The 111353-nt window shown below is 64.5% G+C and carries 109 protein-coding genes, 2 tRNA genes and 2 riboswitches (2 of these 113 cut by a window edge); of the genes, 57 read left to right on the plus strand and 54 right to left on the minus strand.

The genetic code is table 11. From position 1 onward, the window contains the following. From FGK64_RS09190 to FGK64_RS09215, 6 genes are all read left to right on the plus strand, one after another. Positions 1-415 carry the 3' portion of a putative PEP-binding protein gene (locus tag FGK64_RS09190; RefSeq protein WP_138864272.1) on the plus strand. The gene continues 2165 nt to the left of window position 1, outside the view, so only the last 415 of its 2580 coding nucleotides appear in the window; its start codon lies off the left edge, out of view; the stop codon is at positions 413-415. A gap of 123 nt (positions 416-538) precedes the next feature. Next, positions 539-1183, plus strand: a complete 645-nt coding sequence (locus tag FGK64_RS09195) for a cell wall hydrolase (RefSeq protein WP_138863514.1) — start codon at positions 539-541, stop codon at positions 1181-1183. 121 nt (positions 1184-1304) lie between these two features. After that, positions 1305-2225, plus strand: a complete 921-nt coding sequence (locus tag FGK64_RS09200; protein WP_138863515.1) for a dihydroneopterin aldolase — start codon at positions 1305-1307, stop codon at positions 2223-2225. Beyond that, the gene (folP, locus tag FGK64_RS09205; protein ID WP_138863516.1) at positions 2225-3223 is read left to right on the plus strand and encodes a dihydropteroate synthase; all 999 of its coding nucleotides are present in this window, start codon (positions 2225-2227) and stop codon (positions 3221-3223) included. The genes FGK64_RS09200 and folP overlap by 1 nt, the downstream gene beginning before the upstream one ends. Beyond that, the gene (gene glmM, locus FGK64_RS09210; protein WP_138863517.1) at positions 3224-4564 is read left to right on the plus strand and encodes a phosphoglucosamine mutase; all 1341 of its coding nucleotides are present in this window, start codon (positions 3224-3226) and stop codon (positions 4562-4564) included. It abuts the gene before it with no gap. Between the two features lie 66 nt (positions 4565-4630). Further along, complete coding sequence (locus FGK64_RS09215; RefSeq protein WP_138863518.1) at positions 4631-5134, plus strand: hypothetical protein; 504 nt, start codon at positions 4631-4633, stop codon at positions 5132-5134. A 53-nt stretch (positions 5135-5187) separates the two neighbouring features. Here the strand turns inward: FGK64_RS09215 and ilvC are convergent, their stop codons facing one another. Beyond that, positions 5188-6210, minus strand: a complete 1023-nt coding sequence (ilvC, locus tag FGK64_RS09220) for a ketol-acid reductoisomerase (RefSeq protein ID WP_138863519.1) — start codon at positions 6208-6210, stop codon at positions 5188-5190. A 137-nt stretch (positions 6211-6347) separates the two neighbouring features. On the opposite strand from ilvC, the gene FGK64_RS09225 reads away from it, so the two are divergent. The 3 genes from FGK64_RS09225 to FGK64_RS09235 all read left to right on the plus strand — a co-directional run bounded on the left by FGK64_RS09225 (position 6348) and on the right by FGK64_RS09235 (position 8455). Beyond that, complete coding sequence (locus FGK64_RS09225; RefSeq protein WP_138863520.1) at positions 6348-6803, plus strand: Lrp/AsnC family transcriptional regulator; 456 nt, start codon at positions 6348-6350, stop codon at positions 6801-6803. Next, positions 6800-7255: an Lrp/AsnC family transcriptional regulator gene (locus FGK64_RS09230; protein WP_138863521.1), complete on the plus strand. Its 456-nt coding sequence runs from the start codon at positions 6800-6802 to the stop codon at positions 7253-7255. Before FGK64_RS09225 ends, FGK64_RS09230 begins: the two co-directional genes overlap by 4 nt. A 72-nt stretch (positions 7256-7327) precedes the next feature. Next, complete coding sequence (locus FGK64_RS09235) at positions 7328-8455, plus strand: aminotransferase class V-fold PLP-dependent enzyme (RefSeq protein ID WP_138863522.1); 1128 nt, start codon at positions 7328-7330, stop codon at positions 8453-8455. Here FGK64_RS09235 and FGK64_RS09240 read toward each other — a convergent pair. Genes FGK64_RS09240 through FGK64_RS09250 form a run of 3 tightly spaced genes read right to left on the minus strand, consistent with a single transcriptional unit; the run spans position 8452 to position 10995 of the window. Next, positions 8452-9150, minus strand: coding sequence for a M50 family metallopeptidase (locus FGK64_RS09240; RefSeq protein WP_138863523.1), 699 nt, complete (start codon positions 9148-9150; stop codon positions 8452-8454). The genes FGK64_RS09235 and FGK64_RS09240 overlap by 4 nt on opposite strands. Further along, complete coding sequence (locus tag FGK64_RS09245) at positions 9147-10346, minus strand: UbiH/UbiF family hydroxylase (protein WP_138863524.1); 1200 nt, start codon at positions 10344-10346, stop codon at positions 9147-9149. Before FGK64_RS09245 ends, FGK64_RS09240 begins: the two co-directional genes overlap by 4 nt. A gap of 1 nt (position 10347) precedes the next feature. Next, positions 10348-10995 (minus strand): pyrimidine 5'-nucleotidase, encoded by a 648-nt coding sequence (locus tag FGK64_RS09250; RefSeq protein WP_138863525.1) that lies wholly within the window; start codon positions 10993-10995, stop codon positions 10348-10350. Between the two features lie 131 nt (positions 10996-11126). Between FGK64_RS09250 and FGK64_RS09255 the strand changes: the two genes are divergently transcribed. After that, a complete protein-coding gene (locus FGK64_RS09255) occupies positions 11127-11780 on the plus strand; it encodes a GntR family transcriptional regulator (protein WP_138863526.1) in 654 nt (217 codons plus the stop codon). Here FGK64_RS09255 and FGK64_RS09260 read toward each other — a convergent pair. Both FGK64_RS09260 and carA read right to left on the minus strand, forming a co-directional pair. Continuing rightward, positions 11777-13675: a glycosyltransferase gene (locus FGK64_RS09260; protein ID WP_138863527.1), complete on the minus strand. Its 1899-nt coding sequence runs from the start codon at positions 13673-13675 to the stop codon at positions 11777-11779. The genes FGK64_RS09255 and FGK64_RS09260 overlap by 4 nt on opposite strands. Before the next feature lie 120 nt (positions 13676-13795). Then, complete coding sequence (gene carA, locus FGK64_RS09265) at positions 13796-14959, minus strand: glutamine-hydrolyzing carbamoyl-phosphate synthase small subunit (RefSeq protein WP_138863528.1); 1164 nt, start codon at positions 14957-14959, stop codon at positions 13796-13798. A gap of 191 nt (positions 14960-15150) precedes the next feature. Here carA and FGK64_RS09270 point away from each other — a divergent pair, with 191 nt between their 5' ends. Beyond that, a complete protein-coding gene (locus tag FGK64_RS09270) occupies positions 15151-15624 on the plus strand; it encodes a GatB/YqeY domain-containing protein (protein ID WP_138863529.1) in 474 nt (157 codons plus the stop codon). Positions 15625-15807: 183 nt separating this feature from the next. Here the strand turns inward: FGK64_RS09270 and FGK64_RS09275 are convergent, their stop codons facing one another. After that, on the minus strand, positions 15808-16296 hold the full coding sequence (locus tag FGK64_RS09275) for a DUF2244 domain-containing protein (RefSeq protein WP_171054021.1): 489 nt from the start codon (positions 16294-16296) through the stop codon (positions 15808-15810). A gap of 80 nt (positions 16297-16376) precedes the next feature. Beyond that, positions 16377-18050: a cytochrome c oxidase subunit I gene (gene ctaD / locus FGK64_RS09280; protein WP_138863530.1), complete on the minus strand. Its 1674-nt coding sequence runs from the start codon at positions 18048-18050 to the stop codon at positions 16377-16379. Positions 18051-18260: 210 nt separating this feature from the next. On the opposite strand from ctaD, the gene FGK64_RS09285 reads away from it, so the two are divergent. Then, positions 18261-18680, plus strand: coding sequence for an HIT family protein (locus FGK64_RS09285; protein ID WP_138863531.1), 420 nt, complete (start codon positions 18261-18263; stop codon positions 18678-18680). Here the strand turns inward: FGK64_RS09285 and FGK64_RS09290 are convergent, their stop codons facing one another. Next, complete coding sequence (locus FGK64_RS09290; RefSeq protein ID WP_138863532.1) at positions 18681-19130, minus strand: MerR family transcriptional regulator; 450 nt, start codon at positions 19128-19130, stop codon at positions 18681-18683. A gap of 82 nt (positions 19131-19212) precedes the next feature. On the opposite strand from FGK64_RS09290, the gene FGK64_RS09295 reads away from it, so the two are divergent. Together FGK64_RS09295 and FGK64_RS09300 are read left to right on the plus strand one after the other, a co-directional pair. Then, positions 19213-20160, plus strand: a complete 948-nt coding sequence (locus FGK64_RS09295) for a cation diffusion facilitator family transporter (protein WP_138863533.1) — start codon at positions 19213-19215, stop codon at positions 20158-20160. Between the two features lie 320 nt (positions 20161-20480). Beyond that, complete coding sequence (locus FGK64_RS09300) at positions 20481-22184, plus strand: bifunctional helix-turn-helix transcriptional regulator/alpha/beta hydrolase (protein WP_138863534.1); 1704 nt, start codon at positions 20481-20483, stop codon at positions 22182-22184. Here FGK64_RS09300 and lipB read toward each other — a convergent pair. Both lipB and FGK64_RS09310 read right to left on the minus strand, forming a co-directional pair. Continuing rightward, the gene (gene lipB, locus FGK64_RS09305) at positions 22181-22840 is read right to left on the minus strand and encodes a lipoyl(octanoyl) transferase LipB (RefSeq protein ID WP_138863535.1); all 660 of its coding nucleotides are present in this window, start codon (positions 22838-22840) and stop codon (positions 22181-22183) included. The genes FGK64_RS09300 and lipB overlap by 4 nt on opposite strands. A 9-nt stretch (positions 22841-22849) precedes the next feature. Then, entirely contained in the window at positions 22850-23509 is a 660-nt protein-coding gene (locus FGK64_RS09310; protein ID WP_138863536.1) for a DsbA family oxidoreductase, read from the minus strand. A gap of 160 nt (positions 23510-23669) precedes the next feature. On the opposite strand from FGK64_RS09310, the gene FGK64_RS09315 reads away from it, so the two are divergent. Next, positions 23670-23756: transfer RNA gene (locus FGK64_RS09315), tRNA-Leu, on the plus strand. 138 nt (positions 23757-23894) lie between these two features. Here FGK64_RS09315 and FGK64_RS09320 read toward each other — a convergent pair. Next, the gene (locus FGK64_RS09320; RefSeq protein ID WP_246057716.1) at positions 23895-24911 is read right to left on the minus strand and encodes a class 1 fructose-bisphosphatase; all 1017 of its coding nucleotides are present in this window, start codon (positions 24909-24911) and stop codon (positions 23895-23897) included. Between the two features lie 129 nt (positions 24912-25040). Further along, positions 25041-25255: riboswitch (cobalamin riboswitch) on the plus strand. A gap of 95 nt (positions 25256-25350) precedes the next feature. Between FGK64_RS09320 and FGK64_RS09325 the strand changes: the two genes are divergently transcribed. From FGK64_RS09325 to cobJ, 7 genes are read left to right on the plus strand one after another with little or no spacing between them, the layout of a single operon-like run. After that, positions 25351-25722 carry a DUF1636 family protein gene (locus tag FGK64_RS09325; protein ID WP_138864274.1) on the plus strand — a complete coding sequence of 124 codons (372 nt, stop codon included), beginning with the start codon at positions 25351-25353 and terminating at the stop codon, positions 25720-25722. Then, the gene (cobW, locus tag FGK64_RS09330; protein ID WP_138863538.1) at positions 25719-26756 is read left to right on the plus strand and encodes a cobalamin biosynthesis protein CobW; all 1038 of its coding nucleotides are present in this window, start codon (positions 25719-25721) and stop codon (positions 26754-26756) included. The genes FGK64_RS09325 and cobW overlap by 4 nt, the downstream gene beginning before the upstream one ends. 44 nt (positions 26757-26800) lie before the next feature. Next, positions 26801-30079 (plus strand): cobaltochelatase subunit CobN, encoded by a 3279-nt coding sequence (gene cobN, locus FGK64_RS09335; protein ID WP_138863539.1) that lies wholly within the window; start codon positions 26801-26803, stop codon positions 30077-30079. Then, on the plus strand, positions 30076-31200 hold the full coding sequence (gene cobG / locus FGK64_RS09340; protein ID WP_138863540.1) for a precorrin-3B synthase: 1125 nt from the start codon (positions 30076-30078) through the stop codon (positions 31198-31200). Before cobN ends, cobG begins: the two co-directional genes overlap by 4 nt. Beyond that, positions 31201-31830 (plus strand): precorrin-8X methylmutase, encoded by a 630-nt coding sequence (locus tag FGK64_RS09345; RefSeq protein ID WP_138863541.1) that lies wholly within the window; start codon positions 31201-31203, stop codon positions 31828-31830. It abuts the gene before it with no gap. Next, positions 31827-32558 carry a precorrin-2 C(20)-methyltransferase gene (locus tag FGK64_RS09350; RefSeq protein ID WP_138863542.1) on the plus strand — a complete coding sequence of 244 codons (732 nt, stop codon included), beginning with the start codon at positions 31827-31829 and terminating at the stop codon, positions 32556-32558. Before FGK64_RS09345 ends, FGK64_RS09350 begins: the two co-directional genes overlap by 4 nt. Continuing rightward, positions 32555-33307, plus strand: a complete 753-nt coding sequence (gene cobJ, locus FGK64_RS09355) for a precorrin-3B C(17)-methyltransferase (protein ID WP_138863543.1) — start codon at positions 32555-32557, stop codon at positions 33305-33307. Before FGK64_RS09350 ends, cobJ begins: the two co-directional genes overlap by 4 nt. Here the strand turns inward: cobJ and FGK64_RS09360 are convergent. Next, positions 33280-34035, minus strand: a complete 756-nt coding sequence (locus tag FGK64_RS09360; RefSeq protein WP_138863544.1) for a cobalt-precorrin-6A reductase — start codon at positions 34033-34035, stop codon at positions 33280-33282. The genes cobJ and FGK64_RS09360 overlap by 28 nt on opposite strands. Here FGK64_RS09360 and cbiE point away from each other — a divergent pair. The 6 genes from cbiE to cobF are packed head-to-tail and all read left to right on the plus strand — an operon-like array spanning position 34034 to position 39158. Continuing rightward, positions 34034-35239, plus strand: a complete 1206-nt coding sequence (gene cbiE / locus FGK64_RS09365) for a precorrin-6y C5,15-methyltransferase (decarboxylating) subunit CbiE (protein ID WP_138863545.1) — start codon at positions 34034-34036, stop codon at positions 35237-35239. The two genes, FGK64_RS09360 and cbiE, sit on opposite strands and share 2 nt — an antisense overlap. After that, on the plus strand, positions 35236-35598 hold the full coding sequence (locus FGK64_RS09370; RefSeq protein ID WP_138863546.1) for a cobalamin biosynthesis protein: 363 nt from the start codon (positions 35236-35238) through the stop codon (positions 35596-35598). The genes cbiE and FGK64_RS09370 overlap by 4 nt, the downstream gene beginning before the upstream one ends. After that, positions 35595-36389 carry a precorrin-4 C(11)-methyltransferase gene (cobM, locus tag FGK64_RS09375; RefSeq protein ID WP_138863547.1) on the plus strand — a complete coding sequence of 265 codons (795 nt, stop codon included), beginning with the start codon at positions 35595-35597 and terminating at the stop codon, positions 36387-36389. The genes FGK64_RS09370 and cobM overlap by 4 nt, the downstream gene beginning before the upstream one ends. Next, entirely contained in the window at positions 36382-37707 is a 1326-nt protein-coding gene (locus tag FGK64_RS09380; protein WP_138863548.1) for a cobyrinic acid a,c-diamide synthase CobB, read from the plus strand. Before cobM ends, FGK64_RS09380 begins: the two co-directional genes overlap by 8 nt. Continuing rightward, complete coding sequence (cobA, locus tag FGK64_RS09385) at positions 37704-38423, plus strand: uroporphyrinogen-III C-methyltransferase (protein ID WP_138863549.1); 720 nt, start codon at positions 37704-37706, stop codon at positions 38421-38423. Before FGK64_RS09380 ends, cobA begins: the two co-directional genes overlap by 4 nt. A gap of 3 nt (positions 38424-38426) precedes the next feature. Beyond that, positions 38427-39158 (plus strand): precorrin-6A synthase (deacetylating), encoded by a 732-nt coding sequence (cobF, locus tag FGK64_RS09390; protein WP_138863550.1) that lies wholly within the window; start codon positions 38427-38429, stop codon positions 39156-39158. A 3-nt stretch (positions 39159-39161) separates the two neighbouring features. On the opposite strand, the gene FGK64_RS09395 is transcribed toward cobF, so the two are convergent. The 7 genes from FGK64_RS09395 to FGK64_RS09425 all read right to left on the minus strand — a co-directional run bounded on the left by FGK64_RS09395 (position 39162) and on the right by FGK64_RS09425 (position 48071). Next, positions 39162-40103 carry a hypothetical protein gene (locus FGK64_RS09395; RefSeq protein ID WP_138863551.1) on the minus strand — a complete coding sequence of 314 codons (942 nt, stop codon included), beginning with the start codon at positions 40101-40103 and terminating at the stop codon, positions 39162-39164. Next, positions 40100-40771 carry a hypothetical protein gene (locus FGK64_RS09400; RefSeq protein WP_138863552.1) on the minus strand — a complete coding sequence of 224 codons (672 nt, stop codon included), beginning with the start codon at positions 40769-40771 and terminating at the stop codon, positions 40100-40102. Before FGK64_RS09400 ends, FGK64_RS09395 begins: the two co-directional genes overlap by 4 nt. Positions 40772-40948: 177 nt before the next feature. After that, positions 40949-42304: a TRAP transporter large permease gene (locus FGK64_RS09405; protein WP_138863553.1), complete on the minus strand. Its 1356-nt coding sequence runs from the start codon at positions 42302-42304 to the stop codon at positions 40949-40951. 3 nt (positions 42305-42307) lie between these two features. Next, positions 42308-43621: a TRAP transporter small permease subunit gene (locus FGK64_RS09410; RefSeq protein ID WP_138863554.1), complete on the minus strand. Its 1314-nt coding sequence runs from the start codon at positions 43619-43621 to the stop codon at positions 42308-42310. Positions 43622-43707: 86 nt separating this feature from the next. Beyond that, positions 43708-44805, minus strand: a complete 1098-nt coding sequence (gene dctP, locus FGK64_RS09415) for a TRAP transporter substrate-binding protein DctP (RefSeq protein WP_138863555.1) — start codon at positions 44803-44805, stop codon at positions 43708-43710. Positions 44806-45059: 254 nt separating this feature from the next. Further along, on the minus strand, positions 45060-47363 hold the full coding sequence (locus FGK64_RS09420) for a cytochrome P450/oxidoreductase (protein ID WP_138863556.1): 2304 nt from the start codon (positions 47361-47363) through the stop codon (positions 45060-45062). A 63-nt stretch (positions 47364-47426) separates the two neighbouring features. After that, positions 47427-48071, minus strand: a complete 645-nt coding sequence (locus tag FGK64_RS09425) for a TetR/AcrR family transcriptional regulator (RefSeq protein ID WP_138864275.1) — start codon at positions 48069-48071, stop codon at positions 47427-47429. 117 nt (positions 48072-48188) lie between these two features. Here FGK64_RS09425 and FGK64_RS09430 point away from each other — a divergent pair, with 117 nt between their 5' ends. Next, the gene (locus FGK64_RS09430) at positions 48189-50231 is read left to right on the plus strand and encodes an NADH:flavin oxidoreductase (protein ID WP_138863557.1); all 2043 of its coding nucleotides are present in this window, start codon (positions 48189-48191) and stop codon (positions 50229-50231) included. Between the two features lie 178 nt (positions 50232-50409). Here the strand turns inward: FGK64_RS09430 and FGK64_RS22130 are convergent. Next, positions 50410-50493 (minus strand) — tRNA-Tyr (locus FGK64_RS22130). Between the two features lie 123 nt (positions 50494-50616). Here FGK64_RS22130 and rlmB point away from each other — a divergent pair. Continuing rightward, positions 50617-51393 (plus strand): 23S rRNA (guanosine(2251)-2'-O)-methyltransferase RlmB, encoded by a 777-nt coding sequence (gene rlmB, locus FGK64_RS09435; RefSeq protein WP_138863558.1) that lies wholly within the window; start codon positions 50617-50619, stop codon positions 51391-51393. Here rlmB and FGK64_RS09440 read toward each other — a convergent pair. After that, the gene (locus FGK64_RS09440; protein ID WP_138863559.1) at positions 51367-52320 is read right to left on the minus strand and encodes a hypothetical protein; all 954 of its coding nucleotides are present in this window, start codon (positions 52318-52320) and stop codon (positions 51367-51369) included. The two genes, rlmB and FGK64_RS09440, sit on opposite strands and share 27 nt — an antisense overlap. Before the next feature lie 270 nt (positions 52321-52590). Here FGK64_RS09440 and FGK64_RS09445 point away from each other — a divergent pair, with 270 nt between their 5' ends. Both FGK64_RS09445 and FGK64_RS09450 read left to right on the plus strand, forming a co-directional pair. Beyond that, positions 52591-53043, plus strand: a complete 453-nt coding sequence (locus FGK64_RS09445) for a YHS domain-containing (seleno)protein (RefSeq protein WP_138863560.1) — start codon at positions 52591-52593, stop codon at positions 53041-53043. 177 nt (positions 53044-53220) lie between these two features. Continuing rightward, positions 53221-53688 (plus strand): CoA-binding protein, encoded by a 468-nt coding sequence (locus tag FGK64_RS09450; RefSeq protein WP_138863561.1) that lies wholly within the window; start codon positions 53221-53223, stop codon positions 53686-53688. Positions 53689-53765: 77 nt separating this feature from the next. Here the strand turns inward: FGK64_RS09450 and FGK64_RS09455 are convergent, their stop codons facing one another. Together FGK64_RS09455 and hisF are read right to left on the minus strand one after the other, a co-directional pair. Then, positions 53766-54080, minus strand: coding sequence for a phosphoribosyl-ATP diphosphatase (locus FGK64_RS09455; protein ID WP_138863562.1), 315 nt, complete (start codon positions 54078-54080; stop codon positions 53766-53768). Beyond that, on the minus strand, positions 54077-54838 hold the full coding sequence (hisF, locus tag FGK64_RS09460) for an imidazole glycerol phosphate synthase subunit HisF (RefSeq protein ID WP_138863563.1): 762 nt from the start codon (positions 54836-54838) through the stop codon (positions 54077-54079). The genes FGK64_RS09455 and hisF overlap by 4 nt, the downstream gene beginning before the upstream one ends. A gap of 125 nt (positions 54839-54963) precedes the next feature. On the opposite strand from hisF, the gene FGK64_RS09465 reads away from it, so the two are divergent. Beyond that, positions 54964-55335: a hypothetical protein gene (locus tag FGK64_RS09465; RefSeq protein ID WP_138863564.1), complete on the plus strand. Its 372-nt coding sequence runs from the start codon at positions 54964-54966 to the stop codon at positions 55333-55335. Positions 55336-55338: 3 nt separating this feature from the next. Here FGK64_RS09465 and hisA read toward each other — a convergent pair whose 3' ends face one another. Further along, positions 55339-56058: a 1-(5-phosphoribosyl)-5-[(5-phosphoribosylamino)methylideneamino]imidazole-4-carboxamide isomerase gene (hisA, locus tag FGK64_RS09470; RefSeq protein WP_138864276.1), complete on the minus strand. Its 720-nt coding sequence runs from the start codon at positions 56056-56058 to the stop codon at positions 55339-55341. 127 nt (positions 56059-56185) lie between these two features. Between hisA and FGK64_RS09475 the strand changes: the two genes are divergently transcribed. Then, a complete protein-coding gene (locus FGK64_RS09475; RefSeq protein ID WP_138863565.1) occupies positions 56186-56569 on the plus strand; it encodes a DUF2147 domain-containing protein in 384 nt (127 codons plus the stop codon). A gap of 3 nt (positions 56570-56572) precedes the next feature. Here FGK64_RS09475 and hisH read toward each other — a convergent pair whose 3' ends face one another. Both hisH and hisB read right to left on the minus strand, forming a co-directional pair. Then, on the minus strand, positions 56573-57211 hold the full coding sequence (gene hisH, locus FGK64_RS09480) for an imidazole glycerol phosphate synthase subunit HisH (protein ID WP_138863566.1): 639 nt from the start codon (positions 57209-57211) through the stop codon (positions 56573-56575). Between the two features lie 175 nt (positions 57212-57386). Next, entirely contained in the window at positions 57387-57974 is a 588-nt protein-coding gene (gene hisB / locus FGK64_RS09485) for an imidazoleglycerol-phosphate dehydratase HisB (RefSeq protein WP_138863567.1), read from the minus strand. A 157-nt stretch (positions 57975-58131) separates the two neighbouring features. On the opposite strand from hisB, the gene FGK64_RS09490 reads away from it, so the two are divergent. Beyond that, complete coding sequence (locus FGK64_RS09490; RefSeq protein ID WP_138863568.1) at positions 58132-58371, plus strand: Lrp/AsnC ligand binding domain-containing protein; 240 nt, start codon at positions 58132-58134, stop codon at positions 58369-58371. Positions 58372-58390: 19 nt separating this feature from the next. Here FGK64_RS09490 and FGK64_RS09495 read toward each other — a convergent pair whose 3' ends face one another. The 9 genes from FGK64_RS09495 to FGK64_RS09535 form a co-directional block, all read right to left on the minus strand. Then, positions 58391-59704: a TRAP transporter large permease gene (locus FGK64_RS09495; protein WP_138863569.1), complete on the minus strand. Its 1314-nt coding sequence runs from the start codon at positions 59702-59704 to the stop codon at positions 58391-58393. A gap of 4 nt (positions 59705-59708) precedes the next feature. Further along, the gene (locus FGK64_RS09500; protein WP_138863570.1) at positions 59709-60203 is read right to left on the minus strand and encodes a TRAP transporter small permease; all 495 of its coding nucleotides are present in this window, start codon (positions 60201-60203) and stop codon (positions 59709-59711) included. 55 nt (positions 60204-60258) lie between these two features. Continuing rightward, complete coding sequence (gene dctP, locus FGK64_RS09505; protein WP_138863571.1) at positions 60259-61215, minus strand: TRAP transporter substrate-binding protein DctP; 957 nt, start codon at positions 61213-61215, stop codon at positions 60259-60261. Between the two features lie 113 nt (positions 61216-61328). Continuing rightward, positions 61329-62141 carry an ATP-binding cassette domain-containing protein gene (locus FGK64_RS09510; protein ID WP_138863572.1) on the minus strand — a complete coding sequence of 271 codons (813 nt, stop codon included), beginning with the start codon at positions 62139-62141 and terminating at the stop codon, positions 61329-61331. Next, on the minus strand, positions 62134-63018 hold the full coding sequence (locus tag FGK64_RS09515; RefSeq protein ID WP_138863573.1) for an ABC transporter ATP-binding protein: 885 nt from the start codon (positions 63016-63018) through the stop codon (positions 62134-62136). The genes FGK64_RS09510 and FGK64_RS09515 overlap by 8 nt, the downstream gene beginning before the upstream one ends. Further along, positions 63015-63848, minus strand: coding sequence for an ABC transporter permease (locus FGK64_RS09520; protein ID WP_138863574.1), 834 nt, complete (start codon positions 63846-63848; stop codon positions 63015-63017). Before FGK64_RS09520 ends, FGK64_RS09515 begins: the two co-directional genes overlap by 4 nt. Next, positions 63841-64848: an ABC transporter permease gene (locus FGK64_RS09525; RefSeq protein ID WP_138863575.1), complete on the minus strand. Its 1008-nt coding sequence runs from the start codon at positions 64846-64848 to the stop codon at positions 63841-63843. The genes FGK64_RS09520 and FGK64_RS09525 overlap by 8 nt, the downstream gene beginning before the upstream one ends. A gap of 55 nt (positions 64849-64903) precedes the next feature. After that, positions 64904-66433 (minus strand): ABC transporter substrate-binding protein, encoded by a 1530-nt coding sequence (locus FGK64_RS09530; RefSeq protein ID WP_138863576.1) that lies wholly within the window; start codon positions 66431-66433, stop codon positions 64904-64906. Positions 66434-66586: 153 nt separating this feature from the next. Next, on the minus strand, positions 66587-68149 hold the full coding sequence (locus FGK64_RS09535; protein ID WP_138863577.1) for a phytoene desaturase family protein: 1563 nt from the start codon (positions 68147-68149) through the stop codon (positions 66587-66589). A gap of 99 nt (positions 68150-68248) precedes the next feature. Between FGK64_RS09535 and FGK64_RS09540 the strand changes: the two genes are divergently transcribed. The 9 genes from FGK64_RS09540 (at position 68249) to FGK64_RS09580 (ending at position 79612) form a co-directional block, all read left to right on the plus strand. Next, on the plus strand, positions 68249-69037 hold the full coding sequence (locus FGK64_RS09540) for a cyclase family protein (RefSeq protein ID WP_138863578.1): 789 nt from the start codon (positions 68249-68251) through the stop codon (positions 69035-69037). Positions 69038-69042: 5 nt separating this feature from the next. After that, complete coding sequence (locus FGK64_RS09545; RefSeq protein WP_138863579.1) at positions 69043-70611, plus strand: phytoene desaturase family protein; 1569 nt, start codon at positions 69043-69045, stop codon at positions 70609-70611. A gap of 81 nt (positions 70612-70692) precedes the next feature. Further along, positions 70693-72861 (plus strand): thiamine pyrophosphate-dependent enzyme, encoded by a 2169-nt coding sequence (locus FGK64_RS09550; protein ID WP_138863580.1) that lies wholly within the window; start codon positions 70693-70695, stop codon positions 72859-72861. Continuing rightward, complete coding sequence (locus tag FGK64_RS09555) at positions 72858-74426, plus strand: indolepyruvate oxidoreductase subunit beta family protein (protein WP_138863581.1); 1569 nt, start codon at positions 72858-72860, stop codon at positions 74424-74426. The genes FGK64_RS09550 and FGK64_RS09555 overlap by 4 nt, the downstream gene beginning before the upstream one ends. Before the next feature lie 96 nt (positions 74427-74522). Continuing rightward, positions 74523-74945 (plus strand): RidA family protein, encoded by a 423-nt coding sequence (locus FGK64_RS09560; protein ID WP_138863582.1) that lies wholly within the window; start codon positions 74523-74525, stop codon positions 74943-74945. Between the two features lie 11 nt (positions 74946-74956). Beyond that, positions 74957-75367: an acyl-CoA thioesterase gene (locus FGK64_RS09565; protein ID WP_138863583.1), complete on the plus strand. Its 411-nt coding sequence runs from the start codon at positions 74957-74959 to the stop codon at positions 75365-75367. Positions 75368-75496: 129 nt separating this feature from the next. Continuing rightward, positions 75497-76546: a calcium-binding protein gene (locus FGK64_RS09570; protein ID WP_138863584.1), complete on the plus strand. Its 1050-nt coding sequence runs from the start codon at positions 75497-75499 to the stop codon at positions 76544-76546. Between the two features lie 156 nt (positions 76547-76702). Then, positions 76703-78583 (plus strand): TonB-dependent receptor domain-containing protein, encoded by a 1881-nt coding sequence (locus FGK64_RS09575; protein WP_171054023.1) that lies wholly within the window; start codon positions 76703-76705, stop codon positions 78581-78583. Between the two features lie 45 nt (positions 78584-78628). Continuing rightward, complete coding sequence (locus FGK64_RS09580; protein WP_138863586.1) at positions 78629-79612, plus strand: calcium-binding protein; 984 nt, start codon at positions 78629-78631, stop codon at positions 79610-79612. 36 nt (positions 79613-79648) lie between these two features. Here FGK64_RS09580 and FGK64_RS09585 read toward each other — a convergent pair whose 3' ends face one another. The 7 genes from FGK64_RS09585 to FGK64_RS09615 all read right to left on the minus strand — a co-directional run bounded on the left by FGK64_RS09585 (position 79649) and on the right by FGK64_RS09615 (position 85014). Beyond that, positions 79649-80431, minus strand: coding sequence for a heme ABC transporter ATP-binding protein (locus FGK64_RS09585; RefSeq protein ID WP_138863587.1), 783 nt, complete (start codon positions 80429-80431; stop codon positions 79649-79651). Next, on the minus strand, positions 80428-81498 hold the full coding sequence (locus FGK64_RS09590) for a FecCD family ABC transporter permease (protein ID WP_138863588.1): 1071 nt from the start codon (positions 81496-81498) through the stop codon (positions 80428-80430). The genes FGK64_RS09585 and FGK64_RS09590 overlap by 4 nt, the downstream gene beginning before the upstream one ends. Continuing rightward, positions 81488-82327: a heme/hemin ABC transporter substrate-binding protein gene (locus FGK64_RS09595; RefSeq protein WP_138863589.1), complete on the minus strand. Its 840-nt coding sequence runs from the start codon at positions 82325-82327 to the stop codon at positions 81488-81490. Before FGK64_RS09595 ends, FGK64_RS09590 begins: the two co-directional genes overlap by 11 nt. After that, positions 82324-83370 (minus strand): hemin-degrading factor, encoded by a 1047-nt coding sequence (locus tag FGK64_RS09600; protein WP_138863590.1) that lies wholly within the window; start codon positions 83368-83370, stop codon positions 82324-82326. The genes FGK64_RS09595 and FGK64_RS09600 overlap by 4 nt, the downstream gene beginning before the upstream one ends. A 214-nt stretch (positions 83371-83584) precedes the next feature. Beyond that, entirely contained in the window at positions 83585-84082 is a 498-nt protein-coding gene (locus FGK64_RS09605; RefSeq protein WP_138863591.1) for a hypothetical protein, read from the minus strand. 52 nt (positions 84083-84134) lie between these two features. After that, complete coding sequence (locus tag FGK64_RS09610) at positions 84135-84821, minus strand: CbtA family protein (protein WP_138863592.1); 687 nt, start codon at positions 84819-84821, stop codon at positions 84135-84137. A gap of 4 nt (positions 84822-84825) precedes the next feature. Continuing rightward, the gene (locus FGK64_RS09615) at positions 84826-85014 is read right to left on the minus strand and encodes a CbtB domain-containing protein (protein ID WP_138863593.1); all 189 of its coding nucleotides are present in this window, start codon (positions 85012-85014) and stop codon (positions 84826-84828) included. A gap of 34 nt (positions 85015-85048) precedes the next feature. Beyond that, a riboswitch (cobalamin riboswitch) is annotated at positions 85049-85255 on the minus strand. A 228-nt stretch (positions 85256-85483) separates the two neighbouring features. Here FGK64_RS09615 and FGK64_RS09620 point away from each other — a divergent pair. Further along, on the plus strand, positions 85484-87028 hold the full coding sequence (locus FGK64_RS09620; protein WP_138863594.1) for a hypothetical protein: 1545 nt from the start codon (positions 85484-85486) through the stop codon (positions 87026-87028). Between the two features lie 57 nt (positions 87029-87085). After that, positions 87086-87334: a hypothetical protein gene (locus FGK64_RS09625; protein ID WP_138863595.1), complete on the plus strand. Its 249-nt coding sequence runs from the start codon at positions 87086-87088 to the stop codon at positions 87332-87334. On the opposite strand, the gene FGK64_RS09630 is transcribed toward FGK64_RS09625, so the two are convergent. Next, positions 87331-87981 (minus strand): DsbA family oxidoreductase, encoded by a 651-nt coding sequence (locus FGK64_RS09630; protein ID WP_138863596.1) that lies wholly within the window; start codon positions 87979-87981, stop codon positions 87331-87333. The two genes, FGK64_RS09625 and FGK64_RS09630, sit on opposite strands and share 4 nt — an antisense overlap. Beyond that, positions 87978-89495: a class I adenylate-forming enzyme family protein gene (locus tag FGK64_RS09635; RefSeq protein ID WP_138863597.1), complete on the minus strand. Its 1518-nt coding sequence runs from the start codon at positions 89493-89495 to the stop codon at positions 87978-87980. The genes FGK64_RS09630 and FGK64_RS09635 overlap by 4 nt, the downstream gene beginning before the upstream one ends. A 64-nt stretch (positions 89496-89559) precedes the next feature. Between FGK64_RS09635 and FGK64_RS09640 the strand changes: the two genes are divergently transcribed. Then, on the plus strand, positions 89560-90192 hold the full coding sequence (locus FGK64_RS09640) for a helix-turn-helix domain-containing protein (RefSeq protein ID WP_138863598.1): 633 nt from the start codon (positions 89560-89562) through the stop codon (positions 90190-90192). 3 nt (positions 90193-90195) lie between these two features. Here FGK64_RS09640 and FGK64_RS09645 read toward each other — a convergent pair whose 3' ends face one another. Further along, complete coding sequence (locus tag FGK64_RS09645; protein WP_138863599.1) at positions 90196-90441, minus strand: hypothetical protein; 246 nt, start codon at positions 90439-90441, stop codon at positions 90196-90198. Positions 90442-90760: 319 nt separating this feature from the next. Next, positions 90761-92575 (minus strand): extracellular solute-binding protein, encoded by a 1815-nt coding sequence (locus FGK64_RS09650; protein ID WP_138863600.1) that lies wholly within the window; start codon positions 92573-92575, stop codon positions 90761-90763. 332 nt (positions 92576-92907) lie between these two features. Between FGK64_RS09650 and FGK64_RS09655 the strand changes: the two genes are divergently transcribed. Continuing rightward, positions 92908-93681: a 3-hydroxybutyrate dehydrogenase gene (locus tag FGK64_RS09655; RefSeq protein ID WP_138863601.1), complete on the plus strand. Its 774-nt coding sequence runs from the start codon at positions 92908-92910 to the stop codon at positions 93679-93681. Positions 93682-93723: 42 nt separating this feature from the next. Here the strand turns inward: FGK64_RS09655 and FGK64_RS09660 are convergent, their stop codons facing one another. Next, the gene (locus tag FGK64_RS09660) at positions 93724-94302 is read right to left on the minus strand and encodes a L,D-transpeptidase (protein WP_138863602.1); all 579 of its coding nucleotides are present in this window, start codon (positions 94300-94302) and stop codon (positions 93724-93726) included. 172 nt (positions 94303-94474) lie between these two features. Between FGK64_RS09660 and FGK64_RS09665 the strand changes: the two genes are divergently transcribed. Further along, positions 94475-95512, plus strand: coding sequence for a patatin-like phospholipase family protein (locus tag FGK64_RS09665; protein WP_138863603.1), 1038 nt, complete (start codon positions 94475-94477; stop codon positions 95510-95512). A 3-nt stretch (positions 95513-95515) separates the two neighbouring features. Here the strand turns inward: FGK64_RS09665 and FGK64_RS09670 are convergent, their stop codons facing one another. From FGK64_RS09670 to FGK64_RS09685, 4 genes are all read right to left on the minus strand, one after another. Beyond that, positions 95516-96196 carry a DUF502 domain-containing protein gene (locus FGK64_RS09670; RefSeq protein ID WP_138863604.1) on the minus strand — a complete coding sequence of 227 codons (681 nt, stop codon included), beginning with the start codon at positions 96194-96196 and terminating at the stop codon, positions 95516-95518. Positions 96197-96243: 47 nt separating this feature from the next. Next, entirely contained in the window at positions 96244-97188 is a 945-nt protein-coding gene (locus tag FGK64_RS09675; RefSeq protein ID WP_138863605.1) for a pseudouridine-5'-phosphate glycosidase, read from the minus strand. Then, a complete protein-coding gene (locus FGK64_RS09680; RefSeq protein WP_138863606.1) occupies positions 97185-98084 on the minus strand; it encodes a PfkB family carbohydrate kinase in 900 nt (299 codons plus the stop codon). Before FGK64_RS09680 ends, FGK64_RS09675 begins: the two co-directional genes overlap by 4 nt. A gap of 127 nt (positions 98085-98211) precedes the next feature. Next, complete coding sequence (locus FGK64_RS09685; protein WP_246057717.1) at positions 98212-99093, minus strand: DUF4198 domain-containing protein; 882 nt, start codon at positions 99091-99093, stop codon at positions 98212-98214. Between FGK64_RS09685 and FGK64_RS09690 the strand changes: the two genes are divergently transcribed. Beyond that, entirely contained in the window at positions 99080-100126 is a 1047-nt protein-coding gene (locus tag FGK64_RS09690) for a HupE/UreJ family protein (protein WP_342773945.1), read from the plus strand. The two genes, FGK64_RS09685 and FGK64_RS09690, sit on opposite strands and share 14 nt — an antisense overlap. Before the next feature lie 4 nt (positions 100127-100130). On the opposite strand, the gene FGK64_RS09695 is transcribed toward FGK64_RS09690, so the two are convergent. Further along, entirely contained in the window at positions 100131-100754 is a 624-nt protein-coding gene (locus tag FGK64_RS09695) for a thiamine phosphate synthase (RefSeq protein ID WP_138863609.1), read from the minus strand. A 138-nt stretch (positions 100755-100892) separates the two neighbouring features. Between FGK64_RS09695 and FGK64_RS09700 the strand changes: the two genes are divergently transcribed. From FGK64_RS09700 to FGK64_RS09715, 4 genes are all read left to right on the plus strand, one after another. Next, positions 100893-101639 carry an RNA methyltransferase gene (locus FGK64_RS09700; protein WP_138863610.1) on the plus strand — a complete coding sequence of 249 codons (747 nt, stop codon included), beginning with the start codon at positions 100893-100895 and terminating at the stop codon, positions 101637-101639. A gap of 76 nt (positions 101640-101715) precedes the next feature. Next, a complete protein-coding gene (ctaA, locus tag FGK64_RS09705; RefSeq protein WP_138863611.1) occupies positions 101716-102864 on the plus strand; it encodes a heme A synthase in 1149 nt (382 codons plus the stop codon). 1 nt (position 102865) lies between these two features. Beyond that, positions 102866-104335, plus strand: a complete 1470-nt coding sequence (locus FGK64_RS09710) for a carboxypeptidase M32 (RefSeq protein ID WP_138863612.1) — start codon at positions 102866-102868, stop codon at positions 104333-104335. Between the two features lie 494 nt (positions 104336-104829). Continuing rightward, positions 104830-107619, plus strand: coding sequence for an Rne/Rng family ribonuclease (locus FGK64_RS09715; protein ID WP_138863613.1), 2790 nt, complete (start codon positions 104830-104832; stop codon positions 107617-107619). Between the two features lie 55 nt (positions 107620-107674). Here the strand turns inward: FGK64_RS09715 and FGK64_RS09720 are convergent, their stop codons facing one another. Then, a complete protein-coding gene (locus tag FGK64_RS09720; protein ID WP_138863614.1) occupies positions 107675-107908 on the minus strand; it encodes a sulfurtransferase TusA family protein in 234 nt (77 codons plus the stop codon). Positions 107909-108011: 103 nt separating this feature from the next. Here FGK64_RS09720 and FGK64_RS09725 point away from each other — a divergent pair, with 103 nt between their 5' ends. The 3 genes in view from FGK64_RS09725 to FGK64_RS09735 are tightly spaced (at most 58 nt apart) and all read left to right on the plus strand, a layout consistent with a single transcriptional unit that may run on beyond the window. Beyond that, positions 108012-108764, plus strand: coding sequence for a cytochrome c biogenesis CcdA family protein (locus FGK64_RS09725; protein ID WP_138863615.1), 753 nt, complete (start codon positions 108012-108014; stop codon positions 108762-108764). A 58-nt stretch (positions 108765-108822) separates the two neighbouring features. After that, positions 108823-110076 carry a hypothetical protein gene (locus tag FGK64_RS09730; RefSeq protein ID WP_138863616.1) on the plus strand — a complete coding sequence of 418 codons (1254 nt, stop codon included), beginning with the start codon at positions 108823-108825 and terminating at the stop codon, positions 110074-110076. Continuing rightward, positions 110073-111353: the 5' portion of a cytochrome P450 gene (locus tag FGK64_RS09735; RefSeq protein WP_138863617.1), read on the plus strand. It continues 102 nt past the right edge of the window; only the first 1281 of its 1383 coding nucleotides appear in the window; the start codon lies at positions 110073-110075; the stop codon falls past the right edge of the window. Before FGK64_RS09730 ends, FGK64_RS09735 begins: the two co-directional genes overlap by 4 nt.

Below are 111353 nucleotides of genomic sequence, written 5' to 3' on the forward strand. Positions count from 1 at the left end.
GGCGTTCCTTAGTTTTGGCACCAACGACCTGACCCAGATGACCTATGGCTTGTCGCGCGACGATGCGGGGCGGTTCATGTCGGCCTACGTCCAGCAGGGCGTGTTCCCCGAAGACCCGTTCCACGTGATGGATCAGGACGGCGTGGGCGAGCTGCTGAAGCTGGGCGCCTCGCGCGGGCGGGCGGCGAAGCCGGGAATCACCCTTTCGATCTGTGGCGAACATGGCGGCAATCCCGAATCGATTGCCTTCTGTCGCGAGGCCGGATTCGACTATGTGTCGTGTTCGCCCTTCCGTGTCCCGGTTGCGCGGCTTGCGGCGGCGCAACTGGCGATAAACCACAAGATGGGCGATCAGAAATCATCCCTCGCCCAGATGTTGTTAAAGTGGAGACCGCGCGCGCGTCGCCAAGCCTGACCTGACAAGCAGGCCTTTGCCTGCGACACCCTGACGTTCTGGCCATTCATGTGTTGTTCATGTATCAGCCTGCGAGTGCTTTTCGCGGGCGTGTGGTTTTTATTTGGCCTGATGGGGGTAATTATGAAGCGATTCTTTGCAGCCGTTCTGGCGGCCACCATGGGCCTTACGCCCATGACCGTGCAGGCCGAGGCCGATCTGAAATCCCTGTTCGAGCGTGAACAGGTCACGCTCAGCAGCCTTCCGGGGCGCCATCTGAAGTCGATGCTGACCGAATCTGCGCCGCGCGATCGCAACCGTCCCAAAAGCTTCAGCTATTCTGCCGACTGGCTCGACAATCAGCCCAAGGCCAAGGGCGACGACCAGTTCCGCTGCCTTGCCGAGGCGCTGTATTTCGAAGCGCGCGGCGAAACCGTCAAGGGCCAGTTCGCCGTGGCCGAGGTCATCATGAACCGGGTCAAGAGCGCGCGCTTCCCTGCCACACCCTGCGGTGTCGTGAAGCAGGGCACGGGCCGGCGCTATCAGTGCCAGTTCACCTATACCTGCGATGGCTACAAGGACGTGATCGCCGAGAAAAAGGCCTATGAGCGGGTGGCCAAGGTGGCCCGCGCGGTGATGGACGGCACTTTTGGCGCGCTGACTGGCGGTGCCACGCATTACCATACAACGGCTGTGCGTCCGAAATGGGCGCGGGTCTACCAGAAAACCGCGCGGATCGGCGTGCATGTGTTCTATCGGCACAATTACCGGACAGCCAGCGCCGACTGATGGCGCTTTCAACGGCTGGTGCGGCGCTGGCGGGCCTGTTAGACGGCATCTGCCCTTCTAGGGTGCGCCTGAATCGGCCGACCTGATCCCCGGGTTGCCGCCCCCAATGGGAGACGCAACCGTGAGTTCCGAAATCCGACTGGCCTTTGAGCATCCCTCCGAGCGCGCGCGGGCAACCGCCTCTGACCAGCCGCTGGACCGTATCTCGCTGCGCGATCATATCGTCGAGGTCGAAATCGGCGCGTTTCAGGCGGAACGAGGCCGGTCCCAGCGCATCTGTTTCAACGTCGTCGTTGAAGTCCAGCCTCTGACCGGCCCGATTGACGACGACGTTGATCGCATCCTGTCCTACGACCGGGTGACAGAGGCCATCGCGCACGAGCTGTCGGCGGAACGGCTGAACCTGCTGGAGACCCTGGCGGAACGTGTGGCCGACCGTATCCTGCTTGAACCTCAGGCCGTAAGAGTCTTTGTCCGCATCGAAAAGCTGGATCGTGGCCCAGGCGCGCTTGGGGTGGAAATCGTGCGCGCGCAGGACGCGCCAGCGGCTGTCACGCCCGAAGATGACCGTCCGCACCCGCGCCTTGTGTACCTGTCGAACAGCGCCATTGCTTCGGATCATCTGACCGGGTGGCTGGATCAGTTGCAGACCCGCAAACGCCCGCTGCTGCTTTGCGTCGGGATGCCTGATGCGCCGCGCCCAACCACGGGCCATCGTATGACCCAGCGCCGGATCGACCTGCTGGCAATTGAACAGACCGCCTGGATGCTGGCCGCGCGCGATCCGCGCTGCGTGGTGGTGGAAACAAGAACCGAACTGGACTGGGCGATGAAGAACGGCCAGATCAGCGTCTGGGCCCCGTCCAAGATCGTGCTGGATGCGGTCGACGGCCCGCAAGTCGATCCGGGTGACGCGGTGGCGCTGGCGGCGTGGTTTGCCGATACCTTTGCCGCAGACGAGATGCTGGTGATCGGTGCCGAACTGCCCGAAGGCAGCGATGTGCGGCTGCGCGCGGTGTCGCCCGATCAGGCGGTGCTGTGATGGACTATATCCGCCCGCTGGTGCAGCACGGCGCCGCGCGCCCCGATGATGCGCTGCCCTTGGCGGGGCGGGCCGATCTGTGGTTCTCCCATGCCGAAGTGTTGACGCGAGAGGGCGCGCCAAGCGTCTTACCCGTGGGTAAGGTCGCGCCAGAGGTGCTGGAGCGGCTGACGGTTCCGCGTGTCGATTATGCGGGCCTGTCGATGGACACGCCCCGTATCATGGGCATCGTCAATACCACACCCGACAGCTTTTCCGACGGGGGCCGCCATGCACTGGCTGCCGATGCGCTGGTTGGGGCGGGGGCGATGGCAACGGCAGGGGCCGACATTCTGGACATCGGCGGCGAGTCCACGCGCCCCGGCGCTGAAACCGTGCCCGATGCGGAAGAGATCCAGCGCACCGAGCCGGTGATCGCCGCGCTGAGCCGCGACAATGCGGCGGTAATCTCGATTGATACGCGCAAGGCGGCGGTGGGCCGGGCTGCCGTCGAGGCAGGCGCCGCGATTGTCAATGATGTCAGTGGCTTTACCTACGATCCTCATCTGGCGGATGTGGCCGTGCAATCTGGTGCCGCCGTCTGCGTGATGCACGCGCTGGGCGATCCGGCGACCATGCAGGACGACCCGCAATATGATGATGTGCTGCTGGACGTCTACGATTATCTGGCGGAACGGGTGGTCGCACTCGAGGCCATGGGCATCGAGCGTGCGCGCATCGCCATCGACCCGGGCATCGGCTTTGGCAAGACGGTCGAGCATAACCTCGCGCTGCTGCGCGGGCTGTCGCTGTTTCACGGGCTGGGCTGCCCGATCTTGCTGGGCGTGTCGCGCAAGGGGTTCATCGGGCGCATTGGTCAGCAACCTGACGCGGCGTTGCGCGCTCCCGGCTCCATCGCCTTGGGGCTTGAAGGTCTGGCGCAGGGCGTGCAGATCCTGCGGGTACATGATGTGGCCGAAACCGTGCAGGCGGTGCGGCTGTGGCAGGCGGTAAGGTAAATGCGAAAACTGTTCGGAACCGATGGCGTGCGTGGCACGGCGAATGTGGCCCCCATGACGGCGGATATGGCGCTGCGCATCGGGGCGGCCGTGGGGCGCTATTTCCGCAGGGATTCGGGCGGTGTGCATCGCGTTGTCATCGGCAAGGACACGCGGCTGTCGGGCTATATGTTCGAAAATGCGCTGACGGCGGGGCTGACCAGTACGGGCATGAACGTGCTGCTGCTGGGGCCGGTGCCGACACCTGCCGTGGGTTTGATGACACGGTCCATGCGGGCCGATCTGGGCGTGATGATTTCCGCCAGCCACAACCCGGCGCAGGACAATGGGATCAAGTTCTTCGGCCCCGATGGGTTCAAGCTGTCCGATCAGGCCGAGGCCGAGATAGAGGCGCTGGTGGAAAAGGGTGTCGAACCCGCACAAGCCCCCAATATCGGACGTGCCAAGCGGGTTGACGACGCGCGGTTCCGCTATGGCGAGCGCGTCAAATCCTCGCTTCCGCGCGATCTGCGGCTGGACGGGCTGAAGGTGGTGGTTGACTGTGCCAATGGCGCGGCGCACCGGGCGGCGCCGGAGATCCTCTGGGAGCTGGGTGCCGATGTGATCCCCATGGGCATCTCGCCCGATGGGACGAATATCAACCGGGGCTGCGGCTCGACCCAGCCGATGGCCGCGGCCGAGATGGTGGTAGCGCAAGGCGCGCATGTGGGCATCTGTCTGGATGGCGACGCCGACCGCGTCATCATGATCGACGAAAACGGCGCGGTGGCCGATGGCGATCAGTTCATGGCGCTGCTGGCCGGGCGCTGGGCTGCCGAAGACAGGCTGGCGGGTGGGGCGCTGGTGGCCACCGTGATGTCGAACCTCGGGTTGGAACGGTTTCTTGAATCCAAAGGCCTGCGGCTGGAACGCACCGCCGTGGGCGACCGATACGTGGTGGAGCGGATGCGGGCCGGCGGCTTCAACCTTGGGGGCGAGCAATCGGGCCATATCGTGATGAGCGATTATGCCACGACGGGCGACGGGCTGATGGCCGGGCTGCATTTTCTGGCCGAGATGGTGCGCTCGGGTCAGCCGGCCAGCGCTCTGGCGCGCCAGTTCGATCCGGTGCCGCAACTGCTGCGCAACGTACGCTACAGCGCGGGGCAGACGCCGCTGGAAGATGCCGGCGTCAAGGCCGCCATCGCGGCAAGCGAGGCCGACCTGGCCGGAACCGGGCGGCTGCTGATCCGCAAATCGGGGACCGAGCCGTTGATCCGCGTGATGGCGGAATGTACGGACGAGGCGCGGTTGAACGCGGCGGTTGAGCGCGTTGTCGGCGCGGTAGAACAGGCGCTGTGATGCACGCTTGACCCGTATTCTTCGGTGGCCCTAGTGTCGTGCCGTTGAATATATGGGAGGATTTCAATGCGAGTGTTCAAGGCGTCGATTTGCGCCGCGTTTGGTTTGGTGTTTGCGGCCGGCGTGGCGCACGCCGAGATGTCGGTGAAACTGGGCGCGCCCTGGGGCGGCAAGAAGGTTCCGAATGGGCAGCAATGCACCCTGCACGGGGGCAAGGGCGCGACGCCGCCGATGACGGTCAGCGGGCTGCCTGCGGGCACCGCCGGGATCGTCGTGGAATATGACGACAAATCCTATGCGCCGCTGGCCACCAAGGGCGGGCATGGCACGCTGATCTACCCGGCCTCGGGTGCCTCGGCCAAGCTGCCTGCGGTGCCGGGGCTGACGGACAAGCTGCCCGGCGGGGTGCGCGTGGTGAAGCGCTCGCGCGGCAAGGGGCAATATGCGTCCAAAGGCTATCTGCCGCCTTGTTCCGGGGGGCAGGGCAACAAGTACACCGCCACGTTGAAGGCCGTGAACGGCCAAGGCAAGGTGCTGGAAAAGACGACCATCGTAATCGGAACCTATTGAAATGAAAAAGGGCGCCCGCGGGGGCGCCCTTTGCTGGTCTGGGGTGGGCCGGATCAGTTCTTTTGCTTGTCGACCATCTTGCCGGCGGAAATCCAGGGCATCATGGCGCGCAGCTTTTCGCCAACCTGCTCGATCTGGTGTTCGTCGTTCAGGCGGCGCGTGCCTTTGAAATAGGGCTGGCCAGCGGCGTTTTCCTGCATGAAATCACGTACGAACTTGCCGGTCTGGATGTCGCGCAGAACCGCTTTCATCTTTGCCTTGGTTTCGTCGTAGGGCAGGATGCGCGGGCCCGAGACGTATTCGCCATACTCGGCGGTGTTCGAGATCGAGTAGTTCATGTTGGCGATGCCGCCTTCGTAGATCAGGTCCACGATCAGCTTCACCTCGTGCAGACACTCGAAATAGGCCATTTCGGGCGCGTAACCGGCTTCGACCAGGGTTTCAAAGCCCATGCGGATCAGCTCGACCAAGCCGCCGCAGAGCACGGCCTGCTCGCCGAAGAGGTCGGTTTCGCATTCTTCGCGGAAGTTGGTTTCGATGATGCCCGAACGGCCGCCGCCGATGGCCGAGCAGTAGGACAGGCCCAGTTCCAGCGCCTTGCCCGAGGCATCGTTGTGCACGGCCACGAGGCAGGGCACGCCGCCGCCCTTGGTGTATTCGCCACGCACGGTGTGGCCGGGGCCCTTGGGTGCCATCATGATGACATCGACGCCCGCCTTGGGTTCGATCAGGCCGAAATGCACGTTCAGACCGTGGGCAAAGGCAATCGCCGCGCCTTCGCGCAGGTTGTCGTGGACGTATTTCTTGTAGGTTTCGGCCTGCAGTTCATCGGGCATGGTGAACATGATCAGGTCGCACCATGCGGCGGCCTCGGCGATGCCCATGACCTTGAGACCTTCGGCTTCGGCTTTCTTGGCGCTGGCCGAGCCTTCGCGCAGGGCGACAACAAGGTTCTTTGCACCACTGTCGCGCAGGTTCAGCGCATGGGCGTGGCCCTGGCTGCCATAGCCCAGAATGGCGACTTTTTTATCCTTGATCAGGTTAATGTCGCAGTCACGATCGTAATAGACTCGCATGGGATGTCTCCTCTTGGTCCCGGTGTTGATTGGGGCCTGTTTACCGGGACGTTGCGGTGATTGCGATTGCTGTGCAATTGAGTATTTAGATCAAAGAAGAAGAACAATGCGCCAAATGTGAGAATCGTGAAATGATCATGCTTGACGATCTGGACAGGCGGCTGCTTCGGCACTTTCAGGCCGAGCCGTCGCTGTCGACCGCCGAACTGGCCGAGCGGGCGGGCGTCACGGCGGCGACCTGCTGGCGGCGGCTGGAGCGGATGCAGGGCGCGGGCGTGATCCTGGGGCAGGAGGCGGTGATCGACTGGGCCGCGCTGGGCTATGCGGTCGAGGTATCGTTGCGGTTCACGCTGGAGAAGGCCAACGCGCGGGCGTTCGACGAATTCCTGGCCGCCGCGCGCGAGGTGCCCGAGGTGCTGGAGATCCAGACCTTTCTGGGCCGGGTCGACGTGCGGCTGTCGGTGATTGCGCGGGACATGGCGCATTACCAGCAGCTGTATCGTGAGCGGATCCTGACGCTGCCGCATATCGCGGATATCGAGCCGTTGATGCATATCTCGCGGATCAAGTCGGACGAGGTGTTGCCGGTATGATCGAGCTGGACGAGATCGACCGCCGCATCCTGCTGGCGCTGGCGCGGGATGCCACGCAAAGCGCGGGCGCCCTGGGGCGGCGGTTTGGCCTGTCGCAGCCTGCCATGTGGCGCCGGATTCGGCGATTGCAGGAGGCGGGGGCGATCAAGGGGCGGCGGTTGCGGTTGAACGCCGAGGCGCTGGGGTTTGGCGTGACCGTGTTTCTGGGCGTCAAGCTGGGGCGCAAGGGGCGCGCCAGCCTGTCGGATTTTGAACGTGCCGTCAGCGCCATTCCCGAGGTGCAGACGGTGGAGCATGTGCTGGGCCTTTATGATTTTCGCCTGCGGGTGGTGGCGCGCGATCTGCCCGATTTCGAGCGGGTGCTGCGGCGGCGGATCATGACGCTGCCGGGCGCGGGCGAGGTCGAGGCCAATGTGCTGCTGAGCGAGGAGCGGCTGCCGGGGCCGCTGTAGCGGCATATCCGCTTTGCCAAGGGGCGGGCGGCGCGCTATGACCCGGGGCAGATGCCCCCGAAGGAGCCTGCGATGCCTGCCTTGCTTGACACTGTCGATCCCGATGGACTGGAAGAATTTTCCGTCGTTTTCACCGACCGCTCGCTGAATCATATGTCGATGCGGTTCCAGAAGGTGATGCGTGACATCTCGGAAATGTTGAAAGAGGTGTATAACGCCGATGCGGTTGCCGTGATCCCCGGTGGCGGCACCTATGCGATGGAGGCGGTTGCGCGGCAGTTCGCGCGCGGGGCCGAGGTGCTGGTGGTGCGCAACGGCTGGTTTTCCTATCGCTGGAGCCAGATCATCGAGACGGGTGGGCTGACCAGCGGCGCCACCGTGATGAAGGCACGCCAGACCGGCAATGCGGCGCCGTCGCCCTTTGCGCCTGCGCCGATTGCGGATGTTGTGGCTGAAATTCGCGCGAAGAAGCCCGCCGTGGTTTTTGCGCCCCATGTGGAAACCGCGGCCGGGGTGATCCTGCCCGACGATTACGTGGCCGCGCTGGCCGCTGCCGCCCATGAGGTGGGGGCGCTGATGGTGCTCGATTGCATCGCCTCGGGCTGTGCCTGGGTCGATATGAAGGCGCTCGGGGTCGATGTGCTGATCTCGGCCCCGCAAAAGGGGTGGAGCGCCTCGCCCTGTGCCGGTCTGGTGATGCTGTCGGCCACGGCGCTGGAGCGGCTCGAGGACAGCCAGTCGGACAGCTTTGCCATCGACCTGAAAAAATGGCGCGCGATCATGGCGGCCTATGAGGGCGGCGGGCACGCCTATCACGCCACCATGCCGACGGACGCCTTGCAGGAATTCCGCGACACGATGATCGAGACGCGGGACTATGGCTTTGACCGCCTGCGCGAGGCGCAGTGGAAGCTGGGCGATGGGGTGCGTGCGATGCTGCGCGAGCGGGGTGTGACCTCGGTTGCCGCCGATGGGTTCGGTGCGCCGGGTGTGGTGGTGAGCTACACCACCTCGCCCGAGGTGCAGTCGGGCCGGGCGTTCGCCGCGAAGGGGATGCAGATTGCCGCAGGCGTGCCGCTGCAATGTGACGAGCCCGAGGGGTTTTCCACCTTCCGGCTGGGGCTGTTCGGGCTGGACAAGCTCTATGATGTCGATGCCACGCTGGCGCGGCTGAAACGGGTGCTGGACGAGGTGCTTTAGGCCGTCGTTTTCGGGCGCCATGCGATGTTGCTGCTGGCGCCTAGTCCATACCGCAGACAGGCGGCGATGGTCAGCAAGGCGAGGGCGAACCATGCCGCGCCCCACAGCATGGTGGTGCCGCCGAATTCGGTGGCCAGCATCCGCGCGTCGCTGTCCAGATGGGCGCGGCGCAGGGTGTCGTCAAAAATATCGAGCGGTACGTAGATCATGCTGGCCATGCCGATCAGCCGCAGGATCAGATCATTCACGTCGCGCGACAGATAGGCGGCCGCCGCGATCAGCGCGGCGCCCGTTCCTGCCGCAAAGCCGATGGCAAAGATGCCCTGCATGTAGAGCGCGGCAGAGGCCACCAGCACCGCGCCAAGCGTGGCCGCTATGGCGCGGTCGGCGTGGGTGCGCAGGGCGGCGATGAACAGGACAACCCCGATTGCAAGCGAGCCGATATAGCCCGCGCAGAGGATCACGAAGCGATTGCCGCCGCGCGAAATCACCTGTCCGCCCTGGGACAGGGTGATGTGCATGTCGACCACCTCTCCTCCGGTCAGCAGCGTGGCTGCCGCGTGCGAAAGTTCGTGAAACAACACCAACAGCAGCTTGAGCGGCATAACCACCGGCGTGGACCAGAGCAGGCAGAGGGCAAGGCACAGCGCGGCAAGCTGCCAGTGCCGGCCAAAAGCGGCGGGCAGGCTGGTCATTTCCGGCGCAGCCCCAGCCCCATGTGCATCAGACCGTGGCGCACCGGCGTCAGCCCGTGCAGCGTGTTCAGCGCGGCGGCGCGCAGGTCGCGTAGCGGCTGGGCCCGGGCCATGGCGGCGCGATTGAGCAGGTCGATGCCCGTGCTGCGCAACGCGATATCGGTATGGCGCGCGCGGGCATAGGCATCAAGCATCGGCGCATCGCCAAGCCCCTCGGGACGGGCCTGTGCCAGGTCCAGCAGGCAGGCCAGATCGGCCAAAGACGTGTTGAGCCCCTGCGCGCCGATGGGCGGCATCACATGGGCGGCTTCGGCCATCAGGGCCAACCGCTCGGCCGTCAGCCGCGTCGCGCGTTGCGAGATGATCGGCCACAGGCTGCGCGCGCTCAGTAGCGTGAGCGGCCCGAACAGCGCGCAGGACCGTTCGGTCATCGCGGCCTCGAATTCGGGCACCGGCATCTGCGCCAGATCGGCCGCGCGGGCGCCCGGCTCCATCCAGACCACGGCCGAGGACGGCATCCCGTTCTGGTCGGGCAGGGGCACCAGCGTGAACGGGCCGCCGGTGCGGTGGATTTCGGTCGAGACGTTATCGTGCGGTATCGGGTGCGAAACGGCGAAGGCCAGCGCCTTTTGTCCGTAGCGCTGCGTGGTCACGCTGATGCCCGCCGCCTGCCGCATCGGCGAGTTGCGCCCGTCGGCGGCTATGACCAGTTTGGCGTTGATCACGTCGCCGTCGCTGAGCGTCACGCGCGCGCCCGTGGTGCGGGTGAACAGAGATTTGGTGCCAATACCGGGGCGGAAATCGACCCCGGGCAGGTCGGCCAGTCGGGCCGCCATTTCGCGCCGCAGCAGCCAGTTCGGCAGGTTCCAGCCAAAGGGACGCTCGGAAATCTCGTCGGCCACGAAATCGCGGATGCTGCGCGCCTCGGGGGCCGGGCCGCCGGCATCGACGATGCGCATGACTTGCAGCGGCATGGCGTGCGGGGCAAGCCGCGCCCACAGGCCCGCACGTTCCAGCAGATCCCGCGCGGGTTGCAGGAATGCGGTGCTGCGCAGGTCGGCGCCATCCTGCGTGGAATCGGTGATGGGAGGGGCCGGATCGACGCAGATCACCCGGAACCCGGCATCGCCGAACACGGCCGCCGCGGTCAGCCCGGCCACGCCGCCGCCGGAAATCAGGATGTCGCAGCTCGTCATGTCAGGCGCTCAGCTTGCCAAGGAAATCGGTCAGATCGGCGGTGTGGTGGTGGATATGCGCGGCCTCGATCGCGGTGGGGGCGACGTGCACGGTGCGCATCCCCATGTCATGCGGCGCGGCAAGGTTGCGGGGGTCGTCCTCGAACATGGCGGCGCGGGTCGGGTCCAGCCGGTCGAGCCCGAACACCGTGTCAAAGGCGGCGCGTTCGGGTTTGGGCAGGAAATTCGCGTGTTCCACTCCGTAGATCGCATCGAACAGCCCCGACAGACCGCGCGCCGCCAGCACCCTCTCGGCATAGGGCGCGGACCCGTTGGTATAGACGATGCGGCGGCCGGGCAGGGCCTTGATATGCTGGGCGAGGGCGGCATCCTGCGGCAGGTGCGACATGTCGATTTCGTGCACGTGGGTCAAATACGGCGTTGGATCGACGTCATGTTCGCGCATCAGCCCGGCCAGCGTGGTGCCATAGGTGTGCCAGTAATGTTTGCGCAGCCGGTCGGCTTCGTCCCGGTCGACGCCGATGCTGTCCATGACATATTGCGTCATGCGCACTTCGATCTGGTCGAACAGCCGTGCCTCGGGCGGGTACAGCGTGTTGTCGAGATCAAACACCCAGGTGTCGACGTGATTGAAGGCGGCTTTGCTCATGTGGATGAGTTACGTCATCGCCCCGGTGCTTTCAATGGCGCGGCTTTAAATCGCGCGGGGGGAATGCGACCTTGATTGCCGGGCGGGGCGACCTGTAGACATGCGCAACCCGCTAACGCCGGACGGTGCCGATGAAAGACAGAAAACCCGCCCAGACCGATGCCTATTCGCTGATACTGGAAGCGATCGACATGGGCGAATTCCGCCCGGGTGATCGTCTGGTGGAAAGCGATCTGGCTGACCGTTTCGGCGTGTCGCGCACCCCGATCCGCGAGGCATTGCAACGGCTTGAAACGCAATCGCTGCTGGCACGGGACGGGCGGTCGCTGATCGTGGCTTCTCTGGACCACAATCAGATGGCCGAACTGTACGTGGTGCGCCGCGAGCTGGAAGGGCTGGCCGCGCGGCTGGCCGCCCGCCACGCCAGCGCCGAGGAAATCGCCGTGCTGCGCGATATGGTGCAGGCCGATGACGCGCTGGTAAACGATACTGCCGCGCTGGCACGTGCCAACAGGCGCTTCCACAAGCAGCTGCATCTGGCCTCGCACAATCGCTATCTGGTGCAGCAGCTGGACCTTGTGCATCGCACGATGGTGCTGATGGCGACGACCTCGCTGGCGGCAGAGGGGCGCGGCGCGGCGGCGCAGGGCGAACACCGCGCCATCGTGGCGGCGATTGCGAGCCGCGACGAGGATGGCGCCGAACAGGCCTTGCAGGATCACATCTCGGGCGCCTTCGTCACCCGGCTGAAACAGGATGCCACGGCGCGCGACACGGCAGGCTAGGGCGGGCGGTGGCCGCCATGTTTTGCATCGACCTGGGCCACGCCATGTTCCGTCTTGTCCCAGAAATATGGCGCAAAGATCAGCTCGGCCACGGCTTTGATGGCCGCCAGCGCGCCCAGCGGAAAATAGAACAGCAGCGTCGGCACCCATGCGATGAGAAAGCCGCGCCGCGCCCGAATGACGGCGACCATCGCGATAGACATCGAACAGAGCTCTGCCAGCAGCATGGCGCCGCTTGCGCCCAGGATAACCTGCCCCGAAGCCGACGCCTGCAGAGGATGACCCAGCCCCAGCAGAAACAGCCAGAAGCTCCACAAGACTGGGGCCAGTATGAACTGGCTGAGCGTGCCCAGGAAAAATGCCTGCATCCCCAGGAACCGCAGTGGGCCCAGATCGCGCCACAGCTGCAAAGGCGCGCGCATATGAACGATATAGGTGACCAGAAACCCCTTGAGCCAGCGTGACCGTTGCTTGATCCAGGCCCAGGGGCGGCAATTTGCCTCTTCATAGGTGACACTGGAGAGCATTTCCGTCCGGTATCCGGCCCGGCACAGGCGGACCCCCAGATCGGCGTCTTCCGTCACGTTATGGGCATCCCAGCCGCCCAGCGCCTCCAGCCTGTCGCGCCGCATGAACAGCGTGGTGCCCCCCAGCGGCACGACAAGACCCAGCCGCGCGATGCCCGGCAGGATGACGCGAAACCAGGCGGAATATTCGATGGTGAAACACCGCGCGATCCAGTTGGTGCGCGGATTGTAGTAATCCAGAACACCCTGAACGCAGGCCACATCGGGCGAGGCGCGGGCAAAATGTTCGGCCACGCGTTCGATCTGATCATAGGCCGGCGCATCTTCCGCATCCCAGATGCCGATGATGGACCCGCGACAGAAATCCAAGGCATAGTTCATCGCGCGCGGCTTGGTGCGCAGGCCGGAATGGTCGGGCACCTCGACGATGCGCATCCAATGCGGCAGGCGGGCGGCCCGCAGCGCCGAACGGGTGACGGCATCGCCTTCTTCCAGCACCAGCACAACGTCAAGCAGGGCTTTGGGATAGGTCAGACGGGTCAGCCGGCGCACCAGAGTTTCCGCGATCCGGCTTTCGCGATAAAGCGGCACCAGAACCGACACCCGGGGCCGCGGCGGGCCACCCAGGGCGCCACCGTCCTGGCGCTCGGGCAGGGGGGGATCACCGGTCAGCAGCTGCGCGGCCACGGCTGCCAGTTTCAGCGTCAGGAACAGCGACAGGCAGAACAGGGCCAGCACCGACAGAGCGGTCAGCGCGGCAACCGGGGTGATCCAGATGGCAAGCGCCGTCAACACCAGAAGCCCGGCCGGAATCATTTGCACGACCGGCCCGATCCCACGGCAGCTGAACCGCGCGGCAACCCGTGTATCTGCCTTGTGGGCCAACGGTGCGCGATAGGCGCGGGCGATTTCGGCCTCGATCTCGGCCTCGGTGCCCAGAACCACGATAACGGGGCCGAATATCGCGGCCAACGCGGGGCGCAGCGCCTCGAACCGGTCGGGGCGCGACGTGGCAAAGGCGACAACCTCGCCCATGCGCAGCCAGGGGATCACCCGATGGTGCAAACAGAATTCCGGCGTAAGCCGCAGGCACAGGTCGGGCGCGGCGGGCGAGGTTTCAAAATCGACGCGGTTCAATCCGGTCTGACGTTGCAACGCCGCCAGCAGCATTGCGGGCGAAATCGCCCCGTCGGCCACAAGGATTTCGCCCAGGGGCGCCGAAAGCGTGCGTTGCAGATGCAACGCCTTCACCAGCTGTTCTGGCGTGATGTCGCCGCTTTCGACAAGGTGGCGCCCCAGCGGCTGATGCCCTGTGCGCGGCGGTGGAACGCGGCGCGAAAGATCGCGCCGCAGGGGAAGTGTGGCCATACCGAAACTCGCCAGAAACTGCCGCTGCAGAATCCCGGACTGCGGTTAATAGCTGGTTAAAATGACTACCCAAATCTGGGGAGGTCGCAGGTTTTTCGTTAACGCCGCGGGGCCGCTGCCCTAGGCTGGCTGACGCTCGGCCATGGCGGCGGCGAACCGTTCGAACAGGTAATAGCTGTCTTGCGGGCCGGGGCTGGCCTCGGGGTGGTATTGCACCGACCAGACCGGGCGATCCGCCATGCGGATGCCGCAGTTCGACCCATCAAACAGCGAGCGGTGCGTTTCAATCACCCCGGCGGGCAGGCTTTGCGCATCCACGGCAAATCCGTGGTTCATCGATGTGATTTCCACCTTGCCGGTTTCCAGATCCTTGACCGGGTGATTGGCGCCGTGGTGGCCGTGGTTCATCTTGACCGTGCGCGCGCCCAGTGCCAGCGCGAGCATCTGGTGGCCAAGGCAGATACCGAACACGGGCATGTCGCGTTGCTCCATCACCTCGCGGATCATCGGCACGGCATAGGCGCCGGTGGCTGCCGGGTCGCCCGGACCGTTCGACAGGAACAGCCCGTCGGGCGCGTGCGCCAGCACCTCTTCCGCCGTCGCGGAGGCTGGCAAGACAGTCACATCGCAACCGACCGTTGCAAGACAGCGCAGGATGTTGCGCTTGGCGCCGTAATCCACGGCGACGACCTTGAATTTGGGATCTTTCTGTTCGGAATAGCCCTCGGGCCAGGCCCAGCGCATTTCGTTCCAGCGATAGGATTGGGCGCAGGTGACATCCTTTGCCAGGTCAACGCCTTCCAGCCCCTTGAACCCGCGTGCGGCTGCCACAAGCGCGGCAATGTCGAAGTTGCCATCCGGATCATGGGCGAGCGCCACATGCGGCGCGCCGCTTTGACGGATCGCCCGGGTCAGCCGCCGCGTGTCGACGCCGCCAATGGCAATGCGCCCGCGCCGTTCCAGCCAGGTCTTGAGGTTTTCGGCGCTGCGCCAGTTGCTGGGCGCGGTCGGATCCCATTTCACCACCAGCCCCTCGGCCACCGGATCGCCGGTTTCATCGTCATCCGGGTTTACGCCGACGTTGCCTACATGCGGAAAGGTGAAGGTGACGATCTGCCCCGCATAGGACGGATCGGTCATGATTTCCTGATAGCCTGTCATCGCAGTGTTGAAACACAGCTCGGCCACGGTCTGCCCGGTGGCGCCGAACCCGTTTCCGTAAAAGATGGTGCCATCGGCAAGGGCAAGGCAGGCGGTGGGCTTGGCCGGGGTGCTGGCAGACATGGCGCGACTCTCTGATGACGGGTTCGGGTAAATCTCTGGCTATCTAAGGGGGGGCGACAGGGGGGTCAACCGGCCTGATGTGATAGCATGCCGCACCATGCCCCGGTGACGTGGCGAAAGCGCAGGTTGCCGGGGCAACGAGTTTTGCCTATGGTGCGAAGCTTGACGCTCCATGGGGATGGACAGACAAGATGGAACTACGGTCTCGGGTCAATGCGGCCCTGAAACAGGCCATGCTCGACAAGGCGGCGACCCGCCTGTCGACGCTTCGGCTGATCAATGCCGCGATCAAGGATCAGGATATTGCCGCGCGCACCAGCACCGGCAATGACGAGGGCGTGGGCGATGCCGAAGTCCTTGCGATCCTCGGCAAGATGGTAAAGCAGCGCCAGGAAAGCGCGCGCGCCTACGAAGAGGGCGGGCGGCTTGACCTGGCCGAACGCGAAGAATCGGAAATCGAGGTGATCACCGAATTCCTGCCGCGCCAGCTGGACGATGAGGAAATGGTGGATGCCGTCGGCTCTGCGATTTCAAACACCGGCGCCGAATCGATTCGCGACATGGGCAAGGTGATGGCCGAGCTGAAATCGCGCTACACCGGCCAGATGGATTTCGCCAAGGTGGGCCCTCTGGTCAAGTCGCGCCTCTGCGCGGGCTCGGCCTGATCGAGCGAATCGTTCGACGCAACGGCGTTGGGGGCTCTGCCCCCCTCCGCTGCGCGGAGTCCCCCGGGATATTTGGACCCCAAAGAAGTATGCGGGGGTCTTTGCTTCTTTGGGCTTCAAATATCCCCGCCGGAGGCATCGCGCGGCAGCGCGAACGGTGGGGCACCTCAATCTGCAAGCTGTTTATTCTGCTGATGCGCGCAGACGTGCGGACATCTCGTGGTACAGCGCGACCCGTTCGTCTTCCGACAGGAAGGCGCCAATTTCGACCGTGCGGCCATTCCCTGTTAACGTGACATAGTTTGGCACAGGGCCTGAGGCCAGGTGAAGTTCGGCGCGGGCCCAGTACCGGTTGCAGCGCCATTCCATAGGGGCCGCGTTGTGCCTCTCATGCAGCAGGTATGCCTCGCGCGGGCCAAGCGTAAGCGTTTCGCGCAGCTGCGCCGCGCGTCGGTTGCGATGAATTGCAAACCACACACCGGCCACGGCCATCATCAGGAACGGCAGCAGCGCCCAGAGCAGGACCGAGCCGAGCAGCGCCAGCAGAGGCAGTGTCAGCATCACGCAGGTCGATCCGATGAACAGCACGAAGCCCCGTGGAGGCAGCGACTGATGCGGCCATAGGGTCAGCCTGTCATGACCTTCGGGCGTTTTGGACCATTCGGTGGGCATTATCTCGATATTCGCAAACACAACAAAAAAGGGCTCCGATACGGATCGGAGCCCTTTGAATTTTGTCTTGGCTCCGGCGCTTAGTGCGCCGGGGTCTTGTCCCAGTCTTCCTGTTTCGGAAGAATCTCGAACGTATGTTCCGGCGGCGGGCTGGGCAGGGTCCATTCCAGCGTGTCCGCGTATTCGTTCCAGGGGTTCGCCTCGGTCACGCGGGCACCGCGTGTGAGGGTGTAGAACATGACCCCGAAGAAGAAGAGGAACGATGCGAAGGACAGGAAGGCGCCCAGGCTCGACCAGTGGTTCCAGTAGGCAAACGCCTCGGGGTAGTCGATGTAGCGGCGCGGCATGCCCTGACGGCCCAGGAAGTGCTGGGGGAAGAAGGTCAGGTTCGCACCGATGAACATCGCCCAGAAGTGCAGCTTGCCGGCCCATTCCGGGTACATCCGGCCAGTCATCTTGGGCAGGTAGAAGTAGATGCCCGCGAAGATGGCGAAGATGGCGCCAAGGCTCATGACGTAGTGGAAGTGGGCCACAACGTAGTAGGTGTCGTGGTAGTACCGGTCCACGGCAGCCTGGCTGAGCACGATGCCGGTGACGCCGCCGACGGTGAACAGGAACAGGAAGCCGAAGGCCCAGAGCATCGGGGTCTTGAATTCGATCGAGCCGCCCCACATCGTGGCGATCCAGCTGAATACCTTCACGCCTGTCGGCACCGCGATGACCATCGTCGCCAGCATGAAGTAGGCCTGCTGGTTCAGGGTCATGCCGACCGTGTACATGTGGTGCGCCCAGACGACGAAGCCCAGCGCGCCGATCGCGATGAGGGCCCAGACCATCGGCAGGTAGCCGAACACGGGCTTGCGCGAGAAGGTCGCGATCACGTGGCTGATGATGCCGAAGCCCGGGAGGATGATGATATACACCTCGGGGTGGCCGAAGAACCACAGGATGTGCTGATACAGGATGGGGTCACCGCCGCCGGCCGGGTCGAAGAAGGTGAAGCCGAAGTTACGGTCCATCAACAGCATGGTGATGGCGCCTGCCAGAACCGGCAGCGACAGCAGGATCAGCCATGCGGTGACGAAGATCGACCAGGCAAACAGCGGCACCTTGAACAGGGTCATGCCGGGGGCACGCATGTTCAGGAAGGTGGTGATCATGTTGATCGCGCCCAGGATCGACGAGGCGCCCGAAACGTGCACCGCAAAGATCGCGAGGTCCATCGACATGCCGCCTTCGCGCACGGAGAGCGGCGGGTAAAGCACCCAGCCCACGCCCGAGCCGAGCTGGTCGTTGCCGCCCGGTGCCAGGACCGAGCAGACCGCAAGCGTTGTGCCCGCGATATAAAGCCAGAACGACAGGTTGTTCATCCGCGGGAACGCCATGTCCGGCGCGCCGATCTGAAGCGGCATGAAGTAGTTGCCAAAGCCGCCGAACAGCGCCGGAATCACCACGAAGAACATCATAAGGATGCCGTGGCCGGTGATCAGCACGTTCCAGAGGTGGCCGTTCGGGGTACATTCGCCGGCGGCCGCCGCGGTGAAACGCGCGCCTTCCATACACATGTACTGAACGCCGGGGTTCATCAGCTCCAGCCGCATGTAAACGGTGAATGCGACCGAGATGAAACCGACAAGGGCCGAGACGATCAGGTAGAGAATCCCGATGTCCTTGTGGTTGGTGGACATGAACCAGCGGGTAAAGAAACCGCGGGTGTCCTCGTGTTCGTGGCCATGAATGGCTGCGTCGGCCATCGGGCACCTCCTGATTGACGTGTGATCGCCCGCCGGATGGACGGGACGCAAGTGTAGGGGCGTTTTAGAATGCCTGCCCTGCTGCTTCAATGGGCGATATCGGAATCGGGGCGGATAAATTGCCGCGCCCCGCGCGGGCTTAGGCCGCTCTTGACGTGGTTTGCGGCCCTGTCATACCGGGCGCACAACCTGCCAATCCGGAGAGACGTGATGCCCGAGTATGACCCCGACAACATCTTTGCCAAGCTGCTGCGCGGCGAGATTCCGGCGCAGCGGATTTACGAGGATGATGCGACGCTGGCCTTCATGGACATCATGCCGCGCGCCGACGGGCATTGCCTTGTGATCCCGAAAACGCCCTGCCGCAACCTGTTGGATGCCAGCGCCGAGCAACTGTCGGCGGTGATCGCGACCACGCAGAGGGTGGCAAATGCCGCAAAGGCTGCGCTGGGGGCGACGGGTGTCACGATCCAGCAGTTCAACGAAACGGATGGCGGGCAAGAGGTGTTTCACCTGCATTTCCACATTCTGCCCCGCCACGAAGGTGTGGCACTGCGCGCGCCCGGACAGATGGGCGATATGGAGGCCATCGCCGCGATTGCCGAGAAAATCCGCGCCGAACTGGCCTGATCAGGAGAGTGGCCCGCTGACGGGCGCGTCATGGGGCGCGGCGCAATCGTCGTGGTGTCCCAGCGCGTGCAGCACCGCGCAGGTGCTGTCGGGGCCTGCGTGGAGGTGGTCGCAGGCCATCACGATGCGGTCCAACTCGGCTTCCAGTGCCTGAAGCCGCGCGATGCGGCTGCGCAGCCCGTCGCGCTGGTTGCGCGCGATGGCATGGGCGCGGTTCAGGCTGGGGCCTGTCGCGCCTTCCAGCGACAACAGGTCAATCACATCGTCCAGCGGAAGGCCAAGGTCGCGGGCGTGGCGGATGAAGCGCAGTCGCTCCAGCGCCGCGCGGTCGTATCGGCGCTGGTTCCCGGCGGTGCGCCCCGGCGGGTCGATCAGACCGCGCGTCTCGTAGAACCGGATGGTGGGCACCTTGACCCCGCTCAGCTCTGACAGGCGGCCGATGGCATACATCGCAAGATTCCTCTTGAAGCTATAGTCGCTATAGGAATTACGTAGGCCAGGTGACCGATTCAAGGACGGAAAGGACGCCATCATGCCGCACGACCACCACGACCACACAGGACTTGGGCATCACGGGCATTCACACGCTCATATTGACCCCAACGCCGGCGACGCCCGGCTGATCTGGGCGATTGTCGTCAACATGGGCCTGACCCTGGCACAGGTGGTCGGGGGGATCCTGTCGGGATCGCTCGCGCTGATCGCCGATGCGCTGCACAATTTCTCGGACGCCATCGCGCTGATCATCGCCATCATCGCGCGCCGGATTGCACGGCGCCCGGCCACCCCGGGGATGAGTTTCGGCTATGGCCGCGCCGAGGTGGTGGCGGCGCTGGTCAACTATACCACGCTGGTCGTGCTGGCGCTGTACCTGATCTACGAAGGCGTGCTGCGCGCGCTGGCGCCGGAGCCGATCGACGGCTGGATGGTGGTCTGGATCGCGGGCATCGCGCTGGCGGTGGATCTGGTGACCGCCGCGCTGACCTATTCGATGTCGAAGGACAGTATGAACATCCGCGCGGCCTTTCTGCACAACCTTGCCGACGCGCTTGGTTCGGTCGCCGTGATCCTTGCGGGAACCTTTGTCATCCTCTGGGGTTACACATGGGTAGACCCGCTGGCGACGCTTCTGATTGCAGGATACATCCTGTGGCATGTCGCAACAGAAATCGGCGGGGTGATCCGCGTTCTGATGTTGGGCAGCCCGCCTCAGATCGACATGACCGGACTGGCGGGCGTAATGGAGGAGACGGACGGCGTTGCCGGGGTGCACCATCTGCACGTCTGGCAAATGCAGGAAAACCAGACGACACTCGAAGCGCATGTTCAGATCGAACCGGGTCGCTGGTTCGAGGCCGATGCGATCAAGGCGCGGCTGAAGCATCAGCTTGGCGAAAGATTCGGCATTGACCATTCGACACTGGAACTGGAGTGCGCAAACCACGCCTGCCGCAATCCGCGCCAATTCGGGCACGGATAACGCGGCGGGGGGATGGCACAGGCTGAAATAGAAATTGCCGCCCCGGGTGTCGGGGCGGCAGTGGGTATGAAAGCGTTGTCCAAGGCTGGGACCCTGGTCAAATCGGGTAGATAGGAAAAAGCATCGCCACTCACGAAAGGAACGATGCGCTAACCCTATGTGTTGTCCGTGTTGGTTTCATGACCCATATGGGTTAAAAATTTGATCTTTTAGAAAATTTTTGTCAAATTTCGCAGCCGCAGGTTGTGTGTTTTCGAAAGAGGGACCCCATTCGCGACGATCCTGGCATAATCGATAGTGCTGGCAGCACGCGCGACCGCGTGATCGCGGCGATTTACGAAACCGTGATTCGCCCCGGCCTGTATGATTCGTTCATGGAGGCGTGGGAGCAGCACATCCGCTATGAACTTGGGAGGCTTGAAGAAACGATTTCTGCCTCTGGTGACACGCTTCCTGCGGATGCGCCTGAATTGGACATTGATCCGGGGTTGCAGGCGCATTTCGCCCGGGCCTACGAAATCCTCGAACAGTTTGGCCGCAAGATGCCACCGCCCGACATGGTCGAGGCGGTGCGCGGGGCCGAAGGCTTTGCGATCCTGCTGGATGCGGCGGGGCGCTGCATTGCCGTCAGCGCGCGTACCCGGGACACATTGCCCGATAAGCCCTGCCACGAAGCGGTGGCCGACATTCTTGTTGCGGGCAGCCGCGACCTGCTGGATCAGATGCTGGCCGCCGTGCAGGCCGGCAAATCCGATACGCCACCCGTGGTCCTGGCCACCGGAGTGCTGCCCCGCCATCTGATGGCGCGCGTTGTGAAGGCCCCGGCACAAACTGGCGGCAATGGGCTTGCGCTTGCGATCGAGGCGCTGGAGTACCGCTGGAGCAAACGTGCCGAAGCGATGCTGATTGCGTCCTTCTCATTGTCGCGCGCCGAGGTGGATATCGTGCGCCACCTGTTGGCTGGCCTCAGTCTGCGCGACATCGCCGCCCATACCGGACGGTCAGAACATACGGTCCGCAACCAGTCCAAGGCGGTGCTGGCCAAGACCGGTGCGCCGGGGCAGGTGGATCTGATCCGGCTGGTGGTGTTCCTGATCAATCAGGACACCCGCAACCGCAGCCGTCGCGCTGCCGCTCCGTCGATGACGCGGACAATGATGCGAATGTCGTCGGGCAAGGCGATGCAGCTGTACGACATGGGGCCGCGCGACGGCGTTCCGGTGATCTTCCTGCACGGAATGCTCGAGGGGCCTGCGGCGCTGGAGCACCATCACGACAGGCTGGTGTCAGAAGGGTTTCGCGTATTGATGCCCGCGCGGCCGGGGTACGGCCAGTCCGAACCGGCACATCGCCCACGGGGTACGATCGATCTGCTGCAATCCCATGTGGTCGAGCTGATCGAGACGCGCGGGTTGAAACGTCCGGTTCTGCTGGGCAACCTTGGAGGGGCACTGTTTGCCCATGTGCTGGCATGTCGCCTGCACGATCATGTGGCAGGCGCGGTGACCTGCTCCGGGCCTGCACCGATCACCCGGATCAGCCAGTTCGCCCAGATGGCGCCGCGCCAGCGCGTGGTGGCCTATACCGCGCGATTTGCACCGGCGCTGCTGCCCACGGTGCTGCGGGCAGGGATTGCCCAGATCGACGGCAATGAAATCGACGAATTCATGGCTGCGCTGTTCAAGCCCGGCACGCATGAATACGCGATGATCGAACGGCTGGGCGTGGCCGCCACGATGCAGGCCGGGTTCCGGTTCTCGGTCGAGCAGGGGCCATCGGGATTTGCCACCGACAGCCATTTTATCGTGCGCGACTGGAGACACGAAATCAGGGGCGCCAGCCCGCGTGTCATCAACCTGAAAGGCGAGATGGACACCATTGCCCCGGCGTCGATCATGGCAGAAGCAATGCGCGATCTGCCCAATGTCGAGGTCCGCGTGGTGAAAGACGCCGGGCAGTTGCTGATCTATGAAGCGCCCGATGTGGTGATCGACGCCCTGCGCGAGGTTTCGGGTGCGGATTAAATCACAGGTTCCGCGCCGAATGTTGCGTCAAAGCTGTGCATCAGCGCCACGTCCAGATCTTCCATCGTAACGGGCAGCCCCAGTTCGACAAGGCTGGTCACGCCGAAATCGCTGATCCCGCAGGGCACGATGCCATCGAAATGGCTCAGGTCTGGATCGACGTTGACGGAAATGCCATGAAAGCTGACCCATTTGCGCAGCCGGATGCCGATGGCGGCGATCTTGTCTTCGCTGAGAGTGCCGTCGGGGCGCAGGGGCCGGTCGGGCCGTTCGACCCAGACGCCGACGCGGCCTTCTCGGATGTCACCGGTGACGTTGAACTCGGCCAGCGCGGCAATGATCCAGCGTTCCAGCCGCTCGACAAAGGCGCGCACGTCACGCCCGCGCTGGTTGAGATCAAGCATCACGTAGGCAACACGCTGCCCCGGTCCGTGATAGGTATATTGCCCGCCCCGCCGCGCGGTAAAAACGGGAAAGCGGTCCGGATCGGTCAGATCCTCGGGCCGGGCGCTGGTTCCGGCGGTGTAAAGCGGCGGATGTTCCAGCAACCAGATGCATTCCTCGGCCCGGCCCGCGATGATGTCGGCGACACGCGCCTCCATCCACGAAAGCGCGGTGTCGTAAGGGGTCAGCCCGTCTGAAACGATCCATTCCATGACGGTTCCCTAGACGGTGGCCGCCTCTTGCGCAACGCGGCTCAGCGCCTGGGCATAGGTATCGACGCCCTGTGCCCCGCTGAGAAGGTACTTGCCGCCCAGAATGACGGCCGGCACGGCGCTGATGCCGCGATCGGTCCAGGCGCGCTGATGGGCGCGGGTGGCGTCGGCATGGCTGCCGGTCTCGAGAACGCCGCGCGCGGCGTCGCCATCCAACCCGACCGAGGCAGCAGTATCGACCAGCACGTCATGGTCCGACACATCGCGGCCATCGGTGAAGAAGGCCGTGAACAGCGCCAGTTTCAGCGGGTGCTGCAGGTTCTGCTCCACCGCCCAGTCCAGCAGCTGATGCGCGGCAAAGGTATTCACCATGCGCATGTCGTCGGCATAGTTGAAGGTAAACCCAAGCTCGGCGCCCAAAGCGGTCAGCCGGTCGCGCGCCGCGCGGCTTTGCTCGGGCGTGGTGCCATATTTCTCGGCCAGGTGTTCGCGCAGGTTTTGGCCCTCAGTGGGCATTGTGGGGTTCAGCTCGAACGGATGCCAGCGGATATAGGCGCCAAGTCCCACGCGCGTCAGCGCCTGTTCCAGCTGGCGATAGCCAACAATGCACCAGGGGCAGACAACATCCGATACGATATCGACCTGTATGGCGGCGGGTGGCTGTGTCATTGGTTGGGTCCTTTCTGGATTTGACGGGCAGCCGAGGCGGGATCCGGCCGTGATTTGGGGCCTCGGAAATATTTCTGACGTGGCAGTGCGTTCCGTGGCGTTTGCCCCTTCACAAGCCGAAGGCGGTCGTCTATAGCCCTGCCCACCAAGCCAAGATAGTGCGGTCGTGGCGGAATTGGTAGACGCGCAGCGTTGAGGTCGCTGTGGGGTAACACCCGTGAAGGTTCGAGTCCTTTCGACCGCACCACTTTTTCAGAAAATCAATGCTCGAAAGCTGTCGATCTTCCTGCGGCTTCTCCCATTCCCATGCAATCTCGCGGCCAAAAAAATCTAAGATTTTTTTGAACCCGGCGCCCGCAGTGCGGGCGCCTTCGAAAGAGATGTGTCAGCTGGCATCGAATTCCGCATGATAGCCGTCGATCAGGGCAACCTCGTCGCGGGCACCCAGGATGACTGGAACGCGTTGGTGCGGCTGGTCCGGCTCCACCTCCATGATCCGGGTGCGGCCTGTCGACGCCGCGCCGCCGGCCTGTTCGACAAGAAACGCCATCGGGTTCGCTTCGTAGAACAGGCGCAGCTTGCCGCCTTGGGTGCGGTTCTTTTCATCCATCGGATACAGGAACACACCACCCCGAATAAGGATGCGATGCACTTCGGCCACCATCGAGGCGACCCAGCGCATGTTGAACGTCTTGCCGCGCGGCCCGCTTTCGCCCTGCACGCATTCTTCGACATAGCGGCGCACTGGCGGCTCCCACCACTGCGCGCGGCTGGCGTTGATCGCGAATTCGCCTGCCGCGGCGGGGATTGCGATATCGTCGTGGGTCAGACGAAATTCGCCCAGCCCGGTGTCGAGCGTGAAGCCACGCACACCGTCGCCGGTCGACAGCATCAGCATCGTCGAGGGGCCATAGAGCGCATAGCCCGCGGCCACCTGTTCGACACCCGCCCGCAGCACGGTGGCATAATCGGTGGTTTCAGGCACGTCCTCCAGCCGCAGGATCGAGAAGATCGAGCCGACCGACACGTTCACATCGATGTTCGAAGAGCCATCGAGCGGGTCGAAGAACAGAACATAGCGGCCACGGGCGAAGCGCGCCGGGATCTCCTGTACCTCGTCCAGTTCTTCCGAGACCATGCAGGCCAGCACGCCGCTGTGCGCGCAATGTTCAAGGAAGATGTCATTGGCGATCACGTCGAGCTTCTTCTGCGTTTCGCCCTGGACGTTCTGCGACCCGTGGCTGCCCAGCACACCGGCCAGCGCCCCGTCGCGCAGGCTGGCCGAGATTGCCTTGCAGGCGGTCGCGATGCTGTTCAGAAGAATCACCAGATCGGTATCCAGCCCGGTTTCGCGGGCGGCGTGCAGCAGGTGCTGGTCGAGGGTCAGGGCGGTATCGGTCACGTCTCTCTCCGGTCGCATGAGGGCGCTTTGGCCCGTTGACCCCGTTCTTACGGTGTTGTGCGCCCGTGGGCCAGCCCGCGACGCCTGGTAGGGGCGTGGTCCCGGCGCTTGACAAGGGGCGGGCGGGCTGCGCAGATGCACCCCGCTGGTGCCCGGGGTCCGTCCCGGGTGAAAAGGGAATGCGACAGGGGCCGGAACGGACACCCAAGCGCAGCCGCCCCCGCGACCGTGACCGGAGAGGTTGCCCGATGGCCACTGGCGATATGCCGGGAAGGCGGGGTTGCCGGCAGGGAGTCTCCCTGACATCCGCAAGCCGGGAGACCTGCCAGCGTGACGACAACGTGAACCGGGCGGGGTGTTCCGGTGACGGGTCCTGCCTTGCGGGCCTGTGTGTGCCTTTCCCCGCCGAAGCTGGAACAGGACTGCCGACGTGAGCGACATGCCGCACCCGACCGAACTGCTTGTCTGTACCACCTGCCGCATGGGGCAGGAGATCGGGCCCGACGGGGTGCGCCCAGGGGCACGCCTTCATGCCGAGCTGACGACGATGGACTGGCCCGAGGGGGTGCACCTGCGCCCGGTCGAATGCCTGTCGAACTGCGACTCGGGCTGTTCGGTGGTGTTGCGCGGTGGTGCGCGGCGCTGGACCTATGTCTATGGTCGCCTGACGCCCGAAATGGCCGCAACCGTGCATGCGGGCGCGACGCTTTATCACCATACCGACAATGGGCTGGTGCCATGGCGCAGCCGCCCCGAACATTTCCGCAAGAACTGTATCGCCCGAATTCCCCCGCTGGAGACCCCGGAATGAACGACCTGACCAAACTTCCCGTGACCGTGATCACCGGCTTCCTCGGCTCGGGCAAGACCACGCTGATCCGCCATCTGATGCAGAACCCGCAGGGGCGGCGGCTGGCGGTGATCGTCAACGAATTCGGCGATGTTGGCGTGGATGGCGATATTCTGAAATCCTGCGCCATTCCCGACTGCCCCGAGGAAAACATCCTTGAACTCGCCAATGGCTGCATCTGCTGCACCGTGGCCGACGATTTCATCCCGACGATCGAGTCGCTGATGGCGCTGGACCCGCGCCCCGATCACATCCTGATCGAAACCTCGGGGCTGGCGCTGCCGAAACCGCTGCTGAAGGCCTTCGACTGGCCCGATATCCGCTCGCGCATCACGGTGGACGGGGTGATCGCGCTTGCCGATGCCGAGGCCGTGGCGGCGGGCCGCTTTGCGCCCGACGTGGCGCGGGTGGATGCCCAGCGTCTGGCCGACGACAGCCTGGACCATGAAACGCCGCTGTCCGAGGTGTTCGAGGACCAGATCTCCTGCGCCGATATCGTGCTGCTGACCAAGCCCGATCTGGCCGGGGCCGAAGGGATCGAGAAAGCGCGCGCGGTGATTGCGGACGAAGCGCCGCGCCCGCTGCCCGTGGTCGAGGTGGCCGAAGGCGCGGTTGACCCGCGCGTGATCCTGGGCCTTGGCGCCGCAGCGGAAGACGACATGGACGCCCGTCCCAGCCACCACGATGGCGCCGACGATCACGAGCACGACGATTTCGACAGCGTGGTGATCGAGCTGGACGAGGTCGAGGACGTGCCCGCGCTGGTCGCCCGGATCGAGACGCTGGCAAAGACGCGCAACATCCTGCGCGTGAAGGGCTATGTCGCCGTTTCGGGCAAGCCGATGCGCCTGCTGGTGCAGGCCGTGGGCGCGCGGGTGCGGCACCAGTTCGACCGCCCCTGGGGTCCGAATGAACCCCGCCGGACGCGGCTGGTGGTGATCGCCGAACATGACGACATCGATGCGCAGGCGATCCGCGCGGCGCTGGTGGGCTAGGGCGATGACGGCGGCGCGCCACGGCCGGGCAGGGGCCATGTGACATGCATGTGGTGTTCCGCGAAAGCCACGGGTTGGACGATGCCGACACGCCGGTCGACATGGGCCAAAGCCCGGCCGATCTGGTGGTGCTGTCGTTTTCCGACAGCGACCTTGGCGCCTTTGCGGCGGGCTGGCATCGGGCGCGCGGGGCGGGGTTTGAACCCACTTTGCGGCTGGCGAACCTGTCGGCCCTGCGGCACCCGCTGTCGGTCGACACCTATATCGAGAACACGCTGGAGCACGCGCGCGGCATCCTGATCCGGCTGATCGGGGGGCAGGCCTATTGGCCCTATGGGCTGCAACAGGTCGAACGGATCGCGCGCGACAAGGGCATCGCGCTGGCGGTGCTGCCGGCGGACGGGCGGCCCGATGCACGGCTGGATACGGTTTCGACCCTGCCGAAATCAACGCTGGATCACCTCGCCCGGCTGTGTGACGGCGGCGGGCCGGTCGCGGCGCAGGCGGCGCTGGCGCAGCTGGCCTTGGCCGCCGGGTTCTATGCCGGTCCGGTGCGCGGCGCGCGGATGGTGCCGCAGGTCGGCGCGTGGCAACCCGAGGGCGGCGTGATCTGCCCCGCCGTGGCGCTGCCGTTTGCGTCGGACAAACCGCGCATCGTGCTGACGTTTTACCGCGCCTATCTGGCGGCGGCCGATATGGCCCCGATTGCCGCGCTGTACCACGCGTTTCAGGCGCAGGGCTTCGACGTGGTCGCGCTGTTTGCGCCCTCGCTGAAGGCGCCCGTCGCGGCGGGGTGGCTGCGCCGACAGATCGCGCGGATTGCACCGCAAGCCATTGTAAACGCAACCGCCTTTTCCGCCATGGGCGACGATGGCCGCTCTCCTCTCGACGCGGCCGGGGTGCCGGTGTTTCAGGTCGCGTTGGCAACCTCGGACCGCGCCGCCTGGGAGGGGGGCGAGCGGGGCCTGTCGCCTGCCGATCTGGCGATGCATGTGGTTCTGCCAGAGGTCGATGGCCGCCTGTTCGCCGGCGTCATCAGTTTCAAGGAGCCGGGCGCGCGGGATCCCGATCTGGAATTTGCGCGGCTGGAACATCGCCCGGCGGCGGATCGGATTAATGCGGTGGTTGCGCGGGTCGCCGCCCACGTCGGCCTGCGTGCGAAAGGCGGGTCGGCGCGCCCGCTGATCGTGCTGTCGACCTATCCGGGCAAGCCGTGGCAGATGGCCCATGCGGTGGGGCTGGACGCGCTGGCCTCGGCGCAGGCGATCCTGTCGGATCTGGACGCGCCCGTGCCCGGCGATCTGGCGCAAGGCTTGCTGGACGACACGCTGGATTGGTCGCTGGGCGACTACCTTGCCGCGCTGGACACGCTGCCGCAAAGCCTGCGTGACGAACTGCATGCCGCATGGGGGCCGCCGCAGGACGATCCGGCCTGCCGCGATGGGGCATTCCGTTTTGCCGCGCTGCGCTGTGGCGCGGCCACCGTTGCCTTGCAACCCGAACGCGGGCAGGTGGCGGCGCGCGACGATGACTATCACGACCTGTCGCGCGTGCCGCGCCATGGCTATGTGGCGTTTTACCTTTGGGCGCGCCGCGCGCTGGGGGTGGACGCGCTGATCCACGTCGGTGCGCATGGCACGCTGGAATGGCTGCCGGGCAAATCCGTGGCGCTGGGCGATGCCTGCTGGCCCGAGGCGCTGATTGGCGATCTGCCAGTGGTCTATCCCTTTATCGTGAACGATCCGGGCGAAGCGGCGCAGGCCAAGCGGCGTATCGGGGCGATCACCATCGGCCACCTGCCACCGCCGCTGAAGGCCAGCGACACGCCCGACCGTTTCGTGCGGCTGGAAACCCTGCTGGACGAATTTTCCAACGCCGACGGGCTGGACCCGAAGCGCCGCGACCGGCTGCAAAGCGACATTCGCACCGAGGCGCAGGCGCTTGGGGTGGAAGATGACCTTGGCCTGGATCGCGCCGCCAGCACGGCCGAGGCGATCACCCGGATCGACCGCTTCGTCTGCGACATCAAGGAAAGCCAGTATGGCGACGGGCTGCATGTCTTCGCGCGCGCGCCGCAGGGGGCGATGCCGTTTGAAACCGCGGAGTCCATCACCGCCGAGGGGCAGAGCCTGCGCGCCGCGCTGTCGGGGCGGCAGGTCGCACCGGGGCCGTCCGGGTCGCCCTGGCGGGGGCGGGCCGATGTGCTGCCCACCGGGCGCAACCTGTTCACCACCGATCCGCGCAGCGTGCCCACGCGCTCGGCCCATGCGCAGGGCGTGAAGCTGGCCGAGGAACTGGTGCGCCGCCACCTGCAGGACGAAGGCGAATACCCGCGCGGTCTGGTGGTTGACCTGTGGGGATCGGCCACCATGCGCACGGCGGGCGAGGAATTCGCCATGGCGCTGCACCTGCTGGGCGTGCGGCCCGTGTGGGACGCCGGGAGCGAGCGTGTCTCGGGCATTGAAATCCTGCCGATCACCGACCTGTCCCGCCCGCGCATCGATATTACCCTGCGTGTCTCGGGCCTGTTCCGCGATGTCTTCCCGACTCTGACCGCGCTGTTCGCCCGTGCCTTGCGGGCGCTGGCCGAGCGGGACGAGGCGGCGGATTGGAACCCCTATGCCGGGCAGGCGATGCGGCCGCGCATCTTTGGCCCGGCGCCGGGCAACTATGGCGTGGGTATGGGCGATCTGGCGGAAACCTTCACCGACGCCGCGCGGATGCAGGCCGGGCAGGCCTGGCTGGACGCCAGCGCCTGGGCGCTGGATGGGGCCGAACCGGTCGCCGACCGTGCCGCGCTGGCCGAAAGAGTCGCGGCGGCGGATGCCTTCGTGCACCTTCAGGATCTGCCGGAAACCGACGTTCTGCTGGCCGCCGATTATGCCAATCACGAGGCCGGGTTTGCCGCTGCCAAGCGCGTAACCGGCGGAGGCGAGGCGCGGCTGTATCATCTGGATTCCACCGATCCTGCCGCCCCGCGCGCGCGCCTGCTGCCCGAGGAAATCGCCCGTGTCGTCCACGCCCGCGCCGCGCATCCGGGCTGGATCGCGGGGATGCAGCGCCACGGCTTTCGCGGGGCGGCGGAAATTGCCGCAACGCTGGATCACATAGCGGCCTTTGCCAACCTGGCGCAGGCGGTTGGCCCGCATCTGTTTGACACCTATTACGCGGCGACGCTGGGCGATGTTCAGGTTGCCGCCTTCCTTGAACAGGCCAATCCCGGCGCGCATCGTGCCATGGTCGACCAGTTCCGCGCCCTGGCCGAGGCCGGGCTGTGGCAGACGCGGCGCAACTCCATCGCCGCCGGGCTGGCCGCGTCATGAGCGAACCAGTCGTAAAAGGATGGTGCCCCGGCGCGTATCGCCCGATGATGTCGGGCGACGGGCTGATCGTGCGGGTGCGCCCGCGTCTCGGGCGGCTGAGCCGGGCGCAGGTGCTGGGCCTCTGCGAGGCCGCCGCCACCCATTCCGGCGGCATCATCGACCTGACCAACCGCGCCAACCTGCAACTGCGCGGCGTGGCCGAGGACGCGCACGAGCCGCTTCTGGCGCAGCTCTTCGCGCTGGGGCTGGTTGATGCCGACCCCGAAACCGAGTCGCGGCGCAATTTGATCGTCGCGCCCTTCTGGCAGCCCGGCGACCTGATTCACCGCATCGCTGCCGAGCTGAGCAATCGCCTGCACGAATTGCCCGATCTGCCCGCCAAATTCGGCTTTTCCGTCGATTGCAGCGTCTCGCCCTTGCTAGCCGGAGAATCCGCAGACATCCGGGTGGAACGCACCGCAACCGGCGGCATCCTTGTGCGCGCCGATGGGCGCACCGCGGGCCGGGCCGTCGCCCCGGAAGAGGCGGTCGACACCGTTCTGGCGCTGGCCCATTGGTTCGCCACCAACCGGGGCGAGGCGCGGCGCATGGCTGTCGTGTCGGACCAACTGGGCGAGGATTGGGCGCAGGAATTCTCCGCACCGCCACGCCCGCGCCCCGATGCCGGGCCGCATGCCGATGGCATGATGGTCGGCGTGCCATTTGGCAGCACAAGCGCCCCGGCGCTGGCCGCGCTGGTCGAGCAAACCGGCGCGCAGGCGGTGACGGTCACGCCGTGGCGTCTGCTGCATCTGCCGGGGGTGGCCCATGTGCGCCGCCCCGGTTTCATCACCGAACCGGGCGATCCACTGCTGGCGACCCATGCCTGCCCCGGTGCGCCGCTGTGCCCGCAGGGCACCGTTGCCACCCGCGATCTGGCGCGCGCGCTGGCGCCGCGCGTTGGCGGGGGGCTGCATGTCTCTGGCTGCGCCAAGGGCTGCGCCTATCCGCGCCCCGCGCCGCGCACGCTTGTCGGGCGCGAGGGCGCCTTTGATCTTGTCCGAGAGGGGTGTTCATGGGATGAGCCCGAATTGCGCGCCCTGTCGCCCGATACGCTTTTGAACCGACCGGAGCTGTTGTGAATGCCCTACACCTATGAAACCGACGGCGCCGCCATCTATGAACAATCGTTCCGCACCATCCGGGCCGAGGCCGATCTGGCGCGGTTTCCGGCGGACGAGGAACAGGTCGCCGTGCGCATGATCCACGCCGCCGGGATGGTGGGGCTGGAGCAGTTCATCCGCTTTTCGCCCGGCGTGGTGGCAGCCGCGCGTGACGCGCTGACTGCCGGCGCGCCGATCCTGTGCGATGCGCGCATGGTCAGCGAAGGCGTGACCCGCCCGCGTCTGCCCGCCGACAACGACATCATCTGCACCCTGCATGACGACGGCGTGCGCGACCTTGCCGCGCGCATGGGCAACACCAGAAGCGCCGCCGCGCTGGAACTGTGGCGCGACCGATTGGAGGGCGCGGTGGTGGCCATCGGCAATGCGCCCACGGCGCTGTTTCACCTGCTGAACATGCTGGAGGACCCGGGCTGCCCGCGCCCTGCGGCGATCATCGGCTGCCCGGTGGGCTTTGTCGGCGCGGTCGAATCCAAGGACGCGCTGTGGCAGGCCCAGCCGGTGCCCAGCATCATCGTTGAGGGCCGTCTAGGCGGCAGCGCGATCACCGTCGCGGCCATCAACGCCATCGCGAGCCGCGCGGAATGAGCGCGCCGGGCACCATTCACGGCGTCGGCCTTGGCCCCGGCGCGGTCGACCTGATGAGCGTGCGCGCCGACCGCCTGCTGCGCAACGCCCGCCATGTGGCGTTCTTTCGCAAGGCCGGGCGCGCCGGGCAGGCGCGCGGCATCGTCGAGGGGCTGCTGCACCCCGAGGCGGTGGAATTTCCGATGGAATACCCGGTGACGACCGAAATTCCGCTGAGCGATCCGCGCTATAATGAAATCCTTTCGGAATTCTACGAAACCTGCGCCGCGCATCTGCGCGCCCTGTCGGCGCAGGGCGAGGATGTGGTGGTGCTGTGCGAAGGCGATCCGTTCTTCTACGGGTCCTTCATGCACCTGCATTCGCGGCTGACTGGCAATACCCCGGTGCAGGTGGTCCCCGCGACCACGGGCATGTCGGCGGCCTGGACGGCGACGGGCCAGCCGGTGACATGGGGCGACGATGTGCTGACCGTGCTGATGGGCACCTTGCCAGAGGGTGATCTGACCCGCCGCATGAAGGATACCGACGCGCTGGTGGTGATGAAGATCGGGCGCAACATGCCCAAGATCCGCCGCGCGCTGGAATCCGCCGGGCTGCTTGCCCGCGCCTGGCTGGTGCAATACGCCGCCATGGCGCGTGAAACCGTGCAGCCGCTGGCCGAGGCCGATTGCGAAAATGCGCCTTATTTTTCGATCGTCATCGTGCACGGGCAGGGGCGCCGGCCATGAGCGGGGGCGTCGTCATCGCGGGCCTTGGCCCCGGAACCGAGGCGCTGATAACGCCCGAGGTCTCGTCGGCGCTGGACTGGGCCACTGATATCGTCGGCTATATTCCCTATGTGCGCCGCGTGACGCCGCGCGCGGGGCTGACGCTGCATGAAAGCGACAACCGGGTTGAACTGGACCGCTCGCGCCACGCGCTGGAAATGGCCAGCGAAGGGCGGCGCGTTGTCGTGGTGTCCTCGGGCGATCCCGGCGTCTTTGCCATGGCCTCGGCCGTGTTCGAGGCGGTGGAAGCGGGGCCCGAGGCCTGGCGCGCGCTGGACATCCGCGTGCTGCCCGGCATCACCGCGATGCTGGCGGCGGCGGCGCGGGCGGGCGCGCCCTTGGGTCACGATTTCTGTGCCATCAACCTGAGCGACAACCTCAAGCCCTGGGCGCTGATCGAGAAGCGGTTGCGCCTTGCCGCGCAGGCGGATTTCGCGATGGCCTTCTACAACCCGCGCTCGAAATCCCGCCCCGAAGGCTTTGGCCGTGCGCTGCGTCTGTTGCAGGAAGAATGCGGCGACGCGCGCCCGATCCTCTTCGCGCGCGCTGTGTCCACCCCCGAGGAACGCATCACCTGCGTGCCGCTGACCGAGGCGACCGAGGATATGGCGGATATGCGCACCGTCGTGATCCTGGGCAATTCGGCCACCCGGATCATCCCGCGCCCCGAGGGGCAATTCGTCTATACCCCAAGGTCCGTCCCGGAATGAGCGAGCCAGTCGAACACCGCGTCGATGTCGTGTACCTCGGCCCGCTGCGGCAGGGCGGGGCGGTCGATCATCAGCATCGGGATCGACAGCGCGCGTGCGGCATCCACCTTGGCACGCGCGCCGCTGCCGCCGGCGTTCTTGGCGACGACCAGCTCGATCCCGTGGCGCTGCATCAGGGCGATGTCCTGCTCCACCGTGAACGGCCCGCGCGACACTTCGATCGCGCAGTCGGGCAGGGGCAACGGGCCATCCGGCGCATCGACCAGCCGCAGCAGGTAGAAATGCGCGGGTTGCGTGGCGAAGGCGTCCAGATGCATCCGGCCAATCGCCAGCATCACACGCCGCTTCGGCCCCTCCAGCGCGGCGACGGCGGCGGGAATGTCGGGCACATGGTGCCAGTTGTCGCCCGGTTGCGCCTCCCACGGTTGGCGGGTCAGGGCCAGCAGCGGGATGTTGCAGGCGGCGCAGGCGGCAACCGCATTGGCGCTGATCCCGGCGGCAAAGGGGTGCGTGGCATCGACCACATGGGTGATGCCTGTGTCGCGCAGCCAGTCGGCCATGGCCTCGACCCCGCCGAAGCCGCCGACACGGGTCGGCAGCGGTTGCGCCTTAGGGTCGGCGACACGGCCCGCGTAGGAAAACACCGCGCGCAATCCCGCATCGCTAATGGCCTGGGCCAGCGCGGTCGCCTCGGTGGTGCCGCCCAGCACCAGGATATGTTGCGCCATGTCTGAGGATCCCTGGCTTTCCATCATCGGGTTGGGCGAAGATGGACCGGATGGGTTGTCGCCCGCAACCCGTCAGGCACTGGCGCGCGCCGAAATCGTGATGGGTCCGCTCAGGCATCTGGCGTTGCTGGGCGAAACAGGCGCGGAGACCATTGCATGGCCGGTGCCCTTTGCCGATGGGGTGGAGCGTCTGCTGGCGCTGCGGGGGCGTCGGGTGGCGGTGCTGGCCTCGGGCGATCCGTTCTGGTTTGGCGCGGGCAGCGTGCTGGCGGCGCGGCTGTCGCCGGGCGAATGGCGCGCCTATCCGGGGCCGTCGTGCTTTTCGCTGGCCGCCGCGCGGCTGGGCTGGCCGCTGGAGCGGACCGCCTGTTTCAGCCTGCACGCCGCGCCGTTCGAACGGCTGCGCGCGCACCTGGCCCCTGGCGCGCGCGCGATTGCCACGCTGCGCGACGGGGCGGCGGTGAATGAGCTGGCCGCATGGCTGACCGAGCAAGGCTTTGGCCTGTCCTCCCTGCGCGTGATGGAGGCGTTGGGCGGCCCGCGCGAACGTGTCCGGCTGGTTCACGCCGACGCCTGCGCGCTGGCAGATGTGGCCGCGCCGGTCTGCGTTGCCATCGAAGTGGCGGGCACGGGCCGCATGTTGACCCGCGCGGCAGGGCGGGCGGACGAATGGTTCGACAATGACGGACAGATCACCAAGCGCCCGGTGCGCGCGCTGACACTGTCGGCACTGGCCCCGCGCGCGGGCGAACATCTATGGGACATCGGGGCGGGATCTGGGTCAATCGCCCTGGAATGGCTGCTGAGCGGTGACACCTGCACCGCCACCGCGATCGAGGGCAACGCGGCCCGTGCTTCCAACATCCGCGCCAATGCCGCGCGGCTGGGGGTCGACCACCGGCTGACGCTGGTTGAAGGGCGCACGCCCGAAGTGCTGACGCAAGAGCTGGCCGCGCCTGATGCGGTGTTCATCGGCGGCGGGCTGTCACAAGATCTGCTGGATGCGCTGTGGGTGAAGGTCGCGCCAAACACCCGGCTGGTCGCCAATGCGGTGACACTGGAATCCGAGGCTCTGCTGGCTGCATGGCATGAGGACAAGGGGGGCGATATGCTGCGTATCGAATTGGCCAAAGCCAAGCCGCTGGGAAATCGTCGCGGCTGGGCTTCGGCCTATCCGATCGTACAATGGAGCGTGACACGATGAGAGTTGCCGGATTGGGATTTCGCCACGGTGCGACCGAGCAAAGCCTTGCCGACGCACTGGCCCGTGCCGGGGGCGAGGTGACCGCCCTGGCCACACCCGCCGACAAGGCCGAAGCGCCCGCGATCGTGGCGCTGGCACAGACGCTGGGCCTTCCGGTGGTGGCCGTGCCGGGGCTCGACCTGCGCGCCGCACCCACGCTGACGCATTCCGACCGCGTAATGGCAAAGCGCGGCACCGGGTCGGTGGCCGAAGCCGCCGCGCTGGCTGCTGCCGGGCCGAGTGCCCGGCTGGTGGCGGCACGCGTTGTCTCGGGCGACCGCATGGCGACCTGCGCCATCGCAACAGGGGAAGTTGAATGACCGTCCATTTCATTGGCGCCGGGCCCGGTGCCGCCGACCTGATCACCCTGCGCGGACGCGACATCATCGCCTCTTGCCCGGTGTGCCTCTATGCCGGGTCTCTGGTTCCGCGCGAAATTCTGGGCCATTGCCCCGAAGGTGCGCGAATCGTGAACACCGCGCCGATGGATCTGGACGCGATCATCGACGAAATCCGCCGCGCGCATGAGGCCGGGCAGGACGTGGCCCGGCTGCATTCGGGCGATCTGTCGGTCTGGTCCGCGATGGGCGAACAGATGCGCCGGTTACGCGCGCTGGATATTCCCGTGTCGGTCACTCCGGGCGTGCCGTCTTTTGCCGCCGCGGCGGCGTCTTTGGGCGCGGAACTGACGCTGCCGGGGCTGGCGCAATCGGTGGTGCTGACCCGCACGCCGGGGCGCGCTTCGTCGATGCCGCAGGGCGAGACGCTGGCGAATTTCGCCGCCACCGGCGCGACGCTGGCGATTCACCTGTCGATTCAGAACCTTGCGCAGGTGGTGGCCGATCTGACCCCGGTCTACGGCGGCGACTGCCCGGTTGCGGTGGTCTATCGCGCCAGCTGGCCGGATGAGCGCATCCTGCGCAGCACGCTGGCCCGGATCGAGGGTGAAATGGACGACCAGATCGCGCGTACCGCGATTATCCTTGTCGGTCCGGCGCTGGGCGGCGAGGGGTTCGCGGAAAGCTGCCTGTATTCGGCGGATTACGACCGCCGCTATCGCCCGCAAAGTGCCGAGTCGCCCTGGTCGGAGTGGAGCGAACAGGATGGCTGAGGTTCCCGGCGTCCTCGTGTCCGCCCCGGGATCGGGCACCGGCAAAACCACTGTGATGCTGGGCCTGCTGCGCGCGCTGCGCGAGGACGGGCTGACGGTGCAGCCGTTCAAGAGCGGACCGGACTACATCGACCCGGCCTTTCACCTTGCGGCGGCGGGGCGCGCGTCGTTCAACATCGACAGCTGGGCGATGAGGGCGGGGCTGATCGCCTCGGTCGCGGAACAGGCGCAGGGCGCCGATATGGTGGTGGCCGAAGGGTCGATGGGCCTGTTCGATGGCGTCGCCTTTGCCGGGGCCTGCGGGCATGGCACCAGCGCGGAAACCGCGATCCGAATGGGCTGGCCCGTGGTGCTGGTACTGGATATTTCCGGTCAGGCGCAATCGGCGGCGGCCACGGCGCTGGGGTTCCAGCGCTACAACCCCGATCTGCGCCTTGCGGGCGTGATCCTGAACCGCTGCGCCAGCCCGCGTCACGAACGGCTGACCCGGCTGGGGATGGAGCAGGTGGGCATTCCGGTGCTGGGCTGCCTGCCGCGCCGGGGCGACCTGGCGCTGCCTGAACGCCACCTTGGCCTGATCCAGGCGGTCGAACACCCCGATCTGGAAGCCGCGATCGCCGGATATGCCGCCTTCCTGCGCGAGAATGTCGATCTGGCCGCGATCCGTGCGGTAGCCGGGGCGCGGGCGCTGACGGATACGCCCACCGGGCTGCCGCGCCCGCCCGCGCAGCGCATTGCGCTGGCCCGCGACGCGGCGTTTTCCTTTACCTATCCGCATGTTCTGGAAGGCTGGCGCGCCGCCGGCGCCGAGATCGTGCCGTTTTCGCCACTGGCGGATGACGCCCCCGATGCCAGCGCCGATCTGGTCTGGCTGCCGGGCGGCTACCCCGAGCTGCATGGCGCCACGCTGGCCAGCGCGACCCGCTTTCGCGAAGGGCTGCGCCGCCACGCCGAAACCCGGCCTGTGCATGGTGAATGCGGGGGCTACATGGCGCTTGGGCAGGCGCTGATCGACAAGGATGGCACCCGGCACGAGATGGCCGGGCTGCTGGGTCTGGTGACATCTTACGAAAAGCGCAAGTTTCACCTTGGCTATCGCCGCGCCGTGCTGCGCGCGCCGATGCCGGGGCAGGGCGTTGGCTCGGCGCTGCGGGGCCACGAATTCCATTACTCCACCATTCTGGACGCGCCCGACGCGCCCCTGGCCCGCGTGAGCGACGCCGAAGGTGCCGAGGTGCCGGAAACCGGCTCGGCCCGGGGCCATGTCACCGGCAGCTTCTTTCACATGATCGCCGAAGAAGGGCAGGGAACCAAATGACCGGATTTGTCAGCTTTGTCGGTTCTGGCCCCGGCGACCCGGAATTGTTGACGCTGAAGGCGGTCGACCGGCTGAAACGGGCCGAGGCGGTGCTGTTCGACGATCTGTCGTCGGGCGCCTTGCTGGGCCATGCGGGCAAGACGGCCGAACTGGTCGGGGTGGGCAAACGCGCCGGGCGGCCCTCGCCCCGGCAGGATCACGTCAGCCGCCTGCTGGTCGATTACGCGCAGACCGGCGCGCGGGTGGTGCGGCTCAAAAGCGGCGATGGCGGCATTTTCGGCCGTCTGGAAGAGGAAATCGTCGCCCTGCGTGCGGCGGGTATTCCTTACGAGATCATCCCCGGCGTGCCTTCGGCCTGCGCCGCAGCTGCGGCTGCCGGGATCCCTCTGACGCGGCGGCTGACCGCGCGGCGGGTGCAGTTTGTCACTGGCCACGATGTATCCGGCGCGCTGCCCGAAGATCTGAACCTGGCCGCGCTGGCCGATGCGCAGGCCACGACGGTGGTCTTCATGGGCAAACGCACCTTTCCGCGCCTCGCCGCGCTGCTGACGGGGGCCGGGCTGCCGGGCGATACGCCTGCCTTGCTGGCGGAATCGGTGGGCGGCGCGGAACAGAGCCTTGAGCGCAGCACCATCGACGCGCTGGCCCAGCGGTTCCAGGGCGATCCAGGCAGCGCGCCGGCGCTGATCCTTTATGGCCCGCTGGCCGAGGCCTAGGCGATGCAGCAACTGTTCCTGATCGGCATCGGCACCGGCAACCCCGATCACGTCACGGGCGAGGCGCGGCGTGTGATGGCCGACGCCGATCTGATCCTGATCCCGCGCAAGGGCGCGGACAAAGCCGACCTGGCCGACCTGCGGCGTCAGATCGTTCATGCGGTGCTAGGCCCGGATGCGCCGGTGGTGGAATTCGACCTGCCGCGCCGCGATGCCTCGGGCGATTACCTGACCGGCGTCGACGCCTGGCACGATGCCATCGCCCGGGCCTGGGTAGACGCCGCCGGGCAGGCGCAGCGGGTCGCGCTGCTGATCTGGGGCGATCCTTCTCTGTATGACAGCTCTCTGCGTATCGCCGCGCGGCTCGACCCGGCGCCCACCATCCGCGTGGTGCCCGGGATCACCGCCGTGCAGGCGCTGACGGCGGCACATGCGATCCCGGTCAACGAAATTGGCGCGCCCTTCGTGGTGACCACGGGCCGCCGCCTGCGCGACGAAGGCTGGCCCCCCGGCGTGGACACGGCGGTGGTGATGCTGGACGGCCAATGCTCATTCCAGTCGCTGTCCGAGCCTGAGCGATACGACATCTGGTGGGGCGCCTATGTCGGCATGGCCGAGCAAATCCTCGACCGCGGCCCCTTGCCCGAGGCCGCCGCGCGCATCGTCGCCACCCGCGCCAGGGCCCGCGCCGATCACGGGTGGATCATGGATATCTACCTGCTGCGGCGGCGGTAAGGATCATTCGGTTGGTAAAATCAGAATGGGTTCAGCCTCTTCGCTCTGGATCCGTTCGATGAAGTCGCGCCCGTTTATCCCTTTGGCAATCAACGTGCGTGACAGGTCAGCCTGAGACGCGGTGCGTAGCCGGATCTCCGAACAGTCCTGCGAGATACTGGCGGCCAGATCGGCCCCGCCTTGCAGTTTTTCAGCCAGCACATCGCGCGGCATTAGAAATGCAAGGTCTTGCAGCCGGTCGCACTGTCGGCCAACCCGCTGCACGGCGGCTTCTTTCATGTCGAGCCAGATCAGCGATTTGACCTGGGTCGCTCCGCACATCGCCAGCCCCGCCAAGAGGGTTCGCAACAGTCCGGCGTCGACCTTGGCTTCGATCACCACGCTGGCGATGCCAGAGTGCAATTCGTCGAACACATAGCTGAGGCGTTCCTCGACCTCGCGCATGACGCTGTCACCGTCAGGGCGAACCTCGGCCTCTTGCATCCGGTCCACGGCGGTGCGGACGGTGACCAGTTTGCGCCGCAGATCCATATCGCGCCATTGCGATGGCAGAGCGTCGATCTTGCCTTCGATGGTACCAAGTGCCGTGTCGATCTGGCCAAGACGGTGCAGGATCATCGCCGTTGAGGCCGCGGTTACGCCGACGCCCACCACGGATGACGCAAGCGTGGCGATCTGAAGCGATTGCATCGCTCCCATCATGGATTGCATCGCGCTTAACTTGTTCGAGATTGCTGCATTTTGCGCGATCCCGACCAGATTGGTGACGCCGGTCGGATCGATGGACAGACCCGTCTGAAGCACCTTTTGCAGCGCGCCGGTTTCCTGCAAGTGTGCGACGATCCGGCCGGTCTGTACATTCTTCAAGATCGCGCCATGTCGCTTCAATTCACCGGACGCGATCTGTTTTGCGAATTCTTCGGCAATGTAAAAAGGAATACTCATTCAATCAGCTCCAGCCGTTTTCTTGCGACGGCCTCAAGTTCTTTTTGCAGTTGCCGTTTCAAGGAGTTGGCTTTTGGTTTTTCAGGGTCCCCCAGAACGATGCCGTCGATCCATTTGTGGATGGACTGCCTGAAATTCTGCTTTAATCGGTTGAGGTTTCTGTTCCTGAATGCCGGACCCGCGGCCGCGGCAATCGCGGCGCCAGCCAGAGCGACAACGGGAACAACCGCGAGGCCGGTTGCGCCAACAGAGAACCCAAGGACGGTAGTTCCGGCGACGGCCAGACCCCCGCTTGCGAATGGCACGGCTGCGACAGGGGCGACCGAAAAAACTACCGTGGCAGTTGTTTCGCCGATCTCGCTATAGCTCAATTTGTCTAACTGGCCGTTGCCTTCCACTTCCTCGGCCGAAGCCTTGAAGGATTCGTCCAAATCGTGCGTGAGTTCCGCGTAGAGCTTGGATGTCCATTCTTCGACGATCGGATTCAGTTCATTGGTCCGGACGGCCTTGCGAGAAAACGTCTTGTACCAGCCGAGTTCGTCAATCTTCTGATCCACCTTGTAGTAGAGCGCGGGCAGTCGATCCGGGATCGTCTTGGAAATGTGGTCTTGCGCCGCTTCCCACCAATCCATGATTTCGGCACGTTGAAGTTCGTTCGGGGGCTGCATGAATGTCCTATGGTCTGACGTGCAACGATGCTGGCAATGACGTGCATCAGGTAAATAATTACCGGCCAGTTTTCGCGGAACGGCCTGTCCGGTCAAGGACTTGAGTGCAGTTTGTCTGTCGCTCACATGAAAAAGGCCCCTTCCGGGGCCTTTTGTCGTTTCGAATTCTATCCGGCCTCAGCCATACACCAGCCGTGGCAGCCAGGTGATGACCTGCGGGAAGACCATGCATATCACCAGCCCGACCAGTTGCAGGAACAGAAAGGGCAGGGCGGATTTGAAGATGTCGCTCATCGGGATGTCGGCCGGAGCGACGCCGCGCAGGTAGAACAGCGCATAGCCGAAGGGCGGCGAGAGAAAGCTCATCTGCATGTTCACGAGGTAGAGCACGCCGAACCACAGCACGAGGTCATCCACGTCGCCCAGCCCGAAGGCCTGCGCGCCAAGCGCCTTGATGATCGGCACGAAGATCGGCACGCACAGAAGCAGGATGCCGACCCAGTCAAGGAACATGCCCAGGATCACCAGCAGGATCTGCATCAGGATCAGGATGCCCCAGGGCCCGAGGCCGGTGGCGGCAAGGCTGTCCTGCACGAACTGCTGCCCGCCTTCCAGAACATAGAGCCCGACAAAGATCGTCGCGCCGAACATGATCCAGATCACCATGGCAGAGGCCTTGAGCGTGGTGGTGCAGGCCTCGCGCACGGTGGGCCAATCCAGCTTGCGATGGATGGCGGCGACGATGAAGGCGCCGAAAGTGCCGATGCCCGCCGCCTCGACCGGGGTGGCGACGCCGGAAAAGATGATGCCCAGCACCACCACGACCAGCGTGATCGGGGCCGTCATCTTGCCGATCAGGCGCAGCTTTTCGGCGTTCGACACCCGTTCTTCGGGCGGGATGGCCGGGCCGACGGCGGGGTTGATGTAGGACCGCGTCACCACATAGGCGATATACATCCCCGACAGCATCAGCCCCGGAATGACCGCGCCGATGAACAGCTCGCCCACCGATTGCTCGGCCACCACGGCATAGATGATGGCCAGGATCGACGGCGGGATCAGGATGCCCAGCGTACCGCCTGCCATGATCGAACCCATGGCGATCTTGGGGTCATAGTGGCGTTTCAGCATGGCGGGCAGGGCGATGATACCCATCGTCACCACCGCCGCGCCGATCACGCCGACCATGGCGGCCAGGATGGTCGAGGCGATGATCGTCGCCGCCGCCAGCCCGCCTTTCAGCCCGCCCATGACCTTGTAGATCACGTCGAACATGTCGTTGATGATGCCTGCCCGTTCCAGCATCGCCGCCATGAAGATGAACAGCGGGATGGCCGACAGCTGATAGTTCGTCATCAGCGGGAAGATGCGCGAGGGCACGATGTTCAGCGCGCGCGCATCGCCCAGGATGAACAGGAAGACACAGGCCAGACCGCCGGTGACAAAGGCCAGGGGCAGCCCCGCCATCAGCAGGGCCAGCAGGCTGCCGAACATGATGAGTGTCAGCCACTCGATTCCGATTTCGATGCCCATGCCTTATGCCCCTCTTGCCACGGCGCGAATGTCCTTGGACAGCTTCGAGATGCCCTGAAGCACCAGAAGCACGCCGCCCATCACCATGACCCATTTCATCGGCCACAGCGGCACTTCCCATTCGTTGAAGCTGATCTCGCCCCAGCGGATGTTGTCGCCGGTCCACTGATCCAGCCCGAGGCTGCCCAGCATTCCGAAGAACGTGGTTTCCCCTCGCGCCCAGGCCGACACGACCGAGTTGCCCGTGGGCACCGCCAGCGCGTCCATCGCGAAGATCCAGCTGGTGACCAGCAGGGTGCCCGCGAAGATGAAGAAGAAGATCGAGGTCACCAGATCGACCCATGCCTTTTTCGGGCGGGTCAGGGGCGCATAGAAGATATCGACGCGCACATGGCTTTCGGTCAGCATCGCATAGGCGCCCGCGATCAGGTATTGCATCCCGAACATCAGGTACATGGATTCATGCGCCCAATTGGTGGGCGAGCCGAAGACATAGCGCGCGATCACCTCATAGTAATAGACGAAAACGGCGATCACCGCCCAATAGGCCACGAATTCACCACAGAACAGAGACAGCCGGTCGATCCAGTTCTCGGCGTAATCGGCGTCGTGCTTCGGGCCTTCCTCGGCTTCGGCGGCCGCCAGCGCGCGTTCGGCGTCGGAAATCTCTTCCTCGGCGGGGAGGTTCGCATTGGCGCGGCGCACCAGCATCGGCAGCAGCAGCAGGTCGATCACCAGCAGCGCAAGGATCAGATAGAACGCATAGCCAGCCGCATCGCTCCAGAAGGCGCGGGTGGCGGCGGCCTCGTCCCGCTTGGGCGCGATCGAGTCGAGCGTGGCGCGGGCGTCGCTCAGGCGGGTTTCGCCCTTGGAAATGGTGTCCTCGGCCCGTGTCAGTCGGCGCTCGGCCGACTTCTGTGCAAAAGACCCTTCTTCGGCTTCGGCCGCCGCGGCCTGCAATCCGGCGAGGTCTTCGCGCGCGTCGGCCACCCGGCTTTCCTCGCGGTCCACGGTGCGCTGGGCCACCCGCAATTCGTTGGCAAAGCCCGACAGCACAGTGCGCGCGTCGTGGGTCTGGGCGTTGGCGTACAGCACGAACAGGAAGATCGGGATATAAACCAGCCCCCAGAGGCTTTTGATATAGAAACGGTGCAGCCCCAGGATGCCGCCGGTGACGGCGATCATATAGGCCAGCGGAAGGGTATAGCGTTTCCGTGACGGTTGCGGGCGGCGCGACAGGATCATCGCGACAATGGGAAAGACGATCAGTCCGACCCAGTACAACCAATGCGGCAGCGTGAAGCTGAGACCCGGCATACGGTCCTCTTTGGAATGGAGAGTCAGGAAAAGCCGCCCGGGGCGCGCGTTTGGCCCCGGGCGGCAGCTAGGCTGCGCCTATGCGGTCAGAGCTTGAGCTCGAGTCCTTGGGTCAGCGCCGGATCCACATAGCCAAGCGAGCCGGACTGCATGTAATCGAGCTGAATCTTGAACACACGCGCGGCGTTCGGATCGCGGTTGGCGTAGTCGAACCAGATCGGCACGGCGACTTCGGTCATCAGGTCCACGTCGTCCTGGGACAGACGCGTGACTTCGGTGCCGTCGGCCTCGAACTTGCCCCAGGCTTCCTGGTCGGCCTTCTGGATCGCGGCATAATGCATGTCGGAATAGACGTGCGTTTCCATCTCGATGAACTGCTTCATCTGCGGTGACAGCGCGTCCCAAGCCGCCTGACCCACGGTGATGTCCATGATGTCGACCGGCTGGTACAGCGACATGAAGCCCGGAGGGCCCATCACGATGTAATCGGTCACCTGGCTGAAGCCGAGCGCGTAGTTCACCGCCGGGCCCACATAGTCGGCCACGTCGATGGTGCCCTTTTCCAGCGCCGGGAAGATTTCCGAACCGGGCAGAACGGTGGTTTCCGCGCCGATGGCGTTGAAGACTTCGGCTACCATGCCGCCGGGCAGGCGCATCTTGCGGCCAGCAAAGTCGTCGATCGACCGGATCGGCACCTTCGAGTGGATGATGTTGGCATCGTGGTGCACGGGCCCGACAAAGTGCATCCCCTGCGCGGCGTACAGCTCGCGGGCGATGTCGATGCCGCCCAGGCCATAATAGAACGTGTCGAATTCCGAAGGCTGGCGCAGGCCCAGCGGGATCGAGGTCAGGAAGGTGGCCGCCGGGATGATGCCCTGCGCGTAGATGGTGAACGGGTTCACCGCGTCCAGAACGCCGTTTTTCACCGCGTCGAACAGCTGGAAATCGCCCACGACGTCATTGGCACCAAAGGGCGTAAAGGCCAGCTCGCCGCCGGTCTTTTCCTGTATCGAAGCGCACCAGTCCTTGAAAATCTGCAAACCGGCGCCACCGGGCCAGGATGTCTGGATTTTCCAGGTGGTGCCATTGGCCTGTGCCCCGGCGATATGCGGCGCGGCCAGCGTTGCGGCACCGGCTCCGGCCAGTGTGCGCAGGGCCGCGCGGCGGTTTGTCAGTCGTGTCATGTCAGTCCTCCCATGTGGTTGCGCAGCGATTTTATGGGCCTCCTGAGTGGCTCTGCCGTTTCCTCCAAGAAGGCAGGGCCGGGGACCAATTTTCGCTGTCGCACCATATGAATACGCATACTTGTGTGTTTTGGACAAGATAATTTGCCAATTGGAGGGGAATTGCACGGTTTGGCAGGGGTTTCAGACACGAAAAGTGGCCCTATGCCGGGAGGGGCGCAAGGGACCTGACCAAATCGGGCAGTTTGTCGGGGCTAGAGGGCCAGCCTCATGCGGGTGCCGCCGCGCGCGCGGGAACAGCAGGTGACGATCCGGTCGCCCGCGTCGCGCTCGGCCCGGGTCAGCACCCGGTCGCGGTGGTCGGGATCGCCCGCGAGCACGGTGCATTCACAGGTGCCGCACAGCCCTTCTTCGCAGTCCGAGGGAACGTCGACCCCGGCGGCGCGCAACGCCTGCAACAGCGACTGGTCAGCGCCCACTGTCAGCGTCAGGCCACTGTCGGCCAGATCGACGGTGAAGGGGTCGCCATGGCCCTGCGCGGCATCCGCATCGGTGGTAAAATGTTCAACATGCAGCGTGCCATCGGGGGTATCGGCGGTCAGTGCCTCCAGCGCCGAGATCATCGCATCCGGTCCGCAGGCGTGGATCACCCCGCCTTCGGGGCGCGCGGCGACCAGCGTGGCCAGATCGGCGCGGGAGTTCTCGCCCGAGACATGCAGCGTCAAGTGATTGCCGTGATCGCGCGCCAGACGGTCCAGGAACGCCATCCTGTCACGCGCGCGCCCACAGTAATGCAGGCTGTAAGCGCGGCCCGTGGCGCGCAGATGGTCGGCCATCGCGAGGATCGGCGTGATCCCGATGCCGCCCGCGATCAGCGTGTGATGCGGCGCCGCCGGGTGCACCCGGAAATGGCAATGCGGGCCGCTCATCCGCAGGGTGGCACCTTCGCACAGCGCCTTGTGCAGGTGGACCGAACCGCCGCGCCCGGCGTCTTCGCGCAGGATCGCGATGTCATAGGTGTCGGCCCCCGGCGCGCCACACAGCGAATACTTTCGGTCGAACCCATCCACATGCAGATCGACATGCGCGCCCGGTTCCCACGCGGGCAGCGGGCGGCCAGAGGCTTCGGCCAGACGCAGGGCAAGGATGCCATCTGCCGTGGGCCAGACCTTGACAACCCGAAGGCTGCGCGCGATCTCGCGCCGCTCGGGCGGGCCGACGGGGTAAGACATGCGCGGGGTCAGGCGGTCGGGGTCGTCGGCCTCGGGGTTCTTCGCCACGTCCCATGTCACCCAGAGGTGGTCGGGCCCGCGGAAAGAGGTGTTCGGCAGGTAGGTGAACACCTGATCCGGGTCCAGCTGCATATGGGGCAGGCGGCGGGTCAGCTCCTCGAGTATGATGCGCAGTTCCATCCGTGCAAGGTTCTTGCCAAGGCACTGGTGGCTGCCATAGCCGAACGTCAGGTGATTGACGGCATTTCCGCGATAGATGTCGAAATCGTCAGCGGCGGCGAAATGCCCGTCGTCATGGTTGCCCGAGGCGGTGACGATCAGCAGGTTCGCGCCTTCGGGCAGATCGACTCCGCCAAGCGTCACGGCCCGCGTGGTGCGCCGCCGCCATGCCACGACCGATCCGGCGTAACGCAGGCATTCTTCGGCTGCGTTCGGGATCAGGCGCGGATCGGCGCATATGTCCTCCCACGCCTCGCGGTGGGTCAGCAGCAGCTTGACCGCGTTTGCGGCGGCATGGGCGGTGGTTTCATGGGCCGCGACGATGATCGCCATCATCATCGAATGCAGGTAGCTGTCGGTCACCACGCTGGAATCCACGGCATTCTTGCGGATCGCCTCGTGCATCCAGCCGGGGCCGTCTGGTTCCTGTTTCATCCGCTCCAGCACTTCGCCCGCAAAGGTCCAGAATTGGCCGACATCATGGGCCAGCTTTACCTGCTGTTCGGGCGAGGGGCGGCCCCATGTGTTGACGGTATGGGCGATGGAAAAGGCGCGCAGGCGGTCCATGTCGTCTTCGGGCACGCCAAGGAAATGCAGTGCCACGGTCAGCGGCACCTCCCATAGCATCTGCTCGACCAGATCGGCGCGGCCCGTGGCGATGAACCCATCGACCTTTTCGCGAACAAGACGGCGCACCATGTCTTCGTGATGGGCAAGGTTCGCCGGCAGGAAATGATCCAGCAGCACTCGGCGACGTTCCATGTGGGCCGGTTCATCCTCGTTCACCAACGTGCGGTTCATCGCATAGTTGTAGCTGGCCAGAACCTGTGTCGCCTCGTCGGAAAAGGGCGTGATCTTTTCCAGCACGTTGGCCGGAGAGAACGTCAGATTGTCGCGGAACACCGCCTTGATGTCATCATAGCGCGCCACCACCCAATAGCCCAACTCGGGGCTATAGAACACGGGCTCCTCGGCGCGGGCCCATGCCAGCGCGGCGGCGGGATCGGCCTGATAGGGCGCGACGAAGGGGTCAAACGCCTGCGCGCGCGGTGAGACGGGGCAGGTGCCCGAATGGGCCGGGCAGGCGGCGGGCGTGGGTGTGGACATCGGCGGGTTCCTCCTTGCACGCGGCACGCGCCCGGATTGGGTATCCGCCGCAGATGGCGCGCGTCAAGTTTTCGGGGCTTCGTACCCTATCCGCGCGTGGAACCGCGCCAGTTCCCCCGCCGTGGGGGCCTGACCACTGAACGTTTTGACATAGCGCGGGGCACGCGGCACGCGCTCGGCCAGCGGTTCATCGACCTGCATCGAGATATAGCCGATCTGCGTCAGGTAGACGGTGCGCGCGCGCACGTCGGCCTCTTCGCTGTCGAACCCGAAACGTTCGAACATCGCGCGGATCGCGGCCAACCGCGTCTCGTCCGCGCGGTGCACACGCGCGGCCACGTCATCCGACTGATGCGCCCATCCCCGCACCGCGAAATCCAGCCGGGGTTCGAACAGCGCATCGTCATAAAACACGACGATCAGGTTCAGCACCGCCTCGGCCACGGTTTCGGCATAGGCGGAACAGGCATCGACAAAGGCGCCGGTGTTCTTGGCTTCCCAATCCGCCAGCAGCGCATCCAGCAGCGCGCCGCGATCCTTGAAGAACCAGTAGAAACTGGTGCGCGCGATCTGCAACCGGGTCGCCAGCGGCTGAATCTTCACCGCGTCGACCCCGGTGTCGAGCAGGGCGGCGCGGGCCGCGTCCAGCCACAGCTCGCGCGAGCCGCGCCAGCCGGTTGTCTTATCAGGGTCTGCCATATCGCTCATGCCCGATTGATAGGCTGCCTGCGGCTGCGGCACAATCGAAATATACAGGTATGAACGCTTACTTGACATAGGTGCACATTTTGGCAAAGGATGCCGCAGATGCCAAGGAGGCCGCCCATGTCGAACGATCCCCTTCTCCAGCCCTACCAGTTGAAGCACCTGACTCTGCGCAACCGGATCATGACCACCAGCCATGAACCGGCCTATCCCGAAGACGGGATGCCAAAGGAACGCTATGCCGCCTATCACGCGGAACGGGCCAGGGCGGGGGTGGCGCTGGCAATGACGGCAGGCTCGGCGGCGGTGTCGAAAGACAGCCCTCCGGTGTTCAACAACATCCTGGCCTACAAGGACGAGGTGGTGCCCTATATTCGCCAGCTGACCGATGCCTGCCACGACCATGGCTGCGCGGTGATGATCCAGCTGACGCACCTGGGGCGGCGTACAACGTGGAACAAGGGCAACTGGCTGCCGTCGGTGTCGTCGTCGAAACACCGCGAACCGGCACACCGGGCCTTCCCGAAACTGGCCGAGGATTGGGACATCACCCGCATCATCAGCGATTTCGCCGATGCGACCGAGCGGATGAAAGAGGGCGGCATGGACGGGATCGAGCTTCAGGTCTATGGCCACCTGCTGGATCAATTCTGGTCGCCGCTGACCAACGATCTGGACGGGCCCTATGGCGGGCAAACGCTCGACAGCCGGATGAAGCTGCTGATGGATGTGCTGGCGGGCATCCGCAAACGGGCGGGCAACGACTTCATCGTCGGGCTGCGCTATACCGCGGACGAGGCCGAGGCGGGGGGTATCACGCCCGAAGAAGGCATCGAGATTTCGAAGAAGCTGGCCGATTCCGGTATGGTCGATTTCCTGAACGTGATCCGGGGGCGCATCCATACCGACCCGGCGATGACCGATGTGATCCCGGTACAGGGGATGAAGAACGCGCCGCATCTGGATTTCGCCGGCGCGGTCAAGGCGGCCACGGGGATGCCCACCTTCCACGCCGCCAAGATCCCCGATGTCGCCACCGCGCGCCATGCGGTGCAGGCGGGGCTGCTGGATATGGTGGGCATGACGCGCGCCCATATGGCCGACCCGCATATCGTGCAGAAGATCGTGGAAGGCCGCGAGGATGACATTCGCCCTTGTGTCGGGGCGACCTATTGTCTTGACCGCATCTATGCGGCGGGCGAGGCGCTGTGCATCCACAACCCCGCCACCGGGCGCGAGTTGACGATGCCGCATACGATTGCGCCTGCGCAGACGGCCAAGCGCGTGGTTGTCGTGGGCGCAGGCCCGGCCGGGCTCGAAGCCGCGCGCGTTGCCGCCGAGCGCGGGCACAAGGTGACCGTGTTCGAAGCCCAGCCTGATCCCGGCGGGCAGGTGCGGCTGACTGCGCTGAACCCGCGTCGGCGCGAGATGATCTCGATCATCGACTGGCGCATGGCGCAATGCGCGGCTCGTGATGTGGAGTTCCGGTTCAACACTTGGGCCGAGGTCGAAGACGTGACCGCGCTGAACCCCGATGTGGTGATCGTGGCGACCGGGGGCATGCCGAACTTGCAGCTGTTCGAAGCAGGCGAACCCGATCATGTTGTCAGCGCCTGGGACCTGATTTCCGGCGACGTGAAGCCAGGCCAGGATGTGCTGATCTACGACGAAAGCGGCGATCATCCGGGCGTGATGGCCGCCGAAGTCGCCGCGAATGCGGGCGCCAAGGTCGAGGTGATGACGCCCGACCGCACCTTTGCCCCCGACATCATGGCGATGAACCTTGTCCCCTACATGCGCGCGCTGCAAGACAAGGACGTGACCTTTACCGTCACCCGCCGCCTGAAGGGCGTGGCGAAAGACGGCAACCGCCTGACCGCGACCATCGGCACCGACTACAGCGATTTCACCCGCGACCAGAGCTATGACCAGATCGTGGTGAACTATGGCACCATGCCGCTGGACGAGCTGTATTTCGATCTGAAACCGCTGTCGTCGAATGGCGGCGCGGTGGATCACGAGGCGCTGATTGCAGGCATGCCGCAGACCATCGCCAGCAATGCCGACGGCACGTTCCAGCTATTCCGCATCGGTGACGCGGTCAGCGCCCGCAACACCCACGCGGCGATCTATGACGCGCTGCGGCTGGTGAAGGATATCTAGGGGGACTCAGATCTCGCAATCCGACTGATTTCTGCCCGTGCCAAGGGCAAGGTCGGCGACTTTCTCGGGCGCGGCGTGCAGCCGCCCCGAGGCGGCTCGATCTGGTTGCCGTCACCCATAACCACAGGTTCGACGGTAAACTTGACCGATCTGCACCACGTCAATCCGAGAGGAAAAGTGGTGGGCGACCCTGGAATCGAACCAGGCGTGCGTCTCCGCGAGGGAGTTACAGTCCCCTGCCACACCTTGCGGCCTGTCGCCCACTGTCGGTTGCCATTGCGTCCGACGTGGGGGCGTGATTACAAGCGCGCCAAAGGGCCGTCAACAGGAAAATCCCATCGGATTTCATCAGGTCCGAACCGCGCGCCGCCACGGAGGATATCACATGAAAAAGCCGAAATGGGTTGTCGAGAAGGAACAGGCGAAAAAGGCCTCTGCTGCCGAAACCGTCTGGCTGTTCGGGTTGCATGCGGTGCGGGATGCGCTGCTGAACCCACGGCGTGAAAAGCTGCGCCTGCTGGTGACCCGCAATGCCCGCGACAAGCTGGCCGATGCGATTGCCGAGGCAGGTATCGAGGCAGAGGACTCGGATCCGCGCCGCTTTGCCGCGCCGATCGATCCGGGCTCGGTGCATCAGGGGGCGGCGCTGGAAGTGAAGCCGCTGAATTGGGGCAGCATCGCCGATGTTTGTATAGGCGCCGCCGCGCCGCGCGTGATCCTGCTGGATCGCGTGACCGACCCGCATAACGTGGGCGCGATCCTGCGCTCGGCCGAGGTGCTGGGCGCCAGCGCGGTGATCGGCACGCGCCACCATTCGGCGCCGGAAACCGGGGCGCTGGCCAAAACCGCCAGCGGCGCGCTGGAGCGTCAGCCCTATCTGCGGGTGCGCAATCTGGCCGAGGCGATCGAGGAATTGCAGGCGATGGGCTATGCCGTCTTTGGCTTGGATGGTGAGGCCGAGCAGACCATCGGCGAAGCGATGCAGGGCCGCGTGGACGGCGCGGTGGCGCTGGTGCTGGGGGCCGAAGGGCCGGGCCTGCGCGCCAAGACCCGCGAAACGGTGGATGCACTGGTGAAAATCCCGGCCTGGGGCGATTTCGGCTCGCTCAACGTGTCGAACGCGGCGGCAGTGGCGCTATACGCCTCGCGCGTCGGAGGCTGACATCTCGGCGATGGCATTGGGTTCGGCCCGGTCGCGCAGGGTGGAAAACACGCGCCCCTTGACCGACCACGAGACGCCAAAGGCCACGAGCGCCAGGGCCTCGAACCAGAAGGTCAGGTTCAGCCGGTTCCAGGTACAGCCGTCGGCACAGCTTTTCTGAATGAAAAAGCTGAAATACCCCAGCGCCAGAATCGCCAGCACGATGAGCCCGCCGCAAGTGCGATAGAGCCGGTTGCGCCACAGCTTGCGCCCGGTGCAGCCCGCGCCGCGCAGGGCGCTGACCGACTGCGGGCGCGGAAATACGACAAGCGCGTAATAGGCCAGCACCGCAAACATCCCCAGCGCCGAGAGGTAGTGGATTTTGGTGATCAGCGTGCTGCTGACACCCAAGGTGCCCCAGAAATCGAACCCGGTATTGGTTGCCTCCAGCGCGGTGGCAAGTTCCGCGATCAGCGCGGCGTCACTGCTGCCCAGCGTGTCGCGCAGCGCCGACATATCCAGCGCGGTTGCCCCGCTGGCGCCCGACAGAAACAGCCGCGTGACCGCGCCCGCAAACTCTTCGCACCCTGAACTGGCAGCGGGCACCAGCGCCACGCCAAAGGCGCAAAGCCCGGCAATGCGCACCGCGATCATGTCGCGCCGGGTGTGACCCAGATAGCCATCGACCGGGCCGGGCGCCTTGTAGAAGAACGCCAGAAGTGTGCCGATCAGGAACAGCGACCCGACCAGAAGATCACCGCCCAGACGTGTGTAGTAGTAGTGGCTGATCGAATCGATGCCCCGGCAGGTGCCACCGGCGGCGCTGACTGTCAGCAGGGCAAACGGCAGCCCCAGCGCGACCAGCCCGACCGCCTTGTTCACGGCCTCGAGGCTGACGCGAAAGGGCAGGCCACGCCCCGCGTTTCTGTTCAGATGCTGCGTGTCCATTCCGGGCTCCGTGACAAGGGCTGTTCGAAAGGATCGACCGGATCGCGGCGCCGATCAATCCCGGGTTGCGTAAGCTGTCTCGCCAAAGCCTTTATCGGCGGCAAATGCGTCGTGCGGCGGCGATAGGATCGTGTAACAAATATCACGTGATCGCGCGGCATCGGGGGGCTGGCGGTTTTGTGTCTTTGCGCGCGCGGCGCGCCGTTTCATTCTGTTGCGGAATGGTCCGGCGTGCACGAGGGTCACCGGACTCCGACAAGAGGCGCCCTGATGGTTCGGGTTTTGATGATTGCTGCACTGGTCCTGTCCGCGTTTGTCGGCGCAGCGCAGGCCGACCGCGCGGTCTATCTGGCGCGCCATGGGCTGGGCGCCGGAGGCTATGACGTGGTGGCCTATGTCACGCAGGGCGCGGCGGTTGAGGGCCGCCCGGCACACCGGATTCTATGGAAAGGTGTCGTGTGGCAATTTGCGTCGCAGGCCAACCGCGAGAGGTTCGAGGCCGATCCACGTACCTATGCCCCACGATTCGGCGGCTACTGCGCGGTGGCGATGGCGCACAACCGGCTGGCAGAGATTGACCCCGAGCGCGGTTGGCTTGTTCACGAGGGGCGATTGTACCTGACACATGACGCGCAGGCTCGCGACGCGCTGCTGCGCGACCCCGCCGCAGTTCTGACCCGGGCACAGGCGAACTGGCCGCACATCCTGGCCGCCGGCCAATAAGTGAAATCACGGTTTCGCGATGGCCCTTTTTTCTTCAGCGCTGTTTCCTAAATGTAACGTATTCGCAAGCCGGAACTCTTGCGGAGAACATTACTGTCCCTCGTTCCGTACCTCGCGCCCAGGGCTCATGCGCTCTGGGCGCTTTTTTGTCTGTCCATGCCGGGGTAGGGTGATGACATGAGCTATTCCGACGATCTGTTGAGAACCGTACTGAAGCGCGCCCGGCGCATCGCCGTGGTAGGAGTTTCGGCCAATCCTGTACGCCCCAGCTATTTCGTGGCGCGCTACCTGTCGCTGAAAGGGTTTCAAGTGATACCGGTGAACCCGGGGCACGCCGGAGAAACGCTGTTCGGCGCGCGCGTTGTCGGGTCTTTGGCCGAGATCGAGGGCAAGGTCGATATGGTGGATATCTTCCGCCGCTCGGAGGCGGTGCCGCCCATCGTCGACGAGGCACTGGAGCTTTTCCCGGAGTTGCAGACCATCTGGATGCAGATCGGTGTCGAACATGCCGAGGCCGCGGCCAAGGCCGAAGCGCGCGGCGTCACGGTGATCATGAATCGCTGCCCCAAGATTGAATATCAGCGCCTGTTCGGGGAATTGCGCATGGGCGGCTTTGCCACGGGGATCGTGTCGTCGAAGCTGTGAGGCTTGCCTAGAAGGGGGCTCTGCCCCCCTCCGCTGCGCGGAGTCCCCCGGGATATTTGACCCCAAAGAAGATCGGGTCAGGTTGTGCGGGCGGATTTTTCCACGATGCCGCTGGTGCCCTGGCGGCGGTCGAGTTCGCTCAAAACGTCCGAGAGCGGCACATCTCGGGCGGCCAGCATCACCAGCAGGTGATAGAGCACGTCGGCGGCCTCGGAGGTGAGGCGGGCGCGGTCGCCCTTGACGGCCTCGATGATGGCCTCGATCGCCTCTTCCCCGAATTTCTCGGCGCATTTTTCCGGGCCGCGCGACAGCAGCTTGGCTGTCCAGCTGCTGTCGGGATCTGCGCTTTTGCGGGATTCAATCGTGGCGGCGAGGGCGTCGAGCGTGGTCATGTCAGCCTCATCGGAATGCCAGCGGCGGCCATGTGCTGTTTGGCCTGCTGAATGGTGAATTCGCCAAAGTGGAAGATCGAGGCGGCCAGGACCGCGCTTGCGCCGCCCTCAGTGATGCCTTCGACCAGATGGTCGAGCGTACCGACCCCGCCCGAGGCGATTACCGGCACGGGAACGGCATCGGCGATGGCGCGGGTCAGGGGCAGGTTGAACCCCGCCCGGGTGCCGTCACGGTCCATCGAGGTGAGAAGGATTTCTCCGGCGCCCTTGGCAACCACCGTCCGCGCGAAATCCACCGCGTCGATACCTGTGGGGCGGCGCCCGCCGTGGGTAAAGATTTCCCATTTCCCGGGCGCGGTTGTCTTGGCGTCGATGGCAACCACGATACACTGGCTTCCGAACTGGTTCGCAGCCTCGGCGACGACCTCGGGGTTGGCCACGGCGGCCGAGTTGAACGACACCTTGTCGGCCCCGGCCAGCAACAGATCGCGCACGTCAGTCCGGCTGCGCACGCCGCCGCCCACGGTCAGCGGGATATAGCATTGTTCTGCCGTGCGGCGCACCACATCGAACATTGTTCCACGGTTTTCATGGGTGGCGTGAATGTCGAGAAAGCAGAGCTCATCCGCCCCGGCGGCATCGTAGGCACGGGCGGATTCGACCGGATCGCCCGCATCGCGCAGACCGACAAAATTGACGCCCTTGACCACGCGGCCATCGGCGACATCGAGACAGGGGATCACACGAGTCTTCAGCATATGGGCGCTTATAGCGTGCCCGCGCGCGGGAACAAGCATTGGCGTTGAAGCGCCGGTCACGCGGCGGTGACGGAACCGGCCTGTGGATAAAATCGTTGTAAAGTCAAACGAGCAGGAGAAATCCGATGAAACAACTTGTAAGTGATGCGGTGATTTCGGTCATGTCGAACCCGATGTCGGCCGAGTTGGAAGTGGTGCATTGCGAGGCGCCGGTGCGGCGCGCGGTGCGTGCGGTCGAGCAATCCGTGGCCAGTGCCGGAGGCGTGATCGTGAACCGGTTTGATGGCGCAACGGGCCTGAGCCGGTTCGTTGACCCGCCTTGGGCCTGCGTGTTCTTTCGGGGCCGCCCTGACGGGGTCGGAACAGGACGCGACAGGCTTTTGACTGACCCGGTCGTGCAGGCAATCATCGAAACGGATGGCGACGGCGGTGTCTGGATCAGGTTCGACGCCTCGGGCGCGCCTTATCACGGAGAAATGCCGCTGAACGCGGCGTAACCCTTAACTCAGTGCAGCCAGCGCGGCCTTCAGGTCGATCGCCCCTTCGTAAAGCGCGCGACCCGATATCGCGCCGTCAAGTTGCGTTCCGCAGTCACGCAAGGCGATCAAATCGTCCAGCGAACTAACCCCGCCCGAGGCAATGACCGGGATCGAAACGGATTGCGCCAATGCGGCCGTGGATTCGATATTCGGGCCTTGCATCGCGCCATCGCGGTTGATGTCAGTGTAGATGATCGCCGCGACGCCCGCATCTTCAAAGGATCTGGCAAGGTCGGTGGCCTGAACATCGGTTTCCTCGGCCCAGCCTTTAGTTGCAACGCGTCCGTCACGAGCGTCGATCCCGACAGCGATCTTGCCGGGGAAAGCACGCGCAGCGTCACGCACCAGATCGGGGTTTTCGACCGCCACGGTGCCAAGAATCACGCGCGCCAAGCCTTTGGAAATCCAGGATTCGATGGTCGCCATGTCACGAATGCCGCCGCCCAATTGCGCTGGCACCGGACAAGCGGCCAAGATTGCTTCGACCGCAGCGGCATTGACCGGAGTGCCAGCGAAGGCGCCGTTGAGGTCAACAAGATGCAACCACTGGCAACCGGCTTCCACAAACCCGCGCGCCGGGGCGGTCGGGTCGTCGTTGAACACGGTCGCCTTCTCCATATCGCCACGCAACAGGCGTACGGCCTGACCGTCTTTTAGATCGATGGCGGGGTAGAGGATCATGGCGCGGCCCTTGTCGTTGTTCACAGCGCATATGCCATGTGGTCCCAAAGGGTGCAACGTCCCGCGCAGCAGGGCTTGCGCGACGGTGTCCTGACGGGCAAGGATGGGCCAAACCGGAGGAGAATTCATGAAACGTATCCTGATTGCAGCCGTCATGGCGCTAGGCGCTGGCGCCGCTCAGGCGGACCCGGCAGAAGGCCTGTGGAAGACCGAAGTGGACGATGGCGCCTATGCCCACGTGCGGCTGGTGCCCTGCGGCGCGGCGATCTGCGGCAAGATGGAACGCACTTTCAATGCCGATGGCGAATATGCTTCGCCCAATATTGGCAAACCACTGGTGATCGACATGGTTCCCGATGGCAGCGGTGGCTACAGGGGGCAGGTGTGGCGGCCGGCGAACGGCAAGATTTATGTCGGCAAGATGGATTTGAACGGCAACAGTCTTGCGCTGCGCGGCTGCGTGGCCGGAGGCCTGATCTGTTCGAAACAGACCTGGACGCGGCTGGAGTAGCGCCTAGGGCGCCCAGCTCAGGAAATTCGCGATCAAGCGCAGGCCGGTGGCCTGGCTTTTCTCGGGGTGGAATTGGGTGCCGATCATCGTACCGCGGCCGACGATGGCGGTGACTGCGCCGCCATGATCAACGGAGGCCAACCGCTGGTCGGGGGCGTGGGTATCCATCTGATAGGAGTGCACGAAGTAGGCGTGGTCGCCGGTTGAGATGCCGTCAAGCACCGGGTGCGTCTGCTCGATCATCAGATCGTTCCATCCCATGTGCGGAATTTTCAAGCTCGGGTCATCGGTTGTGATCCGGCGCACGTCGCCGTCGATCCAGCCAAGCCCGGGGGTCTCTTCGTATTCGTGGCCAGTAGTCGCCATCAGCTGCATCCCGACACAGATGCCAAGGAAGGGACGGCCACGCGTTTCAACGGCTTCGACCAACGCATCGAACAACCCCGAATGACCACGCAGTGCTGCCGCGCAGGCCGGGAAAGCACCGTCGCCCGGCAAGACGATCCGGTCCGCCCCGGCGACCACTTCGGCCTTGTCTGTCACCACAACCTTGCCTGCACCCGTTTCCTGCGCCATGCGCTGAAACGCCTTCTCGGCCGAATGCAGGTTTCCGCTTTCATAGTCGATGATAGCCGTCAACATTGTCGGAGTCCTTCGTGATGGGCGCGGCCCGGGCATAGGCCAGCGGGTGGGGCTTGCCAAGAGGGGGCTCTGCCCCCGCCGCCCGTTCCGGGCGACTCCCCCGGAGTTTTTGAACAAAGAAGAAGAAAGATCCCTCGCTTCTTCTTTGCAAAAGTACTCAAAAAGCCCGGCTGGCCTAAAGCGATCCCTTGGTCGATGGCACGGCCTGTGCCGCGCGCGGGTCCTGTGCGACGGCGGCGCGCAGCGCGCGGGCGGTGGCCTTGAACGTGGCCTCGGCGATGTGGTGGCTGTTGAACCCGTGCAGCAGGTCGAGGTGCAGAGTGATGCCGCCGTGGGTCGAGAGCGCCTGGAAGAATTCGCGCACGAGTTCTGTATCAAATGTGCCGATCTTCTGGGTCGGCAGGTCAATGTTCCAGACAAGGAACGGCCGCCCCGACAGATCAAGCGCGCAGGCGACCTGTGCGTCGTCCATCGGCAGGCGGCATTCGCCGTATCGCCGGATGCCGCGTTTGTCGCCAAGCGCCTGGCTCAGCGCCTGACCAATCGCGATCCCGGTGTCTTCGACGGTGTGGTGATCGTCGATATGCAGATCGCCCTTGGCGCGCACCGTCATGTCGATCAAGGCGTGGCGCGCCAGCTGGTCAAGCATGTGATCGAAGAACCCGATGCCGGTCTGATTGTCATAGGTTCCGGTGCCGTCCAGATTGATCTGGACGGTGATCTCGGTTTCGGCGGTCTTGCGGGTGATGTCGCCCAGGCGCATGTGTCTGATCCCTTGATGGTCGCCGCCTTATATGGCCGGGCTGGCCGCTTTCCAATAGGGCGGGGGCGCTAGGGCGACAGCTGTGGCAGCTCTGCCGGGGATTGCGCGTGGCGGGGCGGCGTGTCAGCTTGGCCCGGAAATCAGAACGGAACATTCCATGAGCACCTGTGTCTTCATCCAGATCCGCTGCAAGCCCGGCACCACCTACAAGGTGGCCGAGAACATCGCGCTGCGGGAAATCCATTCCGAGCTTTATTCCACCTCGGGCGATTTCGACCTGCTGATGAAGCTGTACATCCCTTCGGACGCCGATGTGGGCAAGTACATCAACGACCAGCTTCTGGACATCGAAGGAATCGAGAGGTCGCTGACCACGATGACGTTCAAGGTTTTCTAGCGGCAAGGTGTTTTGAAGCCTAACGCAACAGCGCAGGCAGCCATGTCGCGAGCCCCGGCAGCAGCAGGATTGCGCCCAGCACGAGCAGCTTCATCGTGATGAAGGGCATGACGGCGGCATAGATCGTCGACATGCGGATCTCGGGTGGGGCGACGCCGCGCATCACGAAGAGCAGCAGGCCGAAGGGCGGCGTGAGCAGCCCGATCTCCATCGTCAGCAGGTAGACGACGCCAAGGATCAGCGGGTCGATGCCGGCCGCCTTGGCCAGCGGCACGAAGATCGGCACCGTCACCATCAACATGCTGACCTGGTCGACGAAACACCCCAGCAGCAGCAGCAGCGCGATCATGCCCAGCAGGATGCCGGTGGGGCCAAGGTTGTAGCCCTCGATCACGCGGATCACGCCCGAGGTCGCCCCCGAGAACGACAGTACCTGCGCAAAGGTCTGCGAGGTCATGATGATGAACAGGATCATCACCGAAAGTTTCACCGTTTCCAGCAGCGCATTGCGCATCTTGACCCAGCTGAGCGCGCGATAGGCCGCGCCTACGGCCAGCGCGGCGACTGATCCAAGCGCCGCGCTTTCGGTGGGCGTGGCAAGGCCCAGCAGCAATGATCCGATCACCACGGCAAAGATCGCCGAAAGCGGCAGCACATAGACCACGAAAGGCCGCCAGCGTTCGGCCAGCGTCAGGTCGGGGGCCGGATCGGGCGGGGCGAGGGTGGGATTCATCAGCACGCGCACCACGATGTAGACCACGAACCCGACCGACAGGATCAGCGCGGGCAGCACGCCCGCGAGCAGCAACCCGGCGATGGAAATGCCCGCAAGGCTGCCCACCAGTACCGCCAGCGCCGAGGGCGGGATCAGCATGGCGATGGCGCCCGAAGCCATGATCGGCCCCATTGCCAGCGTGGGTGCATAGCCTTTCTTCAGCATCCCCGGCAACAGCGTGCTGCCGAGCATGGCGGTATTGGCAATGGTCGAGCCCGAGAGCGCGGCAAAGATCGTGCCGCCGAACACGGTGACGACCGAGAGCCGCCCGGGGATGCGCGTCACCACCCGGTCGACCGCGTCGATGGCGCGATGGGCCACGCCGGTCTGAAACAGGATTTCCCCCATCAGGATGAACAGCGGAATGGGCGCAAGTTGGAAATTCGCTACCGATTGCGCGGCGTTGCGGGTCAGTTGCACCAATCCCCGGTCACCGCCCAGCACCTCGTAGGCGCCGAAGATGGTGACGGTTAGGAAGGAAAAGGCGACCGGCAGGCCAAGCAGGAGCAATGCGCCCAGCCCGCCAAGCATCAGCGCCAGAAGAAGCGGCCATTCCATCGTGTCAAAGTCCTGTTGCGGCTTGTGTGCGGCGGGGCGGGCGGGCGGTCTGGCGCAGGAACTCAAGCGTCAGCAGGGCAAAGGCCACGGGCATCAGCACCAGCGTCAGCCATTCGGGGATGGTAAAGGCCGTGCGGATCATCGACCCCTTGGCGTAAGAGGCCAGCGTCGCCTGAAGCGAGAACCAGCAGACCGCGCCGCTGACAACGGCGCCGAACAGCGCAATGGCGCGCGCCAAAGGCCCGGCCATGCGCGGGGGCAGGTGGCTGGTCAGCAAATCGACCGACACGTGCGAGGCAATCGACAGCACCCAGGGCGCGCCGAGGAATGTGGCAACCAAAAGCCCATATTGCACTGCATCCAGCAGGCCGTAGATCGGCGTGCCAAAGGCGTTGCGCAGCACCACATTGGCCGAAATCGCCAGTGCAGAGGCGCCGAAGATCAGGCCCGACAGCCACGCGCAGGCAAGCAGGACGGTATCGAAAATCCGGTCTGGCATCTTGTTCGCTTGATCGGGAGGGGGGCGGCGCACCCGCGGGCGCGCCGCGAGCCAATTATTCGGTCAGGCAGGGCTTGAGATCGGCGGCGATCTTTTCATCGATCGCGGCAACCGCTTCCCACCCGGCGGTCTGCGCCGTGTCGAGCCAGGACTTCGATGTATCTGCATCGAATGCGATCACCTCGATCCCGGCTTCGGCCTGCTTGGCGGCCTCTGCCTCGTTGATCGACAGATTCTCGGCGCTGCGGGCCTCGGTCCACTCGGCGGCGTCTTCGAGGACTTTCTTGGCCTCGTCCGACAGCTCGTTCCATTTGTCGAGGTTGACGAGGAAGTTCACATCGACCTGATAAAACCCGGGATCGACGCGGTATTTGGTCTGCTCGTCCCAGCCAAGGTCCATCACGCCCTGCACCGGCCAGCCGTAGCCGTCGATGGCGCCGCGTTCCAGCGCGGTATAGACCTCGCCCGGGGCGGTGCGCACCAGCGTGGCGCCCAGCTTTTCGAACATCGCGCGGTACACCGGGGTCACCCGGATCGTCAGGCCCGACAGGTCGGTCGTGTCGATTGGCTTGGTCAGGTACAGGTGAAACTGGATGTGATCGCCGGTGCGGGCGAGGTATTTCACATTCATCTGTTCTTGGTGCAGCGCGTCGATCTTGTCGTAGCAACCGTTTGCGCGCTGGTCCTGAATGGTGTTCGTCGCCAGATGCAGCGCGTCGCCCGTGGGTAGCAGGTTGGTATAGAACGCCGTGGTGTTGTTGGCGATATCGACGATGCCGTTCGACACTGCATTGCCCAACTCGAACGTCGGAACCGCCTCGGGCCCGCCGACATAGTTGATCTGCACGACGCCCTTGCCGGTTTCGTTCACCCGCTCGACGAAGGCCTCGAAAGGCCGCGAAAAGGTGGTGCCCCCGGCAAAGGCGGTAACGCCTTTCAGCGTGACCTCTTCTGCGGTGGCGCCGGTTGCGGCCAATGCGATCAGGCTCGCGGCCATGGCAAACTGTTTCATCTGGGTCTCCTCCCCCTTTGATCGGGCGGGTTCCGGAATCGCCGGGCCCGCCCTTTGGTTCATCATAAGCACGCGCGGTGCTTTCATGCAATAAAATGCATACGCATATTGTTTCATGCAGGATTGTGCAGCCATCCCGCATCGATTTCGGGCAGCGGGATCGCGGCGCGCAGCTCGGCCGTATAGGGGTGTGCGGGGGTGTCGAACACCTGTGGCGTCGGTCCCTGTTCCACGATTTCACCGGCGCGCAACACCACGACCGTATCGCACAGCCGCCGGATCACCGACAGATCATGGCTGATGAAGGCCATCGTCAGCTTCATTTCGGCCACGAGGTTTTCCAGCAGCACCATGATCTGCGCCTGTGTCGACACGTCCAGCCCCGAGACGATTTCATCACATAGGATAAAGCGCGGGTTCAGCGCGATGGCGCGGGCGATGCCCACGCGCTGGCGTTGCCCGCCCGACAGCTGATGCGGATAGCGCCCGGCAAAATCGCGGCCCAGCTGCACCCGGTCCAACGCCTCAAGCGCGCGCGCCTCGGCACTGTCGATGCCGTTCACGCGCAGCGGGTCGGCCACGATGCGGCCCACGGTGTGGCGCGGGTTGAGTGATGACATCGGATCCTGAAAGATCATCTGAAGATCGCGGCGCATCGGTGCCAGCCTCGCTGGCCCAAGGTGCGTGATGTCGGTTCCGTCAAAGTCGATCTGACCGCCTGTCGGTTCCAGAAGACGGATCAGGCAGCGCCCCAGCGTCGATTTACCCGACCCGCTTTCGCCAACGATTCCGGTGACTTGCCCGGCGGGTATGGTCAGGTTCAACCCTTTGAGGATGTCGATCCGGGGCGCCGCGCCGAACAGGGGCCGCGCGTTAAGGTCGGGCAGGGACAGGTGCAGATCGCGCACCGTGAACAGATCAGCCATGCCCGTTCCCCCATGCGGCGTCGGCCGCTGCAATATCATGGCGCAACCCTTCGATGATGGAGGGCGGCACCGGCAACAGCGAATCGTCCGGCGCGTCATAGCGCGGTGTCGCCTGTATCAGCGCGCGGGCGTAGGGGTGGCCTCCGTCACCGGCAAACAGCGCCTCGACCGGTGTCTGGCTGACCACGGTGCCGGCAAACAGCACCGACACGGACTGGCAAATCTTGGCAACCACCCCCATGTCGTGCGTCACGAACAACAGCGCCGTGCCGTGGCGCGCCTGCATGTCGGCGATCAGCCGCAGGATTTGCCGCTGTACGGTCACATCCAGCGCGGTGGTGGGTTCGTCGGCGATGATCAACTCGGGCTCGGCGGCAAAGGCGGCGGCGATCAGCACGCGCTGGCGCATCCCGCCCGAGAGTTCGTGCGGATAGGCGCGCAGCACGCGTTCGGGCGCGCGGATCGACACCTCGTTGAACAACTCCAGCGCGCGGGCCTCGGCGCGGGACCGATCCCAGCCCAGGATATGCACCAGCCGGTCGGTCACCTGCGGGCCAACCCGGCGGCAGGGGTTCAGCGCGCTAAGAGGGTCCTGCGGGATGATCGCGGTGCGCGCGCCGATCATGCGGCGGCGCTTGTGTTTACCTAAAGCGCTCAGATCGGTACCATCTAGCGTGATTGTGCCCGACACCTGCCGCACCGTGGGCGGCAGCAGCCCGGCAATCGTCTTGCCGATCATCGACTTGCCCGCGCCGCTTTCGCCCACCAGCCCGTGCACCTCGCCCCGCTGAACCCGCAGCGAGACATCGCGCAGCAGACGTGGCCCGCGCCGCCCGAGCCGGATGTTCAGCCCTTGGATGTCCAGAAGTGCGCTCATTTCAACACCGGGTCAAAGCGGTCCTTCAGCCCCTCGCCAAATTGCGAGAACGACAGGACGGTGAAGAACAGGACGATCATCGGGAACACCAGTACCCACCAGGCAAAGTGAATCTGGGTGCGCCCTTCGGCGATCATGCCACCCCAGGTGGGGTCGTCCGAGGAAATCGACAGGTTCACGAAGCTCAGGATCGCCTCGACGATGACGGCGATGCCCATTTCAAGGCTCAGCAGCACGCCGATGGTGGGCAGCACGTTCGGCAGCACCTCTTTCAGCAGGATACCGCCCCGGCTGCGCCCGATCACCAGCGCGCTGTCGACGTAGTCCATGCGCGCCTGTGTCATGGTTTCCGCCCGCACCACGCGGCAGAAGCGGGTCCAGTCGATCACCGCGATGGCGATGATGACGGAATGCAGCCCCGTGCCCAGCACCGCCACCAGCAGGATGGCGAACAGGACGGGCGGAAAGCTCATCCAGATATCGACGATGCGGCCAATGATCCGGTCGGGCCAGCCGCCGAAATACCCCGCGATCAGGCCAAGCGCCGACCCGATCAGGCAGGCGGCCCCGCCGGCAAGAATCGCCACCACCAACGCAATCTGCGTGCCATAGACCAGGCGGCTAAGAACGTCGCGGCCAAGGCTGTCGGTGCCAAGGTAATAGCCGGGTTCCGAACCGGGCAGCCAGACAGGCGGCAGCCGTTCCAGGAACAGGTCCTGCGCCAGCGGGTCATGCGGCGCGATCAGCGGCGCCAGTAGCGCGGCGGCACACAGCAGCATCAGCCAGCCCCCGGCCAGCCACAGGCGAAAGGGAATGCCGCGCTCAGCCATGACGCAACCTCGGGTTCAGGGCGGCATAGGCCAGATCGACGACGATGTTGATCGCGATGAACAGGACCGAGAACAGCAGAACAATGCCCTGGATCAATGGCAGGTCGCGGTTGATGACCGCGTCAATGGCGAGGTTGCCCAAACCTTCGTAGGAAAACAGCTTTTCGATGATGACGGTGCCGCCGATCAGAAAGGTAAACTGCACCCCCACCAGCGTCAGCGTGGGCAGCATTGCGTTGCGCATTGCCTCGCGCCAGATCACGGCGAATTCGCCGAACCCATTGGCACGGGCCAGCATCACGTAATCCAGCCCCATCACCTCTTTCAGCGATTGTTTCAGCACCTGCGCGATCACCGCCGACAGCGGCAGACCCAATGCAATCGCGGGCAAGGCCATATGTGCCAGCAGGTCGCGCAGCACCGCGCCATCGAAGCGGAGGATGGATTCGAACAGGTAGAAGTTTGTCACATAGTCGATGTCGATCCGGGGCGAGATGCGGCCCGAGACCGGGAACAGCGGGATCGCCACGCCCAGAACGAGGATGAACAGCAGCCCCCAAAGGAAATCCGGGATCGACAGGGTGATGCCGTTCCACAGGTCGATCGCCCCTTCCGTCGCGCTCTGGCGGCGACGTGTCCCAAGAATTGCGAGCGCGAATCCCAGCACCACGGCGATGACCAGCGCGGCAAAGGCAAGCTCCAGCGTGGCGGGCAGGCGGCCCAGCACCACGCCAAGAACATCCTGCCGCAATGAGATCGACGTGCCGAAATCGCCACGCAGGATACCTCCCAGCCAGATCACGAATTGCTCGACCAGCGATTTGTCGAGCCCGTAGAGCGCGCGCAGACGGTCGATATCGGCCTCGGACGCACCAGGCGGCAGCATCATGGCGATCGGGTTCCCGGGGGCAACGCGGATGACCACGAAGACCACGACGGCAACGCCGAACAGCGTGACGAGAATGTTCAGAAGCCTGCCCAGCAGGCTACGCAAAGTCATCTTGGGGCATTCTTTCCGGGCCGGCCGCCTGCGAACAGGGGCCGGCCCTGACCGATCAGGCCGGTTTCACCTGATAGGGGTGCAGCGCGCCGCTGACATTGGGCGTCACGCTCAGCCCGGTGCGATGCACGATGGGCTGCACATACTGGATCAGCGGAATGACATAGCCTTCCTCGGCGATGTATTTGTCGACCTCTTTCCAGCCCGCGATGCGTGCCTCTTCATTCGCCTCGCCCCACAGCGGCGCGATCTTCTCGATCAGGTCGGGCGTGTCCCACACCGAATGCGGCGAGGGGCCGAACATGGCAAAGCCGGTCGAGGTGGCCGGATCGCCCACCGAGTTGCCCCAGTTGTAGAAGGCCGCCGGGGCCAGTTGATCGGCCGCGCGCAGTTCATAGTGCTTGGCGATCTCGTAAACCTCGATCTCGGCCTCGATGCCGACCCGGCGCCACAGCCCGACGATGGCCTGGATCATCTCGTAATCCTTGGGCTTGAAGCCGCGCGTCGTCTGGATGGTGAATTTCACCGGGTTATCAGGTCCATAGCCCGAGGCCGCGAGTAGCTCCTTAGCCTTTTCCGGGTCATAGGGCACCTTGATCGAGGCGTCATAGGCCGCGTATTCCGGCGTTTGCAGCGTGTCGATCGGCACGCCATAGCCCGACAGCAGCCGGTCGACGATCAGCGACTTGTCGATGGCATGGGCGGCGGCAAGGCGCACGTTCTTGTCGGTCATCACCTCGATATCGTTCAGGAAAATCATGCCGATATCGCTGACCGGGGTGGTCACGCCCTCCAGCCCGTCTTTGGCGGTCAGGCGGTCATATTCCTCATAGGGGATTTCCAGCGTGATGTCGGACGCGCCGCTTTCAATCTCGGCCACGCGTGACGAGGCGTCGGTGACGAACTTCAGCGTCACGGTGTCGAACGCCGGGGCGCCGCCCCAATAGTCGGGGTTGGCTTTCAGCCGCAGGTAGGCGTTGCGCTCGAACTTGTCGACCATATAGGGCCCGGTCCCGATGGGCGCGGCCTCGAACCCTTCGGCGCCGACCTTTTCGTAATAGGCCTTGGGCAGCACATAGCCGGTCAGGAAGCCCATCCACTTGAACAGGGTGGGTTCGAATTCGATCACGTCGGCGGTGATGACATTGCCGTCGATGGCAAAGTTGCCGATCTTGGACCAGACGAACTGAATCGGGTTGCCCGTGTCGGCAGCACCTGCGCGTTCCAGCGACCAGACGACATCTTCGGCCGTGAAATCCGACCCGTCGTGCCATTTCACCCCGTCGCGCACCACCATGCGGATGCGGGTGTTGTCATCGGTCCAGCCCCATTCGGTGATCAATCCGCCAGTAAAGCTCAGGTCGGGTTCCTGATTGATGTATTGATCAAAGACCGACTGATAGATGCCCTGAATCGTCGGGTTCACCGCCGAAGGGCCGACCGTGGGGTCGAAGGACGGCAGGTTGACGTTATAGGCGATGGTCAGTTCGCCCGACTGCGCGCGCGCGCCGTTCGGCAAACCCAGCGCGCCAAAGCCAAGCCCGGCGATCCCATAGCCCATGAGGGCCCGTCTGGTGAGTGTCATGAAAACCTCCTGTGTCTATCCGTGGGTGCCCATGGCGGGCGGCGGACTGTTGGAATATGCGCGGCGATTTTTCGCCGTCTCGTATGTAGGTTCGATAGTTGCTTTAAGCCTGAAACTTGTCAATGCATATATATTTGCCGCGCCGTGCGCGGCCTATTTTGCCAGCTGGTTTGCCAGCATTGTGCCCGATCCTGCGCCCACTCCGGCTCCGGGCCACGTGCCCGCGCCCACAAGGTGCAAGCGCTTGATCGGCGTAGACCAGTCTGCATGACCAGGGGCCGGTCGGAAAAGGAAATTCTGCGAAATGTGGTGGCTGCCGCATATCTGGTCACCTCCAACAAGGTTCGGGTTGTCCTGTTCCAGATCGGCAGGGGACATGACGGCCTGGCCAAGGATTTTGCCGCGGATGCCAGGGGCATAGCTGTCGAGGATGTCGAGGATTCGCTTGGCAAAGGATGCCTTTGCGCCATCCCAGTCGCGCGCGTCGATCTGACCGGCAGCATCGCCCAGGATCGTGCCCGGCGCCATGCGGGCCTGCACCCAAAGCGTGTGTTTGCCTTTCGGGGCGCGGGTGGAATCAACTGTCGTGGGCTGGCCTACCACCAGCACCGGCTGGCGCGGCAACAGCCCCGCCGTGGCCTCGGCGTAGGCGGTCGTCATTGTGTGCATGTCGGGCGCCAGATGCACATAGGCAAAGCGCTTCAGCTCGTCCCCGGCGGCCCAATCAGGCAGGCTATCCAGCGCAAGATGCAGCATGAAGGTGCCCGGTGCGTGGCGAAATTTGCCCATGGCGCGATCATATCGGGCGTTGCCCGTGCTGCCGCCCAGCAGGCGCGGAATGGCACCCGGAGCCGTGTTTGCGATCACCGCCTTTGCGGCGTCGATCCGGCGCCCGTCGGCCAGCTCGACCCCGCTGGCGACCCCATTGGTTTCAATGATTCGCGTAACTGTCTGATTGCATTCAATCTTGCCGCGATAGGCTTCTATGGTGCCGGTCAGGGCATTGATCATCGTGTCGGCCCCGCCACGCCCGATCACCATTCCAAAGCTTTGGTTCGCCATGCCTTCAAGATAGGGAAACAAAGCGCCGCCCGCCTGATCTGGCGGGAAATCCAGATGCATCCCCCAGGCGGCCAGCATGGCCCTGACGCGCGGGCTTTCAAAGTTCTCTTCAAGAAAGGCGCGCGGCGATTTGGTCATCAGATGGGCCGTATCGCGCAGGAATTCAGTGCCGCGCGCGCGCCAGATGCCATAAGCCGTCCGCGCCAGGCGCCAGGGTGTCATTGGCGTGCCAAGCACGGAAAAGATGTGAGGCGCGTCTTGTGCGAATCCGGCCACCATCGCCTGCCACGTCTCGGCGTCCCGGCGTGAGAACCCGGCAATCCTGGCCGACGTCAGCGCCAGATCGGTCGACACACCCAGCCACCGGCCATCTGGGAAGGCAGATGCGAAACAATGCTTTACGGGCACGAACTCAAGCCCATGCCGCGCCAATTCCTCCCCGTGCTGCGAATTGAACCCGGACCCGGCGAACAGCGAAAGGTTCATCGCGCCGATGTCGTGGCGAAAGCCGGGTTGCGTCAACTCTCGCGTTTTGACGGCACCGCCGGGTTGGTCGGATTGTTCAAAGACCTGAACGCTCCACCCCTTCATCGCCAGATGGGCGGCCGCCGCCAGCCCATTGTGCCCGGCGCCGATCACCACCGCATCAACCATAACCTGATCCCTGTTTGTCGTCTTGTTGTTCACAAGATATTTGCAGGTTCATATATTTTTGTCTACGCTCCTGAAAAAAGCACACAACAGGAGATGGTGATGGCGACGGCCGAACTTTTGAAGGAACTGGGAACGCAGCTTTTGTCGAAACAGATCGAAGTGGTCGATCTGACAGGGACACTGGGGCCGAACACGCCCATTCTGCAATTGCCCGAGGATTTCGCGAAAAACACGCCCAAGGTCGAGATTCACAAGATCAGCGAATATGACGAAGACGGCCCGTTCTTTGCGTGGAACTGGATGGTTCTGGGCGAGCACACCGGAACCCATTTCGATGCGCCGCACCATTGGATCACCGGCAAGGATTACGAGGACGGCTATACCGACACGCTGGATTTGTCGCGCGTTGTGGCGCCGGTGAACGTGATCGACTGTTCCGCGCAATCGGCCGAGGACCCTGATTTTCTACTGACAGCCGAAGGGGTTAAGGCGTGGGAGACCGAGCACGGCGAAATTGGCGCAGGCGAGTGGGTCGTGATGCGCAGCGACTGGGACAAACGCGCCGATGACGAGGCCGCATTCCTGAATGCGGACGAAACCGGGCCGCATTCGCCCGGGCCCACGCCCGACTGCATCCAGTACCTGATGGACAAGAAGATCGTCGGTTGGGGCAGCCAGTGCATTGGCACCGATGCCGGTCAGGCTGGCGGGATGGAGCCGCCGTTCCCCGCGCATAACCTGTTGCACCTAAACAATTGTTTTGGTCTCGCTTCGCTTGCTAACCTCGACAAGCTGCCGCCGAAAGGCGCGATCATGATCTGCGCGCCGCTGAAGATTCAGAAGGGCACCGGCAGCCCGATCCGCGCGCTTGCGCTGGTGGCGCGCTGAACGTCATGGCGGGCGGCTATGACGTTGCCATCATCGGCAGCGGGATCAACGCGCTTGTCTGCGCGGCGCTTCTAGGCAAGCGCGGCAAGCGTGTATTGGTGTTGGAACGCAATGATCAGTTGGGCGGGTGCCTGCGGACCGAGGCGCTGACCGCGCCCGGTTTCCTGCATGACGTGATGGCGACCACCTTTGTGCTGTTTCGCGTCGGCCCCGCCAATGCCGCTCTGGGCGAAGACCTGGCGCGTCATGGTGTGGAATTCTGCGACACCGACGCGCCAACGGCGGTTCTGCGCCCCGATGGCTCGGCCGCGATACTGCACATGGATCGCGCGAAGAACATGGCCATGTTCGAGGGGTTGGCGCAGGGCGACAGCGCTGGTTTTGCCAATGCGGCCGATGACATAGGTGCCAATGCTGATCTGATTTTCGCGCTGCTGGGGCAGGGGCTGTGGACCCGCAAGACGGCCACGTTGCTGGCGCGCGAGGCTTGGCGGCGCGGGCCACGAAACCTGCTGGCGTTTATGGGCGGCGCGCTTGGCACGGCCCGGGGCTGGCTGGAAAGCGATTTCCAATCTGAAACGGCGCGCGCCTTGTTCGCCCCTTGGGTGCTGCACTGCGGTTTGGGTCCGGAATCGGCCTACTCAGCCCAGATGGCGCGGGTGATTGCCTTTACACTGGAAGTGGCTGGTGCGCCTATCATCAAAGGCGGCGCTGCGCGGATGGTCGACGGGCTTCGCGCGATCATCGAAGAAAACGGCGGCTACCTGAGAACCGGGGCAGATGTCGCTGAAATCATGGTGACAAATGGGGCCGCAACCGGCGTCAGGCTGTCGGATGGAGAAGTCGTCAAAGCCGGTAAGGTCGTTGCGTCGGTCACGCCGACGCAGCTCTATGGGCGTTTGGTCGCGCAACCTTCGGAGGCAGCGCAAGAGGCGACTCGGACCTATCAGTACGGCAAGGGCAACTTCCAACTGCACTACGCGCTGAATGCCCCACCAAAGTGGAATGCGCCAGGGCTGGAGAACGTGGCACTGGTGCATCTGACACCCGGATTGGATGGCGTGTCGCGTGCCGCGAACGAGGCTGAGCGGGGCCAGCTACCCGCCGAACCGACGATTTGCGTGGGCCAGCCCACCGCGCTCGATCCTTCGCGCGCGCCAGAGGGGCAGGCCATCCTGTGGTTGCAGATGCCCGAAGCGCCGCGCCACGTCAAAGGCGATGCGGCGGGCAAAATCCCCGTGGGCGATGGCACGTGGACGACCGAGTTGCGCGAGGCCTATGCCAACCGGATCGAAGAGCGGCTGGCGCAGCATATCGACGGGTTTCGCGACACGGTTATCGCCCGGCGGGCCCTGTCGCCCGCAGATCTTGAATTCATGAATATGAACCTAGTTGGCGGCGACCCCTATGGCGGTTACTGCGGGCTGGATCAATTTTTTGCCTGGCGGCCGTTCAAGGGGTCTCGCAACCACGCGACCGAGATCAAGAACCTTCTGCATATAGGGGCTTCCACGCATCCCGGCCCCGGTTTGGGCGCGGGATCTGGCGTTCTTGCTTCCGGGGCGATCCGTTAGCGGCCACAGGGCTTGCCAAGGCACCCCGGAATGATGAATATATGCATATGAATACAATTGTGAGCAACCTGAGGGGCGCCAATGGCTGAAAGATCGTTCAAAAAAGAGGTTGAACAGCTGCGTATCGGCGCCGGGCGGGTCTTTCGCGGCGAAGGCATTCTGGCAATCACGAAGGCACTGCTTGAGAACGGTGTCGGCTATGTCGGCGGCTATCAAGGCGCGCCGATCAGCCATCTGATGGACGTTCTGGCCGATGCCGAAGACCTGATGGGCGAGCTTGGCGTGCGGTTCGAGGCCAACGCCTCGGAGGCGGCCGCAACGGCGATGCTGGCGGCATCTGTGCATTACCCGATTCGCGGGGCCGTCACATTCAAAGGGCCAGTCGGGGCGAACGTGGCTTCGGATGCGCTTGCCAACCTGGCTTCGGGCGGGGTGACGGGCGGCGCGCTGATTATCGTGGGCGAGGATTACGGCGAAGGATCGTCGATCATGCAGGAGCGCAGCCACGCCTTTGCGACGAAATCGCAGGTCTGGCTGCTGGATCCGCGCCCCAATCTGCCCTCGCTGACGCAAGCGGTGCGGCATGGGTTTGAACTGTCCGAGGCGTCGAACACGCCGGTGATGATGCTGATGCGGATCCGCAGCTGCCACGTTCATGGCGCGTTTGATGCGGGGGATAACATGGCGCCACCACTAACGGTGCGCGATGCCTTGGCCAATCCGAACCGTAATACCGACCGGATCGTTTTGCCGCCGTTTTCGTATATTCACGAACAGGAAAAAATCAACAAACGCCTGCCGCAGGCGATAGAATACATCAAGAAACATGCACTGAACGAACATTTCGGCCCTGAGGGTGGGAAAGTCGGCATCGCCGTGCAGGGCGGCATGTACAATGGGCTGATCCGGGCGCTGCAACGGCTGGGACTGGCCGATGTACATGGCGAAAGCCAGCTGCCGATCTACGTCATGAACGTCGCCTATCCGATTGTCGAAGATCAGTTTATCGAGTTTTGCACAGGCAAGGATGCGGTGCTGATCGTGGAAGAGGGCCAGCCCGATTACCTGGAACAGGCGCTGCGCGCGGTGCTGCACAAGGCCGACATCCGCGATGTGAGGATTTCCGGCAAGGACGTGCTGCCCATGGCGGGCGAATACACCGGCCGCGTCATGTTGGAGGGGGTCGAGGGGTTCCTGCGCAAACATGCCTCGGACCTGCTGCCGCCCCAGACGCGGGCCCCGAACCGCCCGGACGAGGCCGCCGAGATTCCCGACCTGACCAAGGTGGTGCCGATGCGCCCGCCGGGGTTCTGCACGGGGTGCCCGGAACGGCCGATCTTTGCCGCGATGAAGCTGGTCGAGGAGGAACTGGGCCAGCATCAGGTCGCCTGTGACATCGGCTGCCACCTGTTCTCGATCATGCCGCCTTTCCATATCGGCGGCACGACAATGGGGTTCGGCCTTGGCCCGGCCTCGAACGCGGCCTTTGACGGCGGCGGTGAAAAGCGCCCGATCTCGATTATTGGCGACGGCGGATTCTGGCACAACGGGCTGAGTTCATCCATCGGCAACGCGGTCTTCAACAAGTCCGACGGCGTGACCATCGTGGTCGACAACTACTATTCCGCGGCCACGGGGGGGCAGGATATCCTGTCAAGCCGGGCAACGAATGACACCAAGGCCACCAACAATTCGATCGCCGGTGCGGTCAAAGGCGTCGGCGTCGAGTGGGTGCGTGAGATTGACCGCACCTATGACGTGAAAAAGGTGCGCGACACGCTGAAAGAGGCGCTGACCACCGATCACAAGGGCCCCAAGGTCATCGTTGCGTCCTCGGAGTGCATGTTGAACAAGCAGCGCCGCGAACGCCCGCTGATGGCGGCGGCGATCAAGGAAGGGCGGCGGGTGGAAAAGCCCAAGTTCGGCGTGGATGACGACATCTGCACCGGCGATCACGCCTGTATGCGGCTGTCGGGGTGCCCCTCGCTGACGCTGAAAATGCCTGACGATCCGCTGCGCGACGACCCGATTGCCCATATCGACCAGTCCTGCGTGGGCTGCGGCAACTGTGGCGAGGTGGCGGATACCGCCGTGTTGTGCCCGTCGTTCTACCGCGCTGATCTGGTTCACAATCCGTCGGTGTTCGAACGCTGGTGGGCCGGCGTGAACCGGCGCGCGATTGGCTGGCTGCAGGACAGGCGCGCGAAACGGCGGCTGACCTGGGCCCCCGCGATGAAGCCTGCGGAATGAACGCGCCCGTGTTGCCACAGGGCACCCGCGATGCGCGGGTGGACCAGATCATCAAACTTGCCGTGCTGGCCGTTGGCGGGCAGGGGGGCGGCGTGCTCTCGGGCTGGATCGTATCGGTGGCCGAGGCCAACGGCTATGTCGCGCAATCGACCTCGGTCGCCGGGGTGGCGCAGCGCACCGGGGCCACGATCTATTACATCGAGATGATGCCAGAGGGTGAAAAGTCGCCCGTCTTCGCGCTGGCCCCGGCCGAGGGCGACGTGGACATCCTGATCGCGGCCGAGATGATGGAGGCGGGCCGCGCCATCATGCGCGGTTTCGTGACGCCCGACCAGACGACGCTGATCGGCTCGACCCATCGCAACCTTGCGACGGTCGAAAAGGTGGTGCCGGGCAGCGGGATCACCGACAGCAATCAGGTCCGCAAGGCTGCCGCCGCCGCCGCGCGCGAGTTCATCGCCTTTGATATGGAGGCAATGGCGCTGAAGGCCGGTTCGGTGATTTCGGCCAGCCTGTTCGGCGCATTGGCAGGGTCTGGCACGCTGCCGTTTCCGGTGGAAACCTACCGCGACACCATCCGCGCCTCGGGCCGTGGAGTGGAGAAATCGCTGGCGGCCTTCGATCTGGCCTATACTGCCGCTCAGGCGCGCGAAACCGATGCGGCGCCTGCGCCCAGAGCTTCGGCGCCCGATCACGTGAATGGGCCCGCGCGCATGGTGCAGGAATTGAACAACCTGCACAACCGCGTTGCTGCGCTGCCGGAGCCTGCACAGCAGATGGCGCAGGCCGGGCTGCGCAAGGTGGTGGATTATCAGGATCTGGCCTATGGCGCGGCCTATCTGGACCGGCTGGGGGCCATTGCGCAGGCCGACACGCAGGCGGGTGGCGCGGATCACGGGTATGAGTTCACGATGACCGCAGCCAAATACCTTGCCAATGCACTGTGCTACGATGACATTCTGCGCGTGGCCGACCTGAAAACACGCGCGGGCCGCTTTGACCGTGTCGACGCCGAGGTGGGGGCCAATCCCGACACGCTGGTGCAGCTCACCGAATACGTCCATCCCGGCGCCGCCGAATTTGTCAGCCTGATGCCTGCCGGTTTGGGCGCTTGGACGGAACGTCGCCCCGGGTTGATGCGCGCCATCGACCGTGTGGTGAACCGGGGGCGGCGGATGCGGTCTGACAGGCTGTGGTCGTTCATGATGCTGTACCTGATGGGCGGCGCGCGGCGCTGGCGTCGCGGGATGCTGAGGCACCGCAACGAGATGGCGCACATCGACAGCTGGCTTGATCTGGCGCTAGGCCGACTAAGCGGCGATTACCGCTTAGCCACCGAGACGCTGAAAACCCGGCGTCTGATCAAGGGCTACAGCGACACTCACGCGCGTGGGCTGGCGAAATTCGACAAGGTGATCGCGGGGTCGATGCTGGTCGAAGGGCGCGAGGATGCCGCCGATTGGGTCGCCCGGCTGATCGCCGCCGCGCTGGCCGATCCCGAGGGCAAGGCGCTGGATGGCGCGTTGGAGACGATCCGCAGCTTCACAACCGCGGGAACCGCTTGAGAGACTTGACAGTCTTTCTTTGGGCCTTGAAATTTTAAGCTTGAAATGTTTTGCGGAGCCGGGTGAAATCCGGCCATCGTTTCAGGAGGAGCCAACATGCCCACGATCACAGTTCATCCCGAGGGCTGGAAGCCCGCCAAGGGCTATGCAAACGGCATGGTGGCCGAGGGCCGCGTCCTGTTCGTGGGCGGTCAGATCGGCTGGACCGCCGATCAGGTGTTTGAGGCGCAGGATTTCATCGGCCAGATGGTTCAGGCGCTGAAGAACATTCGAGACGTGGTGGAAGCCGCCGGCGGATCGGTGGCCGATATCGTTCGGCTGACGTGGTACGTGACCGACAAGGCCGAATATGTCGCCAATCAGGGCAAGGTGGGTGCGGCCTATCGCGACGTGATGGGCTATCATTTCCCGGCGATGACAATGGTTGTCGTCTCGGCGCTGGTCGAGGACGAGGCTAAGGTTGAAATTGAGGCGACTGCCGTTCTGGCCCCGCTGACCGACCCGGAAAAGGGGCGATAAGGCGCGCGATCATGGCTGTAGATTTCTTTCTCGATATCCCGATAAGCTTTGGTCATTGCGACCCCGCTGGCATCGTCTTCTACCCGAACTACTACCGGTGGTTCGATCGCTGCTTTCACACCTTTCTGCAGGAACGGGGCGGCGGCCACCGGGCGCTGTGCGCCAAGCTGGACGCGCGGGGAATCGGGCTGATGGACAGCGGCGCGCGGTTCCCGGCCCCTGCGTCCGAGGGCGATCTGATGACACTGTCGATGACCATCGCGGAATGGGGCAGCAAGACGCTGCGTCTGGCCTACGAGGGGCAGGTAAGCGGACGCACTGTTGTCGAAGGCTTCGAGGTACGCGGCATGTTCGTAGAACGCGACGGGCGGCTGCGCGCGGGCGATATGGCCGAGCTGCGGGCGGCTTTGTCGGGCGTTTGATGTACCGTCGATTTTCCCGCGCGACAATAGTTGACAATATCACTCAGGTTAAGATAGCTCAAGGCTACAACGTGTAGCCAGCCAGATGCCCGTCAGCACGTCACCTCAATCCTTTGAAGGAGACGTCTCATGGCTTCGACCCTTTCGATCAACGCTTCCGCCTTTTCATCCGGCGGATATGACACGCGCAGCTTTTTCGCGGAATTCTTTGCCGGCCTTGCCGCCGATTCGATGACCTATTTCGGTGGCACGCCCGACAGCGCCTACGGCGGCACCTACTATGTGAACGGCTCGCAGGTGGTGGCGCGCTATACCGAAGGCGAAGACGATGGCGCACCGCTGGCGGATGCGGCGGTGATCGTGGATGGCACAGATCTTGCCTATGATTTCATTCACAACGGCGCGGCATACGGGCACGGGATTTCCGGTGAAATCGACAGTCTGAATTTTGGCGCATGGGGCGCTGGCACCACAGGCACAGAAGGTACGGGCGATGCCGGCCGCGTGTCGGACTTTGACACAGGGCTGTATATCGAAGGCTTCGACATCAGCGCGGCTGTCGGCAGCGGGTCGGACGCGGAAACCAATCCGGTTTACGCGCTATACAAGATGGTTCAGACTCTGGATGCCGACGGTCTGAACGAACTCCTGGCAGACTATGCCCTTGAAATCACAGGCAGCGCACAGCGCGATGTGCTGTTCGGGTCTGACTATGATGACGTCCTGATGGGCGGTGGCGGACGTGACCGGTTGGTTGGCGGAGCGGGCGACGACATCCTCGTTGGCGGCAGCGGCAACGATGTGCTGAATGGCGGATCGGGCTGGGATGTTCTGACCGGAGGCGCGGGAAATGACACGCTGCGGGGCGGCGGTGGCCGGGACGTACTGAAGGGCGGCGATGGCGATGATATTCTTAACGGCGGCGCCGGTCGCGACCGGCTGACCGGCGGCGAAGGGGCCGATACCTTCGTGATGACGCCCAACGCAGGCTTCGACATCATCACCGATTTCGACGGCACCGAGGATGTCATCGATGTCACCGCGCTTGGCCTGGACGGCGTGGCCGATTTCACCGTCAGCGACGTGGCGAAGGGCACGCTTCTGGTGGCCGCAGATGTGAGCATTCAACTGAACGGTGTCGCGAGCGCCGATCTGACCGACGATTTCTTCGTCTTCTGAAGCTCATCCCGCGCGGACTGCCTTGGCAGCCGCGCTGCGCGGTCTGCTTCGGCGGGCCGCGCCTCGCGGTTCGCCCTCGGGCCGCGTGACCTTTTTCCGCCTGACCGGTTCTGACACATGCGTTGTTCCCTGATCGCCTTATGCGCCGGCCTGCCGATGGCAGCCCCTGTGGTCGCGCAGGATCTGATCGAGTTGGATCCGATTTCGGTCGAAGCCGAAGCGGATCAGGACGTTCCCCCAACCACGGCCGTGATCTCTGCCGAACAGATGGAGACCCAGTATCAGGGCGCGCCGCTGGGCACGGTGCTGCGGGGCACCGCTGGCGTGACCGTACAGGGCGGCAGTGTCGGCGGCGGCGAGATGACGATCAACATTCGCGGGTTGCAGGAACAGGGCCGCATCGCCGTGACGGTGGATGGCATGCGGGAAAATTTCGCCCGCGCGGGGCACAGCGCCAACGGCAGCTTTTCCGTCGATAACGAGATGCTGCGCGAAGTTCAGGTGTCGCGCGGGCCGGGCGCCAAAGCCGGGGCCATCGGCGGTGCCGTCAACATGCGCCGGGTGCGGGCGGACGATCTGCTGAGCGCGGGCGGGGCGACGGGCGGTGAATTTCGCCTGCGCTATGGCAGCGATTTCCACACGCCCACCGTGCATGGTGCCTTGGCCACCCGGCTGGGCGCGGCCAGCGATGTGGCGCTGGCCTTTACCCGCGCGCAGGTCGATGATTACCACGCGCCCGATGGCACGCAGGTCTATGCGGCGCAGTTGAAACGCTCGCTTCTGGCCACGCTGGCGACAACGACCGAAGCGGGTAACCGCCTGTCCTTTACCGCCAGCCAGCTGTCGCAGGACTATATCACCGGCCAATTCGCCGGAACGCCGCGCGACAACGATCTGCGCAAGCGCGATTACCGGTTCGGCTATGAGGCCGCTGACATCGGCGGCTGGGCGCTGGATGCCTCGGTCTACCAGATCACCACCGACGTGACCCAGCGCGCCTTGCCCCCGCTGGCCCCGGAAACCCGCAGCTATACCACCCAAACCCGGGGCGCGCTGATCGAGGCCGCGCGCACGTTTGTCTGGGGCGGGCGCACGCATGATATTGCGTTTACTCTGGACACCTTCCGCGATTCAGTCGTGGCGAATGACCCGTCGGGCAGCCTGACGCCTTCGGGATCGCGCAGCTTTCTTTCACTGGCGGCAACCGATCGGATCGCACTGGGGCGTGCGGCTCTGACGCTGGGCTTGTCGGCCGACCTGTACCGCCTGAACAGCCCGGATGGCAGCGCCAGCGGGCAGGGCCTGTCGCCCCGAATGACATTCGAATTTCCTTTGACCGAAGCGACCACACTCCACAGCACGCTGGCGCTGACATACCGCTTTCCGACGCTCAGCGAAGCGCTGGTCAGCGGATTACACCCGGAACCTGCGACCTTCGAGATCCGTCCGAACCCGTCGCTTGGGCCGGAAAAGTCGCTGTCTTTCGATCTGGGCGTTTCACATCTGCGCTCAAACCTGTTCGCGACGGGCGATAGGCTGGATCTGCGGGCCACCGTGTTTCAGAACCGGGTGCGCGATTACATCGGGCTGGAACGCGTTGGCGGGCTGTTCAACAGCTACTACCAATACGCCAACATCAACCGCGTGCGCCTGCGCGGGATCGAACTTGATGCCACCTATACCACCGATGCTTTCTATCTGCAGTTGAGCGGGCAGAAGATGGCCGGGATCAACTTGGATACCCGCGACGAGCTGGAGCGCGTGCCGCCCGACCGGCTGGTGCTGACGGCCGGTCTGCACAGCCGCGACCGGCGCGGCGCATACGGCATCCGCTACACCGCCACGGGCAGCAAGGGCGGCACGATCCCGGCGCAGGCGTGGAACACCGTCGATCTGTTCCTGCACCGCGACATTGGCGACAGCGCGCGCCTGTCGCTGGCGCTGAACAACATCACCGACGAAACCTATACGCCGCATCTGGAAATCCAGCCGGCCCAGGGCGTCAACGCGCAGCTTTCCGTCACGCTTCGGTTCTAGCCCCCCGCCAGGGGCCGGGCGCGGATCAACAGAAGGGAAACCACCATGACGATCACCATCACGCTGACCTCCCCGGGCGCAGGGCTGGGTATCAACTTCAACAAGGGGCTTCGGACGCATTTCAACGGCTACGAGCCGTTTGAACTGCCGATTTTCCTGCCCGAAACCGGAGAGACGCAACAGATTCTGCATCTGGACACCCCGGCCGAGGGGCAAGAGGCTGATACGCGGCTGGTGCTGCTGGAAGGCAGCGATTTTGTCTATACCTTCTCGAACCATTCGGTCAGCGGCACCATAGACTCGATCCGCCTGGGCACACTGGGCGCGGCCTGGGATGAACAAACCGGCGATCTGGCGGTGGACGACGCGGGCCTGGTCTCGGACATGGGCGATTACATCACCCTCAGCGGGCTGAACATCGTGAACCCAGTCGGTGTGAAGGGTGAGGTGCACGACATCGTGCGTGGCATGATGGGCGGCAGTTATGAGGGTGGCAGCGTGGACCCGACGCCCATTTTCGACGTGATCTGGGGCGAAGGCCACGATGTAACCGGTACATCCGGCGACGACCGCTATGCCGGCTCAAAAGTTTCCGATGTGGTGCGCGGCGGCGCGGGCGATGACGTTCTGAAAGGGCGGGGCGGCGCCGATACCATTTTTGGCGGGGCGGGCGATGACCGGATCATCGGTGGCGCAGGCCGCGACACGATGACCGGCGGCACAGGCGCGGATACGTTTGTCTTTGCGGCGGCCAAACATGCCAAGGGCGATGTCATCACCGATTTCCTGCCGCGTCAGGGCGATGTTCTGACGTTCAGGCCGATGGATGCCCGCGAAGACATTGATGGCAACCAGAGGTTCACCCTGATCTGGGACGCCGAGTTCAGCGGTCGTTCGGGCGAACTGCGGGTTTGGACGCGGGGTGGCGATACCTATGTCGCTGGCGACACCGATGGCGATGGCCAGCTGGATTTCCGCCTCATGCTGGAAGGTCGCCCGTCGTTGGATGCGGATGATTTCATCCTGTGACGGGCAGGGCACTCCGGGGGGGCGCCCCGGGGTGCCCTAAAGTGCGGAAGCGTGGGGCAGAAGGAACGTCGCGCCGCTCTCTGGTGCAATGTTGACATGCACGGGGCAGTCAAAAGCGGTGGACAGTCGGTCATCGGTCAGCACATCGGCCACGGTGCCTTGCGCAACGGTTTGCCCATTGTGGATCAGCGCGACATGGTCCGCATAGATCGCGGTCAGGTTCAGATCATGCATTACGGCAATCACGCCGCCGCCCCGGCGGGCATAGGCGCGCGCCAGCTCCATCACCTGCAACTGGTGGCCAAGGTCAAGGCTTGATACCGGCTCATCCAGCAAGAGCCAGCGTGGCGTGTCCGCCTCGACCGGCTCCCACACCTGCGCCAGCACGCGGGCCAGTTGCGCCCGCTGTTGTTCTCCGCCCGAGAGATCCTGAAAATACCTCTGCGCATGGTGGCTTAGATCGACGGCGGCCAGCGCCTGGTCTGCGATTTGGGGCCGTGCGGCGTGGCGGCCTGCGGCCAGCCCCATGCGCACCACTTCAATCACCGTGAAGGGAAATGCCAGCGCACTGGCCTGCGGCAGCACGCCCCGCGTTGCGGCCAGGTCTCCCAGCGACAGCGCGCGTGCGTCGCACCCATTCAGCGTGATTTCGCCACGGCTGGGGATCTCTCCGATGATTGCTTTCAACAGTGTTGATTTGCCCGATCCGTTCGGCCCGACAATGGCGGTGACCTGCCCGGGTCGCGCTGTCAGCGCCGCGCCTGTCAGGATGACGCGGCGGTTGATTTCGACCAGAATGTTCGCTGCGGTATAGCTCATATGTCCACGGCCCCTCGGTTGCGCAGGACGATCCACAGGAACACTGGTGCCCCCATCAGCGCGGTAACGATTCCGATGGGCAGCTCGGCCGGGGCGATCAGCACCCGCGCGGCACAATCCGCCAGGATCAGCAGAGCGGCCCCCAGCAAAGCGGCATTGGGCAGCAGCGCGCGATGATCCGGCCCGCTTGCCAGACGCAGCAGATGCGGCACCACGATGCCGATAAACCCGATGGTACCTGCCACGGCCACGGCGGCCCCGGTGCCGAAGGCCACGATCAGGATCGCGCCGGTTTTCAACCGCTCGAGCGGGATTCCCATATGCATGGCCGCCGCTTCGCCAAGGGCCAGACCGTTCAGGCCTCGCGCCAGCAGCGGTGCCGCCACTATGGCAGGCAGGATCATCGCGGCCGCCGACCAGACCTTGGGCCAGGTTGCCCCGGCAAGCGAGCCAAGGTTCCAGAACGTCAGGTCGCGCAGCTGCTGATCGTCGGCGAGGTAGGTCAGCAAGCCCGTCAGCGCAAAGGCCAGCGCGCTCATAGCAATGCCGGCCAGTAGCATCGTGGCAACCGACGTGCGCCCGGCGCGGGTGGAAATGCGGTAGAGTGCGATGGTCGTGACCCAGCCGCCAAGAAACGCTGCCAGCGGCAAGAGCGCGGGGCCAAGCCAAGCGAGCAGCGCCGGGGGCAGGGCGGCGCCCAGCACGATGGCGGATATGGCGCCAAGGCTGGCCCCGGCGCTTACGCCGACCAGACCCGGATCGGCCAGCGGATTGCGGAACAGCCCCTGCATCACCGCGCCAGACACGGCCAGCCCGGCCCCGACAAGGATGCCGACAAACAGGCGCGGCAGGCGGATGTCGAACAGGATGATCCGCGCGCCCATGTCCAGCGCATCGCCATTGATCCACCCCAGAAGCGCGCCGCGCACTTGCGCCCCGGCCGCGCCCGTTGTCATTGACAGGGCGCAGGCGAGCAGCAGAAGCAGCCATAGCAACCGGTGCAGCCGCCATGCGCGGTCGGCGCGGTCGCCAAGGCGCGACGGGATGTGTTGTGTTTCAGCGGTCATACAAGGCTTGCGACAGCTCGCCGATGGCCTGGGCCGTGCGTGGGCCGAACCCCAGAAGATACAGCCCGTTCATGCGGATCACAGCGCCTGTTTCTGCCGCCGGGCTGCCCGACAGTGCGGGCAGGGCGAACAGCGCGGCATCGTCCAGCGCGTGGCCGCGTGCGCGGTCCATCATCAGGATCACCTCGGGCGCGGCTTGGATCACGGCTTCGTCCGACATCAGCTTATACCCCGAAAACCCCTGCGCCGCATTCTGGCCACCGGCAAGCGCGATCATCGCATCGGCGCCGGTGTCCTGCCCGGCGGCCATGATCTTGCCGTCCTGAAGGGTCAGGATGAACAAGACCTTGCTTTGGTCCTCGGGCGCCATGTCACGGGCAAGGGCCTGTGCCTGCGCCATGTCGGCGCTGATCTGCATTGCCAGCGCGGCAGCGACATCCTGCTGGTTCAGCGCGGCACCGACGGCCGTGATCTTGGCCGCGATCCCTTCGGCGGAAAACGCCTCTTGCAGCGTGACAACGGGCACACCGGCGGCGCGCAGCACCTCCATCGTGGCGGGGGGGCCGGCATCGGCCTCGGCGATCACCAGATCGGGCGCCTGCGCCAGAACCCCTTCGGGCGAGAGCGCGCGCAGATAGCCGACATCGGGCAGGGCCGTCACCTCGGGCGGAAAGACCGAGGTCGTGTCGCGCGCGATCAGCCGGTCCTGCTGACCCAGAGCATAGACAATTTCCGTCACCGAGCCTCCGGCCGCGATCACGCGGTCCTGTGCAGCAGCCGTCATTGCCAGAGACAGCGCAAGAGCCGCGCCCGCAAATCGGGCTATCATGCGTCGGCCCCGGGCAGGGTGGCAACGATTTCGGCCCATGCGGCGCGATGGTCGTTGGCCTCTTTCGCGACGGGGAAGACCTGGAAGATCAAGTTGCCTTGCGCGTCAAACGCCTCGAACGACAGCGCATTGCCCCGCTTCGTGGGCTTTTCGACGGCCCAGACTTCGGCCACGTGATCCTGTCGCAGGTGCAGATTGAACCCGGGGTCCAGCACGTTTTCCCATGGACCCATCGCCTTCAGCGTCTTGAACGGCCCCGAGTGGATTTCGATGCAGCCCGCGTTGCCGACGAAGGTCATGACATGGGCGCCGCTGGCCTGAACCGCCTGCATCATTGCGGGAATGGCGGCAGGCGACAGCGGACGCACGAATTCATCGCCTGCGATGCGATAGGCGCCAAGGCGGTTCATCTTGAGCTTGGCGCAGAGCCGCAGGAATTGATGCGTGTCGGTCAGGCGGCGCCACTCTGACAGCAGGATATCGCGCTTCTCGGGAGCAGATTTGGCGCCTTCCGGCGCGGCGCGGTCGTCCACGGCGATGACATCGGCCTGTTCCGGCAGCGCCAGCTCGGTGACCAGGCGGTCCCACCCGTCCAAGTCCGAAGCCGGGCGCAGATAGACCTTGTGGATTGCGTCTCCTGCAGCATCGAAAACCTGAATGCTGCGACGCGGGCCGGTGTCGGTGTCTTCGACGAAGGCAAAGCCATGCACCCAGTGGCGCGGGAACATGCGCATGTCGAGCCCGGGTTCCAGAGTCATGGCGGCGTGCTCTCCGGCGTGGAAATTCTCATACCGCCCGTCGATCTCGATCACACAGCTTTCGTTTCGGGTCAGTGCCATGCAGGTGCCAAGCTGCCCAAGCGCGGGAAACAGGCGATCGGGGTGGGCGGCGATGGCGGTCGCGCCGTGGCCGATGCGGGCGGCGATCAGTTGTGCCTCGCGCAGGCCCAACTGATGCGCGATATCGCGGGCGCGGCCCTGTTGCGCGGCCCATTGCGCGCGGATTTCGGCTGCGGTGCGTGCGGGTGCAAGCGTGTCGGTCATGAAAGGCCCCTGCCTTGAAAATGGCTCGGGCCGGGCCCGAATTTGATTCCTGAGTAAAATGCTATGGAATCTTTTGCAAGGGTGAAGGCACGAGGCTTTCAGGGGGATTGATTGCAACAGGACGGTGTGACGCGGGCACGGGAAAAGGAGGGGGCGCTGCCCCCGTCCCTACGGGACTCCCCCGGGATATTTGGCCCCAAAGAAGCGGTCAGGGTCAGTTTGTCAGCGAGAGCGTTTGTTCGATCAATTGCCCGTCGACCGAGAGCGGGCGGTGATCGTTGGCGTTGAGCGTGGCTTTGACCGTCACCTCGCCTTTGGGCAGGGTGGCAATATGCATCCAGGGCCCGTAGAGGCGGCCGATCTTGGTACCGTTGACGTAAACATGCGCGTGGCCCTGGCCCGGCTGATGCGCACCTCCGGCGTTTTCTGGCGCGAACGCGAAATTCGTGGTGGCAAGGTGCAGGTTCCAGCCGCTCACCGGGTCTGGCTGTACGTCAAGTTGTAAGGCAGGGGCCGGTTGGCTGCCATTAAGGACCAAGGGCATGTCGTGGTCATGAGCCATGCCGTCGCCCGATGCCGCATGTGCGCCGCGCTGTGCCGGGTCGGCGTGATCGTGGCCGTCGAGCGTGACACCCGAGGAGGCGGCGATGGTAAAGCCGATGCCGCCGCCGAAAACCAGCCCGATGAGGAAGAGGGGAAGGGAACGATCCATCCTGTTTCCGATCTGGTTGCCCCGCCCCGCGATGGGGGCAGGGACAGGAAAGTCAGGCCAGGCGCGCGTCGTCGCGGGCCCAGATATAACCCGCCAAACCGCCAAGGATGACCCAGGCCGCGAGGCCGACGCCAAGGGCGCGGGCGGCGAAGAGGGCGCCGATTTCGGTCGGGACCGGGCCGGTGAACACATCGGGTTCCGGCGCGCCGATCACATGCGGCGCCAGTAGCAGCACGACGGCCACGCCCCAGGCCACCCAGCTGTGCCCAAAGCCAATCAGCCACATGGCGATACCGGCTGCGGCCACGGTGGCAAACCACCAGATCTGGCGCGCATAGACATCGGCGGCGGCGACGCCCGGCACTTCGGGGGCCAGTGTGAACCCCGGGGCCAGATGCACGGCGACGAAGGCGGCAAGACCCCAGATCAGCCCGATACGGCCGTCGATCCGTGCGCCGCGCGTTTGAGCAAGCGCCATCAGCGCCACCAGTACCATCGCGTAGCCCGCGTAGACCAACATTGTGAAGACGATACTCAGCCCGTCACGCAATGCATCGAACCCGGGCAAGTCGGGATGCGCCGAGACAGTTGACTCGGCTCCGAAATGCACAAGCTCGCCGCCCTCGTAAAGTTCGGCATGTAGCAGAACGGGCTGTACGAACACCAACTGCAGCAGGGCGGCAAACAACCCCGCTGCAGCACCAGCGAGCAACGCGCTGGTCAGCAGTCGTGAAAACATCGGATCAGTGGCAGGGGAAGCCGGTCGCGTGACGCACGTCATGTGCCGCGTCGTGCAGCGTTCCGGCCTGCACATGGCCGGTGACGAAAACGACACCGAGGCCGATCAGAGCGACGGTGATCATCGCGGTGATGCCAGAGGCGCGGCCGGTTGCGCGGGTTGCCTGGCCAAGTTGGGCGGTCTGTGTCGTCATGTCAGTCTCCTTGCCTTCACACCCGAAGGCACTGTGGTTTCACCAATGTCCGGCAGGTCTCCTGGCTCGCGGGTCGGTGCCCTGACTGGCCTTCCCGGATTGCTCCAGTGGCATTGTCAGCCGGGCTCGCCGCTTACAGTTGCGGGGACAGCCGCGGGATCGGCACCCAAACGATACCTCACCGCGTTCCCTCTTGCCTCCGTCCCGTTTCGGGGATGGAACCGAACACGTCCAAGTGATGCCGCAAGAGGGAAGCCGCGTCAATCTGTTGCGTGCGAAATCAGAAAGGAACTGCAAAAAGGATATGGCGGGTCTGGAATTGCGCCGAACGCGGACTTAAACTGACTGCAAATACATTGCATTTTCAGGTATCCGTTTTGTCACTATGTTTCGCATTGAATTGTGCGTTCGATGACCGGCACCGGGCCGGGGTCGGCATGTTTCAGGGTAACGCGCGTCGGAGCGCGCCATGACGCGCCCAACCTCCACGCAAGAAGAGATTACCGACGTTCTGGAACGGGCCCATCGCGACTCAGATCATGCCACCGTCCTTGATGTGATTGCCCGGCGGGGCGAGGAGTTGCGGCCCGCAATTCGGACGTTTCACGCGGCGCGTGCGCTCTTGAAGGCGGGCCAGTCCCAACATGCGCTTGCGGCGCTTGACGAGATGCCCGGCACGTCACATCAGCGATGGCACCGCAAACTCCGGCTTCGTGCGCTGGTTGCCTTGGGTCGCTGGAACGCGGCGCGCGATCTTGTCGAGTCAGGACGGTTTTCGGCGACGTTTCTAAGGGCCATCAGCCCTCAGGCCAGCAGCGCGGCGCTGGCAGCCGGGGCGTTGCACGAGGCCGAGGCCTGGGGCTTGCGTTATCGCTGCGCCCTGTCGGGTCGGGATGCGCATTTCGTGGACGATCTGATTGCGCTGATCCTGTTGGAGGATTTCGCCGCGTTGAAGGCGCGGTTGGCGTTATGCGGACCAGGCGCCGGAGAGGCATTGGGCGAAGCGATACAGGGGGCGGCACAGAGGCTGGAAGATGATGGCATTTCTCCCGATTCGCTGGGTCGCAGGCTGTCTCGGATATTTGCGCTGGCGCCTGATCTGAAGTCGATGTGGGCCCTGTTCGATGGGATGAATCACGGCCGGATGCCAGCCTCTGCAACTCTCGGCGCGATGGTGTGGCGCCGTATGGGCACGCTGTTGCCCCCGGTGCCGATCCGCTATGACGATGCGCCGGTTGCGCATTGCGCCTTTGTATCGCCGCTGCCCGAGATCGACCGCGTGGCGGACTGGATTGGCGTTGTGCCAGAAGCGCGCGCTGACTGGCACAGACGCCACGCCGCGGCGCAGGCCCGGGTTTCAGAGCTATCGGCTGCAATTCTGGGCAGTTCTGCGCATCGCGCCGATTTGGCCCGCCGGCTGCCGCCAGTAGACTGGAGCGAGCTGCGCGCGGCATTGGCACAGGGCACCCCGGTGATTTTGACAGCTTGCCATGCCAGTATCGCAACCGTTCTTCCGCTGGAGCTTTGTCGAAGCGGGATCGACGTGCGCGTGGTCTCTCCGCCGCGGTTTTTCGCCAACGTGCCAGAGTACGTGGCCCTGCATTACGCCGATCTGGACGGACGCCATGCGCTGCGCACGGCGCGGCGCATGATCGATCTCTTGCGTGCTGGTCGCTGCATATTCGTCATGGCAGATGGCCAGATCGGGGCGCGGGCGTATGACGATCCCGAACTGGGCGTTCGGGCGCGCCTGCCGTCGGGCCTTTGGCCATTGGCGCGCCGCTATGGCGCGCGGGTGTTTTTCATGCAGTCCGGGTGGAGTGAGGGCCGACTGCAAACCCGGCTGAACGAGATGGCGATGCCAGATCAAGACCTGGACGATGCCGCGCTGAACGCGCTTTGGCATCGAGAGGTACTTTGCAGGCTCCACGCGGGATGGCGCGAAGATTTACGGAATATTCATCGGAACCGGGTTGTCTTGCAGGTGACGCGGCCTGGCGTGACTGCGATTTGAAGATCGCCGGTGCGGGTGTCGCTATGGGCGTGGTCCCAACTGCACAAAGGATATCTGATGAAACGATTTGGCGTGGTTACGGGGGCAGCCGCAGTCGGCGCACTGGCGCTGTCAGGATGCGACAGGTACGCATATGAGACCGAGCCGGTGACGCTGTCGACAACCTATGGCACCGTGGTGTGCCAGCTTTACATGCCCAACACCGTTCTGTGGGACGAGGCGATTGCGCACCCCGAAGCAATGCCGAAAGCCGAGGCCGACCGCATGTGCCGCAGCGAAGGGCACCGACGGATCAACGCCGGTTAATCCGTCATCTGGTCGCGGATTTCGGCGATGACTTTCTGCCACAGCTCGGGCGGCTGGGCGCCCGGCACGGCGTGTTTGCCCGCGACGATATAGGTCGGGACAGAGCTGACGCCCATCTCGCGCGCTTGCGCGTCGCGGGCGCGAATGTCGTCGATGTCGGATTCACTGTTCAGCAGGCGCAGCACAACCGAAGCGTCCATGCCTATGCCATCCGCCAGATCAGCCAGCACTTCGGCTTGCCCGATGTCACGGCCTTCAACGAAATAGGCCGCGAACAGCGCATCAACCGCCGCCTGCTGTTTGCTTTCGATTCCGGCCCAATGGATCAGCCGGTGGGCATCCAGCGTGTTGGGCGTGCGTTGCATGGCTTCGAAGTTGATGGTCAGCCCGGCAGCCTTGGCGTGTTCGGCGACGGGGGCGTAGGCCCGCACAGCGCCTTCTTGTCCACCGAATTTCGCCTCAAGATAGGCGCGCCTATCCATACCCTCGCGCGGCATATCTGGGTTCAGCTGAAACGGGTGCCATTGCAGCGCCAGCGGGTGGTCTGGAACCGCGGCCAGTGCTTTGTCCAGATGTGCCTTGCCGATATAGCACCACGGGCAGATCGGATCGGACAGGATATCCAGTTGAACGGTCGTTTGCGTCATTGCGGGCGGCTTTCGAACAGGGGTTTCAGGTCGCGGCGCGACAGTTTGCCGTTCGGATTGGTCGGCATCTCGGGCAGGTGCACATAGGCGCGCGGCTGTTTGTAGCGGGCCAGCCGGTCTTGTGCGCGCGCAGCCAGCACGGCATCGGCCACCGGTTCAGGGCCGGTATAGAAGGCGACGATAATGAAGGTGTCGGGTTTGATCTCAACGTCGGTCACGCCGATCTGCTCGACGCCCGGCACTCCGGTCAATGCGGTTTCAACTTCGATGGGCGATACCCGATAGCCGCCGGCGTTCATCATGTCGTCATCGCGCCCCTCGTATGACACCTGGCCCGAGGGCGCCATGCTGCCCCGATCGCCGGTCAGGAACCAGTCGCCGCGAAACCGGGCGGCGGTTTCGTCGGGCGCGTTGAGGTAAGCAAGCATCAACCCCGGGTCGTCACGGTGCACAGCGATTGTTCCTGGCTCGCCATAGGGCACCGGCCCGTCTTCGCCCAGAATGGCAACGCGGCGCCCGACCTGCGGAAATCCCAGCGCGCCATCCTCGGCTGGCCGCGTGGGCGCCCCCGAGATGAAGGTTGAACATTCCGACATGCCGAAGGCCTCGAAAATCCCGGTTCCGGTGGCCTCTTCCCATGCCGATTTCAGCGCGGGTGACAGCTTTTCGCCGGCTGCCAGCCCGTGGCGCAGCTGCGGCAAATAAAGTTTTTCACCCGATTTCAGCATCTTGCGGAACACACCCGGAGCGGCGGCCAAAAGCGTCGCCCCATGCGCCGCCAGCAGCGCAGGCAGGCGCGCCGGATCGGTCCCCGGTTCGGGGATCAGGGCGGTGGCGCCGATGGTCCAGGGGTCCATCAGCCCGGTGCCCAGCGTATAGGTCCAGTTGAAGGCGCCCGCGTGCAGCAGCCTGTCATCGACGCGCAGCCCATACCAGCCGTCAAACATCATCTGGCGCGCCCAGATTGCCCTGTGGGCGTGGGCGACGGGGCGCGGCCGCCCCGAAGTGCCCGAGGTGTAAACTATATATCCCAGACGGTCGGGCGGCCCCATGTCGAAATCGCAGGGCGGTAACGCCCGCATCGCCTGCAACTCTGGCAATCCGATTTCGCGGTGGCCCGGCGCACCGGTCACGTTTGGATCGCGCAGCACGGCGGCCGGCGACAAGTCGGCCAGGATGTCCGCGACTTCGGGTTCGGTCAGTTGCGAAGATGTTGGCACCGGCACGATCCCGGCGGCGATGGCACCCAGGTAGGCGATCGGGAAATCGATCGTGTTGCCCAACCGCAGCACCACGATGTCACCGGGCGCCAGCCCGGCCTGCAACAGCCCTGTTCCGGTGCCCTGCACGGCGGCGGAAATTTCGCCATGCGACCAGGTTTGAGCGCCTGTTTCGCTCAGCACCTGCAAGGCGGGCTTGTCAGGCGTTGCCCGACCGCGCGCCAGCACATGGGCGGCCATGTTGAAAGGGGCGGGGCAGGGCGGCGGCGGCCCCTGATCGAATATCGAAACCATGGGCTTGGGTAGCGGGCGGCGTGCGCCGTTGCAAGAGCGTGCGCGCCTGCCTATAGAACAGCGCATGAACAACCGTGATCCGAAATCGCTGATCCGTATCGCGCACGAGACCGGCGCCGAGACCCAGGCCGAGCCGCTTGACCTGGGCGCACGGGTGCGTGAACTGCGCAAGGCACGCGACTGGACGCTGGAACAGGCGGCCAGCAAGGCGGGGCTGGCGCGCTCTACGCTGTCCAAGATCGAGAACGGGCAGATGTCGCCCACCTATGACGCGCTGAAGAAGCTGGCGACCGGGTTGCAGATTTCGATCCCCCAGCTGTTCACCACGCCTCAGCGCGATCAGGTGAACGGGCGCATGGCCGTCACCAAAGCCGACGATGGCCAGCCGCTGGCAACGGCCACCTATGAACATACCCTGCTGGCCGAAACGCTGACGAAAAAGCAGATGTTGCCCTACCGGGCCCGCGTGCGCGCCCGCAGGATGGAGGAATTCGACGGCTGGGTGCGCCACGATGGCGAAGAATTTCTGTATGTGCTGACCGGGGTGGTTCGCCTGTATACCGAGTTCTATGAACCGATCGAGATGCGGCGCGGCGACAGCGCCTATTACGATGCCACGATGGGGCACAATGTGGTGTCTGTCAGCCCCGAGGATGCAACGATCCTGTGGGTGACCTCGCTGAATTCGGTGGGTTGATCCCTAGGCCGGATGGCGCTGGCCGTTGGCGCGAACCAGTTCGCGCGACAGTGACTCGATATACAGCAGGTCGTCGATCTCTTCGCGGGCTTCGATCAGCGAAAGCTTGTGAACATCGGCCACATAGGCCTCGAACGCGCGCCTGTCTTTGCGGCGTCGTTCCATGATTGCGGGGTCGAGCCCGGGGAACCTGGCGCGCACCCGCGCGGACCAAGCGGACCAGTTGGTATCAGTTTCTATCCAGTTCATGGCGGCGCACCTCTCGGCTGTCGCTGGAAAGTCAACACTGACGGTCGCAAAGGGTTGGTTACCAAAGAATGCGGCAACATGTCGCACTGTTTATTTCCCAAGTCGCCCAGTGTTTCATCAAGTGTCGGCAGAACATGTGCGCAGGCGGGTGCAAGGTGGCGCTAACGTGCTGCGATAAAAGCTGAAAATGCAGATCCTGTTGATGCAGGCTGTCAGGGTGAGTGCGTGCCCGTTCCACCTGCGAACCTGTCGGCCAATATTCGCCGTTATACATCCTGATCGGCTTGTCCCGGCGCAACGGCTGAGATTGCCGGGTCTGTCAGGGCGTGTTCCACCAGACTTCGGGAAGGAATCCCGGCCGGTCGCCGTACACCGGGGTATGATCGGGAAAGGCCAGATAGCGCGAATGTGCAATGCGATCCGTCTGGTATTGCCACAGCGGAACCACGTAGCGCCCGGCCATCAGCACCCGGTCCAGCGCGCGGGTCGCGGCCACAAGCCCGGCGTGGTCCGAGGCGCCCAGCAGCGCGTCGATCATGGCGTCCACGGCCGGCGATTTGACTCCCATCAGGTTGCGCGAGCCCGGCTGATCCGCCTGCGCGCTGCCCCAATACAGGCGCTGTTCATTGCCGGGGCTCAGCGACAGATCGCGGCGGAAGGTGGTGATGTCGAAATCTTGCGAGGCCTCGCGTGCGGTAAATTGCGCGTTGTCGACCCGGTCGATGCGCAGTGCGATGCCCAGCCGTTCCAGCGCCTGCGCGTAGATGTTGACGATGCCCTGGCTGGCGGTGTCGCCCTGGCGCAGAACCACTGTCAGCGTCAGGGGCTGGCCATCGGCACCGCGCCTTTGGCCGTCGACCACGGGCCATCCTGCCTGCGTCAGAAGATCGGCAGCGCGGCGCAGGTTGCCCCGGTTGCGGGCGGTTCCGTCGGATTCCGGCAGCGCATACCCCTCGATCGCGCCCGGAGGCAGGGTGTCCTGGAAGGGCAGCAGCAGATCGCGCACGGCACCCTCGGCGGGACCGGGGCGCATCCCCAGTTCGGAGTTGTCGAAATAAGAGTTGATCCGCGGCTGGCTGCCGCCCGTCACGGTGTCGTTGATGAATTCGAAGTTGAAGGCATGCAGCAGGGCATCGCGCACGCGCCAATCGTCCAGCGGCGCGCGGCGGGTATTCATCACAAACCCCGTCATCCCCGTGGGGCGGCCATGGCTCAGTTCCGATTTCACCACGTCGCCGCGCGTGACGGCCGGGAAATCATACTGCGTGGCCCAACTGTCGGCATTCGTTTCGCGCATGACCGTGACGGTGCCCGCCTTGAAGGCCTCGAAGGCGACCGAGGCATCGCCAAAGAATTCCAGCACGATCTGGTCGAAATTCATCGTCCCCCGCCGGAAAGGGATGTTCGCCCCCCAATAATCGGGGTTCTTTTGCAAGGTCACGCTGCGCCCCGCGTCAAAGGCCGCCACGGTATAGGGGCCAGAGCCAACGGGAATCTCGGCCAGCGGGGCATTTGCGAAATCCGCGCCGTCCCATTGCGCCTTCTTCAGAATCGGGCGCATCCCGGCCAGCAGCGCCAGTTCCGGGTTGTCGTTGTTAAAACTGATCCGAATGCCGCGTTCGCCCACCGACTCGATCTGGTCAACCTGACCCCAGAAGCCGCGATAGCGCAGGTGGCCCTTGGTGCCGAGTGTTTCATAGGACCAGATCACGTCTTCCACCGTCACCGGGCTGCCATCCGAAAATCTTGCCTCGGGCCGGAGGGTGAATTCGACCCAGGATCGGTCCGGCGCTGTCTTGACTGATTCGGCCAGAAGCCCGTATAGCGAGAATGGTTCGTCCAGGCTTCGCCCCATAAGCGATTCATAGCCGAGGAACTGCCATTGCCAGGGCGGGGTGCCCTTGGTGACAAACGGATTGAGCGAGTCGAAGCCGCCGGTATTGGCGAACACGATGCGCCCACCCTTGGGCGCATCGGGGTTGGCATAAGGCAGAGACACAAAATCCGGTGGCAGGGCCGGGGCGCCGTACATAGCTATGCCATGCGACGATTCTGCATGTGCGCAAACCGTGCTGGCCACAAGGATGATTCCGGCAAGGATCGCGCGGGTGCGCGAGAAAAATACTGGTCGCATTATGGCAACAATTCCGCTCTGGCCTTATTTTCTTGCCCCCCTGACTAGCCGGGGATTCACGTCTTTTCAAACTTTTAGCTTGGCTGGTGGCTTGGAGTTGCTTATAAAGGCCTCACTGCTCGATAGGTTTCTTGCCTGTATGAAACCTGCCTCAATAACTTAACGCCCGCCTTGCGCGGGCGTTTTTTTTTGGCCATCAGGCGCGCCGGGCAAGCTCCCCTTCAGTTGTTTCGGAAACGTGAACCATGGTGCGGGTTGAAACAGCGCCATTCCCTTTGCAGATGCAGCATGTAGGGTACGACCAACCGTGCCAACAACTGAAAGGTCTGGATATGTCACTTGCAGGAAAAACCGCCGTCATCACGGGCTCTACCTCGGGGATCGGGTTGGGCATCGCGTGGGAACTGGCGCGGGATGGCGCGAATATCGTGCTGAATTCCTTCACCGATAGCGAGGATGACCATGCGCTGGCCGCCAAGATCGCAGAAGAAACCGGGGTGAAGGTCACGTATATCCAGGCCGATATGTCCAAGGCGGACCAGTGCCGCGCCCTGATCGAGAAAGCCGGCGCTTGCGATATCCTTGTGAATAACGCGGGTATCCAGCACGTCGCCGCCATCGACGAATTCCCGACCGAGAAATGGGACGCGATCATCGCGATCAACATGAATTCGGCCTTTCATACAACGGCGGCCGCCCTGCCGAAGATGCGCAAGGCCGGCTGGGGCCGGGTGATCAATGTGGCCTCGGCGCATGGCTTGCGTGCCTCTCCGTTCAAATCGGCCTATGTTACCGCCAAGCACGGTATCGTCGGCATGACCAAGGTCGTGGCGCTGGAAACCGCGAAAGACCCGATCACCGCGAATGCGATCTGTCCGGGCTACGTGCTGACCCCGCTGGTGGAATCGCAAATCCCAGACACGGCCAAGGAGTACGGGATTTCCGAGGACGAAGCTGTGGAGAAGGTGATTCTCGCCAAACAGCCGTCCAAGGAGTTCGTCACCGTCGAACAGATCGCCGGGATCGCCAAGTTCCTGTGCTCGCCCGCCGCCGACCAGATCACAGGCACCCAGATGGTGGCCGATGGTGGCTGGACCGCCGCTTGACAGTTGCGCGCGGGCCAAGGCGGCCCGCGCCAACACCACCGGTCAGATCACCCGAACCTGAGTGCCGACAGGCGTGATTTCGAACAGCTCGGCAATCATTTCATTATACAGCCCGATACACCCGTCCGACGACGGGCGCCCGATCTTGCGGGTGTCGTGGGTGCCGTGGATCAGATAGGCGGGCCAACCCAGGTACATCGCGTGGGTGCCCAGCGGGTTACCGGGGCCGGGGGGCATGTATTTCAGCTCGGGGTTGCGTTCCACCATCGAGGGCGTCGGCGTCCAGTCGGGGCCGACCTTCTTGCGCACCACCTCGGTATAGCCGCGCTTGGTCAGATCTTCGCTGATCGGAACAGAGGTGGGAAACACCCGGTAATCGCTGCCATCGGCGTTCCAGTAATGCAGCGCGCGCGAGGTGGTATCGGCCACGATGCTGGCCACGCCAAGGCTGTCGAAATGGTCACGCCAGTCCTGCGCGGCAAAGCTGGAGGTATTGCGGCGCACGCCGGGGGCGTTGGGGTCACGGTCGCCCATGGGGGCCGATTGTACCTGGGCCAGCGCCGGGGTGCCCAGCAGCGGAAGTGCCGCGCCGGTGATAATGAAATGTCTTCGCGTCAGCATGGGTTACCTTTACTGCTCGGGTATTTTTTGTCCTTCTAGCCCAAGCGGTCGCGCACGGGCCATTCACATGATCGAGATGATGGCGAGTAATGCTGCGGCGCGGCATTGTGCCGCTGGTCACACGTGCTCGCAGCGCCTAGGTGGTGAGGAGTGCCCACATAAGGATCCGGTCATGGCCCGCAACGTGAAACGCATCAATCTGGCCCTGCAAGGCGGCGGGGCGCATGGCGCCTTTACCTGGGGCGCGCTGGATCGCCTGCTGGACGACGACGGGATCGAGATTTCGGGCATCACAGGCACCTCGGCGGGGGCGTTGAACGGGGCGGCCCTGAAAGCCGGTTTGGTCGGCGGCGGGCGTGATGGCGCGCGTGCGGCGCTGGACGATCTGTGGACGCGCGTGGGCGCGGTCGAGGATGATTTTCTAAGCAAGTGGATGGCGTGGGTCGCGACCGGCCCGCTGGCGCGCAGCATGGAATATTCGCCGGCCTATTTTCTGGCCGACGCCTGGGCGCGGATGGTGTCGCCCTATGCCACGGGGCCGTTCTACGCCAATCCGCTGAAGCCGATCGTCGAGGCCTTTGAATTCGACAAGATATGCCACCATGACGGCCCGCCGCTATATATCTGCGCCACGCGTGTGCGCACCGGCAAGATTCGCATCTTCAGCGGGGACGAGCTGAGCAGCGATGCGATCATGGCCTCGGCCTGTCTGCCGACCATGTTCCGCGCGGTCGAAATTGACGATCCCGAAACCGGCCGGACCGAGGCCTATTGGGACGGCGGTTATACCGGGAACCCTGCGCTGTTCCCGCTGTTCAACAGCAACCTGCCCGACGACGTGCTGATCGTGAACATCAACCCGCTGGAGCGTGACATGATCCCGCGCACGCCACAGCAGATTCAGAACCGGATCAACGAAATCAGCTTCAACTCTTCGCTGTTGCGCGAATTGCGCGCCATCAACTTTGTTCAGCGGTTGTTGGACCACGGCGATCTGCCTTCGGGCCGGATGAGCCGGGTTCTGGTGCATATGATCGACGATGACGAGCTGATGAATGCGCTGTCCGTGGCAACCAAGCTGATGCCGAACCCGCTGGTTCTGAACCGCCTGAAAGAGGCGGGGCGCCGTGCGATGGATGGCTTTCTCAGCAACCACCGCGACGATCTGGGCAAGCGCAGCACCGTCGATCTGGAAACGATGTACGGCTAGCGCTTATTCGGGCGGGCGCGTCGGATCCTTGCCGTTAGGGTAAACCAGACCAGCCGAAATCACCAGCTTGGCCGCGTCTTCCACACTCATGTCCAGTTCGATCACGTCTTCCTTGGGGAAGAACAGAAGAAAGCCCGACGTGGGGTTGGGAGTCGTGGGAACGAAGATGCTCATCAGCGCGCCGCTCGTTTCGGCCCGGCTCGAGATTTCACCCTTTGCGGTGGTCGAGACAAAGCCAATGGCCCATATGCCCTTGCGCGGGTACTGGATCAGACAGGCCTTTTCGAACGAGCGTTCCGATTGGGCAAACACGGTTTCCGAGATCTGCTTGATCCCGGAATAGATCGACCGCACCACTGGCATCCTGTCGACAAGGCTTTCGCCATAGCGGATCAGCGAGCGCCCGATCAGCCCCTTGGCAATCCACCCGACGACAATGGTGAAGACAAGGAAGATGATGACGCCGACACCACGCAGGTTGATGCCGATATATTGCTCGGGCCGGAACTGATGCGGCACCAGCGGCAGGACGACCCCGTCGATCCAGCCGATCACCGTCCAGATCAGCCAGATGGTCAGGCCCACGGGCGCGATGACAACCAGACCGGTCAGGAAGGACGCCCGCAGGCGTCCGAAGCGGCGCGGGGTGCGCCGTTGTGGTTCTTCATCAAATGGGGTGTTCATCGTTCGTCCGCTTGCTCCGGGCGCAAACTATGCACATCCCGGGCCGCTTACAATGGCTCGGGCGTCGAAGTCCTTCGCGATTGCAAGGAATCGTTAATGGCGATGGCAATTTGCGCAGCAAGGCGGGCGTTGTTGCGCACCAGCGCAATATTGGCGGCAAGCGAGCGGCCATCGGTCAGATCGAAAATGCGTTGCAGCAGGAAGGGGGTGACCGCCTTGCCTGCGATTTCCTGAATATCGGCATCGGACTGGGCCTGCGCGATGATGGGTGCCAGGGTTTCGGCGGCGATCTCGTCGGGCAGGGGGACCGGATTTGCGATCAATTGGCCGCCGGGCACACCAAGGGCGGCGCGCATCAGGTGGGCGCGGGCGATCTCGGCCGGGGTGTCCATGCGCAGGGGCGCCGGAAAAGGCGAACGCGCAGACCAGAAGGCGGGCACCTCGTCTTGCCCGTAGGCGATGACGGGAACGCCCAGCGTTTCCAGCACCTCTAGTGTCTTGGCGGTGTCGAGGATAGCCTTGGGCCCGGCGGCGACGACGGTAACGGCGGTCTGCGCCAGTTCATGCAGATCGGCCGAGATGTCGAAGGTGGTTTCCGCGCCCCTGTGAACGCCGCCGATGCCGCCGGTCGCAAAGACATGGATGCCCACCAGCCGCGCGGCGATCATCGTGGCGGCAACGGTGGTGGCGCCGGTGCCGCCACTGGCAAGGCAGGCGGCGAAATCGGCGCGCGACAGCTTGGCGACGCCCTTCGCCTGACCCAGCGTATCCAGCTGGTCGTCGGTCAGCCCGATGTGCAGGGTGCCGTCAAGCACTGCGATGGTGGCAGGCACCGCGCCCTGGTCGCGGATGTCGGTTTCCACGGCGCGCGCGGTGGCGACGTTCTGCGGATAGGGCATCCCGTGGGTGATGATGGTGCTTTCCAGCGCGACGACGGGGCGGTTCTGATCCAGCGCCTCGGCGACCTCGGGCGAATGGGCAAGGGCGATCACAGCGGGGTCTCTCCTGATACGTAGCGCGCGGCGGCCTGAAGCGCGCGTTCCAGCGCGGTGGTGCGGTCGGCGCCGTCGCGTTCGGCAGCGATGTGGGCCGCCATGAAGGTATCGCCCGCGCCGGTCACGCGGGTGACTAGAACCCGGGGCGGTTCGCGGCTGATGCAGCCCTGCGCATCGGCATCTGATGCGCTGCGCCCGCCATCGGTCACCAGCACGCGGCGCGCGCCCCGCGCCAGCAGCCCGGCGGCGGCGGTTTCGGTATCGGCAAACTCAGCCTGGCACAGCAGCCCGGCCTCTTCGAGGTTGACGTAAAGCGTGCTGCTCGGGTGCGGCAGCAGGGGCAGAAGCCGCGCCGCCTTGCCAGGCGAGGCTGGCGCCACGCGCAGGTCGGCGCGGGCGAAAGACGGACTGCGGGCGATGGTTTCCAGCAGCGCCTGCGTCAGGTTGCCATCCAGCGCGACGGTGCCGGTAAAAGGGGCTTCTGGGCTGCCAAGCGCGCCGTTGTCCAGCGGGCGCAGGATCTTGTCGCCCGCCGCTTCCAGCGAATGCGCATCGGCAATCGCCGCGATCAGCCCGTTGGCACCTTCGACCGCCATGTAGCGATCGGTCGGCAGGTCATCCGATCGGTAGAGATGCGTCGTGTCCATGCCCATGGCGGCGCAGGCGGCGACCAGTTCGTCGCCTTCCGCGTCGCGGCCCACGGCGCTGAGCAGGACGGGCCGCAGACCAAAGCGCGCCAGCGTCATCGCGATGTTCAGCGCGACGCCGCCGGGCAGGCGGCTGATGCGGCCGGGCACGTCGGCGCCTTGCCGCATGTGGCTGGCGGTGCGGCCGATCACATCCCAGAGGACGGAGCCGATGCAGAGGACAGAGGAGGAAGCGGGCGATGTCATTCGCCGTTTGTGCCGCCATTTCGGGCCGTGGACAAGGTGGCCTCGACCTGAATCGCGCGCCTTGCGGCGCACTTGATGCTGGCGCCGCCCTCCGGGCGCCGCGGTTGGGCGTTTGGCGCGGGCTTGACTAGGGAACTGCGAAGGTCATCGCGGCCCAGAGGCTTTCATAAACGATGTCGCCACCCGGGGGCGCGGGGCGCAGGACGACGGCATCGGCAAGGTAGCTGTGCCCGGGGGTGACGGGCAGGGTAACGATGCCTTGCGCATCTGTTCGGTAAAGGGTGGTTGTGACCGTCCCATCGGGGGCCTTGTCGAACAGTTCGACCTGCGCATTACCGCGAGATTTGCCTTGATAAAGCAGGCGCAGACGCACTGTTCCGTCATGGTCGGCATAGGGGTTGGTCAGCGCGACGAATTCGGTTTCCATGCCGGTCGGCTGGTCGGCACCGGCCCCATCGCCTACGGCCACCAATGCCTTGGCAAAACGGCGGTAACTTTCGGTGAAATCCGATTCGGGCAGACCGCGGGCCGCATGATCGGCGGCGGAGACGGCAAGGTCCTTGTGCGCGACGAAGGACTGGAATGTCGCCATCTCGGCATAGGTGACCCGTGCAGGCCGGGTTACATGCAGGATCACCAGCAACCCCGAACTGGGCGGCGCGGTGGTGGACAGGGCCGGAATATCGCCCATGCGCGATTTAACCGGTTCCGTATTTGCCCCCTGAATCAGCTCGAACCGGGCGGTTTTCGTGCTGAAATACGCCAGAGGGGCGCCTTTGAAGGATTGCCCGTTGCGCAGGTGCGCCACCAGCGGCGCACCGGGCGCGACGCGATAGTCTTCTGGTGAAATCCAGAACTCATGGGCAAGGGCCGGCAGGCATGACAGGATGGCCGCGACAACAATGGCAAGAGAGAGACAGGGGCGCATGAGGGCAAGAATAGGCTGGCTGGCGATCTTGGCAATGTTGGCGGCATTGCCGGTGCGGGCGCATGAGGTGATTCCGACCATCGGCGATCTGACGGTGGCCGAGGGCCGGGTCGAGCTGGTGCTGCGCATGACGGCCGAGGCGTTTGTCGCCGGCGTCGATCTGGATCATGTTGCCGAAACCGATTCGTCCGACGCGGCCGCCCGCTATGACGCCCTGCGTGCCTTGCCGCCCGAGGCGTTGCAGGCAGAGATCACGGAATGGTCCGGGCCATGGCTGGACCGGCTTGATCTGACGATCGACGGCACGCCGGTGCCACTAGGGCTCGGTTCGGTCGCGGCCGATGAGGTGGGCGATGTCACATTTGTTCGCCCGACCATTCTGACGCTGGAAGGCATCGCGCCGCCGGGGGCGGGCGACCTTCGGCTGACCTGGCCGCAGGGCGCCGGAGAGCTGGTATTGCGCCAGCAGGGCGTGGATGAGCCCTTTACCGGCTTGCTGACGGGGGGCACGCAAAGCCCGCCGATCCCGGTAGATGGCGGCGCGGCGCTGGGCGGTTGGGCCACATTCGTCAGCTATATCCCGGTGGGGTTCGATCATATTCTGCCCAAGGGGCTGGATCACATTCTATTCGTCCTGGGGTTGTTTTTCCTGTCCACGCGGCTGCGGCCGCTGCTGTGGCAGGTCAGCGCCTTCACGCTGGCGCATACGGTGACGCTGGCGCTGGGGGCGATGGGCTGGGTCCGTGTGCCCGGCGCGATTGTCGAACCACTGATCGCCGCCTCGATCGTCTATGTCGCGGTGGAAAACGTGATGACCTCGCGGCTGCACCGTTGGCGACCGGTGGTGATTTTCTGTTTCGGTCTGTTGCACGGGTTGGGCTTTGCCAGCGTGCTGGGCGATTTCGGCCTGCCAGCGGGGCAGTTCGTGCCTGCACTTCTGGGGTTCAACATTGGCGTCGAATTGGGCCAGCTGACCGTGATCGCGCTGGCGTTTCTGGCCGTTGGGGCATGGTTCCGCGACAAGCCGTGGTACCGGGCGCGCATCGCGATCCCGGCATCCTGTGCGATTGCGGCAGTGGGCGTCTGGTGGGTGGTGGAGCGGGTGTTCCTGTAGTGCCTTAACCCGCCAGTGGCGCCAGCAACTCGGCCAGCGCCTTTTCGGGCGTGTCCGATCCCCAGATTTCGGTCCCGATGCCGAAGAAATCGGTGACCGGTGCAAGCTCGGCAACGCGCTCGGGGGTCAGGTTGCCCTCGGCCACCACGGGCACTTCGATCATTTCCGACCACCACTGGAACAGGTCCGGCTCGGCGCGCGTGCCATCATCCAGCGCGCTGTCGCCCACGGGGCCAAAGCTGATGTAATCGGCCCCGGCTTCGCCCGCGCTCATCCCGTCGTGACGCGAGGCGCCGCAGAAGGCGCCGACAATCGCGTCCGGCCCCAGCGTCTTGCGTGCGGCACGCACAGAACGGGCGGCATCGCTAAGGTGCACGCCGTCCAGCCCCAGCCGCTGTGCCAGCAGAGTATGGTCCGCCACCACCAGCGCCACGTCGCGGGCATGGGCCACCTCGCGCAGCGTGTCGGCGGCGCGAGCGATGTCATCCTCGTCGCGGGTGGCCATGCTCAGACGCAGGCAGGCGATCGCGGTGCTGTCCAGCACGGCGGCCAGCTGCGCTGCAAAGGGCTCCAGCTCGAAAGCAGGGGGCGTGACAAGATAAAGTTGCGGCTGTTCCGGCGCGGTCATGGTGCATATCCCAGGCGTTTCGCGGCCCCCTCTAGCGGATATGGGCGCGCCTGCAAAGCCAAACCGCGACGGGCGCGCCTTGCACGCTGGACGCGCGCACCTTAGAGGAAGCGCGTTGCCAAAGCCCGGGGTCCGTCCATGCCAACCGATCAGAAACAGCCCGCTTTCGTGCTTGTGCGTCCGCAGATGGGCGAAAACATCGGCGCGGCGGCGCGGGCCATGTGGAATTTCGGGCTGGACAGGATGCGCGTGGTCGCCCCGCGCGATGGCTGGCCCAACGAAAAGGCGGTCGTGATGGCCAGCGGCGCCGGGCGGCTGCTGGACGAGGCGCAGGTCTACACCGATGTGCCCGAGGCGCTGGCCGATTGCACCTATGTGATGGCCACCACGGCGCGGCCGCGCGGGCTGACCAAGACGGTGTTCAGCCCCGAACGCGCGATGCAGGTGGCGCGCGAAAAGCTGGAGGCCGGCGAACGGGTCGCCGTGCTGTTCGGGCCGGAGCGCGCCGGGCTCGAAAATGACGAAATCGCGCGCGCCAACGCCATCATCTCGGTCCCGGTGAACCCGGTCTTCGCCTCGCTGAATCTGGCGCAATGCGCATTGCTGGTGGGGTACGAATGGATGCGGCAGGCGGGCACACACGCCGATGAAACCGTCACGCTGGGCAAGACCGACTGGGCAAACGGCGCCGAGATCGCGGCGCTGGGCGATCACTACGAGGACGCGCTCGAACAGGCCGGGTTCTTCTTTCCAGACCACAAGGCCCAGTCGATGAAGCAGAACCTGCGCAACCTCTGGTCGCGGATGCCGCTGACGCAGGTGGATGTGCGGATGCTGCACGGGGTGCTGCGGCAGATGGTCCGCTGGAAGGACAAGGACCAGTGATCGCGCTGGACGCCCGGCAGGGCCGCGCCTAGGTTCTGCCCCAGCCAGACGGCCGAAATACAAGCAAGAGGTCTTTATGAGCGGCAAGCGCAGCATCTTCGAAGAGGTCGGCGAGACCACCCTAACCCGGCCCGAGCCGCAGACTGGCATCATCGACCGCGGCCGCACCGGCGCGCGGCGCGGCATCCGGGTCTGGCTGATGGTGCTCTTCGCGCTGGTCGTCGCGATGATCGTGGTGGGTGGGCTGACCCGGCTGACTGACAGCGGGCTGTCGATCACCGAATGGCGCCCCGTGACAGGCGCGCTGCCCCCGATGAACGAAGCCGACTGGCAATCGGAATTCGAGAAATACAAGCAGATCGACCAGTTTCAGCTGCAACATGCCTGGATGGAGCTATCTGATTTCAAACAGATCTACTGGTGGGAATGGTCGCACCGCCAGCTGGGCCGGGTGATCGGCGTGATCTGGGCCGTGGGGTTCCTCGGATTCCTGATTGCGCGGCAAATCCCCGTCGGCTGGACAGGGCGGCTGCTGTGGATCGGCGCGCTTGGTGGGGCGCAGGGTGCGATCGGCTGGTGGATGGTCGCCTCGGGCGTGACCCAGGGCGAAGGCGTGACAACCGTGGCCAGCTACCGGCTCGCAACGCACCTTGGCCTGGCCTTCGCGATCCTTGGCTTCATCGCGTGGTATGTCTTCCTCCTGGGCCGCACCGAGCGTGACCTGATGCAGGCCCGCCGCGGGCGCGAAACAAGGCTGTTCGGCCTTGGTACGGGCCTTATGCATTTCGCCATTCTGCAAATACTCATCGGCGCGCTGGTGGCGGGCATCGACGCCGGTCGCACTTACAACGACTGGCCACTCATGGCGGGGCAATTCTTCCCGCCGAACGCCTTCCCCGAGGTGCCGCTGTGGCGCAACCTGTTTGAAAGCCCGGGTCTGGTGCAATTCATCCACCGTTGCGCGGGCTACCTTTTGTTCATTTTTGGCATCGTGGCCTTGTTGAAAGGGCGACGCAGCGCCAATCCCGCGACGCGCTTTGCCTTTACCGCCGCCTTTGCCGCGCTCGCGGTGCAGGTCGCGCTGGGCATCATGACGGTGCTTTACGAGGCGCAGCTGCACGTCGCGATCACCCATCAACTCGTGGCCGTGATCCTGTGGGTTCTGATCCTGCGGGCGCGGTTCATGGCGGCCTATCCGGTTGCAACCTCGATCAGGGAGCGGTGACATGACCGATTTCGAACAGCTCATGGCGTATCAGCGCGAAACCTCGGCGCTGGCGCAGGTTGCAGGCCGACTGGGGTGGGACCAGGAAACCGTGATGCCGCGCGGCGCGGCGGGCCAGCGGTCCGAGGAAATGGCGGCGATGGAATCCGTGCTGCACGAGCGGCGCAGTTCGGCCCGGGTGGGCGACTTGCTGGAAACGGCACAAGCCCCGGACGCGGCAGGCGAGGCGCAGCTGCGCGACATCCGCCGCGCGTTTGAACGCGCCAACAAGGTGCCCGCCGATCTGGCAAAGCAGATCGCCCGCGTCACCTCGCAGGCGCAGGGGCTCTGGGCACAGGCCCGGGCCGACGAAGATGTGGCCGCCTTCCTGCCGGTGCTGGAGCAGGTCGTCGCGCTGAAACGTCAGGAAGGCGCGGCGCTGGCGAACGGTGGCGATGTCTATGACGCGATGCTGGACGATTACGAACCGGGCATGACAGCGGTCGAGATCTCGGCCCTGTTTGATGCCATGCGCCCGCGCCTGGTGGCGCTGCGCGCGGCGGTGCTGGCGCAATCCTCGCCACGCGGCGTGACGGGGCATTTCGACGAACAGGCCCAGATGCAACTGGCCCGGCGCGTCGCCAAGGTGTTCGGATATGACATGTCGCGCGGTCGCGTCGACAAGGCGGTACATCCGTTCAGCTCGGGCAGCGGATCTGATGTGCGCATCACCACGCGCACCAACGGGCATGACCCGTTCAATTGCCTTTATTCCACGATACACGAGGTCGGCCACGCCACCTATGAGCAGAACATCGCGCCCGACTATGCGCTGACCCCGCTGGGGCAGGGCGTGTCGATGGGCGTGCATGAAAGCCAGAGCCGGATCTACGAAAACCAGCTGGGCCGCAGCCGTGCCTTCACCGGCTGGCTGTTTACCGAAATGAAAGCCGCCTTTGGAGATTTCGGTGTGGCCGATGCCGATGCCTTCTACGCTGCGGTGAACAGGGTTGCCAAAGGCCATATCCGCACCGAGGCGGACGAGGTGCAATACAATCTGCACATCATGCTGCGCTACGATCTGGAACGCGCGTTGATGGCGGGCGATTTGCAGGTCACCGAGCTGGAAGCGGCTTGGAATGACAGGTTCGCCGCCGATTTTGGCTATGGGGTCGACAAACCCTCGAACGGTTGCCTGCAAGATGTGCATTGGTCGGTCGGGCTGTTTGGCTACTTTCCAACCTACAGCCTTGGCAACGTCTACGCGGGGTGCCTGCACGAGGCGTTGCGCCGCGCGGTGCCCGATCTGGATACCCAGCTGGCAGCGGGTGACACCAGCGGCGCAACGGCCTGGCTGGCGGAAAATGTGCAATGCCACGGCGGGCTTTACGCGCCGCGCGACCTGATCGAACGCGCCTATGGCCACGACGTGTCGGAAGCGCCCCTGCTGGACTATCTTGAAGCGAAATTCAACGCGATCTACGAGGTTTGAATTCCCCCAGGGGCTGGCGGCCTTCCCGCCGGCCCATTCACGTTTTGGTAGAATTTAACCCGATTTAAACTCGTTTCCGGCGAAACCGGGGGCGGGTGTCGCGAATGCCCATTGTATTTGCCATAACTCTGGCATTAAGTAGATGAACGGCAAGAACACCAATTGGTGACGGCCGCATGAGTTTCGCTGTCCGGTCAGGGTGTAGGACAACCGGCACCTCCGGACAGGCTGATTTGGTACCGTTTATCGGCGCCAGTGGAGTACCTTCGACCAGCGGGAAATCTGCGGGCCGAAGGAAAAAATGGGCAGGCGTGGATCACTCCCGTCTGTCGGAGCAGAACCGCGATGACGCGCGCGCAGACAGTGAGATCACGAGCAGGGGGGCGGACGACCGCACCTTGCCGCGCGCCGTCGGATATCGCCCTTTCAAGACACTTCCCCAACCGCGCCCGTCCACCAGGGCGCACGCGATTGCGGTCGTGCATCAAGGACACATGTCGAAGAAAATGCTTATCGATGCCACCCACGCGGAAGAGACCCGCGTCGTGGTGGTGGACGGAAACAAGGTCGAGGAGTTCGATTTTGAATCCGAGAACAAACGGCAGCTTGCCGGCAACATCTACCTTGCAAAGGTAACGCGGGTCGAACCGTCGCTTCAGGCGGCTTTTGTCGACTATGGCGGAAATCGCCATGGGTTCCTGGCGTTTTCGGAAATCCACCCGGATTACTACCAGATTCCGATCGCCGACCGTCAGGCCCTGATGGAGGAAGAGCGCGCTTACGCCGAGGCCCAGCAGGCCCGCGAAGAGGGCGACGAAGACAAGCCCAAGAGCAAAAGCCGCTCGCGGTCGCGCTCGCGTTCGAAATCCAGCGCCTCTGCGGTCACGTCTGACGACGCGGTGGAAACCCGCGAGGTCGAGACCGAAATCAACGGCATGGAAACCATCGATCTGAGCGATGGCGACGCCCCTGCCGAAGACGAAACCTCTGCGGCTGTCGAGCCCCAGTCCGAGGCCGAAGCCGATGCTTCGCCGGTGCAGGACGAAAGCGCCGAGGCCGACAAGGCCAAGCACGATGACGACCAGGATATCGAAGACGACGGTGCCGCGGCCAGCGCGTCCGACAAGGATTCGACCATCGAATCCGTCGCCGACGAGGATGACCCGGAAGACCTGCGGCCGCCGCGCAAACCGCGCCCGCGCCGGTATAAGATTCAGGAAGTCATCAAGGTGCGCCAGGTTCTGCTGGTGCAGGTGGTCAAGGAAGAGCGCGGCAACAAGGGCGCGGCTCTGACCACGTACCTCAGCCTCGCGGGCCGCTACTGCGTGCTGATGCCGAACACCGCCCGTGGTGGAGGAATTTCGCGCAAGATCACCAATGCCGCCGACCGCAAAAAGCTAAAGGAAATCGCCAGCGAGATCGACGTGCCGACCGGCGCGGGGCTGATCGTGCGCACCGCCGGTGCGAAACGCACCAAGGCCGAGATCAAGCGCGATTACGAATACCTGCTGCGCCTGTGGGAGCAGATCCGCGAACTCACGCTGAAATCCATCGCGCCGACGAAGATCTATGAAGAGGGCGACCTGATCAAACGGTCGATCCGCGATCTGTACAACCGCGACATCGACGAAGTGTTCGTCGAGGGCGAGCGCGGCTATCGCATCGCCAAGGACTTCATGAAAATGATCATGCCGTCCCACGCGAAGAACGTGAAGCTGTACAACGAAACCCTGCCGTTGTTCGCGCGCTACCAGGTCGAAAGCTATCTGGCGGGCATGTTCAACCCGACGGTTCAGCTGAAATCGGGCGGGTACATCGTGATCGGCGTGACCGAGGCGCTTGTGGCGATCGACGTGAACTCGGGCCGGGCGACCAAGGAAGGCTCGATCGAGGAAACCGCGCTCAAGACCAACCTTGAAGCCGCTGACGAAGTGGCACGCCAGCTGCGTCTGCGCGACCTTGCGGGCCTGATCGTGATCGATTTCATCGACATGGACGAGCGCAAGAATAACGCCTCGGTCGAAAAACGCATGAAGGACCGGCTGAAAACCGACCGGGCGCGCATCCAGGTGGGCCGGATTTCCGGCTTCGGCCTGATGGAGATGAGCCGCCAGCGTTTGCGCCCCGGCATGATCGAGGCGACAACCCAGCCCTGTACTGCCTGCCACGGCACCGGTCTGATCCGCTCGGACGACAACATGGCGCTGTCGATCCTGCGTCAGGTCGAAGAAGAAGGCACGCGCCGCCGCTCGCGCGAGGTGCTGGTGAAATGCCCGGTGGGCATCGCCAACTTCCTGATGAACCAGAAGCGCGAACATATCGCCCAGATCGAGGCGCGCTATGGCATGTCCGTCCGCATCGAAGGCGACCCGCATCTGGTCAGCCCGGATTTCTCGCTCGAGAAGTTCAAGACGGCCTCGCGGTCGATCCCTGTGTCCACCGCGCCGGTGGTGTCGGCCAATGCCGCGCTGATGAGCGATCTTGACGAGGAAGAGGACGACACGGTCGAGGCCGAAGAGGCGCCCGAGGCCCCGCAGGCGGAGACGCCCGAGGCCGATGGCGAAACCAAGCCCAAGCGCAAGCGCCGTCGGCGTCGGCGTCGCAGCAAATCGTCCTCGGACAGCGATGGCGACACTGGTGACAACGGCGAAAATGGTGACACCGACGACAGCGAGCCGGATGAAGCGCCTGCTGCCGAAGCCGAGGCTGCCGCCGATCCCGTCGTCGCTGACGCCGCCCCCGAGGCGGAAGAAGAGGCGCCCAAGCCCGCCAAACGCTCTCGGTCGTCCCGGTCGCGGTCGTCTAAGTCCAAGGCGAAAGAAGCCGAGGTTGCAGAGGGTGCCGAACCATCTGCAGCAGACGCACCTGCCGAGGACGCGCCCGCCGAGGAGAAGCCGAAGGTCAAGCGGACCCGCAGTTCGTCACGCTCGAAGACCGCGAAAGCCGTTGCCGAGGCCGAGGCTGCGCCCGAAGCAACAGCCGAAGCCGCACCCGAGGTGAAATCTGCCACCGCGCCTGAAACTGCCGAGGCTCCTGCCGTAGAAGCGGCTCCCGAACCGGTCGAGACACCGGCGGCAGAGGTTTCACCCGAGCCAGCAGAGGCCCAGACAGCAGAGGTGACGCCAGAGCCCGAAACCGCCCCCGAAGCAGAGGCCACGCCGGAGCCGGTCGCAGAAGCTGCGCCCGAGCCGGTCGCGGCCCCGGAACCCGAGCCTGTTCCGGCCGAGGCGGATGAGGCGCCCAAGCCGAAACGCCGGGGATGGTGGTCGCTTGGCGCCAAATAGGCCGGGCTGAAAATGACAAGATGCAGACGCGCGCCAACCGGCGCGCGTTTTGCGTTCAGCCGCCTTTGCGGATCACATAGACCTGGTGCGCGCCGTCTTCGCCCTGCGACACCAGCGCATGTCCGGCTTCGGCGCAAAAATGGGGAATGTCGATGATTGCCGCGGGATCGTCGGCCAGCACCCGAAGGCACGCGCCGTCAGAAAGCGATTTCAACCGCTTGCGCGCTTTCAGTACGGGCAGGGGGCACAGCAGCCCCGTGGCATCCAATGTCTGCTCGGCATCATCCATGAGGTCGGGATAATCCTGTTGTTACACCCTGTCCACAAGGTTGTGACCGCCGGTGCCCGGCTAGGAGGTGACCGCGCCCTGCTGATGGCATAAGTCAGTCGATATGTTCGGAATCGAGATCATGGACGCCGGGCTTGTGCCCGCGATGCTTGTGGCGCTGGTGGCTGGCGTCATCAGCTTTCTGTCGCCCTGCGTGCTGCCCATCGTGCCGCCCTACCTCGCATATATGAGCGGGGTGTCTCTGGGCGAGATGGAAGGCGGGGGCAGGGCCCGGCGCAAGGCGGGGCTGGCGGCGCTGTTCTTTGTGCTGGGGCTGTCGACCGTCTTTCTTCTGCTCGGCTTCACGGCTTCTGTTTTCGGCGCTTTCGTGCTGCAAAATCAGGAGCTGTTCGCCAAGGTTTCGGGCGCGGTGGTGATCATTTTCGGCCTGCATTTCCTAGGGGTTTTCCGCATTCCATTTCTCGACCGGGAGGCGCGGATCGACGCGGGCGATGCGGGCGGGTCGGCCTTTGGCGCCTATCTGCTGGGGTTGGCATTTGCCTTTGGTTGGACGCCTTGCATCGGGCCGCAACTGGGCGCGATCCTGTCGCTGGCGGCCTCTGAGGCCTCGGTCGCGCGGGGAACCGTTCTGCTGGGCGTCTATGCCGCGGGTCTGGGCATTCCTTTCCTGCTGGCGGCGCTGTTTCTGACCCGGTCGATGGCGGTGATGAACCGGCTGAAGCGACACATGGGGCTGATCGAAAAGATCATGGGCATTCTGTTGCTGGTGGTGGGGATCGCGCTGATCACAGGGGCGTTTTCGGCCTTTTCCTGGTGGTTGCTGGAAACCTTCCCCGCGCTGGCAACACTGGGATGATCGCCTTGCCGAAGTCGCGCACCCCGGCCTAAGCTGCGCCGCGAAGGCGAGGGCAGACATGGGCAGCGACGAGGCAGAACAGGCAGCAGTCAGCGGCGCATCTGTGCGACGCCGTACTGTGTTCTATATCCCCGGATTCGATCCGGTTCCGCCACGCCGCTACCGCGAGTTGTACCGAAGCGAAGGGGCCGCGCAGGCGGCGATCTCCGGCTATGATCTTGTTCTGTCATCGGGAGGTGATCCGGGCACATTCGGCTGGCAAGTCGCGGCACAGATCGACGGGTCAGAAGTGAACACGAAGTTCGAGGTGCTGGTCTGGTCCGATATCGTTCGCCACAGCATGTCGGGCTCGATCCCGTCGACCTACTGGCAGCTCTGTCGCACCGCGTGGACCTATTTCGCCACGGGCGCGCTGTGGCGGCTTATGCGGCTGCGCAAGGGGCCTGTGATCGCTGCACTCTACCCGGTTGCGATGTTGCTGGGGCAAGCAGTGCTTGCGGTGGCGGTTGCGCTGGGGATCAGTGCAAGTCTTGCGCGCGCCGCCCCGGACGGGGTGTTGATCAGCGGTATGGCCTGGGCGATCGGACTTGCCGCGGGCCTTGGTATACTGCGCTGGTGCAAGTCCCATGATGGCCGGGTCTTTGCCTACTACCTGATGCACGATTACGCCTTTACCGCGCAGCTGGGTGGGGCCAATCCGCCCGAGCTAGATCGCCGTCTGGCCGAGTTCGGCGAACGTGTCGCAAAGGCGCTGACCGGGAATGTGGACGAGGTCCTGGTGGTCGGCCACTCATCTGGTGCGCATCTGGCGGTGCAGATGCTGGCCAATCTTCATCGATGCCGCCGGATGCCCGCAAACGGCCCGGCACTGGGGCTTCTGACGCTGGGGCAGGTGGTGCCGATGGTGTCTTTTCTGCCAAAGGCCTTTGCTCTGCGGCGCGACCTGCGCGACCTGTCCGAGGCGCCCGGCGTGACGTGGGTCGACGTGACCGCGCCGGGTGATGGCTGTTCCTTCGCACTATGCGATCCGGTGGCGGTCAGCGGAGTGGCGGGGCCGGGCAAACGCTGGCCTCTGGTGATCTCGGCCGCCTTTACGCAAACCCTGTCTCCGGCGCGTTGGCGCGCGCTGCGCTGGCGGTTTTTTCGGCTGCATTTCCAATATCTCTGCGCCTTCGACCGGCCTGGCGATTACGATTATTTCCGCATCACTGCGGGGCCTTTGACCCTGTCCCAGCGGTTTCATGGCCGTGCGCCCTCGGCCAGTCGCATTGAGCGACCCGTCAACGGGCATGTGTCGATGGGGTCGGAATGACAGTGCTGCCCCCCAAACCGCCATCGCGGCCCGACCGCGTGTCTCTGTGGCGGTACATGCGGCTGTTCCGGCAGGATATCCTTTCGGCTCAACCGGCGCGGCTGTACCGCGCCTGGATGGCTGAGTTTCGCACGCCTTTCTTCCGGTCCTACCTTTTGAACCAACCCGAGCTGATCGACCTTGTGCTGAAACGACGCCCCGAAGATTTCCCGAAATCCGACAGGATCGGTGAAGGACTGCGCCCGCTCTTGGGGCAGTCGGTGTTTCTGACCAATGGTGAAATCTGGAAGCGACAGCGCCGGATCATCGACCCTGCGTTTGAAGGCGGGCGGCTGCGCGACAGTTTTGGCGCGATGTGGGCAGCAAGTGAGGCTGCGATTGCGCGGCTGCAGACGCAGATCTGCAAATCCGATGAGGTGGAGATCGAGGCGGTGACAAGCCACGCGGCAGCGGATGTCATCTTTCGCACGCTGTTCTCCATTCCGATCGAGCACCGTGTCGCGGCAAAGGTCTTCGCCGAGTTTCAGGCGTTTCAGCGCAGTCAGCCGCTGCTGAACCTGGCCGCTTTTGTGCCGCTGCCCCGCTGGATGCCGCGGTTTCACGCCCGGTCTGCGCGCAAGGCCGCACAAGCGATCCGCGCCTTGATTACCGAGTTGACTGAAACCCGTCAGGATGAGATCGACAGCGGGCAGGCACCGGCCGATCTCGCCACAAAAATCATGACATTGCGTGACCCGGACAGCGGGAGGGGGTTCGACACGGAAGAGATGGTCGATCATGTGGCGATCTTTTTCCTTGCGGGTCACGAAACCAGCGCCTCGGCTTTGGCATGGGCGCTTTACCTTGTCGCGACACATCCTGACTGGCAGGAGAAGATCGCCGCAGAGGCCGCTTCGGTTGACATATGGGACGTCGCAGCCGTGAGCCGGCTGAGGGTATCGCGTGATGTCTTCCGGGAAACGCTGCGCCTCTATCCACCGGTGCCGATGATGGTACGCGAAACACGCTGCCCGGAACGGTTTCGTGGTCGTGATATCCCTGAGGGAGCGCAACTGGTGCTGAGCCCGTGGCATCTGCATCGTCACGAACGGCTCTGGGATGCGCCGGATGCCTTTGATCCGGGCCGCTGGAGCACCGAGAATGGCCAATACTGTCGTCGCGACGCCTTCATACCCTTTTCCGCGGGCGCGCGTGTCTGCCCCGGCGCAGGGTTTGCGATGATTGAAGGGCCATTGCTGCTGGCCCGGCTGGTTCAGCATTTCCGCTTTGAGTCTGCC

This window comes from Arenibacterium halophilum (genome assembly GCF_005938225.1).
In the GTDB taxonomy this organism is placed as follows: Bacteria; Pseudomonadota; Alphaproteobacteria; order Rhodobacterales; family Rhodobacteraceae; genus Arenibacterium; species Arenibacterium halophilum.

Bases quoted from the DNA above. Each gene is read 5' to 3' on its own strand.
- FGK64_RS09195 (WP_138863514.1), top strand. From the start codon at position 539: ATGAAGCGATTCTTTGCAGCCGTTCTGGCGGCCACCATGGGCCTTACG.
- folP (WP_138863516.1), top strand. From the start codon at position 2,225: ATGGACTATATCCGCCCGCTGGTGCAGCACGGCGCCGCGCGCCCCGAT.
- glmM (WP_138863517.1), top strand. From the start codon at position 3,224: ATGCGAAAACTGTTCGGAACCGATGGCGTGCGTGGCACGGCGAATGTG.
- FGK64_RS09215 (WP_138863518.1), top strand. From the start codon at position 4,631: ATGCGAGTGTTCAAGGCGTCGATTTGCGCCGCGTTTGGTTTGGTGTTT.
- ilvC (WP_138863519.1), bottom strand. From the start codon at position 6,210: ATGCGAGTCTATTACGATCGTGACTGCGACATTAACCTGATCAAGGAT.
- FGK64_RS09225 (WP_138863520.1), top strand. From the start codon at position 6,348: ATGCTTGACGATCTGGACAGGCGGCTGCTTCGGCACTTTCAGGCCGAG.
- FGK64_RS09230 (WP_138863521.1), top strand. From the start codon at position 6,800: ATGATCGAGCTGGACGAGATCGACCGCCGCATCCTGCTGGCGCTGGCG.
- FGK64_RS09235 (WP_138863522.1), top strand. From the start codon at position 7,328: ATGCCTGCCTTGCTTGACACTGTCGATCCCGATGGACTGGAAGAATTT.
- FGK64_RS09240 (WP_138863523.1), bottom strand. From the start codon at position 9,150: ATGACCAGCCTGCCCGCCGCTTTTGGCCGGCACTGGCAGCTTGCCGCG.
- FGK64_RS09245 (WP_138863524.1), bottom strand. From the start codon at position 10,346: ATGACGAGCTGCGACATCCTGATTTCCGGCGGCGGCGTGGCCGGGCTG.
- FGK64_RS09250 (WP_138863525.1), bottom strand. From the start codon at position 10,995: ATGAGCAAAGCCGCCTTCAATCACGTCGACACCTGGGTGTTTGATCTC.
- FGK64_RS09255 (WP_138863526.1), top strand. From the start codon at position 11,127: ATGAAAGACAGAAAACCCGCCCAGACCGATGCCTATTCGCTGATACTG.
- FGK64_RS09260 (WP_138863527.1), bottom strand. From the start codon at position 13,675: ATGGCCACACTTCCCCTGCGGCGCGATCTTTCGCGCCGCGTTCCACCG.
- carA (WP_138863528.1), bottom strand. From the start codon at position 14,959: ATGTCTGCCAGCACCCCGGCCAAGCCCACCGCCTGCCTTGCCCTTGCC.
- FGK64_RS09270 (WP_138863529.1), top strand. From the start codon at position 15,151: ATGGAACTACGGTCTCGGGTCAATGCGGCCCTGAAACAGGCCATGCTC.
- FGK64_RS09275 (WP_171054021.1), bottom strand. From the start codon at position 16,296: ATGCCCACCGAATGGTCCAAAACGCCCGAAGGTCATGACAGGCTGACC.
- ctaD (WP_138863530.1), bottom strand. From the start codon at position 18,050: ATGGCCGACGCAGCCATTCATGGCCACGAACACGAGGACACCCGCGGT.
- FGK64_RS09285 (WP_138863531.1), top strand. From the start codon at position 18,261: ATGCCCGAGTATGACCCCGACAACATCTTTGCCAAGCTGCTGCGCGGC.
- FGK64_RS09290 (WP_138863532.1), bottom strand. From the start codon at position 19,130: ATGTATGCCATCGGCCGCCTGTCAGAGCTGAGCGGGGTCAAGGTGCCC.
- FGK64_RS09295 (WP_138863533.1), top strand. From the start codon at position 19,213: ATGCCGCACGACCACCACGACCACACAGGACTTGGGCATCACGGGCAT.
- lipB (WP_138863535.1), bottom strand. From the start codon at position 22,840: ATGGAATGGATCGTTTCAGACGGGCTGACCCCTTACGACACCGCGCTT.
- FGK64_RS09310 (WP_138863536.1), bottom strand. From the start codon at position 23,509: ATGACACAGCCACCCGCCGCCATACAGGTCGATATCGTATCGGATGTT.
- FGK64_RS09325 (WP_138864274.1), top strand. From the start codon at position 25,351: ATGCCGCACCCGACCGAACTGCTTGTCTGTACCACCTGCCGCATGGGG.
- cobW (WP_138863538.1), top strand. From the start codon at position 25,719: ATGAACGACCTGACCAAACTTCCCGTGACCGTGATCACCGGCTTCCTC.
- cobN (WP_138863539.1), top strand. From the start codon at position 26,801: ATGCATGTGGTGTTCCGCGAAAGCCACGGGTTGGACGATGCCGACACG.
- cobG (WP_138863540.1), top strand. From the start codon at position 30,076: ATGAGCGAACCAGTCGTAAAAGGATGGTGCCCCGGCGCGTATCGCCCG.
- FGK64_RS09345 (WP_138863541.1), top strand. From the start codon at position 31,201: ATGCCCTACACCTATGAAACCGACGGCGCCGCCATCTATGAACAATCG.
- FGK64_RS09350 (WP_138863542.1), top strand. From the start codon at position 31,827: ATGAGCGCGCCGGGCACCATTCACGGCGTCGGCCTTGGCCCCGGCGCG.
- cobJ (WP_138863543.1), top strand. From the start codon at position 32,555: ATGAGCGGGGGCGTCGTCATCGCGGGCCTTGGCCCCGGAACCGAGGCG.
- cbiE (WP_138863545.1), top strand. From the start codon at position 34,034: ATGTCTGAGGATCCCTGGCTTTCCATCATCGGGTTGGGCGAAGATGGA.
- FGK64_RS09360 (WP_138863544.1), bottom strand. From the start codon at position 34,035: ATGGCGCAACATATCCTGGTGCTGGGCGGCACCACCGAGGCGACCGCG.
- FGK64_RS09370 (WP_138863546.1), top strand. From the start codon at position 35,236: ATGAGAGTTGCCGGATTGGGATTTCGCCACGGTGCGACCGAGCAAAGC.
- cobM (WP_138863547.1), top strand. From the start codon at position 35,595: ATGACCGTCCATTTCATTGGCGCCGGGCCCGGTGCCGCCGACCTGATC.
- FGK64_RS09380 (WP_138863548.1), top strand. From the start codon at position 36,382: ATGGCTGAGGTTCCCGGCGTCCTCGTGTCCGCCCCGGGATCGGGCACC.
- cobA (WP_138863549.1), top strand. From the start codon at position 37,704: ATGACCGGATTTGTCAGCTTTGTCGGTTCTGGCCCCGGCGACCCGGAA.
- cobF (WP_138863550.1), top strand. From the start codon at position 38,427: ATGCAGCAACTGTTCCTGATCGGCATCGGCACCGGCAACCCCGATCAC.
- FGK64_RS09395 (WP_138863551.1), bottom strand. From the start codon at position 40,103: ATGAGTATTCCTTTTTACATTGCCGAAGAATTCGCAAAACAGATCGCG.
- FGK64_RS09400 (WP_138863552.1), bottom strand. From the start codon at position 40,771: ATGCAGCCCCCGAACGAACTTCAACGTGCCGAAATCATGGATTGGTGG.
- FGK64_RS09405 (WP_138863553.1), bottom strand. From the start codon at position 42,304: ATGGGCATCGAAATCGGAATCGAGTGGCTGACACTCATCATGTTCGGC.
- FGK64_RS09410 (WP_138863554.1), bottom strand. From the start codon at position 43,621: ATGCCGGGTCTCAGCTTCACGCTGCCGCATTGGTTGTACTGGGTCGGA.
- dctP (WP_138863555.1), bottom strand. From the start codon at position 44,805: ATGACACGACTGACAAACCGCCGCGCGGCCCTGCGCACACTGGCCGGA.
- FGK64_RS09420 (WP_138863556.1), bottom strand. From the start codon at position 47,363: ATGTCCACACCCACGCCCGCCGCCTGCCCGGCCCATTCGGGCACCTGC.
- FGK64_RS09425 (WP_138864275.1), bottom strand. From the start codon at position 48,071: ATGAGCGATATGGCAGACCCTGATAAGACAACCGGCTGGCGCGGCTCG.
- FGK64_RS09430 (WP_138863557.1), top strand. From the start codon at position 48,189: ATGTCGAACGATCCCCTTCTCCAGCCCTACCAGTTGAAGCACCTGACT.
- rlmB (WP_138863558.1), top strand. From the start codon at position 50,617: ATGAAAAAGCCGAAATGGGTTGTCGAGAAGGAACAGGCGAAAAAGGCC.
- FGK64_RS09440 (WP_138863559.1), bottom strand. From the start codon at position 52,320: ATGGACACGCAGCATCTGAACAGAAACGCGGGGCGTGGCCTGCCCTTT.
- FGK64_RS09445 (WP_138863560.1), top strand. From the start codon at position 52,591: ATGGTTCGGGTTTTGATGATTGCTGCACTGGTCCTGTCCGCGTTTGTC.
- FGK64_RS09450 (WP_138863561.1), top strand. From the start codon at position 53,221: ATGAGCTATTCCGACGATCTGTTGAGAACCGTACTGAAGCGCGCCCGG.
- FGK64_RS09455 (WP_138863562.1), bottom strand. From the start codon at position 54,080: ATGACCACGCTCGACGCCCTCGCCGCCACGATTGAATCCCGCAAAAGC.
- hisF (WP_138863563.1), bottom strand. From the start codon at position 54,838: ATGCTGAAGACTCGTGTGATCCCCTGTCTCGATGTCGCCGATGGCCGC.
- FGK64_RS09465 (WP_138863564.1), top strand. From the start codon at position 54,964: ATGAAACAACTTGTAAGTGATGCGGTGATTTCGGTCATGTCGAACCCG.
- hisA (WP_138864276.1), bottom strand. From the start codon at position 56,058: ATGATCCTCTACCCCGCCATCGATCTAAAAGACGGTCAGGCCGTACGC.
- FGK64_RS09475 (WP_138863565.1), top strand. From the start codon at position 56,186: ATGAAACGTATCCTGATTGCAGCCGTCATGGCGCTAGGCGCTGGCGCC.
- hisH (WP_138863566.1), bottom strand. From the start codon at position 57,211: ATGTTGACGGCTATCATCGACTATGAAAGCGGAAACCTGCATTCGGCC.
- hisB (WP_138863567.1), bottom strand. From the start codon at position 57,974: ATGCGCCTGGGCGACATCACCCGCAAGACCGCCGAAACCGAGATCACC.
- FGK64_RS09490 (WP_138863568.1), top strand. From the start codon at position 58,132: ATGAGCACCTGTGTCTTCATCCAGATCCGCTGCAAGCCCGGCACCACC.
- FGK64_RS09495 (WP_138863569.1), bottom strand. From the start codon at position 59,704: ATGGAATGGCCGCTTCTTCTGGCGCTGATGCTTGGCGGGCTGGGCGCA.
- FGK64_RS09500 (WP_138863570.1), bottom strand. From the start codon at position 60,203: ATGCCAGACCGGATTTTCGATACCGTCCTGCTTGCCTGCGCGTGGCTG.
- dctP (WP_138863571.1), bottom strand. From the start codon at position 61,215: ATGAAACAGTTTGCCATGGCCGCGAGCCTGATCGCATTGGCCGCAACC.
- FGK64_RS09510 (WP_138863572.1), bottom strand. From the start codon at position 62,141: ATGGCTGATCTGTTCACGGTGCGCGATCTGCACCTGTCCCTGCCCGAC.
- FGK64_RS09515 (WP_138863573.1), bottom strand. From the start codon at position 63,018: ATGAGCGCACTTCTGGACATCCAAGGGCTGAACATCCGGCTCGGGCGG.
- FGK64_RS09520 (WP_138863574.1), bottom strand. From the start codon at position 63,848: ATGGCTGAGCGCGGCATTCCCTTTCGCCTGTGGCTGGCCGGGGGCTGG.
- FGK64_RS09525 (WP_138863575.1), bottom strand. From the start codon at position 64,848: ATGACTTTGCGTAGCCTGCTGGGCAGGCTTCTGAACATTCTCGTCACG.
- FGK64_RS09530 (WP_138863576.1), bottom strand. From the start codon at position 66,433: ATGACACTCACCAGACGGGCCCTCATGGGCTATGGGATCGCCGGGCTT.
- FGK64_RS09535 (WP_138863577.1), bottom strand. From the start codon at position 68,149: ATGGTTGATGCGGTGGTGATCGGCGCCGGGCACAATGGGCTGGCGGCG.
- FGK64_RS09540 (WP_138863578.1), top strand. From the start codon at position 68,249: ATGGCGACGGCCGAACTTTTGAAGGAACTGGGAACGCAGCTTTTGTCG.
- FGK64_RS09545 (WP_138863579.1), top strand. From the start codon at position 69,043: ATGGCGGGCGGCTATGACGTTGCCATCATCGGCAGCGGGATCAACGCG.
- FGK64_RS09550 (WP_138863580.1), top strand. From the start codon at position 70,693: ATGGCTGAAAGATCGTTCAAAAAAGAGGTTGAACAGCTGCGTATCGGC.
- FGK64_RS09555 (WP_138863581.1), top strand. From the start codon at position 72,858: ATGAACGCGCCCGTGTTGCCACAGGGCACCCGCGATGCGCGGGTGGAC.
- FGK64_RS09560 (WP_138863582.1), top strand. From the start codon at position 74,523: ATGCCCACGATCACAGTTCATCCCGAGGGCTGGAAGCCCGCCAAGGGC.
- FGK64_RS09565 (WP_138863583.1), top strand. From the start codon at position 74,957: ATGGCTGTAGATTTCTTTCTCGATATCCCGATAAGCTTTGGTCATTGC.
- FGK64_RS09570 (WP_138863584.1), top strand. From the start codon at position 75,497: ATGGCTTCGACCCTTTCGATCAACGCTTCCGCCTTTTCATCCGGCGGA.
- FGK64_RS09575 (WP_171054023.1), top strand. From the start codon at position 76,703: ATGGCAGCCCCTGTGGTCGCGCAGGATCTGATCGAGTTGGATCCGATT.
- FGK64_RS09580 (WP_138863586.1), top strand. From the start codon at position 78,629: ATGACGATCACCATCACGCTGACCTCCCCGGGCGCAGGGCTGGGTATC.
- FGK64_RS09585 (WP_138863587.1), bottom strand. From the start codon at position 80,431: ATGAGCTATACCGCAGCGAACATTCTGGTCGAAATCAACCGCCGCGTC.
- FGK64_RS09590 (WP_138863588.1), bottom strand. From the start codon at position 81,498: ATGACCGCTGAAACACAACACATCCCGTCGCGCCTTGGCGACCGCGCC.
- FGK64_RS09595 (WP_138863589.1), bottom strand. From the start codon at position 82,327: ATGATAGCCCGATTTGCGGGCGCGGCTCTTGCGCTGTCTCTGGCAATG.
- FGK64_RS09600 (WP_138863590.1), bottom strand. From the start codon at position 83,370: ATGACCGACACGCTTGCACCCGCACGCACCGCAGCCGAAATCCGCGCG.
- FGK64_RS09605 (WP_138863591.1), bottom strand. From the start codon at position 84,082: ATGGATCGTTCCCTTCCCCTCTTCCTCATCGGGCTGGTTTTCGGCGGC.
- FGK64_RS09610 (WP_138863592.1), bottom strand. From the start codon at position 84,821: ATGTTTTCACGACTGCTGACCAGCGCGTTGCTCGCTGGTGCTGCAGCG.
- FGK64_RS09615 (WP_138863593.1), bottom strand. From the start codon at position 85,014: ATGACGACACAGACCGCCCAACTTGGCCAGGCAACCCGCGCAACCGGC.
- FGK64_RS09620 (WP_138863594.1), top strand. From the start codon at position 85,484: ATGACGCGCCCAACCTCCACGCAAGAAGAGATTACCGACGTTCTGGAA.
- FGK64_RS09625 (WP_138863595.1), top strand. From the start codon at position 87,086: ATGAAACGATTTGGCGTGGTTACGGGGGCAGCCGCAGTCGGCGCACTG.
- FGK64_RS09630 (WP_138863596.1), bottom strand. From the start codon at position 87,981: ATGACGCAAACGACCGTTCAACTGGATATCCTGTCCGATCCGATCTGC.
- FGK64_RS09635 (WP_138863597.1), bottom strand. From the start codon at position 89,495: ATGGTTTCGATATTCGATCAGGGGCCGCCGCCGCCCTGCCCCGCCCCT.
- FGK64_RS09640 (WP_138863598.1), top strand. From the start codon at position 89,560: ATGAACAACCGTGATCCGAAATCGCTGATCCGTATCGCGCACGAGACC.
- FGK64_RS09645 (WP_138863599.1), bottom strand. From the start codon at position 90,441: ATGAACTGGATAGAAACTGATACCAACTGGTCCGCTTGGTCCGCGCGG.
- FGK64_RS09650 (WP_138863600.1), bottom strand. From the start codon at position 92,575: ATGCGACCAGTATTTTTCTCGCGCACCCGCGCGATCCTTGCCGGAATC.
- FGK64_RS09655 (WP_138863601.1), top strand. From the start codon at position 92,908: ATGTCACTTGCAGGAAAAACCGCCGTCATCACGGGCTCTACCTCGGGG.
- FGK64_RS09660 (WP_138863602.1), bottom strand. From the start codon at position 94,302: ATGCTGACGCGAAGACATTTCATTATCACCGGCGCGGCACTTCCGCTG.
- FGK64_RS09665 (WP_138863603.1), top strand. From the start codon at position 94,475: ATGGCCCGCAACGTGAAACGCATCAATCTGGCCCTGCAAGGCGGCGGG.
- FGK64_RS09670 (WP_138863604.1), bottom strand. From the start codon at position 96,196: ATGAACACCCCATTTGATGAAGAACCACAACGGCGCACCCCGCGCCGC.
- FGK64_RS09680 (WP_138863606.1), bottom strand. From the start codon at position 98,084: ATGACATCGCCCGCTTCCTCCTCTGTCCTCTGCATCGGCTCCGTCCTC.
- FGK64_RS09685 (WP_246057717.1), bottom strand. From the start codon at position 99,093: ATGGTCGGAATCACCTCATGCGCCCGCACCGGCAATGCCGCCAACATT.
- FGK64_RS09695 (WP_138863609.1), bottom strand. From the start codon at position 100,754: ATGACCGCGCCGGAACAGCCGCAACTTTATCTTGTCACGCCCCCTGCT.
- FGK64_RS09700 (WP_138863610.1), top strand. From the start codon at position 100,893: ATGCCAACCGATCAGAAACAGCCCGCTTTCGTGCTTGTGCGTCCGCAG.
- ctaA (WP_138863611.1), top strand. From the start codon at position 101,716: ATGAGCGGCAAGCGCAGCATCTTCGAAGAGGTCGGCGAGACCACCCTA.
- FGK64_RS09710 (WP_138863612.1), top strand. From the start codon at position 102,866: ATGACCGATTTCGAACAGCTCATGGCGTATCAGCGCGAAACCTCGGCG.
- FGK64_RS09715 (WP_138863613.1), top strand. From the start codon at position 104,830: ATGTCGAAGAAAATGCTTATCGATGCCACCCACGCGGAAGAGACCCGC.
- FGK64_RS09720 (WP_138863614.1), bottom strand. From the start codon at position 107,908: ATGGATGATGCCGAGCAGACATTGGATGCCACGGGGCTGCTGTGCCCC.
- FGK64_RS09725 (WP_138863615.1), top strand. From the start codon at position 108,012: ATGTTCGGAATCGAGATCATGGACGCCGGGCTTGTGCCCGCGATGCTT.
- FGK64_RS09730 (WP_138863616.1), top strand. From the start codon at position 108,823: ATGGGCAGCGACGAGGCAGAACAGGCAGCAGTCAGCGGCGCATCTGTG.